The organism is Neobacillus niacini, from assembly GCF_048572935.1.
GTDB classification, from domain to species: domain Bacteria; phylum Bacillota; class Bacilli; order Bacillales; family Cytobacillaceae; genus Neobacillus; species Neobacillus niacini.
On the sequence record NZ_CP183883.1, the window covers coordinates 1,896,028 to 2,011,370 of the forward strand.

95 protein-coding genes, 1 pseudogene and 2 riboswitches (1 of these 98 running past the window's edge) are annotated in these 115,343 nt (G+C 37.9%); of the genes and pseudogenes, 70 read left to right on the top strand and 26 right to left on the bottom strand.

The window, feature by feature from the left end:
• The 11 genes from ACN6MT_RS08870 to ACN6MT_RS08920 form a co-directional block, all read left to right on the top strand.
• Positions 1-188, top strand: the end of a protein-coding gene (locus tag ACN6MT_RS08870; protein WP_419955588.1) for a carbohydrate ABC transporter permease. The gene continues 703 nt to the left of window position 1, outside the view; only the last 188 of its 891 coding nucleotides appear in the window; its start codon lies off the left edge, out of view; the stop codon is at positions 186-188.
• Between the two features lie 10 nt (positions 189-198).
• Positions 199-1,101: a carbohydrate ABC transporter permease gene (locus ACN6MT_RS08875; RefSeq protein WP_419955589.1), complete on the top strand. Its 903-nt coding sequence runs from the start codon at positions 199-201 to the stop codon at positions 1,099-1,101.
• A 55-nt stretch (positions 1,102-1,156) separates the two neighbouring features.
• Complete coding sequence (locus tag ACN6MT_RS08880; protein WP_419955590.1) at positions 1,157-2,215, top strand: LacI family DNA-binding transcriptional regulator; 1,059 nt, start codon at positions 1,157-1,159, stop codon at positions 2,213-2,215.
• A 34-nt stretch (positions 2,216-2,249) separates the two neighbouring features.
• Positions 2,250-2,945, top strand: coding sequence for an RraA family protein (locus ACN6MT_RS08885; protein WP_419955591.1), 696 nt, complete (start codon positions 2,250-2,252; stop codon positions 2,943-2,945).
• Positions 2,923-4,023, top strand: coding sequence for an Ldh family oxidoreductase (locus tag ACN6MT_RS08890; RefSeq protein ID WP_419955592.1), 1,101 nt, complete (start codon positions 2,923-2,925; stop codon positions 4,021-4,023). Before ACN6MT_RS08885 ends, ACN6MT_RS08890 begins: the two co-directional genes overlap by 23 nt.
• Entirely contained in the window at positions 4,023-5,222 is a 1,200-nt protein-coding gene (locus tag ACN6MT_RS08895; protein WP_419955593.1) for an iron-containing alcohol dehydrogenase, read from the top strand. The genes ACN6MT_RS08890 and ACN6MT_RS08895 overlap by 1 nt, the downstream gene beginning before the upstream one ends.
• A 17-nt stretch (positions 5,223-5,239) precedes the next feature.
• Positions 5,240-6,736, top strand: coding sequence for an aldehyde dehydrogenase family protein (locus ACN6MT_RS08900; RefSeq protein ID WP_419955594.1), 1,497 nt, complete (start codon positions 5,240-5,242; stop codon positions 6,734-6,736).
• Positions 6,737-6,955: 219 nt separating this feature from the next.
• Positions 6,956-7,918: a 2-hydroxyacid dehydrogenase gene (locus ACN6MT_RS08905; RefSeq protein WP_419955595.1), complete on the top strand. Its 963-nt coding sequence runs from the start codon at positions 6,956-6,958 to the stop codon at positions 7,916-7,918.
• Positions 7,919-7,921: 3 nt separating this feature from the next.
• A complete protein-coding gene (locus ACN6MT_RS08910; protein ID WP_419955596.1) occupies positions 7,922-9,301 on the top strand; it encodes a glycoside hydrolase family 1 protein in 1,380 nt (459 codons plus the stop codon).
• A gap of 176 nt (positions 9,302-9,477) precedes the next feature.
• On the top strand, positions 9,478-10,728 hold the full coding sequence (locus tag ACN6MT_RS08915; protein WP_419955597.1) for a sugar efflux transporter: 1,251 nt from the start codon (positions 9,478-9,480) through the stop codon (positions 10,726-10,728).
• Positions 10,729-10,760: 32 nt separating this feature from the next.
• Complete coding sequence (locus ACN6MT_RS08920; protein WP_419956413.1) at positions 10,761-11,675, top strand: ROK family protein; 915 nt, start codon at positions 10,761-10,763, stop codon at positions 11,673-11,675.
• Positions 11,676-11,784: 109 nt separating this feature from the next.
• Here ACN6MT_RS08920 and ACN6MT_RS08925 read toward each other — a convergent pair whose 3' ends face one another.
• On the bottom strand, positions 11,785-13,824 hold the full coding sequence (locus ACN6MT_RS08925) for a molybdopterin-containing oxidoreductase family protein (RefSeq protein ID WP_419955598.1): 2,040 nt from the start codon (positions 13,822-13,824) through the stop codon (positions 11,785-11,787).
• Between the two features lie 334 nt (positions 13,825-14,158).
• A riboswitch (TPP riboswitch) is annotated at positions 14,159-14,258 on the top strand.
• Between the two features lie 86 nt (positions 14,259-14,344).
• Between ACN6MT_RS08925 and ACN6MT_RS08930 the strand changes: the two genes are divergently transcribed.
• Genes ACN6MT_RS08930 through ACN6MT_RS08945 form a run of 4 tightly spaced genes read left to right on the top strand, consistent with a single transcriptional unit; the run spans position 14,345 to position 17,898 of the window.
• On the top strand, positions 14,345-14,944 hold the full coding sequence (locus ACN6MT_RS08930; protein WP_419955599.1) for a YkoF family thiamine/hydroxymethylpyrimidine-binding protein: 600 nt from the start codon (positions 14,345-14,347) through the stop codon (positions 14,942-14,944).
• Positions 14,945-15,526, top strand: a complete 582-nt coding sequence (locus ACN6MT_RS08935; RefSeq protein WP_419955600.1) for an ECF transporter S component — start codon at positions 14,945-14,947, stop codon at positions 15,524-15,526.
• Entirely contained in the window at positions 15,513-17,132 is a 1,620-nt protein-coding gene (locus tag ACN6MT_RS08940) for an ABC transporter ATP-binding protein (protein WP_419955601.1), read from the top strand. The genes ACN6MT_RS08935 and ACN6MT_RS08940 overlap by 14 nt, the downstream gene beginning before the upstream one ends.
• Positions 17,119-17,898, top strand: a complete 780-nt coding sequence (locus tag ACN6MT_RS08945; protein ID WP_419955602.1) for an energy-coupling factor transporter transmembrane component T family protein — start codon at positions 17,119-17,121, stop codon at positions 17,896-17,898. The genes ACN6MT_RS08940 and ACN6MT_RS08945 overlap by 14 nt, the downstream gene beginning before the upstream one ends.
• 17 nt (positions 17,899-17,915) lie before the next feature.
• On the opposite strand, the pseudogene ACN6MT_RS08950 reads toward ACN6MT_RS08945, so the two are convergent.
• A pseudogene (locus tag ACN6MT_RS08950) lies at positions 17,916-18,673 on the bottom strand (C39 family peptidase).
• Between the two features lie 251 nt (positions 18,674-18,924).
• On the opposite strand from ACN6MT_RS08950, the gene ACN6MT_RS08955 reads away from it, so the two are divergent.
• Genes ACN6MT_RS08955 through ACN6MT_RS08965 form a run of 3 tightly spaced genes read left to right on the top strand, consistent with a single transcriptional unit; the run spans position 18,925 to position 21,811 of the window.
• Positions 18,925-19,941, top strand: coding sequence for an efflux RND transporter periplasmic adaptor subunit (locus tag ACN6MT_RS08955; RefSeq protein ID WP_419955603.1), 1,017 nt, complete (start codon positions 18,925-18,927; stop codon positions 19,939-19,941).
• Positions 19,938-20,639: an ABC transporter ATP-binding protein gene (locus ACN6MT_RS08960; RefSeq protein WP_419955604.1), complete on the top strand. Its 702-nt coding sequence runs from the start codon at positions 19,938-19,940 to the stop codon at positions 20,637-20,639. Before ACN6MT_RS08955 ends, ACN6MT_RS08960 begins: the two co-directional genes overlap by 4 nt.
• A complete protein-coding gene (locus tag ACN6MT_RS08965; protein WP_419955605.1) occupies positions 20,636-21,811 on the top strand; it encodes an ABC transporter permease in 1,176 nt (391 codons plus the stop codon). The genes ACN6MT_RS08960 and ACN6MT_RS08965 overlap by 4 nt, the downstream gene beginning before the upstream one ends.
• A gap of 156 nt (positions 21,812-21,967) precedes the next feature.
• Here ACN6MT_RS08965 and ACN6MT_RS08970 read toward each other — a convergent pair whose 3' ends face one another.
• Positions 21,968-22,417: a DUF6376 family protein gene (locus tag ACN6MT_RS08970; protein ID WP_419955606.1), complete on the bottom strand. Its 450-nt coding sequence runs from the start codon at positions 22,415-22,417 to the stop codon at positions 21,968-21,970.
• A gap of 215 nt (positions 22,418-22,632) precedes the next feature.
• Complete coding sequence (locus tag ACN6MT_RS08975) at positions 22,633-23,019, bottom strand: helix-turn-helix domain-containing protein (RefSeq protein ID WP_419955607.1); 387 nt, start codon at positions 23,017-23,019, stop codon at positions 22,633-22,635.
• 227 nt (positions 23,020-23,246) lie between these two features.
• Here ACN6MT_RS08975 and ACN6MT_RS08980 point away from each other — a divergent pair, with 227 nt between their 5' ends.
• Positions 23,247-23,858: a transposase gene (locus tag ACN6MT_RS08980; protein ID WP_419955608.1), complete on the top strand. Its 612-nt coding sequence runs from the start codon at positions 23,247-23,249 to the stop codon at positions 23,856-23,858.
• Complete coding sequence (locus ACN6MT_RS08985) at positions 23,843-24,169, top strand: magnesium chelatase domain-containing protein (RefSeq protein WP_419955609.1); 327 nt, start codon at positions 23,843-23,845, stop codon at positions 24,167-24,169. Before ACN6MT_RS08980 ends, ACN6MT_RS08985 begins: the two co-directional genes overlap by 16 nt.
• Here the strand turns inward: ACN6MT_RS08985 and ACN6MT_RS08990 are convergent.
• The 6 genes from ACN6MT_RS08990 to ACN6MT_RS09015 form a co-directional block, all read right to left on the bottom strand.
• Positions 24,166-25,773, bottom strand: coding sequence for an aminotransferase class V-fold PLP-dependent enzyme (locus tag ACN6MT_RS08990; protein WP_419955610.1), 1,608 nt, complete (start codon positions 25,771-25,773; stop codon positions 24,166-24,168). The two genes, ACN6MT_RS08985 and ACN6MT_RS08990, sit on opposite strands and share 4 nt — an antisense overlap.
• Entirely contained in the window at positions 25,766-26,332 is a 567-nt protein-coding gene (locus tag ACN6MT_RS08995; RefSeq protein WP_419955611.1) for a glycerol-3-phosphate acyltransferase, read from the bottom strand. The genes ACN6MT_RS08990 and ACN6MT_RS08995 overlap by 8 nt, the downstream gene beginning before the upstream one ends.
• Before the next feature lie 170 nt (positions 26,333-26,502).
• The gene (locus tag ACN6MT_RS09000) at positions 26,503-26,721 is read right to left on the bottom strand and encodes a hypothetical protein (protein ID WP_419955612.1); all 219 of its coding nucleotides are present in this window, start codon (positions 26,719-26,721) and stop codon (positions 26,503-26,505) included.
• Between the two features lie 168 nt (positions 26,722-26,889).
• Complete coding sequence (locus tag ACN6MT_RS09005) at positions 26,890-28,266, bottom strand: trypsin-like peptidase domain-containing protein (RefSeq protein ID WP_419955613.1); 1,377 nt, start codon at positions 28,264-28,266, stop codon at positions 26,890-26,892.
• Positions 28,267-28,508: 242 nt separating this feature from the next.
• On the bottom strand, positions 28,509-29,321 hold the full coding sequence (gene zupT, locus ACN6MT_RS09010; protein ID WP_419955614.1) for a zinc transporter ZupT: 813 nt from the start codon (positions 29,319-29,321) through the stop codon (positions 28,509-28,511).
• A 213-nt stretch (positions 29,322-29,534) separates the two neighbouring features.
• Positions 29,535-30,029, bottom strand: coding sequence for a hypothetical protein (locus ACN6MT_RS09015; protein WP_419955615.1), 495 nt, complete (start codon positions 30,027-30,029; stop codon positions 29,535-29,537).
• A gap of 374 nt (positions 30,030-30,403) precedes the next feature.
• Between ACN6MT_RS09015 and ACN6MT_RS09020 the strand changes: the two genes are divergently transcribed.
• The 3 genes from ACN6MT_RS09020 to ACN6MT_RS09030 all read left to right on the top strand — a co-directional run bounded on the left by ACN6MT_RS09020 (position 30,404) and on the right by ACN6MT_RS09030 (position 33,717).
• Positions 30,404-31,060 (top strand): 5-bromo-4-chloroindolyl phosphate hydrolysis family protein, encoded by a 657-nt coding sequence (locus ACN6MT_RS09020; RefSeq protein WP_419955616.1) that lies wholly within the window; start codon positions 30,404-30,406, stop codon positions 31,058-31,060.
• On the top strand, positions 31,057-32,244 hold the full coding sequence (locus ACN6MT_RS09025; protein ID WP_419955617.1) for a toxic anion resistance protein: 1,188 nt from the start codon (positions 31,057-31,059) through the stop codon (positions 32,242-32,244). The genes ACN6MT_RS09020 and ACN6MT_RS09025 overlap by 4 nt, the downstream gene beginning before the upstream one ends.
• 139 nt (positions 32,245-32,383) lie before the next feature.
• A protein-coding gene (locus ACN6MT_RS09030) for an IS3 family transposase (RefSeq protein ID WP_419888296.1) occupies positions 32,384-33,717 on the top strand; the annotation gives its coding sequence in 2 pieces (ribosomal slippage) (positions 32,384-32,756 and positions 32,756-33,717; 1,335 coding nt in all).
• Between the two features lie 66 nt (positions 33,718-33,783).
• Here ACN6MT_RS09030 and ACN6MT_RS09035 read toward each other — a convergent pair.
• Complete coding sequence (locus ACN6MT_RS09035; RefSeq protein WP_419955618.1) at positions 33,784-34,641, bottom strand: M15 family metallopeptidase; 858 nt, start codon at positions 34,639-34,641, stop codon at positions 33,784-33,786.
• Positions 34,642-34,858: 217 nt separating this feature from the next.
• A riboswitch (cyclic di-GMP riboswitch) is annotated at positions 34,859-34,945 on the top strand.
• Positions 34,946-35,431: 486 nt separating this feature from the next.
• Positions 35,432-36,484, bottom strand: a complete 1,053-nt coding sequence (locus ACN6MT_RS09040) for a multicopper oxidase domain-containing protein (RefSeq protein WP_419955619.1) — start codon at positions 36,482-36,484, stop codon at positions 35,432-35,434.
• Between the two features lie 202 nt (positions 36,485-36,686).
• Here ACN6MT_RS09040 and ACN6MT_RS09045 point away from each other — a divergent pair, with 202 nt between their 5' ends.
• Together ACN6MT_RS09045 and ACN6MT_RS09050 are read left to right on the top strand one after the other, a co-directional pair.
• On the top strand, positions 36,687-37,364 hold the full coding sequence (locus tag ACN6MT_RS09045) for a copper homeostasis protein CutC (protein ID WP_419955620.1): 678 nt from the start codon (positions 36,687-36,689) through the stop codon (positions 37,362-37,364).
• A 39-nt stretch (positions 37,365-37,403) separates the two neighbouring features.
• Positions 37,404-37,535, top strand: coding sequence for a hypothetical protein (locus ACN6MT_RS09050; protein WP_268875053.1), 132 nt, complete (start codon positions 37,404-37,406; stop codon positions 37,533-37,535).
• A 124-nt stretch (positions 37,536-37,659) separates the two neighbouring features.
• Here the strand turns inward: ACN6MT_RS09050 and ACN6MT_RS09055 are convergent, their stop codons facing one another.
• The 4 genes from ACN6MT_RS09055 to ACN6MT_RS09070 all read right to left on the bottom strand — a co-directional run bounded on the left by ACN6MT_RS09055 (position 37,660) and on the right by ACN6MT_RS09070 (position 42,657).
• Positions 37,660-39,495 (bottom strand): diguanylate cyclase, encoded by a 1,836-nt coding sequence (locus ACN6MT_RS09055; protein WP_419955621.1) that lies wholly within the window; start codon positions 39,493-39,495, stop codon positions 37,660-37,662.
• Between the two features lie 174 nt (positions 39,496-39,669).
• Positions 39,670-40,266: a DUF5317 domain-containing protein gene (locus ACN6MT_RS09060; protein ID WP_419955622.1), complete on the bottom strand. Its 597-nt coding sequence runs from the start codon at positions 40,264-40,266 to the stop codon at positions 39,670-39,672.
• Positions 40,267-40,588: 322 nt separating this feature from the next.
• Entirely contained in the window at positions 40,589-42,262 is a 1,674-nt protein-coding gene (locus ACN6MT_RS09065) for a hypothetical protein (RefSeq protein ID WP_419955623.1), read from the bottom strand.
• An 89-nt stretch (positions 42,263-42,351) separates the two neighbouring features.
• On the bottom strand, positions 42,352-42,657 hold the full coding sequence (locus ACN6MT_RS09070; protein ID WP_419955624.1) for a hypothetical protein: 306 nt from the start codon (positions 42,655-42,657) through the stop codon (positions 42,352-42,354).
• Positions 42,658-42,947: 290 nt separating this feature from the next.
• On the opposite strand from ACN6MT_RS09070, the gene ACN6MT_RS09075 reads away from it, so the two are divergent.
• The 3 genes from ACN6MT_RS09075 (at position 42,948) to wecB (ending at position 49,145) form a co-directional block, all read left to right on the top strand.
• Positions 42,948-43,832, top strand: a complete 885-nt coding sequence (locus tag ACN6MT_RS09075) for a CPBP family intramembrane glutamic endopeptidase (RefSeq protein WP_419955625.1) — start codon at positions 42,948-42,950, stop codon at positions 43,830-43,832.
• A 358-nt stretch (positions 43,833-44,190) separates the two neighbouring features.
• Positions 44,191-47,862, top strand: coding sequence for a bifunctional 2',3'-cyclic-nucleotide 2'-phosphodiesterase/3'-nucleotidase (locus ACN6MT_RS09080; protein ID WP_419955626.1), 3,672 nt, complete (start codon positions 44,191-44,193; stop codon positions 47,860-47,862).
• A gap of 134 nt (positions 47,863-47,996) precedes the next feature.
• Positions 47,997-49,145 (top strand): non-hydrolyzing UDP-N-acetylglucosamine 2-epimerase, encoded by a 1,149-nt coding sequence (gene wecB / locus ACN6MT_RS09085; protein WP_419955627.1) that lies wholly within the window; start codon positions 47,997-47,999, stop codon positions 49,143-49,145.
• Positions 49,146-49,183: 38 nt separating this feature from the next.
• On the opposite strand, the gene ACN6MT_RS09090 is transcribed toward wecB, so the two are convergent.
• Complete coding sequence (locus ACN6MT_RS09090; RefSeq protein ID WP_419955628.1) at positions 49,184-51,274, bottom strand: LTA synthase family protein; 2,091 nt, start codon at positions 51,272-51,274, stop codon at positions 49,184-49,186.
• 247 nt (positions 51,275-51,521) lie between these two features.
• Between ACN6MT_RS09090 and galU the strand changes: the two genes are divergently transcribed.
• Positions 51,522-52,403: a UTP--glucose-1-phosphate uridylyltransferase GalU gene (gene galU, locus ACN6MT_RS09095; RefSeq protein ID WP_063251989.1), complete on the top strand. Its 882-nt coding sequence runs from the start codon at positions 51,522-51,524 to the stop codon at positions 52,401-52,403.
• Between the two features lie 136 nt (positions 52,404-52,539).
• Positions 52,540-53,547, top strand: a complete 1,008-nt coding sequence (gene galE, locus ACN6MT_RS09100) for a UDP-glucose 4-epimerase GalE (RefSeq protein ID WP_419955629.1) — start codon at positions 52,540-52,542, stop codon at positions 53,545-53,547.
• Positions 53,548-53,602: 55 nt separating this feature from the next.
• Here the strand turns inward: galE and ACN6MT_RS09105 are convergent, their stop codons facing one another.
• The 6 genes from ACN6MT_RS09105 to ACN6MT_RS09130 all read right to left on the bottom strand — a co-directional run bounded on the left by ACN6MT_RS09105 (position 53,603) and on the right by ACN6MT_RS09130 (position 60,000).
• On the bottom strand, positions 53,603-54,667 hold the full coding sequence (locus ACN6MT_RS09105) for a glycosyltransferase family 4 protein (protein WP_419955630.1): 1,065 nt from the start codon (positions 54,665-54,667) through the stop codon (positions 53,603-53,605).
• Positions 54,664-55,902 (bottom strand): O-antigen ligase family protein, encoded by a 1,239-nt coding sequence (locus ACN6MT_RS09110; protein ID WP_419955631.1) that lies wholly within the window; start codon positions 55,900-55,902, stop codon positions 54,664-54,666. Before ACN6MT_RS09110 ends, ACN6MT_RS09105 begins: the two co-directional genes overlap by 4 nt.
• The gene (locus ACN6MT_RS09115; protein WP_419955632.1) at positions 55,889-57,016 is read right to left on the bottom strand and encodes a glycosyltransferase family 1 protein; all 1,128 of its coding nucleotides are present in this window, start codon (positions 57,014-57,016) and stop codon (positions 55,889-55,891) included. The genes ACN6MT_RS09110 and ACN6MT_RS09115 overlap by 14 nt, the downstream gene beginning before the upstream one ends.
• Positions 56,991-58,259, bottom strand: coding sequence for an oligosaccharide flippase family protein (locus tag ACN6MT_RS09120; RefSeq protein ID WP_419955633.1), 1,269 nt, complete (start codon positions 58,257-58,259; stop codon positions 56,991-56,993). Before ACN6MT_RS09120 ends, ACN6MT_RS09115 begins: the two co-directional genes overlap by 26 nt.
• A 2-nt stretch (positions 58,260-58,261) precedes the next feature.
• Positions 58,262-58,936, bottom strand: coding sequence for a sugar transferase (locus ACN6MT_RS09125; protein WP_063251995.1), 675 nt, complete (start codon positions 58,934-58,936; stop codon positions 58,262-58,264).
• A 119-nt stretch (positions 58,937-59,055) separates the two neighbouring features.
• Positions 59,056-60,000 (bottom strand): LytR family transcriptional regulator, encoded by a 945-nt coding sequence (locus tag ACN6MT_RS09130; protein WP_419955634.1) that lies wholly within the window; start codon positions 59,998-60,000, stop codon positions 59,056-59,058.
• A 394-nt stretch (positions 60,001-60,394) separates the two neighbouring features.
• Between ACN6MT_RS09130 and ACN6MT_RS09135 the strand changes: the two genes are divergently transcribed.
• The 8 genes from ACN6MT_RS09135 (at position 60,395) to ACN6MT_RS09170 (ending at position 73,440) form a co-directional block, all read left to right on the top strand.
• Positions 60,395-60,787, top strand: a complete 393-nt coding sequence (locus tag ACN6MT_RS09135; protein WP_419955635.1) for a hypothetical protein — start codon at positions 60,395-60,397, stop codon at positions 60,785-60,787.
• Positions 60,788-60,947: 160 nt separating this feature from the next.
• Complete coding sequence (locus ACN6MT_RS09140) at positions 60,948-63,338, top strand: glucosaminidase domain-containing protein (RefSeq protein ID WP_419955636.1); 2,391 nt, start codon at positions 60,948-60,950, stop codon at positions 63,336-63,338.
• A 140-nt stretch (positions 63,339-63,478) separates the two neighbouring features.
• A complete protein-coding gene (locus ACN6MT_RS09145; RefSeq protein WP_419955637.1) occupies positions 63,479-64,522 on the top strand; it encodes a glycosyltransferase family 2 protein in 1,044 nt (347 codons plus the stop codon).
• The gene (locus tag ACN6MT_RS09150; protein ID WP_419955638.1) at positions 64,523-64,930 is read left to right on the top strand and encodes a GtrA family protein; all 408 of its coding nucleotides are present in this window, start codon (positions 64,523-64,525) and stop codon (positions 64,928-64,930) included.
• Between the two features lie 250 nt (positions 64,931-65,180).
• Positions 65,181-68,168 carry a PA14 domain-containing protein gene (locus ACN6MT_RS09155; RefSeq protein ID WP_419955639.1) on the top strand — a complete coding sequence of 996 codons (2,988 nt, stop codon included), beginning with the start codon at positions 65,181-65,183 and terminating at the stop codon, positions 68,166-68,168.
• A gap of 140 nt (positions 68,169-68,308) precedes the next feature.
• Positions 68,309-70,897, top strand: a complete 2,589-nt coding sequence (locus tag ACN6MT_RS09160; RefSeq protein ID WP_419955640.1) for a YfhO family protein — start codon at positions 68,309-68,311, stop codon at positions 70,895-70,897.
• Positions 70,898-71,034: 137 nt separating this feature from the next.
• On the top strand, positions 71,035-72,288 hold the full coding sequence (locus tag ACN6MT_RS09165; RefSeq protein WP_419955641.1) for an O-antigen translocase: 1,254 nt from the start codon (positions 71,035-71,037) through the stop codon (positions 72,286-72,288).
• Positions 72,289-72,306: 18 nt separating this feature from the next.
• On the top strand, positions 72,307-73,440 hold the full coding sequence (locus ACN6MT_RS09170; protein ID WP_419955642.1) for a glycosyltransferase family 4 protein: 1,134 nt from the start codon (positions 72,307-72,309) through the stop codon (positions 73,438-73,440).
• A gap of 55 nt (positions 73,441-73,495) precedes the next feature.
• Here ACN6MT_RS09170 and ACN6MT_RS09175 read toward each other — a convergent pair whose 3' ends face one another.
• Positions 73,496-74,485 (bottom strand): LCP family protein, encoded by a 990-nt coding sequence (locus tag ACN6MT_RS09175; protein ID WP_419955643.1) that lies wholly within the window; start codon positions 74,483-74,485, stop codon positions 73,496-73,498.
• Positions 74,486-74,879: 394 nt separating this feature from the next.
• Here ACN6MT_RS09175 and ACN6MT_RS09180 point away from each other — a divergent pair, with 394 nt between their 5' ends.
• From ACN6MT_RS09180 to ACN6MT_RS09240, 13 genes are all read left to right on the top strand, one after another.
• Complete coding sequence (locus tag ACN6MT_RS09180; RefSeq protein WP_419955644.1) at positions 74,880-76,016, top strand: SDR family NAD(P)-dependent oxidoreductase; 1,137 nt, start codon at positions 74,880-74,882, stop codon at positions 76,014-76,016.
• On the top strand, positions 76,016-77,068 hold the full coding sequence (locus ACN6MT_RS09185) for a lipopolysaccharide biosynthesis protein (protein ID WP_419955645.1): 1,053 nt from the start codon (positions 76,016-76,018) through the stop codon (positions 77,066-77,068). Before ACN6MT_RS09180 ends, ACN6MT_RS09185 begins: the two co-directional genes overlap by 1 nt.
• Entirely contained in the window at positions 77,065-77,781 is a 717-nt protein-coding gene (locus ACN6MT_RS09190) for a glycosyltransferase family 2 protein (protein ID WP_419955646.1), read from the top strand. Before ACN6MT_RS09185 ends, ACN6MT_RS09190 begins: the two co-directional genes overlap by 4 nt.
• A gap of 267 nt (positions 77,782-78,048) precedes the next feature.
• Complete coding sequence (locus ACN6MT_RS09195) at positions 78,049-79,134, top strand: acyltransferase family protein (protein ID WP_419955647.1); 1,086 nt, start codon at positions 78,049-78,051, stop codon at positions 79,132-79,134.
• 48 nt (positions 79,135-79,182) lie between these two features.
• A complete protein-coding gene (locus ACN6MT_RS09200; RefSeq protein ID WP_419955648.1) occupies positions 79,183-80,517 on the top strand; it encodes an O-antigen ligase family protein in 1,335 nt (444 codons plus the stop codon).
• Positions 80,514-81,347: a glycosyltransferase gene (locus ACN6MT_RS09205; protein WP_419955649.1), complete on the top strand. Its 834-nt coding sequence runs from the start codon at positions 80,514-80,516 to the stop codon at positions 81,345-81,347. Before ACN6MT_RS09200 ends, ACN6MT_RS09205 begins: the two co-directional genes overlap by 4 nt.
• Before the next feature lie 244 nt (positions 81,348-81,591).
• Complete coding sequence (gene rfbA, locus ACN6MT_RS09210; RefSeq protein ID WP_419955650.1) at positions 81,592-82,464, top strand: glucose-1-phosphate thymidylyltransferase RfbA; 873 nt, start codon at positions 81,592-81,594, stop codon at positions 82,462-82,464.
• Positions 82,465-82,484: 20 nt separating this feature from the next.
• Complete coding sequence (rfbC, locus tag ACN6MT_RS09215) at positions 82,485-83,045, top strand: dTDP-4-dehydrorhamnose 3,5-epimerase (RefSeq protein ID WP_419955651.1); 561 nt, start codon at positions 82,485-82,487, stop codon at positions 83,043-83,045.
• A gap of 15 nt (positions 83,046-83,060) precedes the next feature.
• Positions 83,061-84,083 (top strand): dTDP-glucose 4,6-dehydratase, encoded by a 1,023-nt coding sequence (rfbB, locus tag ACN6MT_RS09220; RefSeq protein WP_419955652.1) that lies wholly within the window; start codon positions 83,061-83,063, stop codon positions 84,081-84,083.
• The gene (gene rfbD / locus ACN6MT_RS09225; RefSeq protein WP_419955653.1) at positions 84,083-84,928 is read left to right on the top strand and encodes a dTDP-4-dehydrorhamnose reductase; all 846 of its coding nucleotides are present in this window, start codon (positions 84,083-84,085) and stop codon (positions 84,926-84,928) included. Before rfbB ends, rfbD begins: the two co-directional genes overlap by 1 nt.
• Positions 84,929-85,303: 375 nt before the next feature.
• Positions 85,304-86,377 carry a glycosyltransferase family 4 protein gene (locus tag ACN6MT_RS09230; RefSeq protein ID WP_063252003.1) on the top strand — a complete coding sequence of 358 codons (1,074 nt, stop codon included), beginning with the start codon at positions 85,304-85,306 and terminating at the stop codon, positions 86,375-86,377.
• 110 nt (positions 86,378-86,487) lie between these two features.
• Positions 86,488-87,318 (top strand): N-acetylmuramoyl-L-alanine amidase, encoded by an 831-nt coding sequence (locus tag ACN6MT_RS09235; protein WP_419955654.1) that lies wholly within the window; start codon positions 86,488-86,490, stop codon positions 87,316-87,318.
• Positions 87,319-87,794: 476 nt separating this feature from the next.
• The gene (locus tag ACN6MT_RS09240; protein WP_419955655.1) at positions 87,795-88,859 is read left to right on the top strand and encodes a glycosyltransferase family 4 protein; all 1,065 of its coding nucleotides are present in this window, start codon (positions 87,795-87,797) and stop codon (positions 88,857-88,859) included.
• Positions 88,860-88,916: 57 nt separating this feature from the next.
• Here ACN6MT_RS09240 and ACN6MT_RS09245 read toward each other — a convergent pair whose 3' ends face one another.
• Complete coding sequence (locus ACN6MT_RS09245) at positions 88,917-89,552, bottom strand: YigZ family protein (RefSeq protein WP_419955656.1); 636 nt, start codon at positions 89,550-89,552, stop codon at positions 88,917-88,919.
• A 262-nt stretch (positions 89,553-89,814) separates the two neighbouring features.
• Here ACN6MT_RS09245 and ACN6MT_RS09250 point away from each other — a divergent pair, with 262 nt between their 5' ends.
• From ACN6MT_RS09250 to ACN6MT_RS09290, 9 genes are all read left to right on the top strand, one after another.
• Positions 89,815-90,960 (top strand): sensor histidine kinase, encoded by a 1,146-nt coding sequence (locus ACN6MT_RS09250; protein WP_419955657.1) that lies wholly within the window; start codon positions 89,815-89,817, stop codon positions 90,958-90,960.
• A 46-nt stretch (positions 90,961-91,006) separates the two neighbouring features.
• Entirely contained in the window at positions 91,007-91,687 is a 681-nt protein-coding gene (locus ACN6MT_RS09255) for a response regulator (protein WP_157411733.1), read from the top strand.
• Between the two features lie 101 nt (positions 91,688-91,788).
• Entirely contained in the window at positions 91,789-92,628 is an 840-nt protein-coding gene (locus tag ACN6MT_RS09260) for a DegV family protein (protein ID WP_419955658.1), read from the top strand.
• 152 nt (positions 92,629-92,780) lie between these two features.
• Positions 92,781-94,265, top strand: coding sequence for a DEAD/DEAH box helicase (locus ACN6MT_RS09265; protein WP_419955659.1), 1,485 nt, complete (start codon positions 92,781-92,783; stop codon positions 94,263-94,265).
• Entirely contained in the window at positions 94,265-94,981 is a 717-nt protein-coding gene (locus ACN6MT_RS09270; protein ID WP_419955660.1) for a ComF family protein, read from the top strand. The genes ACN6MT_RS09265 and ACN6MT_RS09270 overlap by 1 nt, the downstream gene beginning before the upstream one ends.
• A 390-nt stretch (positions 94,982-95,371) precedes the next feature.
• Positions 95,372-95,920 (top strand): ribosome hibernation-promoting factor, HPF/YfiA family, encoded by a 549-nt coding sequence (hpf, locus tag ACN6MT_RS09275; RefSeq protein WP_419955661.1) that lies wholly within the window; start codon positions 95,372-95,374, stop codon positions 95,918-95,920.
• A gap of 161 nt (positions 95,921-96,081) precedes the next feature.
• Positions 96,082-96,924, top strand: a complete 843-nt coding sequence (locus ACN6MT_RS09280) for a DUF1028 domain-containing protein (protein ID WP_419955662.1) — start codon at positions 96,082-96,084, stop codon at positions 96,922-96,924.
• A 413-nt stretch (positions 96,925-97,337) separates the two neighbouring features.
• Positions 97,338-97,739, top strand: a complete 402-nt coding sequence (locus tag ACN6MT_RS09285) for a cytochrome-c oxidase (RefSeq protein WP_419955663.1) — start codon at positions 97,338-97,340, stop codon at positions 97,737-97,739.
• A 159-nt stretch (positions 97,740-97,898) separates the two neighbouring features.
• The gene (locus ACN6MT_RS09290; RefSeq protein ID WP_419955664.1) at positions 97,899-99,857 is read left to right on the top strand and encodes an SEC-C metal-binding domain-containing protein; all 1,959 of its coding nucleotides are present in this window, start codon (positions 97,899-97,901) and stop codon (positions 99,855-99,857) included.
• A gap of 321 nt (positions 99,858-100,178) precedes the next feature.
• Here the strand turns inward: ACN6MT_RS09290 and secA are convergent, their stop codons facing one another.
• Positions 100,179-102,692 (bottom strand): preprotein translocase subunit SecA, encoded by a 2,514-nt coding sequence (secA, locus tag ACN6MT_RS09295; RefSeq protein WP_419955665.1) that lies wholly within the window; start codon positions 102,690-102,692, stop codon positions 100,179-100,181.
• Between the two features lie 500 nt (positions 102,693-103,192).
• On the opposite strand from secA, the gene ACN6MT_RS09300 reads away from it, so the two are divergent.
• The 10 genes from ACN6MT_RS09300 (at position 103,193) to cccB (ending at position 115,115) form a co-directional block, all read left to right on the top strand.
• Positions 103,193-104,590, top strand: coding sequence for a cytochrome c3 family protein (locus ACN6MT_RS09300; RefSeq protein WP_419955666.1), 1,398 nt, complete (start codon positions 103,193-103,195; stop codon positions 104,588-104,590).
• Positions 104,591-104,616: 26 nt separating this feature from the next.
• Positions 104,617-105,774, top strand: a complete 1,158-nt coding sequence (locus tag ACN6MT_RS09305; protein WP_419955667.1) for a cytochrome c3 family protein — start codon at positions 104,617-104,619, stop codon at positions 105,772-105,774.
• 135 nt (positions 105,775-105,909) lie between these two features.
• Positions 105,910-106,611, top strand: coding sequence for a tetratricopeptide repeat protein (locus ACN6MT_RS09310; RefSeq protein ID WP_419955668.1), 702 nt, complete (start codon positions 105,910-105,912; stop codon positions 106,609-106,611).
• Positions 106,612-106,627: 16 nt separating this feature from the next.
• Positions 106,628-107,593, top strand: a complete 966-nt coding sequence (locus tag ACN6MT_RS09315) for a 6-bladed beta-propeller (protein ID WP_419955669.1) — start codon at positions 106,628-106,630, stop codon at positions 107,591-107,593.
• A 253-nt stretch (positions 107,594-107,846) separates the two neighbouring features.
• The gene (locus ACN6MT_RS09320) at positions 107,847-108,959 is read left to right on the top strand and encodes a cytochrome c3 family protein (RefSeq protein WP_419955670.1); all 1,113 of its coding nucleotides are present in this window, start codon (positions 107,847-107,849) and stop codon (positions 108,957-108,959) included.
• 203 nt (positions 108,960-109,162) lie between these two features.
• The gene (locus tag ACN6MT_RS09325) at positions 109,163-110,197 is read left to right on the top strand and encodes a cytochrome c3 family protein (protein ID WP_419955671.1); all 1,035 of its coding nucleotides are present in this window, start codon (positions 109,163-109,165) and stop codon (positions 110,195-110,197) included.
• Between the two features lie 227 nt (positions 110,198-110,424).
• Entirely contained in the window at positions 110,425-112,215 is a 1,791-nt protein-coding gene (locus ACN6MT_RS09330) for a hypothetical protein (protein ID WP_419955672.1), read from the top strand.
• 341 nt (positions 112,216-112,556) lie between these two features.
• Positions 112,557-113,658 (top strand): peptide chain release factor 2 gene (prfB, locus tag ACN6MT_RS09335; RefSeq protein ID WP_419955673.1). Its coding sequence is split into 2 segments (ribosomal slippage): positions 112,557-112,628 and positions 112,630-113,658, totalling 1,101 coding nucleotides; the frame shifts between segments, so codons are not numbered across the junction.
• A 217-nt stretch (positions 113,659-113,875) separates the two neighbouring features.
• Complete coding sequence (locus ACN6MT_RS09340) at positions 113,876-114,739, top strand: YitT family protein (RefSeq protein WP_419955674.1); 864 nt, start codon at positions 113,876-113,878, stop codon at positions 114,737-114,739.
• Positions 114,740-114,791: 52 nt separating this feature from the next.
• Positions 114,792-115,115: a cytochrome c551 gene (gene cccB / locus ACN6MT_RS09345; protein WP_419955675.1), complete on the top strand. Its 324-nt coding sequence runs from the start codon at positions 114,792-114,794 to the stop codon at positions 115,113-115,115.
• The last annotated feature ends 228 nt before the right edge of the window (positions 115,116-115,343 follow it).

The window sequence follows — 115,343 nt, forward strand, 5'->3', positions numbered from 1 at the left end:
TCAGCGGTGGGGAAGGGGGGCCATTAGACTCAACCTTATTCTACACTTTATACCTCTACCAAAAGGCATTTACACATTTCGATATGGGCTATGCAGCCGCAATGGCCTGGATTTTACTTATCGCAATTGCCATCATTACAGCAATCATTTTTGGTACATCGAAAAAATGGGTGTTTTACCAAGAATAGGGGGGAGAAAATGGAAACAAGTAAAGCAGTTATTCAAACCAACAATATTGATATTGTAAAAACAGAAGTGAAGAAAAGTAAGGTGAAACTGTCGATAATCCTTACGCATATCATCATCATCGCAATTGGAATCATCATGCTCTATCCCCTTCTTTGGATGGTAAGCAGTTCTTTTAAAGATAATGTAGATATTTTCAAAGGCACGTCCTTTTTTCCAAAAGAAATCATCTTTGACAACTATATTAAAGGCTGGAATGGTATATCAGGATATACGTTTGCAACCTTTTTTAAAAATTCCCTTTTCATCTGCACTATGGCGATTATTGGAAATGTTATTTCTTGTTCCATGGCAGCCTATGCATTCTCAAGACTAGACTTTGCGTTCAAAAAGGTGTTATTTGCCATCATGCTGATAACCTTGATGCTGCCATTCCATGTTACGGTTATCCCCCAATACATTATGTTTAATAAATTGGAGTGGATCAATACGTTTCTGCCACTGACTTTACCTAAATTTTTAGCAACAGAAGGGTTCTTTATTTTCTTAATGGTCCAGTTTATGCGTACTATTCCGCTTGAATTAGAAGAAGCAGCGAAAATGGATGGGTGCGGGCCAATCAGAATCTACTGGAAACTGATTTTGCCGCTATCTTTACCTGCATTAATTACAACGATGATCTTTACCTTTATTTGGACATGGAATGACTTCTTCTCACAGCTTCTTTATTTAAGCGATATCAAATTACACACAGTAGCAGTGGGACTAAGGATGTTTGTAGACTCTATGGGGGAAAGCTCTTGGGGATCATTATTCGCAATGTCTACAGTATCATTAATTCCCTTGTTTGCAGTATTTATCTTCTTCCAGAAATATTTGATTGAAGGTATTACAGCTGGTGGAGTTAAGGGGTAAAATTATAGTGATAGTAAATTTTTCCACCAAATTACTCTACTAATGGGGTTATTATATGAAACTAACGATTGCAGATGTTGCTAAAATGGCTAAAGTCTCCAAATCAACGGTATCACGGATTATTAATGGTAACTATGAACAGAACACCGAAGAAACGGTAAAAAGAGTGTTAAAAGTAATTGAAGAACTGGATTATAAACCCAATGCATTGGCTAGGAGTTTAAAACTTACCAAAACAAATATTATTGGGATAATTTTATCCAATTTGCAAAATCCTTTTTGGGCAAATGTACTTGAAGGGGTTGAAGACACTTGTCATCACCTTGGTTATCATCTAATGATCTTCAATTCAAATGATAATGCAGCATTGGAAGAAGAGCATTTTCGATCTTTTGAAAGTCGTCAATTGGATGGAATGCTGGTGAATCCTACACTCCAAAACATTGAACTATATCAAAAGTTTACGAATAATGGATTTCCCTTTGTTGCCATAAATCGGAAAATCTATGGAATGGATGTAAACACCATCACCGTTAATAATATTGAAGGTGCAAAATTAGCTGTTAATCATTTAATTACATCGGCTAGAAAGAAAATCGCGATTTTTCTCTATCCACCTGATGGGGTGAGTCCAAGAATTGAAAGATTAGAAGGTTACAAGCAAGCACTTACAGAGAACGGAATAGAAATTGATCCTTCATTAATCGAGGTTATAAATGAGAAAAAAGGGGAAGTGGAGGAAGCGGTTCGAAAACTGCTGACCAGGAGTAACCCACCCGATGCAATTTTTTCTACAAATTCACTCATGACACTGGAAGTCCTAGAGGGAATTAATAAGATTAACAGGAAGATTCCGGACGATATTGCTTTGGTTGGTTATGATGAAACAGTTTGGTCGAAGTACCTAAATCCATCCCTAACCACCGTCAAGCAGCCTGCTTATGAAATGGGAGAAATGGCAGCTAGAAAATTGATTCAAATGATTGAATCAAAGAAAGATAGAAAGAAGATAGAATCAGAAATTGTTTCCTTAGCTCCATCACTAATTATTCGAGATTCATGTGGAGCAACAAAGAGCGGTAGCGCCCATTCAGCGAAGTACACGAATCTTTAAAACTGGGTTGTGATCAAAAAAGGAGGAGTAATACATGGCTAATATCGGGTTTAGAATTTTACCTATGAAAAGGAAAGTAGAAAGGTCAGTTGTCGAGCAATATCGAAATGTTGTCACTCCTCACATTAGTGATAATTTAAATAGGGTCTATGCTATAGGCAGTAATCTACGCCCTTACCATAAAGAAGGCAGATTGTTAGGAACTGCCTTGACAGTGAGAACTAGACCTGGTGATAATCTGCTGGTTCACAAAGCGATTGATATGGCAGAGCCGGGTGATGTTATTGTTGTAGATGCAGGCGGGGATACTACCAACTCCATTGTTGGAGAAATTATGATGCAGATTGCTAGAAAAAAAGGGATTACCGGCTTTGTTATTGATGGCGCCATTAGAGACTTGGGTGCGTTCGAAAGAGACAATTTCCCCGTATATGCTAAAGGTGTGACTCATCGCGGGCCTTATAAGGATGGTCCAGGTGAAGTTAACGTCCCGATTGTAGTTGATGGCATGCTTGTTCATCCAGGGGATTTAATTGTCGGTGACGAGGATGGCTTGGCAGTGGTTCCATATGAATTCGCAGAAGAGGTTCTTCACAAGGTCAAAGCTCAGGAGATTCGTGAAAAGGAAATCTTAGATTCTATTGAAAACGGTACAATAGATAGAAGCTGGGTAGATGAAACACTAAAGCAGAGAGGCTGTGAGCTGAATGACCTTGCCAAACAGGTTTGATTGGGAAAAACTACAGCAATTTTGTTTCCAGGTGTTTAAAAACGCAGGGGTTTCGAAAGAAAATGCTGAAACTGTAGCTGAATCCTTAATTCAAGCAGATCTGCGCGGTGTCGATTCCCATGGTGTTGTCCGAACAGCTATATATATAGAAAGAATTGAAAAAAACATGATGAATCCTTTTGCTGTCCCTACAGTGGAGTCAGAGGATTTTGCAACAGTGTTAGTAAATGGAAACAACAATATCGGAGCGGTAGTCGGGAAAAAGGCGGTTGAGATTGCTTTGGAAAAAGCAAAAGAACGGGGAGCTGCTATCGTAGGGGTAAAAGGCTCGAATCACTTTGGGACTGGTGCTTACTATGCATTAAAGGCCATAGAGAAAGACATGATTTTATTGGTGATGTCTAATGCCTCACAAACCATGCCACCAACGGGAGGGAAACGACCGTTCATCGGAACAAATCCATTGGCGATTGGTGTACCTGCGGGAAATGAGCCCCCATTTTTGTTAGATATGGCTACAAGTGTTGTCGCACGAGGAAAAATTATTGTTGCTTCTCAAAAAGGCGAAGAGATTCCACTAGGATGGGCAGTGGATAAGGACGGAATTCCAACGACAAATGCCGAGGCAGCGCTAGACGGGGCTGTTCTTCCAGTAGGTGGCCCTAAAGGTTACGCAATTTCAATGTTTATAGATATTTTAGCTGGTGTCTTAACAGGTGCGGGCTTCGGTAAGTACGTAAACAATATGTATGAGAATTGGGAGAAGCCCCAAAACGTAGGCCATATTTTTATCGCTATTGATATTAACCGTTTTATCCCAATTGAATTGTTCAAGGAACGGATGGATCGCTACATATCTGAAATTAAGGCGGAACCTAAAGCAGATGGTGTTGAAGAAATTCTCATCCCTGGAGAACTTGAATTACGAAAGACGTTAGAGCGTCAGCAAAATGGTATTGAACTCCCCGATAAAGTAGTGAAAGAACTTTATGAAATTGGAAAAAGATATGCGGTCGATCTATCAAAAGCTGCATTTATAGAAAAAAATGTTCTAGAGCACAAGGAGGTAATTAACTAATGATGACATTAACTAATTTTCGTTATGAGGTTCCGACAGCAATAGAATTTGGCAGGGGCTATGTAAATAAATTGAATGAACATGTATTGAAGCTAGGCGGAACAAAGGTCTTAATTGTCGGCGACCCAGGTGTATTGCATGCGGGGATTGTTCAAAGATTGGAAGCTCCGCTTGAGACTGCTGGAATTCCATATACCATCTTTACAGAAGTCGGCATGGAGGCAACGATTGAGTCGGTGGATAGCGGTACTGAACTTGCTAAAGAAAACGGATGTGATCTTGTTGTCGGTGTTGGCGGCGGAAGTGCTCTTGATACGGCAAAAGCCATTGGGCTGATGTTAAAAAATCCTGGCAATATTCGTGATTATATTGGAATTGATTTGGTACCAGGACCTGGTGCTCCTGTTATTGCGATTCCGACTACTGCAGGGACAGGGAGTGAAATGACAAGATTTTCTGTATTATCCGATAAAACTGCACAAGCAAAATTAAGTGTTGGCAGCATGTATAATTGTCCTGCTCTAGCTCTGTGTGATCCGGAGTTGACCGTTACATTACCACCTCATCTCACCGCTTCCACCGGAATGGATGCCTTAACACATGCACTAGAATCGTATGTAAATAAAGCTACCCAGCCGATCTCAGAAGCGCTGTCCATTCAAGCTATGACTCTTATCGCAAAAAGCCTTAGATTGGCAGTTGTTCAAGGTGAAAATATCGAGGCTCGCCATGATATGCTTTTGGCAAGCACAATTGCTGCGATGGCGTTCAATACCACAAGGCTGGGATTGGCACACGCTCTTGCTATGCCGCTTGGAGCCTATTTTAAAATTCCACACGGTGTTGTTAACGCCATTCTTTTACCTGAGGTAATGAAGTTTAATATTATTGGAAATCCACATAAATTTGCAGAAATCGCGAGAATCTTTGGTGAAAACACAGATTCATTGTCAGTAAGAGAAGCAGCTGAGCGATCAGTATCTGCGATTCGCCAATTAAATAAAGATATTGGTATTACACAAACTTTATCAGATTATGGTGTCACAGAAGAACACCTTGACTTGATTGTCGATGAAGCCATTTTGTCTGGTAATGTGCCAGTTAATCCTGTTAAAACAACTAAGGAAGACTTGAAGAATATTTGCAGGGCACTTATGGTTCCTAACGTAAAAGAAAAAGTATTGATCAATAATCTATAAAATTTGGAGTGATTACCATGACTGTAGCAGCGACTTCGAGTATGGTTGACTGGTTAAGAGAAAGTGAGAAAAAGGAATACGGTAACTTTATTAATGGTGAATGGGTAAAGAGTTCAAGTGGGAAGACCTTCCCGATTTACAATTCAGCAAAAAATAATCAACTGTTAGGAATGTTTCAGGATTCAGTAGAAAATGATGTCAATCAAGCGGTAGAAGCGGCGAACGAAGCCTTTAAGAGTTGGTCCAAGCTTCCTGGACCAGACAGGGGAGCGATTTTATTCCGTCTAGCAGATTTGCTTGAAAAAAATGTGGAAGAATTAGCCTACATGCTTTCTGCTGAACAGGGTAAAACGCTGGCTGAGTCTAAAGGTGAGGTATACCGTGCAGCAAAAGAAGCACGGTTTTGTGGAGGAGAAGCATTTCGCATTGAGGGAAGTACGCTTCCGGGTGAACGAAGCAATGTTTGGAGTTCTACCATTCGCAAGCCAATAGGTGTTATTGCAGCCATTGCTCCTTGGAACTTCCCGGTTGTCACGCCTGTTAGAAAAATTGCTCCCGCTCTGGCATATGGCTGTACCGTTGTCTATAAGCCAGCTTCGGTAACACCTTGGACATCAGTAAAGCTGATGGAATTATTAGCAGAAGCAGGTGTACCAAATGGTGTTGTCAATCTAGTTGTCGGCAGTGGTTCAAAGGTTGGTGACCCGCTCGTGAATCATCCGCTTGTAAAAGGAATTAGCTTCACAGGTTCCTCTAACCTAGGTCTAGAAATCAACCAGAAGGCAGCAGGACGATTAGCGAAAACCCAGCTTGAGCTTGGCGGTAAGAATCCGGCTGTCGTTCTAGATTATACAGATCCTGCAGCTGTTGCAAAACAAATTGTTTCCGCTGCATTTGCGGCTAGCGGTCAGCGCTGTACTTCTATTAGCCGTGTTATTGTGGTCAAAGAGAAGAGGGAAGAGATTACAGAAGCGCTTCTTCAAGAAATGATGAAAATAAAAGTAGGGTCAGCCTGGGAATCAGGTGCTACGATGGGTCCCCTTATTAATAAGAGACATTTAGATTCTGTTCAAGAATATATTAAAGTTGGTTTGGAAGAAGGTGCCCGCCTTCGTTTTGGAGGCGAAGTTTTGACCGAGGGCGAATTCTCCGAAGGAGCCTTCATGAAACCAGCCCTTTTAGATTTGGTTACTCCAGAAATGCGAGTGGCAAAGGAAGAGATCTTTGGACCCGTTCTTTGTGTGATTGAGGTGGAAAATAAGACAGAAGCACTAGAAGTGGCGAATAATGTGGAATATGGATTGGCGGCTTCTATTTTCACTGATAAAGTTTCCTCTGCTTATCAATTTGCTGAAGATGTTGAAGCAGGGATGGTTCATATTAATCATGGTACAGCTAGTGCAGCTCATGCTCCATTTGGAGGAGTAAAGCAATCGGGTGCCGGAGCATTTTCAATCGGCAGTTCGAATGTGGAGTTTTTTACGGATTTAAAAGTGATTTACTTTGAATATTAATCTATTAAGGTAACCATCTATACAGGCACAGTTATCCGGAATTTTATGGCTGACTGTTCCTGTTCCTTTTTTTGTGAAAAAGTTAAGAAGGGATAGAGATGAAAGTAGTCATTGCTTCAGATCCGATTAAAGGGTCTATTTCTGCAAAAGATATATGTGAGGCCATATAAGATTGAGGGTTAAAACCAGTAGAGAGTATGGGAAAGGAAGGACCACGAGATGAAACCAAAGGTATATATTACGAGAAAAGTACCGGCAGAGATTGTGACTAAGATAGAAGATTATTGTCAAGTCAGGATGTGGGACGAAGCTGATATTCCTGTACCACGCGCGGTGTTAGAAGAAGAAATTAAAGATGTAGAGGGACTGTTCTGCTTGCTTACAGAGAATATTGACAGGGAGTTACTAGGAAAAGCTGAACAGTTGAAGGTGATCAGCAACATGGCGGTTGGCTACAACAATGTCGATATTAAGGCTGCAAAGGAAAAAGGTATTACCGTCACAAATACACCTGGTGTTTTAACTGAGACAACTGCTGATTTAACATTTGCACTCCTGATGGCTGCTTCAAGGAGATTAATAGAGTCCTCGGATTATTTAAGAAGCGGGAATTGGAAAACCTGGTCTCCTATGCAATTAACCGGGCAGGATATTTACGGGGCTACTTTAGGTATTATTGGAATGGGAAGAATTGGCGCATCACTTGCCAAAAGAGCACGTGGCTTTGACATGGATATCCTTTACTATAACCGCAGCCGCAAGTACGATTTAGAGGAAGAATTGAATCTAACCTTTACAGAAATGGACTCATTATTAAAGCAGTCCGATTTTATATGTATTATGACGCCTTACACTCCAGAAACAAAAAATCTTATTGGTTCCCGTGAATTATCCTTAATGAAAAACACTGCGATTTTAATTAATACCGCACGTGGTGGAATTGTAAATGAGGAAGCCCTTTTTCATGCATTAAAAAAAGGAGAAATATGGGCTGCAGGACTTGATGTTTTTGAACAAGAGCCTGTTTCACTTGATCACCCATTGCTTTCTCTTCCGAATGTAGTCACATTACCTCACATTGGCAGCGCCAGTATTAAGACAAGAATGAAAATGGCCGATTTAGCAGCAGATAACCTGCTATTGGTGCTTCAAAATCAATCTCCTAAACACGTGGTGGTGTGAAATATGGAAAATAAACATGGGAATGTGATACCAGATGGATTTTTTTGGGGAGGGGCAGTGACCTCCTTTCAGACGGAAGGTGCCTGGAATGAAGATGGAAAGGGGCCTTCCATTGTCGACGCTCGTCCAGTTAAGGAAGGACAATCTGACTGGAAGGTTGCCGTTGATTTCTATCATCGTTATAAAGAAGATATTGCTTTGTTTAAAGAATTAGGCTTTACTGCTTACCGGACGAGTATATCTTGGTCAAGAATTTTTCCAGACGGTGAAGGTGAAGTAAATGAAAAGGGCCTGCAGTTTTATGATGATTTGTTTGATGAGTTGCTTGCAAATGGAATTCAACCGATTGTGACCCTTTACCATTTTGATTTACCGCTTGCGCTGGCAGAAAAATATAACGGCTTCGCTTCCCGAAAAGTGGTGGAGTTATTTCATACTTACGCAAGAACGGTGTTTACGCGCTACAGGAACAAGGTAAAATATTGGCTAACCTTTAACGAGCAAAATCTTGTAGTAACAAACCCTCAATTTTGGGGTGTAAAAACAGAGGGTGCAGAAAATGAAGAAGCTTTACGCTATCAAGTCACCCATAATGCTTTTATTGCACACGCCAAAGCGGTTCAATCGCTTCATGAACTTGTACCAGGAGGGCAAATGGCGGGTATGGTTACCTATATGGCTACCTATCCCAATACCTGTAAGCCTGAAGATGCCATTGCTAATATGAAAGCAAAAGAGCTTTTAATTGATTTTTATTTTGATGTTTTTAGCCATGGAGAATATCCGACTTACGTGACACGTAACTTGAAAAGAAAAGGAATTATGCCTGTATTTGAAGATGGTGATGCAGAGTTATTAAAGGCAAACACCGTTGATTATTTAAGTATCAGCTACTATCAAAGCCAAACGGTGAGTGCGGAAATCATCAATGGCAGCCATCTTATTGAAGGGGTTACTCCAAATCCCCATTTAAAAGCAAATGAATGGGGCTGGTCCATTGACCCCATTGGACTAAGAGTAGCCTTAAAAGATATGCATGCTCGTTATCGCCTGCCAATTTTTATAACAGAAAATGGAATTGGTGTCCGCGAAGAATTAAATGAAACTAACACTGTAGTCGACGATTATCGTATTCAGTATTTAAGTGAACATATTAAGCAGATGAAGCTTGCAATAGAAGAGGGAGTCGACGTTTTCGGCTATCTTACTTGGGGTTCCACGGATCTTATTAGCTCTGGAGGTCAATTTGAGAAACGGTATGGCTTCATTTATGTTAACCGTGGCGAAACAGATTTACGAGATTTAAGGCGGTATAAGAAAAAGAGTTTTGATTGGTATAAACGCGTAATTGCAACAAACGGAGCGGAATTAGATTTTAAGTAAATTGTTTTGGCTGATAACGTCTAGTTGGAATTCAACTGGAGGATTACGAAACCGCCTATGTTAAATCAATTAGTATCGAGTGATTTTGAAGTGTAGTAATTGAATCATAAGAAACACAAAGCTTGTTTGGATGATTAAGCCCGACACAACTAAATGGATAGGATTGATTTTTAATCATGAAGAAACCTGTATTTTCCATCCTGAAAGAAAACGTTTTGTTTGTATGGAGAATTCCTTCTTTTCCAGTCCTATTCTTATTAAATTTTAACTTTGGATTATCGACATCCTTTTTTGTACCTTTTTCCTCGTTATTCGGGATTGATGAGGTCGGAATGAGTAATACAGCCTTTGGATTTTTTATGACTCTTTTGGCCATAGGCGGCGTATCGATTAGCAGTTTGATCGCCAAAAGGTCTGATACTAGTATGAGCAGGAAAAGGCTGTTAATCCTAACGTCCCTGACAGGAGTGTTAGGCTATACATGCTTTGCTTTTTTGAGAAATTATTTTGCACTGGCATTTACGGCCTTTTTTCTGCTTGGGGCAACGGCCGCTTCCGTTCCCCAATTATGGGCCTATGCTCGTGATATCCTGAGGGAAAACAACATACCAAGCAGCAAAACTCCATTAATCATGAATGTTTTCCGCATGTTTTTTGCTCTTTCCTGGACGGTGGGACCAGCCTTAGGAGCATGGCTGCTTTTAACGATCGGTTTTAAGGGGCTGTTTTTAATGGTAGCTGCAAGCCATTTGCTAGCACTGTTAACCATTGTTTTTTTATTAAAGGATGTTGCCAAGCAGGTATTAACTGATAAAGATAAGATTAAGGTAACTAGATGGATCGTCAAGCCGCATATTTTTGTAAATCTTGCCGCTGCATTATTGCTATCTGCAGCAACCTCTATCCATATGTTAAATATGCCCCAATTCGTTACGAAAGTATTGAATGGATCGGAAATGGATGTAGGGGTGATTTTTAGTGTACCTCCAGTTTTTGAGGTTCCAATGATGATTGCTATCGGTGTGTGGGCAACACGAACCGATAACGCCCTATTGGTGAAAATTGGATATGGTTTAGCTTTCACTTATTTCCTTTTGCTTGGGTTTGTTACAGAGCCTTGGCAAATTTATCCGCTTCAATTGATAAGTGCAGCTCATGTTTCCATTACTGCAGGTCTAGCCATATCTTATTTTCAGGATTTTATTCCTGAGGCACCGGGTACGGCAACCACTCTCTATATGAATGTAACCAAAATTGGATCCACTGTTGGCTATCTGTTGTTCGGACTGTTTTCAGAGTTTATAAGCTATGAAAATATGATCAATATTTATTCGTTTTTTGCTGGAGTTGGCTTTCTGATTTTTACTTTCTTTGGAAATGAGAAAATTAAGAGTTCCAAGGGCAAACCAAAAGTTCAGGAGTTATAAAAAATATGGGAGACTGGGGGTAGTAATAATTGGTGAATTACTATGCAGTTTTTGATGTTGGAGGATCTGCTATTAAATATGCCCTAATGGATGAAACAGGATTATTTATCGAAAAGTCTTCTATTCCAACTCCAAAAGAGGGTCTGGAGGCATTTGTTGATACCATTCATCTCATTGTCAAAGGCTATGAGCAAAAGGCAGATATAAAAGGGATCGCACTAAGTGTGCCAGGAGCAGTGGATGTTGAAAATGGACATATCGAAGGAGCTAGTGCCATCCCTTATTTGCATGGACCAAATATTAAAAAGCTTATTCAGGATGTTACTTATTTACCAGTGGAACTTGAAAATGACGCCAATTGTGCAGGTTTGGCAGAAGGCTGGCTCGGTGCAGCAAAGATGGTAAAGGATTATATCTGCATCGTAGTGGGTACTGGAATTGGCGGCGCATTAGTGATAGATAAAAAGATTCGCCGAGGTAAAAATCTGCATGGCGGGGAATTTGGTTTCATGGTTATGGAAGACTATTTGGAGCAGCCTATAGGAGAAGCGTGGAGTGCATTAGGAGCTACAGGTGCTTTGATTAGGAGAGTGGCGAAACGAAAGGGATTGAAGCCACTCTCACTGGATGGAAAAAAGGTGTTCCAAATCGCGGATGATGGTGATGAAGAAGTGCAAGATGAAATCAATAAATTTATCAAACGTCTTGCGGTTGGAATATTTAACCTGCAGTATGCTATTGATCCAGAGAAAGTATTAATTGGCGGCGCCATCAGCGAACGAGCGGACCTTATTGACAAAATCAACGAAGCACTAAGCCAAATGAAAAATAACATCCATACTCTGGACGTCAAAGTAGAAAAATGCCAATTTGGAAATGATTCCAACCTAATCGGAGTGCTATACCACTTCCTGCAAAGGAGAAATGAAAGCAAAATAAGAAACTAAATGAACACCGTCACAGGAAAACCACCCTAATATGAAACCCCCAAGCAGATAATCTGTTTGGGGGTTTACGGTGCCGTCGGTGGTGCCCGTCGGTGGTGCCTGTCACCGTTTATACATGACTGTATATTTTGTTCACGCTGACCCGTCCAGAGAAGAAGGTTGCACCGCCGCCCATGTCGGCGATTCGGTCTGGTGTCAGGTTGTTGACGAGTTGTTTTGTGCCTTCAATGTCTGACCAGAGTCCTTGGGTAGCGACCACGCCTGGAAGGACATTTTCTCCTACTATCGCTTTTAGTATACATTCCCCGCGCTGGTTCCAGACACGAACCAAATCCCCGTCCTCAATCCCCGAAGCCTCAGCATCCTTACTGTTCATATGCAATCGGGGTTCTTTTTCAAGGCCAATGTGTTTGTGATTATTGGAAAAGGTAGAGTTTATGAAATTATGATTAGGTGCTGGTATAAAATGATAAGGATGGTCTCCGTCATTTTCTAAAGGAATATAGGTTGGCAGTGGAGGATATCCGTTTGCTTTCATCCTCTTTGAGTACAACTCAATTTTCCTGCTCGGTGTGCGCAACTTTCCTGGAAACAGTGGTTGTACCTTCGCTTTTAGAAACTGCCTCTCTACTAAACTTTCATAATTGATTCCAACCAAATAGGGATTCGCAGGTTGGTCTAGGGCTTGCTTGATCATTTCTGCGTCTGAGTCTTCAAATGCAGCTTCTTTAAAGCCCATTCCTTTTGCCAGCAAACGGAATACGTCGACATTGGATTTTGACTCTCCGTAAACATCTATTACTGGCTGCTGAATTTGAATGTAATGGTGCCAGTAGGATGTATAGACATCTGTATTCTCAAAAGACGATGTTGCAGGCAATACAATGTCAGCATATTTGGCCGTCTCCGTTAAAAATAAATCATGAACGACCACGAATAATTCCTCTCTCTCAAGCCCTTTCCTTACCTTATTGCCATCTGGAGCTACTACCGCTGGGTTACTGCTATAAACATATAAGGATTTCACAGGAGGATCTAAGGTCAGCAAAGCCTCACCAATCTTATTCATGTTAATGACCCTTGTCTGTTTATGCTTCAATAACCGCGGAAGCTGCAATTTTGTTGTGTTCAGTGCGAGATATCCTGAATTTCCTTTAATCGCACCGCCGCCTTTAATGAGCCATTGACCCGTAAGAGCAGGAAGACATGAAACTGTACGGACGAACATTCCGCCATTGTCATGATGCTGCGGACCGTTGCCAATCCGAATAAAGGAAGGCGAGGTACTGCCATACATTCTAGCAAGCCTATAAATATCCTCAACAGGAACTCCCGTGATTGTTGATACCGTAATAGGGTCATATTGCAAAACATGCTCGCGCAGTTCCTCATAGCCAACTGTATATTGGTGTAAGAAGGAGTCGTCTACGCTATTTTCAGCAAATAAAATATGCATGATTCCTAGTGCCAGTGCTGTATCAGTCCCTGGCAAAATCGGAATAAACCAATCTGCTAATCTTCCGGTCTGATTTTTATGGACGTCTATGACAATGATTTTAGCCCCATTTTGTTTGCGGGCTTTCTGTGCAAGCGCCACTTGGTGCATATTGGTACTAGCTGCGTTAATCCCCCAAAAAATAATGAGCTTGGAATGAATCGTATCTTCTGGGTCAATGCCGAAGCCGCCGCCCATCGTGTATCTATATCCAACAAAGCCGGCTGAGGAACAAATACTCCGGTCCAATTGTGATGCTCCTAAACGGTGAAAGAAACGTCGGTCCATCCCTTCGGCATTCAGATGTCCCATGTTCCCATAAAAGCTATAAGGGAGAATACTTTCTGGACCATCCGTTTCGATAATTGATTTCCACTTGGAGGTTATGGTAGCGATGGCTTCATCCCAGCTGATCCGTTCAAATTTACCTTCACCTTTAGCTCCAACCCTTTGCATAGGATATTCTAAGCGGTTCTCATCATAAAGCCGTTCCGCCATATGCCGAACCTTATTACAAATATTCCCCTTCGTCACAGGATGATCTGAATCGCCTTCCACTTTTACCACTTTTCCATCAACTTTATGTATCAGCAAACCGCATTGATCTGGACAATCTAACGGGCAAACCGATTTAAAAACCCCTTGTTTCTCCATATAGAGTCTCCTCCCCTGTGGTAACACCTTTGGGTGACAGGCACCATTTATACATCATTGTATATTTTTTTTCATGATATGACAGCTATGAAGGTGATGAAGTGCATAAAATTTTCTTTAATGTAAAAATGACTAATGGCATTTCTTTGTTAGTATGAGGTAAGTAGGTTCAAAAAGGGTTGTAATTAGTGTCCTCCTGAGGTGGACAGTGTCCACGAATGGTGACAGGCACCGAAAAGGCAACGAAAAGAGGCAAAGAAAGAGCAACGAAAGAACCCCCTTTACATATTGGAAAATTTATCATATTATTAGGGCAACGAAAAATTGCATACGGTTTTTGCACTAGGGGAGCTTTTTTGGCTGAGAGGACGTTTGTCCGACCCTTATGACCCGATCTAGATAATACTAGCGTGGGGAAGTGCAGGAGAAAATTATCGTTCGTTCAACATTGATATGATTCGACTGCATTCCCGTGGGATGCAGTTTTTTTGTTGCCAAAATATCAATGGGGGTATGTGAAATGTCTAATTTTTGTGGTATGAGTGAGATTACTGGAGCGCGATTTTCGATTTATCCGATGTCTGATAGGTTTGTAGATATTATTCTATCGGCATTAAAAGAAGTGGATACTTCAAAGGTTTGGATGGAAACGGACGATGTCAGCACATGTGTTAGGGGAAGATCGGAGCATGTATTTGATGTGGTGAAAGCTATTTTCCTAGAGTCGTCAAAAAACGGCGATCATGTTGTGCTGCAGGCAACGTTTTCAAATGGATGTCCGGGGGATTCGGCAGGTGATGCCTACCTATCAGAAAACGCTAATCGTTTAAATGAGGAAAAATCACAGAATATTAAACAAGAAGTGGCTGTTCAATTTGCTCTATACCCAATGGGGATTCCAACGTATATGAATGTCATCATGGATCAATGCAAACTGGCTCAAGACCAAGGAACGTTTACAAAAGGTGTTCACTATGCCTCAAGGCTTGATGGTGATGCAAACCAGGTTTTCGAAACATTAGAGGATGCCTTTCAAGGAGCACACGAAAGCGATTCTACACATATTGTCATGACGGTTGCTATGTCTGCCAACAGCCCATCGAAAAAGAGGGTGAAATAAATGCTGGCAAAATGGAAACTTCGTGAAGTCATAGTGTTATCCGTACTTGCTGTTGTTTTTGCTGTTGTCTATTTGTTGTTTCTCCAGCTCGGGAATGTCCTATTCGGCCTTTTTGGTTTAATTGGCTATGATATTATTTTTGGAATTTGGTTTATCGTTTCGATTATTGCGGCTTATATTATCCGTAAACCGGGGGCGGCTTTTCTATCCGAAACAGTCGCTGCTACAGTGGAAGTTATGCTTGGTAACGCCGTTGGCCCGCAATTGATCATCTCCGGTATGATTCAAGGTTTGGGTGCAGAAGCTGTCTTTGCCGCAACTAAATGGAAGAACTATTCCACTTGGGTTTTAATGGCAGCAGGGATGGGTTCATCAGTTTTTAGCTTTGCCTGGGGATTTTATGTCTCAGGATTTGCCGCCCTTTCGCCTAGTTATGTAACGGCCATGTTCTTTGTTCGCCTTGTAAGCGGGGCACTAATGGCAGGCTTACTAGGTAAATATTTAAGCGAAGGTCTTGCCAAAACAGGAGCGTTGAACAGTTTCCCGTTAGGAAAGGAACACAAGCGAAATGTCACTGTTTGAGCCACAGATTAAAGTAGAGGATCTGGGATTTAGTTATGAAGATAGCAATATTTTCAAAGACCTTTCTTTTTCCATTTTAAAAAATCAATCGCTTTTCCTACTAGGTCCAAGTGGTTCGGGAAAAAGTACACTAGCTTATTGTCTGAACAAATTATATCCAGAGGCAGTCGATGGTGTTATTACGGGGAACATCACGTTTGAGGGCAAAAATCTAAACGATTATAAACCGGGTGAACTCAACCAAAAAATAGGGATTGTTTTTCAAGATCCAGAGAGCCAATTCTGCATGCTGACCGTGGAAGAAGAAGTAGCATTTGGTTTGGAGAATTTTCATGTGCCACGGGCAGAGATGGAGGCAAAGATTGACAGAGCGCTAGAATGGGTAGGCTTGCAGGCTGAAAAAAAGACTGTAATCCACACCCTTTCCGGAGGGCAAAAGCAGAAGCTGGCATTAGCTTGTGTCTTTGCGCTCGAACCAGAGGTAATCATCCTCGATGAGCCGACCGCTAATCTTGACCCACAATCCAGCTCAGAATTAGTAGAAACGATCACCAAGTTAAAGCATATACGCCCGTTTACGCTGATTGTGATTGAACACAAGCTGGATGATTGGGTCGAGCTGATGGAGCGCTGTCTTGTCTTAGATTCTAACGGAGCCGTCCTTTTTGATGGCACTACTGCACAATGCTTTGGAGAATTTGCTCCTTTTTTAAAAAAGGAAGGTATTTGGCTGCCAAAAGTAGTGGAAGCTGGAATTTCTGCAAAGAATGAAGGTTTGTATAAAGGGGACCGACTTCCGCTTCGCATGCATGAATTACTGTCAGGGTTAAAGGATTCCAGCGCATTCTTAAAAAAAGAAAGCAAAACCACGACCCAAATGGAACCGATTCTCGAAGTGAACGGTCTTTATGCCCGTGGGCACTTGAAAAATATATCGCTGAGTATTCATAAAGGAGAACGGATTGCTTTGGTTGGTCCAAATGGTTCCGGAAAGACGACTCTATCCAAATGTTTAGCCGGATTACTTCCACTTACGAAAGGGGAGATTCAGTTTCTCGGTGTTCCACTTTCGAAGTGGAAGGAGAAACATTTATATCAATCTCTCGGCTACGTATTTCAAAATCCAGAACATCAATTTATCACAGATTGTGTTTACGAGGAAATTGCCTTTGGTTTAAGTCAAAGGGCAATCGTCTCCTCGGTTCTTGAAACAATGAATCTGCAAAAACACGCAGGTGCCCACCCGTTTGCTCTGAGCCAAGGACAGAAGCGGAGGTTGAGTGTTGCGACCATGCTCGTTCATGAACAGGAATTGCTTATCCTTGATGAGCCGACATTTGGTCAGGATGCCAATACTGCGCATGAAATCATGAGAGTACTTGACGAAAAGAATGGGGCATTTTTCATGATTACCCATGATATGGAGATGGTAGATCAATATGCGGATACCGTTTATGTGTTGGAACGCGGTGAATTGATTTTTTCCGGTACACCTGAGAGGTTGTGGGATAATCCTGAAGTCATTAGCCGTGCAAGACTGAAGCTGCCGTTTAGAAAACAGCTGCAAAATGAAATGGCAAGGAGAGAGATACATGTCGCTACATGAGGTGAATCCGAGTATAAAGGCACTTGCTATCGTTATTTCTATCCTGATATTATCGGCGTTTTTCGATCCAATTACACCGCTTCTAATCATTCTCTGGACTGTAACATTGACCTTTATTTTTGGCAGGGTTTCTTTTAAAAAATGGTTGCTGTTATTCGCTCCCTTTTTATTTATCGCTGTTATTTATGTATGGTCAACCATGTTGTTTCCACGGCTTCAAGAGGGGGACCAAGTTATTTGGCAATGGGGTTTTTTGACGATGACAGCAGAAGGATTTCGAAGAGGTGTGTCGCTGGGGCTCAGGGTGTTAAGCTTTGCCACGTTATCTATTATGTTTACCTTAACGACAAAGCCTACAGATTTTCTCCTTAGTTTAATGCAGCAATGCAAGCTGTCGCCAAAGCTTGCCTATGGAATCATGGCCGGATATCGGTTCCTGCCGTTAATCAAGGAGGAGTTTCAAACCTTGCAAAATGCCCATCGAGTACGGGGGGTAGCACGAGCACGAACTATACCAGAAAAAATACAGCAGTTGAAGCGATACGTTATTCCACTCCTTGCAGGAGCGATTCGTAAAGCAGAGCGAACAGCACTTGCAATGGAATCAAAAGGCTTTACCGGAGAAAAAAATAGGATATTCTATCGCGAGATTAAGCTTTCCTATAATGACTGGGTCTTTTTCATCCTTATGATTAGTGCCGTCGTTCTCAGCGTTTGTATCTCTTGGAAATTCGGCTACTTACAATTTTATAATGGCGAACTTTAAAACAAAAATGGGGTGTCTCAACGGACAACCCATTTTTTTAAATAGAGAACAACAGCTTGTTTCCCCATTTGGTCCCATGCCTGGATAAAGTTTTCACGGTCCACTTTTTGATTTTTTGTTCCGTAAGGGTTGTTAATGTATATATTTGTTGAGTCATAACCGGTTATGACGACACTGTGCATTCTATACGTTATGTTCACGTTTCCTTCCGGCGTCTGCCATGTTTCCATTTCCGAAATGGGAGCAAAAGTACTTGTCGTAATAACCCAAACAGGGTTCCCCTTGGTTAGCTCTTCAAGCAGTCGATCAAAAGAAGAATTTGTTAGGTCCGCCGCATTCAGGTAGTTTTGAGCTAGTTTAAGAATCGGTTCATGGTATACGCCTAATCCAGGACCATCTTCCATATTACCCACAAATCCATATTGGGATTCCCATATGTTCCATTACTATATTGTAAAGGAACTCTAGTAATCTCCTGAGCTAGTTTATTTTTTGTCACAGAAATTCCTTTATAATTTAGGATCATCGCTAGACTAGTCACTTCGCAGCCATTATAGAGACGCGGAGCATCCATTTGATTTACCAAGGGTACATCCAGCTGTACTTCCTCAGCGATATCTATCTTTTCTTGGAGAACCTTTGTAACCGGCAGCCCCTGTACTTCCGCATGGTTATTAATTTCTATCCCCGATGATTTTAATTCTGTATTAGTAAAAAAATATATAAAGCCTATTATCACCATAAATCCAATACTTAGGTTCACTAGTTTTTTCATAAAAAACCTCCTATATATCGTTAGGAAGGGAGCATAGGCAGTTTCATTCAATGGTATGTGAAAGGTATGAACAAATTATGAATGGAATGGGAAAAATCTATTAACCTATTAGATCAATTGTTAAAAAAATAAGACTGACACATTCCTGACATATTGCCGGCCTATGATAGGCAATGTGGGCAGGGAAGCATAAGTATTTACAGGACAAGATTCATTGTAGAGCTTGATTTTAACAAGGAAGGAAGAACAGGATGAAAAAATGGATTGTTAGTATCGTGATTTTGATTGTTGTCATTGGCGGAGGTTTTACAGGTTATAGTTATTTCTCCAATAAAAGCGAGGCAGTGAGTGGTCCACAAAATCAAACCTTAACGGCAGCAGCTGAGGTTGGAAATGTCGAAGTAAATGTTAGTGGAACAGGCAATATTTCCGTCATGAATGAAGAAATGATTATGGCAGAAGATAATGCCACTATTGAGGAGGTGCTCGTAGCAGTGGGGGACACCGTTGCTGCAGGGGCCGAGCTCATTACATTTACGGATGACGATATAGACCCAATTGTGGCACCATTCGCTGGTGAAATAACCGTATTAAATGTGGAAGATGAAATGAATGTTCAAACGAAAGAAGAGTTGGTTCAGGTAACGGACTATACAAATTTAGAAATGGTCGTAAATGTGGATGAATTGGACATTTCTAAAATCCAAGTAGGACAAACTGCTTCTATCGATGTGAATGCTCTGCCAGACCAAAAGTTTACTGGGACCATTAAAAGTGTTTCAAAGGAAGCCAATGAAGATTCAAGCAGTACGGTAGCTAAATATGGCGTGAAAATTACGATTAATGATCCAGTTGGGATTAAGGTTGGAATGACAGCCGAAGCGACGATTACAACATCGAAAAAGGAAAATGTTGTTACTGTCCCAGTGGCAGCGCTTCAAAAACAAAATGACAGTTATTATGTCCTTATTCCCTCGCAGGATCAAACACAAGCTATATCTGACAACGAGGAAAGCAGTGAGGAATCAACCATAAAAACCACACAGCAACCTGTGGAAATTGGGCTAAAAAATAGTATTACAGTGGAAATTGTCAGTGGTTTAACAGCAGGTGATGAGGTTGTATTACCGTCCCTGAACACTGAAAACAGTACCCAAAACAGGAATGCAATGTTCCCAGGAGGAGGAGGATTTCCTGGAGGAAATATGGGCCAAAGACCAGACGGAATGCAGAAATGGGATAGAGGTCAAGGAGGCACAGCACAATGATTGAGGAACAACCCATCGTAAAGATTAAGCACTTAAGCAAATTTTATAAAATGGGCGGGGAGACGTTGAAAGCACTGGATGATGTCAGTTTCACTGTATATAAAGGGGACTTTGTGGCGATTATCGGACCTTCTGGCTCAGGGAAATCAACGTTAATGAATATGATCGGGTGTCTTGATGTTCCTGATATGGGCGGTTATCACCTTGATGGAAAAGATGTTTTTACTTTGAAAAATAAACAACTGGCGGATGTCCGCAATCAAAAGATAGGGTTTATTTTTCAATCCTTCAACCTGTTGCCGAAGCAGACAGCCTTTGAAAATGTGGAATTACCGCTGATTTACCGCGGTTTAAATGGAAATGAACGGAAGGAAATCGTGATGAGTGCACTAAAAAAGGTGGGATTAGGCGACCGTGCGCGTCATCGTCCGACTGAATTATCGGGAGGACAGCAGCAGCGGGTCGCCATTGCCCGTGCACTCGCTGGCAACCCGCCAATTTTACTTGCTGATGAACCGACGGGGGCTTTAGACAGTAAAACCGGAGCCGAGGTGATGAGCTTAATGAAGGAACTTAATAAGCAAGGGCACACAATTATCCTGATTACTCATGATTTGGATATTGCGAAACAAGCGAAACAGATTATCCGCATTCATGATGGCAGGATACTTAAAGAGAAGGAGGCTGTTCATCATTGAAATTGGGGCAAGCGATAAAAATCGCCTTTAAAAATATAGTAACGAACAAGCTACGGTCGTTTTTAACAATGCTCGGAATTATTATCGGAATTTCTGCAGTAATTGCATTAGTTTCTCTCGGGCAGGGAGCTTCTCAATCAGTATCTGATGATATTTCAGGATTAGGGACAACGATGGTTTCGGTCTCGCTTTCGGGAAACTCGGATGAAGAAGTGATGACTTATGAGGATATTATGGAGTTTGAAGAATTATCTGAGGTAGAGGCCGTCTCTCCAACGGTCTCCGGAAGCGGTACAGTGGCCTACGGAACAACAAGTTCAGATAATGTGACCATTGAAGGGGTGACGCCTGCTTTTGAAAAAGTAGAAGGGACTTCTGTTCGTTTGGGAAGGTTTGTATTAGACATTGATCAAGACAATCGTAATAAAGTAGTGCTATTAGGGTCTAACATTGCTACTGAACTTTTTGGCTTTTCTAATCCCGTTGATAAAAATGTAAAAATTGATGGAACAACCTTTAGAGTTGTGGGAATTCTTACGGAACAGGGAGATGAACTGCAAGGATCTGTGGACGATAAAGTGCTCATGCCCTTTACGACCGCACAACGATTTTTAGGGCAAACAGTTGTCACTTCTGCGGATGTAAAAATGACCTCCGAGGAAACAGTCGAAATCGGAATGGCTAAAATGGAGCGGAACTTGTACATTGAATTTGGTGGTGATGACTCAAGCTATAATGTTCGAAATCAATCTGATATCGCGGAGGCATTGACGTCTGTGACGGATACTATGACGATGCTGCTTGCGGGCATTGCCGGCATTTCGCTGATTGTTGGTGGAATAGGAATCATGAACATTATGCTGGTTTCCGTAACCGAAAGGACAAGAGAAATCGGCATCCGTAAGGCAATCGGTGCCAAAAAGAAGGATATTCTTGGACAATTCTTAATTGAGGCGGTTGTTTTAAGTGGTATTGGGGGTATTCTAGGTGTTTTGATTGGCATTGGAAGTGCTGAAGTACTTTCTGTTGTGTTAGAGATGGAGATGGCGATCTCTTGGTGGGCAGTGGGAATTGCTGTTAGTTTCTCCATTTTTATTGGAATCATTTTCGGCATTTTCCCAGCTAATAAAGCAGCCAACCTTAGCCCGCTTGAGGCGTTACGTTATCAATAGAAAAAACAGGCTGAATGAGTCAGCCTGTTTTTTCTATTTGAGGACCTCGATTTTTACGGAGAGGATGTTAACTATTTTTTCCACCAGTCAGTCCAAACCGTAACCAATTGACCCTTCAAAGTTTTGTACATCTGTTCCTATAGGTATTGAGACGAACTATTCACCACCAAGCTGTTGAACCTGGTCAATAATACTGGTGATATCTTGAACGGTCTGAAATAACTCTGTATTTTCTAGAATAGCGGGGTCGAGCAGCCCGTCTTGGAAATTACTCATGAATGTTTCAATTTCACTGATAATCACGCTGTTTTGTTCGATGATTTGCTGGTGAAGCTTAGCTGCAATCTCCGGTGCTTGAAGTTCATTAAAAGCTATCGCAGTTTGCTGCATTTGTTGAAGCATATTTTGAAAATCCTCACCTGCTTGGAGATCCGTTATAGCCTGTTGCGCAAGAGCTGGGGCATTACCAGCAAAATCAGTAGCAACCGCTAAATAGTCTGTTGCTTCATTAACATAAGTTAGAGTGTCCTGTGCGTCATTGAGAAATGAACAACCGCCCAGCAGCAATAACATACTGGCAGACAATAGAATGAATAATTTTTTCAAATTAAAACCTCCGACTTTGTTTTGGTAAAATAAATTAAGGGCTAAAAACGTGGGCTAGGTTGAAGGGGCAATAAAAATGAATACGTTATTAGAGAAGCATTTTAGGGTAATTTAAGGATATCATAAAAGTAGCTACCATACCACGCAGTTTGTAAGAGAGCACTAAATAGTGCCTGTCATCACTCGTGGAAAATAAAAAAACCACTTCATTTTTATTAGAAGTGATTTTTCGATTTGAGTTGTTGTATGTTATGCTTATTTTTGAAGTTATGTGTTATTTTCTTTTGCAAATCCTGCTTTTTTCGTCTTTGCCGCTGTTCGACTATCGTAAAGAGATGATTACTTCGTTCTTCCCACATTCTTCTAAGGTGATCTTCGTTTTCTTTAGAAATTTCATTTATTAGTGCAGAAGGCTTCATATTAAATAAAGAGGCAATGCGATAAAATAAAAATAAATCCATATCTGGATGTAAGCCTTCTTCAAGTTGATTAATGTATTTGGTATCTACACCGCAGTATTCAGCGACTTGTTCAATGGTTAACTGTCTTTCAATTCTCAATCTCCGTATAATTTTCCCTAATTCGAATTTTCCATAGTACATGACAAATTCTCCTTCCCTTTTTTTGATTATTATATCTTTAATGCAGGGTGCCTGTCACCGCTCGTGGACACTTTCCACCTGAGGCGGACAGTATGTTTATTATTTTTCAATATGGTGTATAGAAGGAGTTTAGGGAAGGGTGTCGAATGTTATTATTTGAATCTCTGCTTTCAGTTTTCCTCTGTTTTAACACCTCTAAATATATTAATTGAATAGGAGTGACCGCTGTGGGCCGAAAACGCCGTGCATGGTTTCCAGGTGCAAAGTATCATATTACAAGCCGGGGGAATCGCAAATCTACTCTTTTTTATGATGATGAGGATCGCATGAAATATCTAAGCGTTTTACAAGAAACACTGGTTCGATTCCCTTTTACACTTCACGCTTTCTGTTTAATGACCAACCATACTCACCTCCAAATTGAAACCTCAAACACTTCTCCAACCGTTATCATGAGTCACCTCAATACTAAATTTGCCAGGTACTTTAATAAAAAATATGAGTTCACCGGCCATGTATTTGAAAAACGCTATGGTGCCGAATTATTAGATTCTCTTGATTATGAATTAGATGTCAGCAAGTATATCCACCGAAATCCATTGAAAGCTGGGCTTGTCGATCAATTAGAGGACTATCCATGGAGCAGTTACAATGCTTATGTTAATGGTGAAGTAACCGATTTCGTGGACACCAAATATTTACTTTCCTATTTTCCTGCCCCTGCGTCCAAGCATTATAAAGAATACATAAAAACACCCCAAGTGGATTTGTACTTACTCGAAAATAGTAAAGTGGTGATGATTCCAAGAAAAGAGGAAAATCCATGTGTGCAAAAGTAACGAGTATTGGTCTGAAAGGTTTGGAAGGGTATCGTCTGAACGTTGAAGTAAAAACGTTTGTGGGGAATGATGGTATTCGAATTGTGGGGCTCCCCGACGCGGCTGTAAAAGAGTCGAAGAAACGCATAAGCGCCGCTATGCTCTCGTTAGAGTGCATACAATGGGCCAATATGAATGTTTTCGACAACAAGATGGTGACAACAATATGTGGTGACAGTCACCACTCGTGGACACTATCCACCTCAGGCGGACAGTTGGGATGCAAAAAAGTCACTGCCAGGCTATTGTGGCGAGTGACTTTTGCTTCTTAGCTGCCGTTCACTATTGCTTCTTGTGTGGCAGTTTGCTCATAGGTTATTACTCTATTTAAGAGATGGACCATTTTCTCGAGGTCAGCTTTATCGTATTCGTCGATGCAGGCAATTTGAATCCAATTTCTTCGCTGCAGATAGTCACTTTCATAGTGCAGCTGGTAGCCGTGATTGTAAAGTATTTCTCCAATCAGAGCGGAAGAAATGGAACGAGGTAATTCTATTGTAAGAATCATCGGTGAGCTGTGCTGTTCACTAACGATAGTAAAACCAAATTGTTTAAGCTGATTCTTTAAGAAAATATGTGTCTCAATCACTTTCTTAAAAGTCTCACTAGTAACATCCTCTAAAGCAGCTAAAAGTGCCTCTAAAAGATTAGAAGACTGAGAAAAAGGAATGCTGCCTTTTGCCATGTATGTTCCCAAATCAAGATATTTCGGAAGTGTCAGTGAAGGCTGTACCTTGTGATGATGGAAAACGAATGAAAGCCCTGTGAGTCCGCGAATCGCTTTTCCACTTACACCCGTTGCTAAAAATACACCATCCAAATCTATTTCGATTGCCCCCAAAGAGCTTATGCAATCCAGGCATAGCTTGAGTTGATGCTGTTCCGATATTTCTTTCAATAAACCAAGATCATTGAGCATGCCAGAGGAAGTTTCACTGTGAACCGCCCAGATCCAACTCGTCGTATTCGAGACATTAGAAACAATTTCATCACGGGTGAATGCCTGACCCCAGTCTTTTTGAAGTACATCAAATTGGAGACCAAATCGATTAGCTTGAGCAATCAAACGGCTGCCAAATTCTCCATTTGATAAAATGAGTCCTCGGCCAGTTTCTAAAGAAAGCTGCCCTGCCACCACATCATTGGCAAGTGTTCCAGATCCTAAAAGTATATGAACATATTGACTGTTCACTAATTTTGCGAGCATATCCTTTGCTTTGGCTATCTCTTCTTTATATTGATCGGAACGGTGAGAAATCGGTGTCTTACTTAAGGCATTCATGACTTTTTGAGAAATCTGGACTGGTCCCGGCAAGAATGGAATCGCTGGTGGTAGTATTCTGCCAGCAATCGATTCATCAAAGGTCTTCTTCGTCAAAAACATTGGTTGAAAAAGTGCTTCATCCGTGCCGGTTAATTGAGCAAAAGGCTGAAACCCTAACTGGTTATAGAGCTTTAATTGGCGGACTGTGCCAGAAATGAAGGCAATATCGTACCCTTTTTTTAAACAATATTTTATTAAAAACTGCGCGAGCCCTAAGAATACCCGGCCATTTCGATATTCCTTTTTCACAGATAATAGCCTAACTTCACATGGAGAGATGACTGGAAAAGAGAGTGACTGTTCAACAGGTCCAATTTTTCGATCAAGCGAAAATGGACGGTTATCTCGAATCGCTGTCATCCCAATCACTTCATTTTCTTTCACACAAATGATATATGTATTTTCAGCATGAAAGGGATCCACTAACTTTTGCTCCTTATTCTTTGCGTGCTGTGGGATTTCCTCTGAAAAGGTTTGATAGTTTAAGCGATGAATTTGTTCAAATTCATCAGCTGTGGTGGCAATTTTGAAAAAGAACTCGTGCTTACTCATTAGGTTTCAGCCTTTCCTTGATATTTTCTGCATGTGCTGCGTAAAGCATAGCGATGATACCTAATACTAGGATGCAACTTGGCCAATCATTATTTTTTAAATAGAGTACAACTGGAATAATAAGAAAGGTCCCTAATCCTGCTAATGTAAAGCTTTTCAAAAAAGGGTATAGGAGGCCAAAGCCCAGAATAATTACAGGAATTATGAGGGGTTCAAAGGTAATCATTCCGCCAATGAAGGTTGATATACCTTTTCCACCTTTAAACTTTAAAGTGACGGGCTTGATGTGACCTAAAATGGATATTGCCAGACCTAGAAGTTGAATAGATTCAGAGAATTGAAGGTATCGTGCGGCTAAAATAACCAGAACACCTTTTAGTGCATCCCCGAGAAAAATGAGCACAAAGGCCATTTTTCCGTGGAGCCTTCCGGCATTTCTTGCACCAACATTACCGCTTCCTTGAATCCTAATATCCTTATGATAAACGACTTTCGTGACCAAAAAGCCAAACATAATACTTCCAATTAAATAGGAAATAATAAAATACAACCATAGCATGTCCAACACAACCTTTGTGTGTTCTTGGTACTCACTCAAAAATATGAATATATTTCCATTATAATATGATTTGTAGATTATTCACATATACTTTGTGAAAATGCTTGTAAAAAGAATGCTGTATACAGCTGCTTTAAATGAAAAACATCCTCCAGTTGAGGATGTTTTCCTTAGTCACTGCTGCCGCCAGAGTCACCGCCGCCAGAGTCACTGTCTGAACTGTAAGCATGATCACCGCTAGAGTTATTATGATCGTAGTGATAGTGGTCGCTGCCGCTATTCCTTCGATTAGGGAAAATCAAAAAGGCTAATATAATAGATAGTACTCCAAAAAATATTTGTTCTGCAAAAATCAGATAAACCCCAAAAATAAAAATGAGGAAACCCACCAACCGTAATAAGGCTCTCAGAAGACATTCCCCCTCAAAAAATCACATTTATAAATAGATATTATCTCCCATGACTTTTTATACTTTTTAATTTGAGGGGGTGCCTGTCACCATTTATGCATTTTTCTTCATTTATACATCTAATTATGCATGTACTGTGGCTTTCACTTATTCGTCGTCTTTTTTCTGTTGTTTCTTTTGCTGTTCTTGGAGGGCGAGTAGGATATCCTGAACGTCGATTTTTCCATCGCCGTTTAGGTCCGGAATGGTGTTTTCTGGTATGGTTGGCTGCGATGGTGGTACCTGAGGTGCTGCTGCCGCAGGTACTGCTACTGGCCGGTTCCGCTTTCTTGCAAAGGTGAACACCAAAAGGAGTAAGATCAGTAATGCTGCAACGCCATCAACGATGTAGAAAATCGTCTTGTAATCTGACCACAATGTTTTACTGTCCCCAGCCCTTTGCTCAGAGTTAGTAATAAACTTCTTAATTTCGGAATGGTTTGGATATAATCTCTGAACCGCTTCAAATTTTTCAAGAGCATTATTGTAATAACCGCCCCAATAAAGCTCGAGGCCTTCCTTGTAAAGTTTATCTGTGTTGCTAGAAGTGTTCTTTGCTCCAGCCTGGTTTGTGAATTCCTTAACTGTATTTACAGGAACCGAGAAGTTAAAGCCTTGAACCTCTTGACCATTTACGGTATCGCCTCTAAAGGTGAGCAACCCAATGATTTCACCTTTTTCATTGATTACAGGTCCGCCACTGTTACCGTGTGTCGCCGCTGCATTGATTTGAATGACTGGGCTTCCCTGCTCTGTTTTCTTATCTGTAGCAGAAATTTGACCTGCATTCATAGAAGATACAAGAGAGGAATCAGGAGACAACAAATCAGAATCTGCTGCTGCTGGGTAACCGCTCACCCAAATATTATCCTGATTTTGAATATTATCAGAGTTCCCAAGTTTTAAAGTAGGAAGGTTTTTTCCTTCAATCTTGAGTACCGCTACATCCTTACCTTCATTGACAGGCGCACCATAGCTCTTAACCTCTCCGTCAAGAATATCTCCGCCTGGCAAAATAACCTTAATTACTTTTTGGATTCCAGTGTATTGCGTATAGGTCAGCATATAATCGTATGCTGTATCATAATCTACCTGAAAATAATCAGCAATAATGGTGACAAGCTGGTCAAATGCAGCGTTAGCAATATCCTCATCTTCCATCTGGGCGGCTTCTACAACATGGGCATTGGTAACAATATACCCGTCTGAACTAATAATTGCCCCCGATCCAGAACCACCGACAACAGATTGGTAGTTTAACTGATTCAGTATCGCCTCCACTTCTGGGTCATAAGGATTGTTAAACTGCCATCCGACTACAGAGTAGCCAAGAATCCGAACAACCGCTGGCTTTGTGTATTCCGCTAGCTTTTGAGCTTGAGAGATATTCGTAGAGCTTGGTTTAACACCCAATAGAACAAAAGAAGTCACCATAACCCCAATAAGTATCAAACAAAGCGGAATTGTAAACAGTGCCCTTTTCATCAATAAATCCACTCGCTTCCATGAATATTGGAAATTCCATCTAATATATGCCTTTATTCAATTAATGAAACTTTGTACCTGAAAATAAATTATCATTGGTGCCTGTCACCACTCGTGGACACTTTCCACCTAGGGTGGACACTTCCACTCCTCAGGCGGACAGTTAGAGGATTTCCGAAAATTCTCGAAAGGAAAAAGCCAGCATTTTTGCTGGCTCCAAGTTTTTGTATTTGATTTTATGATTAGATGAAAAGTAAAAGGCTTAGTGCCATGACCGCCATTCCGGCAATTAGGCCGTAGATTGATAGGTGTGTTTCGTCATACCTTTTTGCCGCCGGTAATAATTCATCAAGAGAAATAAACACCATGATCCCTGCAACTGCGGCAAAGATAATTCCGAACATAATATCATTTAAAAAAGGCATTAAGAATAAATAGGCAACTAGTGCACCAATTGGTTCAGATAAACCAGACAAGAATGATAGTTTAAAAGCCTTTTTCTTATCACCCGTCGCAAAGTAAACAGGCACAGAAACAGCAATACCTTCCGGAATATTATGAATTGCTATCGCGACAGCGATGGCAATCCCAAGTGCTGGGTCTTGCAAAGCAGAGGTAAAGGTAGCAATTCCTTCCGGAAAGTTATGAATACCAATTGCAAGTGCCGTAAATGTTCCCATTTTTAAAAGGTCCGGTTTCTTCCCGTCAATATTACCTGGCTGATTCATATCCTCAACTGTTTTCAATTCATGCGGGTTTGACTGCTTTGGAATAAATTTGTCGATTGCGGCAATCAGAAGCATGCCTCCGAAAAATCCTCCTACTGTTAACCAGTTTCCAGAAACCACTCCCAAGGAATCCACGAGTGCTACTTTAGCTTTCACGAAAATTTCCACCATTGAGACATAAATCATCACTCCAGCAGAAAATCCTAAGGTGACAGATAGAAATTTTGTATTTGTATGTGAGGTAAAAAATGCGAGCAGACTTCCTATGCCTGTTGCAAGGCCGGCAAATAATGTCAGCCCAAACGCTAATAGCAGATTCTCCGTCATAGTCTCTTCTCCCTTTATTTATAAATGTTTTATTTTTTTTATGTTTGAAAGTTTTGAATAATATTATATATGCGTGAATACAGGAATGTTTCCTTTGAGAAACATTTTACACCGTTTGAAACAAAAAAGCAGTAAAAATAATTCGAAAAATATAAAAAGCGTGAAGTCCGGGGATTTTCCACACAAGAACTTCACGCTTATTCTTATAGAAGATTAATATCTTGGGCCAAATCCACCGCCATACCCTAGTCCATAACCACCCATTCCCGGACCAAAGCCAGTTCCGTACATCCCATACCCAGGTCCTGCTCCAGCAAAACCACCAGGATATCCATATCCAGCACCATACCCTGGACCATAGCCGCCACCAAGACTAGAACCTAAATAACCTAAACCGAGACCCAGCAATCCAGCTCCAACATTCCCTAAATTAAATCCGCCGCCATAGTGACCGCCACCATAGTGACCGCCACCGTGGTGACCGCCGCCATGATGACCGCTGCCATGGTGACCGCCGCCATGATGACCGCTGCCATGGTGACCGCCGCCATGATGACCGCCGCCATGATGACCGCCGCCATGATGACCGCCGCCATGATGACCACCGCCATGATGACCACCGCCATGGTGACCGCCACCATGTTGACCTCCTTGATGTCCAAATCGATAATCAACGGGCATTCCAAATGATTGATACATTCGTTTCATTGCACTCCTCTATCTATTTATTTGAAATATATTAAAGTGATACTCTCATATCCTATGTCTAACTGGGTAATCCTCTTGGACTAAAGCCTAGAAAACACTAAACAACAGGAAAGAGAAGGAATACTGTCCACCTGGAATGGACACTGTCCACGGGTGGTGCCTGTCACCAAAAAATGTCACCAAAAATGTCGTCCAAAAATACGTCTTAGGTCTTAGTCTTGTTTACGTTTGTGGTCTATGGAAAGCAGGAGTTTTATGGTGTATTGTTGAAGTTGTAAGAGGAACTTTCCTTTTTTTGTATTGTGTGTTTGGTGAAACATTTTTGTTGTTGATTCGTATGAATATAAAGGATTTTTAGTCAGGAGTCGATTGTGATGAACCGATTTTTATCATTTCTAATCCAGAGTGTTGTGACTGTTCCATCTGCGGTCACGGTTTGGTTTTTAAGCTATTTTGCCTTTGATCTAACATTTTTGGTTTCTTCCGCCATTTCTTTAGCAGGCGGGGTCATTGTTTACAAGATTACATCAGCGGTCATAACATCCCGCTTTTTGAAAAAACATCAGCTTACGAGAAAAGAATATCGTTATATAAAGAAGAATTTAGATGAAGCAAAACCAAAAATTAACAAATTAAACAGATCATTATTTTCCATTCGTGATCTTCCTACGATAAAGCAACGACTTGATGTTCTGAGGATTACTAGAAAGATTCAAAGCATGACCCAAACAGAACCGAGGCGCTTTTATAAAGCTGAGAAATTTTATTTTTCTCACTTAGATTCTGTTGTAGAGTTAACAGAAAAATATCGCTTTTTATCGCAGCAGCCTAAGAAGAGTCACGAGATTGATGTTTCTTTATACGAGACTCGTCAGACACTAACGGACTTAACAAAGGCGTTGGAAGAGGACCTTTACCATGTCATCTCGGACGATTTAGATACCTTGAATTTTGAAATTGATGTAGCAAAACATTCCATTAAGAAACTTAATGATACTAAAACCATAGACGAAAGCAGGAGGCTAAAATGAGCGAAAATAACTCACCTCAATTGAAAAAAACTGGAAATTTGTTGGATGATATTCTAGCCAATCCGTTTGGTGACAACGAGCTTACAACTCAACCGGAAGCGCAGCCCACACCACAGCTTCAGGAAGCCAAGCCTACAAAGTTGATTGATGTTATTCCTGAAGAGAACCGGGCGAAAGCCTATCAGCTTGCTGAACAAATTGACCCAAGAAATCACCAGGCGATGATTACGTATGGTACGCAGGCACAAGGGAAGCTGTTAAGTTTTTCTCACACCATGCTTGAACATGTGCAGAAAAAGGATATAGGTGAAGTCGGAGAAATCATTAGTGATTTAATGAAGCGGCTGGATGAGGTTAATCCGGATGAACTGAAGGATGGGAAGCCGTCCTTTTTCGGTCGTATGTTTGGGAAAATTTCTAACTCACTTCAAGAAGTGTTATCCAAATATCAAAAGACAGGCGCACAAATTGACCGGATTAGTGTGAAACTTGACCGCAGCAAGAACGTGCTGTTATCGGATATAAAACTACTGGAACAGCTCTATGAAACAAATAAAGAGTATTTCCATGCGTTAAATGTTTATATTGCCGCAGGAGAAATTAAGCTAGAAGAGCTGCATCAAAAAACAATTCCAGAAATGAAGAGAGTTGCAGCGGCAACGAATGATCAAATGAAGGTCCAAGAAGTAAACGATATGATACAGTTTGCTGACCGCTTGGACAAACGCTTATACGATTTGAAATTGAGCCGTGAGATAACCATCCAGAGTGCTCCGCAAATCCGTCTCATCCAAAATACAAACCAAGCGCTTGTTGAAAAAATACAATCGTCCATCATGACAGCCATTCCTTTGTGGAAAAATCAAGTTGCGATTGCACTGACGCTCATTCGTCAGCGACATGCTGTGGAAGCTCAGAAAAAGGTATCACAAACCACAAATGAGCTGTTATTAAAAAATGCTGAAATGCTAAAAACCAATACCATTGAGACCGCTAAAGAAAATGAGCGTGGTCTCGTCGATATCGAGACACTTAAGAAGACACAGGAAAATTTAATTACCACGCTTGAAGAAACCATGCGCATTCAGGAAGAAGGGCGCCATAAACGCCGTTTAGCTGAGCAGGAATTAGCGAATATGGAAAATGATCTAAGGCTCAAACTCTTAGAAATCAAAGGGAAATAGGAAAAGCGTCAAGTTCCAATTGAACTATAACCCGATTAATGGACACTAAATAAAAAGTGCCCCTTAATCGGGTTTTTCTATGTCCCCTTTATGAAAACCCGTTTATAATAAAAGAATTATTGTGGACGGAGGATTTATCATGAGTAAGAATCTATTTACCGAATACCAGATTAAAGAGTTAGAGAAGAATCCTAATGTTAGTCGGGTTTCAAATCGCTCTATTTCCTATGACCCTGACTTCAAAATAAAAGCCGTAAAGGAATATCAAAAAGGGAAAAGTCCTTCCCAAATTTTTATCGAGAACGACTTTAACATTGAAGTAATCGGTAAAAACCAGCCAAAGAGATGTTTACAAAGATGGCGCGCAACCTTCGATAAATCAGGTGAATTAGGTCTTCAAACAGAGCGTAGAGGAAAGGCAAGTACTGGACGCCCTTCGTCGAAGGAACTATCTGTGGAGGAAAGACTGAAGAAGGCTGAAGCTAAAATAAAATTCTTAGAAGCTGAGAATGACTTCTTAAAAAAGCTAGAGGAACTAGAGAGGCAGGCGTTGAAGAAAAAACGATATTAACTCCATCAGAAAAATTCGAACTTATTGAATACATCCTTCGTCAACACCAACTAAAGAACACTGTAAGTTACTTATGTGAACTAGCAGGAGTAAGTAGAAGTGGGTACTATGCTTGGTTAAAGGCAGCTTCCATTCGCGAACAAAGAGACTTCGATGATGAAGCAGATTATGAACTTATCTATTCTATTTTTAAGCAAAAGAAGGAAAAAGTTGGGGCATTACCAATCAAGATGATTTTAGAAAACGATTATTTTGTAGTAATGAATCATAAGAAAATTAGAAGGTTAATGCGCAAGTACGGACTAATTGCGAAGGTTAGAAATGCGAACCCATACAAAAAAATGTCCAAAGCTACTCAAGAACATAAAACATGTCCTAACATTTTAAAGCGTAAGTTTAATCAAGAGGAACCTGGAAAGGTGTTATTAACAGATATAACCTATTTATATTATGCAAATGGTCAAAAAGCCTATTTATCATGTGTTAAAGATGGCAGTACCAATGAAATACTAGCCCACTATTTATCTACTTCATTAAAGATGAATATTGTTTATAAAACATTAGGAAGGCTAAAAGAAGCAGTGCAGAATCAGTTCCATCCAGAAGCAATTCTGCATTCAGATCAAGGCTTCCATTATACTCACCCCCTCTTTCAAAAGAGAGTAAAGAAGTTGAATATAACCCAATCAATGTCCCGTAAGGGTAACTGTTGGGATAACGCTCCAATGGAATCCTTCTTTGGTCATTTTAAAGATGAGGTTGATTATAAAGAATGTAATAGTTTTATTGAGTTAAAGCAGATGGTGGATTCATATATCGAGGAGTACAATAATCATCGTTACCAGTGGGGATTACAAAAGATGACCCCGGTCCAATACCGAGGTCGTCTGTTAGCAGCATAGGCTCTTTTATTAAACTGTCCATATTATGGGTCATAGTTCAAATATCGGATCTTGACGCTTTTCTTTTTAAACTTCATTATAGAATTCCTCGAGCGTGATACCTTTGCTTGTAATCTCAAGTGCCAATTCCTTACCAACAAATCGAAGGTGCCAAGGTTCGTATTGATATCCAGTAATACTTTCTTTTCCCTTTGGATATCTAATAATAAACCCATATTCTGCTGCATTCTGTTCCAGCCATTTAGCCTCTTTAGTACCTCCAAAACAATTTTCAGCGGCACACTTTCCATTTCCGCCCGTTACATCAATTGAAAGACCGGTCTCATGTTCGCTGGTCCCAGGCAATGCACTATACGTTCTTGCCTTTTCATATCCATCACGGTTTACATAGTAGTTAAACAACGTTGTTTGTGTTGCATGTGATCGATAAGCGGAAACTCCTAATAGGGAAATACCTTCAGCTTTAGCGTCAGCAAATAGTTGATTAACTGCTGTCGCCGCAACACGCCGCATTTTTCGCTTTTCGTTTGTTACACCAGTAACAAAAGGAATATCTGTATAAACAAGGTCAGAAGGATTATAATTGTCTGGCAGTTTATTTTGTTTATTTACGAGAACCGGAATGCTTTCTGGATTAAAAACAACTTGGATACCATCCCGAGTCATATCTACTGGCGGTGTTAAAACGTCTTGCTCCAGCAATTTTGCCTTTTCGTTATTTTCCCCAGATTGATCTTTGTGTTCCGCATCTTTCTGCTTTTCGTCAGTGGGATTCGCCTCATTCTTATTTGTGTCTAGTTGTTCCTCAGAGGTATCCTCTGGCTGATACAGATTACCTTTGGCATTCAGAATTTTTTCTGAACAGCCTGCTATTAATAACGTCATGATGACTAAACTTACAAATATGGAAGAACACTTTTTCAAAATAAAACACCCTTACTTTTTAAAATAGAATAATACATTCTAACAAAATTAAACGTCAATATAGTACATTATCGTACATCTTTCGATATCCAACAACGTATTATTGGATAAATAGGCGGAGCAGCCTATAGTAATAAAAGGTTTTGGAAGAAAAGCAGGACCTAAGACTCTTTATTATTATGAAGTTGTATCATATAGTTCTATTAAACACATAAATCGTACGAAATGGCAAAACTATTGAAAAATGGTGACGCAAAACTAAAGGGGCTAATGTTTATTAGAACGATGCCAGCCAGTTACCGAACACGATGCTCTGCGATTTATGAAATAAATTGGGGAGGTTTTTGTGTTGTTAAAAAATATCTTATTAAGAGCTAAATACTATTATCATTTATTTCAGTACCGTCACATTGAAATGATGCAGTATGATTGCTTATGTGAAGAACTTAAATGGGAACTAAAGGTGAAATCTTCGTACCATAATAGTAAAGCAATAGAATTAGGTGCTAGAATATAGAAGGTCTGGGGTTCCCAGACCTTTTTGTATTTATATGTGGATATGTCAATCAGAAATGTGGGTAAGTAATTAATAGATGTGAATAAGTATGTTAATTTAGTGGATAAGTTCATGAGTTTTGTGGGTAAGTGAGAAATAGAGAATAAAAATACTTTTGGTTGTGGATAACTATCTTAGACTTTTTATGTTTGATAACTTCTGCCTGAGAATGTGTACAAAAACTGGTATATTCATAAGAAAAAGCACCAGAGAATTCCGATGCTTTCCGCCAGGTTAATGTGACGCGACTTTGCTGCCATCGTCAAGTCCATCTTTTGTTACTTTCAAGATTCCAACTGCTCCCTTAGTAGCATGGTTAAACTGATGTGTCACAATGGGATAACTGCCTTCCTTTGTAACGGTGAACTCCACAACAGCCCCGCCGCTTGCTGGCAGCATAACAGTTTGCAAACCTTTCATGAGGTTGAAAGGATTACCATCGATATAAACATTATCAAAGACGGTACCCACCACATGAAAACTACTGACTTCATTAGGTCCAACATTGTTAATGTATATTCTGATTTTCTCGCCAACCTTTGCAAGTAACGGGGTGTCGACTAGGGCACCAACCGTACCGTTTGTATTGAGATCGCCTTCTTTTAAAGCCTTGGCAGAAAAGACCACGTTACTAGGTACTCCATTCGTAAAATCTTCTAAGTCGTTGTATTTATACCATTCGTTTTGAACGATGACAAATTCACGGTTGATTTCACTATCAGTCGGGTAGCCGTTTATGGGTTTTACAATAATGGTTCCGTGCATTCCGTTTGCGATATGAGCCAAAACTGGCTTTGTTCCGCAGTGATACATGAAGACCCCTGGATTGTTAGCTGGGTAGGTAAAGGTACCAGATTCATTTGGCATGATATCTACAAAATCCTGTGATGGGGATGCATGAACGGCATGAATGTCCATGCTGTGCGGAATAGCTGGATCCATGTTTTTCAAAGTAAAGTTAATGGTGTCGCCTTCGTTCACAACAACCACTGGTCCTGGAGCCTCACCGTTAAATGTCCATGCTTTGTACAAATTGCCTTTGGTAATTTCGATATCGGTTATTTGTGCGGTCATTTCAATATTAACTTCGTGTTTACCGACACGTTCGATGTTGACTGGAATTGGTTGTTGATTGAGATTTTTATGAGGTTCAATTACTTGTGAGGCTGTATTAGCTTTTGCTACTATGGCAGTCTGTTTTTCGTTGGAGAAATTGGCAGAATTACAGGCAGTTAAAAACATAACAGAAGTGACAATAACACTTGCAACCTTAAAAAAATTTTTCATTCGCTCCTACCCCTTTTATATAAAATGATTACACTTTCATTGTAAATTTTGTAAATAATATCCTAGTGATTAGAATCACTCATTATTTAGAATTGTTTGAACACTTTGTGAAACGTTGAGCAATTAATAATATTTATAAGTTTATTAAGTAAAATAAGTAATTAATAGTAAAATCAGATTGAAAAGGGAAGGAGAGTAAATAATGTTAATCGAATTTATTGCAGTTACGGTAGAGGATGCAAAGTTAATTGAAAAATCAGGTGCAGACAGAATTGAATTGGTATCTGGATTAACAGAAGGCGGCATTACTCCAAGCTATGGATTAATCGAGAGAGTGGTTAATAGTGTTTCAATTCCTGTCAATGTAATGGTGAGACCGCATGGCCAATCTTTTTGTTATACTGAGGATGATTTCTCTATTATGAAAAACGATATTCGTATTATTCAATCGTTAGGGGCAAATGGCGTAGTATTTGGAGTACTCGATAAGAAAGGGGATGTTGATTTCCCCCGCCTTGAAGAGTTACTAACGGATATTGGTCCTATGGAGGTTACGTTTCACCGCGCGATAGATAGTTCCAATAATTTAATTAAGGCTGCTCAACAGTTGGATCAATACAAAGAGATAACGACCATTCTAACCTCTGGAGGATTTGGTGACTGGGAAACCCGCTTGGAAATACTAAAGAAAATGAAAGAAACTTGTACAAGTACAGACATCCTTATTGGCAGCGGCTTGACTAAGGAAAATATCAGCCAAGTACATACACAAGTAGCAACAAATTGCTATCACTTTGGCACCGCCATCAGAAAAAATCATAATACGCTCGAAAGTGTTTCCTTAGAAAAAGCAACTGAAATCGTTCATACCTTGAAATAAATGGGCATATTAAGTGTAATCTGACCAACGGAGGAAACCATGAAAACAGAAAAAGATCAAACAAGCGAAGGACTCAACCAAATCTTCGAAATCATCAATGCCAAAGGTGATACAGGCGAAATAAAACAAATTCTTCAGACCAATGAAACAGAGGACAACAAAGAAAAATAGGATGACGGTGCCTGTCACCGCTGGTGGACTCTTTCCACCTCAGGCGGACAGTAACGGGATAAAAAAGAGACTTCAACTTTTTTAGGTCGAGGTCTCTCTAGTTTTAAACTATTTATTTTAGTTATTAAATAACTAATTGCTCAGTTTTATGGCTAACCATGCTGTTATCCTGCTGTTTAATAATGGCTATAAATGGTTCCACGAATTGGGGATCGAATTGTTTGCCGGAGCAGGTCCTCAATTCAATAATGGCTTCCTCAAATGTTTTGGTTTTTTGATATGGACGTTCGGTGGTCATTGCATCAAATGAGTCGATAATACAAAGGATACGTGCCAGTTTTGGAATTGATTTTCCTTTTAGACCATAGGGATAACCGTTCCCGTCATAACGTTCATGATGAAGTTCAACTAATGGAATCAAGTCTTCTAATTTTTTATTGGTTGAAATAATTTCCTTTCCCCAGGTTACGTGCATTTTCATCATTTCCCATTCATGCGGCTCAAGCTTTCCTTTTTTATTTAAAATATCGCGAGGGATTTCAATTTTTCCAATGTCATGGATTAAGGCACCAAGAATCAACGTCTTCCGTTCATAATCACTTAAGGTAAGTATTCTTGAAAAATCAACGGCATATTGGTAAACACGTTTACTGTGCCGATAAGTATAAACATCCTTTGAAAGAAAGATTCGTAACTGATGTTCTGCTTCCTCTAATTCTTTTTCTAAAGAAAGAGACCGATGCGTTGAATATTCGGAATACTGATTATAAATATGAACAAGGTTTTTCCCTTGACCTTTGGCAGAGTACATCGCTTGATCTGCCTTGTTTAGAAGTTCAGAAGTGTTATAGGTTTCTTTTTCGCATTCTGCAATTCCAGCTGAAAAGGATAAACAGCCATAAGGGAGACGTTCCACACCTTTATAGTAGGTGTCATTTGTTTTTTTACGCAGCTCATTCATAAAAGAGATCGCTTTCTGACATGTAGTATTAGGCATTATGATAGAAAATTCTTCACCTCCATAGCGTGCTACTATGAAGTTTTCCTGTTCTGCTGCAGTTTTAATAAGTAATCCGAATTCCTGAAGAAGATGATCACCTTCAATATGTCCGTATAAATCGTTATATTTTTTAAAATCATCGATATCTAGAAGGACTACACATAACGGTTGGTCGTTTTCCTTTGCTGCCGCTACTTCTTCCACTAAAATCTCTTTAAAATATCCATGGTTATTCAGCCCGGTTAAAAAGTCTTTGTTTGCCTTCTCCGAAATTTCTTTAAATAAATGAAAGTGCTGCTTAAATGCTAAAGAAAGCAAAAAGGCAATACAGGTAAAGAGAAAAAGCCCGAATAACTTTTTAGCATCCATTAAAATGGCCAACACTAACGAAAGCATGAGCGTACTGAGGTAAGGAGAAATCGCTTCTTTAATAAGTTCTTTAAACACACTTTCAAAGCTTTCTGCAGCTGCTAGGATAAAGAATAATCCTATAAAAATGACATTCAGAGCAAAGTAAGTGAGTAAGGAAATCAAATAGGGAACTGAGTTGTTGATATGGATACTGCCGATGGTACCACCAAATAAAGTATATATGTAATATGAAATAGCAATCATTAAGACATAGCTGGAAAAATTAAATATATGTTTCCACCAGACAATTTTTCGTTGTGTAAATGCAAATAAAATCGAATTGATTAGCAATACCGCCAAAGTTAAATTCAGTCCAAATAAAAAAAGACTTGCTAGGTAGATTGAAGAATCCATAGAAAGAGAGTTGCCCTTTGGGGGAAGGAGTATAGGATAATGATTTAAAAGTAAAATGGCTCCAGCGAGTGCAAAAGTGATGATCCATTTGAAATTTGTATAAATCTGAAAATCATTAAATGCGAAAAAGGTGAAGAAACCTAATACTGAAACGAGAAAAAGATATTTATTGGTAGTTGTCTTTAAAAACTGCATTATTTCATCACTCTCATAATTAGATTGAAGAAAGTGAAATATCACTTTCCTCATTATAAATTCTTAATGATTATACTAATCTAAATCCAGATGTTAATGCAATAATAACAGATCCAATAATAATTGCATTGTATAGAATACCAGTCAATTTAAGGCCTTGTTTTTGGTCTTTTTTCATTTTAGTTCACCTCCCTTCATTGAAAGGGAAGCTGTTTTGCCTCTATTTGCCAAGGGATGTTTAACCATTAAGTATTGAATAAAATAGAAGATTCCGATATTCATAATGATATCGCCAATACTAATGATTTGTGTTCGTGGGTAAGGGTCACTTATTGGAATCACATCACCCAAAAATCCCAGATTTGATTCAGTTGTTAACATTGCATGTTTAGCATACAATCCATCTTTTAGAGCTTGGATATAGCCCGGATCTAAAACTGCTGCAGCCTCTACCGAAACAGGCATCCTGCCGCCATTAAGAACCATCACTAAAAAGTTTAAAAAGACCCCAATAAAAATAAGGATAAAGCCAGGATTTTTACGATTTAAAAATAAAAAAACCAATCCAATAATGTAGACAACGATATAAATAGATCCACTCAGTTGTCCTAAAAATACACTATCATTTTGCAGCGTAAATACAGTTAGTTGGACGACTAGCAACAGTGGGAATACCCAGCCCCACTTTAAATTTAACTGAGAAAAAGCCTTTAAATTACCCTTCCTGAGTAATCCTACAATAAACGAAATAAGTATGCCATCAAATACCATTAGTATTACCTGCCTATGCCTAGAATTAAATTAAATAAAAAAGAAGATTTAGTAAAGGGTAAATATTCCCATAATAACAATAATATTGCTGAATTTTGTCGAATTCAAGTATAAAATGTGAAATATTTGTGTATAAATTGGTGCCTGTCACCGCTCGTGGACACTTTCCACCTAGGGTGGACACTTTCCACCTAGGGTGAACACTTCCGCCCCTCAGGCGGACAGTTGCGGCCAAAAAAGACCTCAAACTATAAAAGTTTGAGGTCTTGATAGTGTTAATTTATCATGCAAGAGGTTCGAATCTACCTTGATTCCTTCTATATTATTGTTTTACAAATTGCTGATTAATGTAAGTGTACGTTTCTGACTGCCCTGAATCGCCGAGAAGCTTCAGTGTATTATCTACTAATTTTGCATCGGACATGCCTTTTACAGCCAGGTCTGCACGGAGACCTATACTGCCATTCTCGTAGATCGGACTGTATACCCACACAAACGATTCGAATGTTTGACTGAGTGCCATAATTACAACCTCTAGAGTGCCATTAACATCAAAATCATACTCTGTATGATAGAAGGAGAAACCTTCTTTTAGTACACCCTTTTCATCAAAAGGTGATACTTCTTCTGCATTAATCACCAAATCAAAGGGGGTTTCAATATTCTGGTTGTCGGTCAATACTATACTCTTACCACCCATTGGATTTCCTTGCCCGAAGATCATTTTTTGTTGTTCGCCATTTACATGGAAAACAAAGGGTTCTTCACTTTTCCATTCTTTAAATGGATTGAGATCAAGGTTTTTGACTTGCTCGGAGGCTGCTGCTTTCGTTGTTGTTGGAACGGATTCCACATTTTTTTTGTCTGCTAAGAGGTCATATCCAAAATATAACCCGCCTCCAACTGCAAGGGTAACGAACAGTACGCTGCTTACTTGAACACCATACTTTTTAAAAAACTTAAAAACAGTACCCGCACTCTCACTTTCAACTTCCTTTACCAATTTTCTAAAACTGTTTGTTGAAATCATCCTCAGCTCTTTTCGAGCACTTTTATTCTTCCAAATTGACCTTGGATGTGATTTCAAATATGCCTTTAGTGCCCGGTGATAATGATGATCGTGCTGAAGGTTTTTCTCAATCCACTTAATAAAGGATAACATTTGCTGATCGTCAGCATTTTTACTCATATAAGCGAATAGCTGAGGATAATAATAACTCCCTTTCTCATCATCAAACGCCGCTAGTATGTGCTGGAAGTATTTCTTTGAAATGTTATTCCGCAATACATTTTTTAATACCTCTCGAAGTTCTTCCCGGATAGAAGCTGATAACGGTTGAAGCGCCACCCCAACGGAAACAACAGGTGTGTGGAAAAGTTGTTGAAGCACCTTCAAAACTTCGTATTTATTGATGTTCTGATTATCCTTTAAAACATTTTCGGTAAGCCTGCCAGTCGAAAAATACGCATATGCCTCTATTTGGTTGAGGGTTATATTCTTCAATTCAATCTTATCTACTAACGCAATCTCTGAATAAACCATCATCCTGTCTTTTAATTTTGAAAAATCTACATCCAGGTTTGTTGCCTGAAATGCTTTTAGCGCATTCGCTGCTTTAAATAGGTCCGAGGCTTCTCTAACAGCGTTAGCCGTCTTTTGGATTGTCAGTATCCGAAAATAACGGTTCTTAATTAAATTAGGTGAAGTATCAAGTAGTATATTAATCTGTGCTAAAATGTCCTCCACACTTGTGAGGTTAAATTTTTTATCAAGAAAAGTCTTTATCAGAGGTGTGTAGTCTGGATTCTGATTAATAAACTCCAGTACATGTCTGTATGTATGGTTATGGTCTAGAATCATCTTCCATAGATCATGTATGATTGATTGGTCCTGGTAATGTTCGAGTGTATTCAGAATAAAGGCAAGCTCTTCATCCTTAAGGGAATTCTGGTTAGATTCTAGCACAGTTTTAAAAATTTCAATATCTCTGCTCAATACGAATGTCTCCCTTATCAGTTTCTACTATCATCGTAATCAATCATAGAAAAATTAAATAGTTAAATAAAAAGACCAGTTTGGCCCTCTTATTTTTCACTTTTAGAGATTGGAATAAATTTATTAAATATACCGATGCAGGTGACCTGCCCTAAGCCTATCTCGGAAAAATCAGTTTTATAGACTGAAAAAATGAAGTAATCTGATTCCGTTGTTCCCATATCGAAAACCTTTTCCCCAGCTAATGAAAGAATCCCTTTTTCTAGGATATTCGAAGATTGGTCCATCGCCTCGTGCGTAATCCATTCTACATATTGCGAACGTCCAGGTTTTGTTTCTGATAAGACAAATACAATGATGACTATCAATAGGATAATAGAAATGATCTTTTTCACTTTTCAACCCCTATTCTAATAATTGTTAATTTTACCTATTTTAAGTATAAAGTGGGAGGATATGCTTGTAAATACAATTGGAGAGATTAACCTTGGTGCTAACTCCCTAGTAATATGATAAATTATAACTAATTAACCATTAAGGAGATAACCCATTGTCAAGAAAATGTAAATGGACCATTGCATGCTTACTTTTCCTATTATTATTAAATGGACTTGGAATTTTAGCTGTAGAGCTTTTTGGAAAATAAGAAGGGTGTGCGATTTAGAAGGGCAGGAGTGATATATAGATGACAACGAACTTAACTGCGTCTCTTTCGAAAAAGCTTCTGTTTGGACTTCTCACGATTACGATAGGGGTTGAAGTAATCCTCTATTTAAGCGGCTACAGCCAATTAGCTGGTACCATATACGACGCCATTATGGTATCTTCTTTCTTTATCGGATTGAAGCTTCATCGTAGACTAAGTAATGGAATCAAAAAAACAAAGTTACAGCATATTCAACAATTTATTGGCGCCTTTTTACTCTTTATTCTCGGCAGCACCGTTATTAATATCTATTCCTCTTACGCTTTTCAAGATTTTAGCAATGATTATGAGCAATATGTTGAAGATTACACAGAAGTGGTATCTGCTGAGAATGAGATAGCAGAACCAAGCGAGTCGATTGAACCCGTTGAAAAAATGTGGGAAGTAATCAATGAAATCGATCGTGTAGGATACGATATTTTTACCGATATCCTTGCCGGTCTCGAAGAAGTTTGGCGATTGGCGTATATCATACTCATCCTGTTAGTTTTTAAAAAGGTCTTCCCAAAACGCTGGGAAAGCGGGCGGCGTGACGGTTTTGTCTTGATTGCGCTTTTTGTTACCTCTGTGCTATTTGGTATTGATCATACACTGAGTTCAATTCAATCATGGCAATATGAAATTGGTGCAATGGTTACCTTTGCCAATATGGGTTTATTGTTTGGATTTATCTTACTGTGGACGAGAAATCTCTGGGTGACGGTTCTGGTGCATTCAGTATATGATATCCTTGCCACGCTATCATGGTATTACGTTGAATTTATTCTTGAAATCACTGCATTGATACTTTTACCTATTTACCTGATTTTAATGGCAATAGGAAATCAAAAGGTCAAAAGGTCAAAAGGTCTGGTGAAATTGTAGGTACAGAGGATATAGCCAATTAAAATTGGAGGAAGTTACCTTAGATGGTAACTTCTTTTTTTGTAGATAAGTATTTTATTGCTAATAGAGGACAGATACCGAAAAAAGAACAAACTGTTTAAAAAATAGCCTCCCAGATTCATTTACATATAAAAAAATACGAATGATTTTTAAAAAAATAACAAAATCATCCGTATTTAATCGCTTACATTTTATTATTTTTCTATTTTACTACAATAAATGACTAAAAAAATGGCATAAAATATAAAAATTTTACAAAAAAAGACTATCAATCTACCAAATAAATTAGTAGAATAATTCTGCAATACTAAATCATTTGTCAAAGGGCGGATATAGTGTGAAGAGAAAGATAAAAAGAAGCATGAAAAGACGTGTCCTTAATAGTTTTCTTGCAGCAGGACTAGCACTAACAACAGTTCCATTAAATATTTTTCCTAGTACAGTGAATGCGGAAGGAGAAGTTGTCCCTGCTACAGCTACTCTACGAATCTTGGAGACTACGGACTTACACAGCAATGTTTTGCCATATGATTATTTTAAAGATGCACCCGTAACCAATTATGGATTAGCAAAAACTGCCACTCTCATTCAAGAAGCTAGAACACAAGTAAAGAACTCTATGCTATTTGATGCTGGAGATACGATTCAAGGAAACCCGCTGGCTAGTTATGTAGCGAAGGTTAAAAAGCTGGGACCAACTGATACTCATCCGATTTATAAAGCAATGAATTATTTAGATTATGATGCAGCAATTGTCGGAAACCATGAATTTAACTATGGGTTAGACTATTTAAAAGATGTTCTACAAGAAGCTGAATTCCCAGTTGTAAATGCGAATGTTTACCATGATGATAAAGATGGAAATCCAGACAACGATCAAAACTACTTTGACGCATATAAAATTCTCGATAAAGAAATTATTGATAATAACGGGAATAAATCAACAATTAAAGTTGGGGTAATTGGTTTTGTACCACCACAAATTATGCGTTGGGATAAAGATAACTTGACAGGTAAAGTTATCGCAAAAAATATTGTAGAGCAAGCTAACAAGTTTATTCCACAAATGAAAGCTGAAGGTGCAGATGTGATTGTCGCCATCGCGCACTCAGGCTGTGATATTTTAGAAGAAGGACAAGAAGAAGCTGAAAATGCAGTTTACGACTTAACAAAGGTCCCTGGAATCGATGCTATGTTATTTGGGCATGCTCACGTAAACTTCCCTGGTGATAAATCTTTTGACGGGAAACCAGGAATTGATAATGTTAAAGGTACAATCAATGGTACGCAGGCTGTTGAAGCAGGCTACTGGGGTAACAACCTTGGTGTGCTTGACCTAGCTTTAGTTCAAGACGCAAACGGAAAATGGATGGTTGATAAGGCAAATTCAACCTCTGTTAACCGCCCCGTAAGTGCGGATACTCAACAAGATGTAAATATCGTTAATGCTGTTTCAGCCGAACATAATGCTACACTTGAATACGTCCGTGGAAAAATTGGAACTACTGCGATTCCGATGCACAGCTTCTTTACCCGTGTAATGGATGACGCATCTACACAAATTGTTAACAATGCGCAAATGGATTATGTTAAAAAGTGGATTAAAACAAATGCACCTGAATACAAGGATGTTCCTGTTCTTTCAGCAGCTGCACCATTCAAAGGGGGCCGCGGAGGTGTAGCAGATTACACGAATATCACTAAAGGTGATGTAACAATTAAGAGTGCAGCGGATTTGTATCTGTTTGATAATACCTTAAAAGCTGTTGAGGTAAATGGTGATCAGGTTAAACGCTGGTTAGAAGAGTCAGCGAAACAGTTCAACACGATCAATCCAAACAGTACTGAACCTCAAGATTTACTTAATTATGATTTCCGTCCATATAATTACGATGTAATGGATGGAGTGAAATATGAAATCGATGTAACAAAGCCTGCTGGTCAGAGAATTACTAAATTAACATTGTTAGATGGAACACCAATCAATCCAGCACAAAAGTATATCGTAGCAACAAACAACTATCGTGCTGGCGGAAGCGGCGGCTTAGCTGAATTAAAATCAGCAAAGGTGGTAGTCGATTCACCATTTGAAAACCGCCAAATTCTTATGGATTACATTAGTGCTCAAGGTAAAATAGCACCGGCTCCAGATAACAACTGGAAGATAGCTCGTGTTGGCGGCAACGCCAAATTAGTTTTTAATACTGCTCCTGAAGCAGTTGACTATGTGGCAACTACTCCTAATGTAAAAAACCTTGGAGATTCTACAACTAAACCTGGCTATAAATTATTTGAATTAGATCAAAACATCCATGTTCAATTATTAGGAATTAATGATCTACACGGGCAGCTAGACTACTCTGCAAAAGTAAATGGACAGCCTGCAGGTGGAATTGCCTACTTATCAGGTTATTTAAAGGATAGAGAATTACAAAATAATGCTCAAACGATCATGCTGCACGCGGGGGATGCGGTTGGTGCGAGTCGTCCAGTGTCTGCGCTGTTACAGGATGAACCAACTATACACTTCTTGAATGAAATTGGTTTTGACCTTGGAACAGTTGGTAACCATGAATTTGATGAAGGTGTTAAAGAAATGAAGCGCCTAATCGAAGGTGGATCACATCCTGCAACTGCTGCTAAGTACGGTGAATTTGAAGGAGCAGATTTCCCTTACGTTGTTGCAAACGTTGTTGATGAAAAAACAAATCAGTTAATTTTACCTCCTTATTCGATAAAAGAAGTAGATGGAGTGAAAATTGGATTTATCGGTGTTATTACAACTGAAACACCAAGTATTGTTACCGCAAGCGGGGTAGCAGGCGTTAAATTTACAGATGAAGTTGAAGCGATCAATAAATATGCAAAAGTACTTAAGGACCAAGGAATAAAATCAATCGTTGTTTTAGCACATAATCCAGGAACTTCTGCGACAGATGGAACAAAACCAACTGGTGAAGTAGTGGAGTTTGCTAATCAAGTTGATGATGAAGTCGACGTTATCTTTGGTGCTCATGATCATAAATACTTGAATTCAACCGTTGATGGTAAATTACTTGTTCAATCTTATTCATATGGTACGGCATTCTCAGATATTGATTTAACAATCAATCCTGAAACAGGTGATATTACTGGAAAATCAGCAGAAATCGTTACAACATTCCAAACTCCAGAATTCTTAGATGAAGGAGTTAAGGCCGAACTTGATGCCTACATGGCTGATATTGCTCCAACCATTAATGAAGAAGTTGGGGTAGCTGCTGTTGAGATTACTCGTACAGCGAATGAAGCTGGTGAATCAGCATTAGGAAATCTAATTGCAGATTCTATGCGTGACGCGACAAAGGCTGATTTTGCTTTCATGAATTCAGGCGGTATCCGTGACAACCTTAATCAAGGCCCTATTACTTGGGGAGAGTTGTTTGCGATTCAACCGTTTGGTAATGACGTTGTTACTATGAAAGTAACGGGAGTACAAATCAGAACATTATTAAATCAGCAATTTAGTGCTGATAGAAATAGAATTATGGCTGTCTCTGGTCTGAAGTACACATGGTCAGTAGAAAAGCCGCTTGGTGAAAAAGTTCTAGATATTTTCCTTCCAAACGGGAAAAAGATTGACCCTAATGCAGTATATACGATAGCGGTAAATAACTTTATGGCAGATGGCGGGGACGGATATACCATTCTGAAACAGGGTAAAGACCGTAAAGTATGGTTAACGGATTTAGATACTTTAGTTAACTATGTAAAAGCACAAACCAAACCAATTTCGGCAGCCATTGAAGGCAGAATTTTAAATGCCAAAGAGGCAACTGTCGATTCTCCAGCAACAGGAAATGGAAATGGAAATGGAAATGGAAATGTCACCGATAAGCCGGCTGATAAACCTGCTGGAAAACCTATACCAAACACAGCTACGAGTATGTATAACTTGTTATTAACGGGTATCCTTTTTGTTGGACTTGGTATAACATTATTTATTAGAAGAAGAAAAGTACAGAATTAATTTGAAGCAACCTTACTCTTCATCGAGTAAGGTTGTTTTTAATATAAACAGCTTATAGTGCTTTTCGGTGCATATTTTGTTATTATGTAGATGTCTACATATATCAATCAATGATTATCCTTTTGGAGGTTTATATGAATAACCAGATAAAAGTAATGACTGTTTTTGGGACCAGACCGGAAGCAATTAAAATGGCTCCGCTAGTAAAAGAGTTAGCGAAACAGAATGATAAAATTAAATCTATTGTAACTGTTACAGCACAACATAGAGAAATGCTAGACCAAGTTTTAAAAATATTTCAGATTCAACCAGACTATGACCTAAATATCATGAAAGACCGCCAATCCTTAATTGATGTAACTACCCGCAGTTTAGAAGGATTGAATAAAGTGTTTCAAGAGGTTAAACCTGATATCGTGTTGGTTCATGGTGATACCACAACAACGTTTGTGGCAAGTTTGGCTGCTTTTTATAACTCTATTCCTATTGGGCATGTCGAGGCTGGCCTGCGTACAGGGAATAAATATTCTCCTTACCCTGAAGAGATGAACCGACAGCTTACAGGAGTATTAGCAGATCTGCATTTTTCACCAACCACTCAATCGAAGGAAAACCTATTGGTTGAAAATAAGCGGGAAGATTCCATTTTTGTTACCGGAAATACTGCGATTGATGCGTTAAAAACAACTGTAAAAGACCAGTATTCCCATCCAGTATTAGATAATCTTGGCAGTGATCGGTTAGTATTGATGACGGCACATCGCAGAGAAAATCTAGGAAAACCAATGGAGAATATGTTTAATGCAATCAGAAGATTGGTTGAAAAGCACGAGGATATCCAGGTGGTGTATCCAGTGCATATGAATCCAGTTGTTCGAGAGATTGCGAATAGAGTTCTGGGGGAAAATAACCGCATCCACTTAATTGAGCCATTAGATGTAATCGATTTTCATAATTTTGCTTCCAGGGCCTATTTGATTCTAACGGATTCTGGTGGTGTACAAGAAGAAGCACCGTCTTTAGGAGTTCCGGTACTTGTTTTAAGAGATACCACGGAGCGGCCTGAAGGAGTTACGGCAGGTACACTAAAACTTGCTGGTACAGATGAAGAGACCATATATAAACTTGCGGATGAACTACTGTCTGATAAAGAAGCGCATGACCAAATGAGTAAGGCGTCTAATCCATATGGTGATGGGCACGCTTCCGAAAGAATCGTTAAAGCAATAATGTATCATTTTAACCTAACAAATGAAAAACCAACGGACTTTGGGGAATTTTAAAATAGAGAAAGCTGACTTGTATAGGAAGTCAGCTTTTCTTATTCATAAATATATTTATTACTACTCGAAAGAATTTTTTCATTTTGATCGATTACCTTGACCATAATTTCCGTGCCCTTTTTTAATTCAGTAAAAGGAATAGTAATATTTGTTGTATTTCCAGAAATTTTATCAGCCGCCGTTCCGTCAATAAAGACATAACTATTGTGTGTGAAATTTTGCCCTTTTACAACTATCTTGTCTTTACCTTTACGAATAGATATCGAAGTGATTTTTGGATCCTTGTATCCTAAACGGTAGTTCGTGCTAACCTCAATTTTCTTATTGTCATTGAAATACATTTTACCAAATAAAATATCGTACTGAAGCATCTTTAATTCAGTTAGTGTCTCATTATCCATCTGCTCTACTGCGTAGAAATCTTCCCTAGGTATTTTTGATAACCCATCATTTAAGTATTTCGAAAGCAAATAATTCGTAAAAGGATTACCAGTTAAACCTGCTCGATTTAAGATAACAGGAGTCAGCATGGACGAACCAATATTAATACTTTCCTTCTTGTTACTGTAATTATCCCAGATTAATAACGGTGTCGAATACATATTTAAATATTCTTCATAAGAATCAGTACCTTGGTAGAAGTTTGCCTCTTCATAAACCATGTATTCATTCCCTAGTAAAGGGAGATGGTCACCAAAAAAGATAAGAATAGTCTTTTTGTCCATAGTATTTAATTCATTAATTAATCTTTCAAGGTCTTGGTCGATATCCAATAGGTTATCTGAGTAAACCTCTAACATGCTTTCTGCCTCATCTGAAAAAGAGGCATCGCCCTTTAAATGCGTTTCAATTGTTGAAAAGGCCTCCTTCTGGTCAGTAGAATAAGGACCGTGGTTTTGAGTAGTAACAGCAAAAATAAAATTTGGTTTGCCACTATTTTCTTGTTTTAGCTTTTTTAAAATTTCATCTGTGACACATTTGTCTCGGAAAAAAGGACCATGAGCAATCGGATTTCCCATAAATTCCATACTAATAAATCGATCAAAACCTAAATCCCTGTAAACGCCGGATCGGTCATAAAACCAGTGATGCCAGGAATGAATTGCGGTTGTATCATAGCCTTGTTTTCTTAAGATAGTTGGAAGAGAAGGCAGAGGTTTCTTAACATAATTCAAATAGGCGATAGAGCCAGAGGGTAAAAAATGTGTTGATAACCCAGTTAATGCTTCAAATTCCGTATTAACCGTAGACCCGCCAAACACAGTTACATTAAGTGACCCTGAGCTTGCTTCCTGTTGAAGTTGATGAAAATACGGTAATGGATCTTGATTGAACACTACACTTTCCATTTTAGTTGGATCCCAAAAGGCTTCATTCATAATCATAATAATATTGGGTTTATCATTATCGTTTGGATATTCAGGTACATCTGATTTAGAAATAATGGTATTGATGGCTGATTGGGAGTAACCAATAGGTATCTCTTGTTTCAACCATTTCAAGTTTTGAATAAAACCTGCCATTAGCCCATCTATTTCATAGGTGGTTCTTTGATCTGTCATTTGATAAATAATCATTAACTTTCTCTTAAGGAATGTGGAGTCATTAGAACTTTCGATTCTAAAAATAACGATGAATGCTGTTAGCAAAACAACAGAAGTTAAAAATCTAATCAAATTAGAACCCTGTTGATTTGGGATTTTATAAACTAGAAAAATGCCCAATAGGCTTAACACAACAAGGAAGACAATAGTCCAAAAGAGTAATGTCCCAGAGAAAAACTCAGCCATACTTCTCGCTTCTGCTGCAAGAGAGAGATCAGTTGGTAAAACAGGCACGCCGCGAATCCCTTGTTTCACATTTGAAGCTAAACCAAGAAATAACAATGGGATGGTTATTAGATAGGAAAGAATAATATAAAGTTTTCTTTTGAACATATGTAAGCTTGCTAATAGCAAAAATAATAATAAAAAATTATAGGTGAAAGGTCTAGTGTAATCTTTTGTCCATTCAAGAGCAGCATTAAACCCTCCTCGATAAAGGACTTCCGTTAAGAAAATTGTGATAAAGGATTGGATTCCCGTCATTATCAAGGCATAGATTGGTTCTTTGTGTTTTATCTTTAACATTTGGACCCCTTTCGACACCAAAATCATTGAATTTAATTTACCCTAATTGTGTACTTATATGTTTTTAGGTTAGAAAAGAACAACATAACCAGTGTAGAAATCATACAAGCACCTTAGATAGCAAACTACTACATTCTTGTTTATTGATTCTCGTTATGGAATAATTAGTTAAAAATGTAGATGATTCGTTAATTAGTAAAGTTCGGAAAGTGTTGGTCTTAGTATATCAAAGAAAGGGAGTATTAGATTGAAAAAAGTAAAAAAGGCTATTATACCTGCTGCAGGTCTAGGCACACGTTTTTTACCCGCAACAAAGGCAATGCCGAAGGAAATGCTGCCGATTCTTGATAAACCTACGATACAATATATTGTGGAAGAAGCGATAGAGTCTGGAATAGAAGATATTATCATTGTAACAGGAAAAGGTAAGAGGGCAATTGAAGACCACTTTGATTCCGCGTATGAGCTTGAACAAACCTTAATCAGTAAAGAAAAATTCGATTTATTAAAAAAGGTTCAAGAGCCATCCAAATTAGTTGATATCCATTATATTAGACAGAAGGAACCAAAAGGACTAGGACACGCTGTTTGGTGTGCTAGAAACTTTATTGGCAATGAACCTTTTGCAGTTTTACTTGGTGATGATATTGTTCAAGCAGAAACCCCGTGTTTAAAACAGTTAATAAATGAATATGATCGAACCCATTCCTCCGTTATTGGAGTAAAGAGGGTTCCTGATAATGAGACAAATCGTTATGGAATCATTGATCCTATTGAACAACAAGGGCGCTCATTTCAGGTCAAAAACTTTGTCGAAAAGCCTGAAATAGAAAAAGCTCCTTCTAACTTGGCGATAATAGGGAGATATGTGTTTACTCCTGATATCTTTATGTTTTTAGATAAACAGGAAGTGGGAGCTGGAGGAGAAATCCAGTTGACAGATTCAATTCAGAATCTAAACAAAATACAACGTGTCTTTGCATATGAATTTGAAGGAAACAGATATGATGTAGGAGAAAAACTTGGATTTATTGAAACTACAATAGAGTTTGCACTTAAAAATAAGGATTTAAAGGAGAATCTGCTAAAGTTTTTGAAGTCAAAAATTGAAGAACATGAACATTTCTAAAAATATTATCTGTAAAATAAGCAACTCTTATAAGTGTCCAATTCATTCCAATTTAATGTTTTTTTGGTGTGATTTAGGTATAATATCCTTTGGGTTGATTTTTTAATACATCAGAGAAATAAAGGGGGTCATTTCCATGGCGATTTTAGTTACAGGAGGTTCTGGTTATATCGGAAGTCACACCTGTGTAGAGCTATTAAATGCTGGATATGAAATCATAGTTGTTGATAATTTTTCAAATAGTAAGCCCGAATCATTAACTCGTGTTAAAGAGATCACTGGCAAGGATTTTAAGTTTTATGAAGTAGATATACTTGACCAGGAAGGGCTTGAAAAGGTTTTTTCGGAGAATCATATTGAAGCAGTTATCCATTTTGCTGGTCTAAAAGCTGTTGGAGAGTCTGTGTCCATACCTTTACATTATTATCATAATAACATAACGGGAACACTTATTCTTTGCGAGGTAATGAATAAATATGGTGTAAAAAAATTGGTATTTAGCTCATCAGCTACTGTTTATGGATTACCTGAACAAGTTCCGATTTCAGAGGATTTTCCGCTTTCTGCAACAAATCCCTATGGACGTACGAAGCTCATGATAGAAGAAATTTTAGGTGATTTGTTTATCTCGGATGAAAGTTGGAGTATTGCTCTTTTACGTTATTTTAATCCTATTGGAGCACATGAAAGTGGCCGAATCGGTGAAAATCCAAATGGCATTCCTAACAATCTAATGCCATATATTACACAAGTTGCAGTAGGAAAATTGAAAGAGTTACAAGTTTTTGGAAATGATTTTCCAACTATTGATGGTACTGGTGTAAGGGACTACATCCATGTAGTTGATTTATCAAAAGGACATTTAAAAGCACTTGAAAAGGTACTTCAGACAACGGGTGTAGAACCATATAATTTGGGTACAGGTAAGGGATATAGTGTTTTGGAGCTTGTTTCAGCTTTTGAAAGCGCCTCTGGCAGAAAAATCCCCTACAAAATCGTTGATAGGAGACCTGGTGACGTTGCCGTAAGCTATGCAAACCCACAGAAAGCGAAGTTAGAACTTAACTGGACAGCTGAAAAAGGGGTAAAGGAAATGTGCGAGGATTCCTGGAGATGGCAAAAATCAAATCCTGAAGGATATTAAAAAAGATGACTTTCCTAACGAAAAGTTTAGGGAAAGTCATCTTTTTCATTTTATATTAATAGTTTTTCTCAATATACTTTACCATGTCAACAACATTAAATTTCTTAGAGGTATCAAGAGCGTTTTTCTTCAACTCGAGAACCTTTGCATCGTCTAATCTAATAAATGTTTCGAGGGCAATTTTTAAATCTTCGCTGCTTTTCGGAGTAGTTAAAAACCCATTAAACCCGTTTTCCAATGCTTCTGGAATACCGCCTACACTAGAAGCAATAACAGGTATTCCTGCTGAAAATGCCTCTACTAATGTATAGGGAAAACCTTCTTGGATAGATGGCATAATAAGGATATCATAGTTCCGGAGTGTTTTAATCACTTGATCGGGATTCATAAAACCACAATTTCTAACATTGTTTGTATTCATTTCTTTAATTGTTTGGTCTACATACTCTTTCAAAGGACCGTCACCGTAAAAATCAACAGTTAGTTTATTTTTTAATTCACTTTTATTGATTTCCTTTAAAGCTTCTAAAAGATAAGGGAGTCCCTTCTCTTCGATATATCTCCCAAGGAAAACCACTTTTCTGCTGGAGGCTGTATGACTTAATTTGGTTTCCTCAATTTCTACACCATTATAGATTGTTTCAATCCTATCTAATGGAATATTGTTAGAGTTTAAAGTTTTTTTAACATCATCGGAAACGGCTATAATTTTGCTATATCGCTTTAAAGCTGATATATAAACGAGTTCAATACCTTTTCTTAACTTAAGTCGATTTGGTATCCATCCATGAGCAGTTGTTATGAAGTTGCCCTTGAAACCGGCTAGACCGACAGCGATAGCTGCCATTAAGGTTGCCCGCGGACTATGAACATGGATCGTATCAGGATTCATTTGTTTAATAAGTTTCGACATAGACAAGATACTTGAACTGCCTCTATTAACGGTTTGTACCTGTATATTTTTCATCCCTTTTAATTCTTCTTCGATTTTAGTGTTTTCAGGTACAATAATAGACAGATTAAACTTGCTTCTATCCAGGTATCTGCAAATGTCTAATACATGACGCTCTGCACCGCCATAGGCTGAATTTAAGATAATCAAGAGAATATTTTTTTTCATTTTGACGTTCCTTTATGTGTAGATTCTTTTGTTAAGAGTGTTGAAATAATTAAGCCAACCATAACTGGTAATGAATAGTGTCCAAATGTATTAATTCCGAATGAACAAATTAAAAAGAATGTGCTGATTAAGAATAGATCAATATTTTTACTATTTAATGATTTCCAATTCACCTTGATCATTTTAGCAAGCAAATAAAGGAGAATTCCAAATCCAATCAGACCCGTTTGAAGAAGCCAATCGAAATACAAATTATGAGCACTAAATCGAAGAATACCTTCACTGTCAGATACAGCACCATGAAAGTACTTTCCTATTATTAAATCAGAAGAACCCAGTCCATAACCGAAAAAGGAATAAATATCAAACTTGCCAATAAGGCCCCAAATCACTTTCCAAATATCGATGCGGTCATCGTGTAATAACCCCTTAAACCTTGACGATAATGGGGAATTCAAAATTAGGAAGACCAGTAATATAATTGAAACAAGAGAAATGGACAAAGTTTTGACTAAGACCTTTTTCTCTTTAAAGTTGTTTTTCAAGACAAGGACAACAAAAGTTAACATGAGAGTTAAGATTAGTGAAAGTGTTATCGTGCGTGATAGTGTTAAAAATAAAAAGTAAATCAATAGTAAGCAAGCCGCTAAATGGATATAAATATATGTCTTATTTATCTTTTTAGAAAGATTATTTTTTAGTGTAGATATAAAGTAAAACAGCGCAATCCCAATATACATTCCTAAAAAGTTGGGATCCGTTGCAAATTGACCTTCGATATACCCCAGCCGATCGCCGCCAAAATTATAAGTATCTAGGAAGAAATACAACACTTTCAATTTTAATAGTATTGTAAATACAAGCATCCCCCAAGAAAACCAAGCCCATAACTTGCGGTAGTCAAATAAGTAAAGTAAATAGGCTGCAGCAATAGACGATACTAATAGGAAGATATTTGTTATACCCTTATTAACATCTATAGACCATATAAGGGTAATAATAGATATTAAAATAATGACAGTATAATATTTTATCGTTTTAAAATGAATGATATCTTTAAACCAAATGACAGAAAGCAGTAAAGGTCCGTAATAAATTCCAATAATAAACGGGCTCTTTAGTGCCAGGGTCTCACTCAAAAATGGTATATACCCAATTAAAAAGGGCATGGAAAACATGATAAATTTCAAGTAATTTCTTAAAAAAACTTCAATCCAGTACTTATTTATGGCCATTTATATACAACCTTTCACAAAGTTCAGCCACTTGAGCTGTATCGAACCCTTTTGAAAGTATTTTATTAACTATTATTTGATATTCTGGGACACGCTTATTCACCAATTCTAAGATTGTATTCGACCAATGATCTAATGTTAAATTTAGATCATTGTAAACAAGCAGACCAAGGTCCATATCTACTTCAGTTGTGATGGTATTCGAAAGAACAGCTGGAATACCGGCAGCTTGTGCTTCAACAATAACAGTAGGAAGACCCTCAAAAAGAGAGGGGAATAACATGATATCAAATGTGCGTAAAACCATTGGCACATCATTTGTAACTCCAAAGAAAGTCACATTTTCGCTCATCCCTAATTCGTTCACTTTACTTTCAATATCAGATCTAAGCGGCCCGCCGCCAACTAAAACGAGATGAAAATCGGGATGAGTTTTTACTAAGTGATGGAAAACCTCGATTAGAAACAAATGATTTTTTGGTGTTGTAAAGCTGCCAACATGACCAACAATTTTTTTGGAAAGAGGGATACCTAGCTGACTTCGTATTTCATTTTTATCCATCTGCCAAACTGATTTAAATTGATCTAATTGAACTGAATTTGGAATAAAAACGGAACGTTTATCTTTCTTGAAATTACTGCCATAAAGAGCCTGACCAGCCTTATCTGAACAGTAAAATAACAATGTGGAGTTATTCTTAATTAAGGTTTCCATTATCATTTTATACATTTTTCTTAAAGGATTAGAAACTTTAAAATCCCTGGAAGTATGGCTGTGAGAAATTCGCACAGGTATTTTTGCATTCCTGGCAGTTTGGACGATAACACCTGAAAAATGATGAATATGACTATGAATCGCATTGAACGGGCCATTAGTTGTTAATACTTCTTTTAAGAGCTTTTTGTATTTTCTAATTCCAATCGAGCTTGGTGAAGGCAATGGATAGATATTGCCCCCCAGCTCCTTAATTTCATCTATATAGTGTCCCGCGGGATCATGAACTAAAAAATCAAACTGAATCTCACTTCGGTTGATATTTCTATATAGGTTCATAATAAATGTTTCTGCTCCGCCCCTGTCCATTTTCTCAATAACTTGGAGCACTCTGATCATTTGCTTCACCCTTTTTACTCGTTCTCAAGATATAAATAAACACACATAAATGGCATAGAAAATTAATGATACTCGTTAGTAAGTAGGCAATGGATATACCGTATATGCCATCTTTTATTAAAATAAAGCTAAATATTGCATTAGATAGTAAGACGATTGACAATATAAAAGGCTGCACTTTGAAATATCTAGCAGCGGTAATACCGTAACCAAAAATAGAGCTTATAAATAGAAATACAGCGCCAATCATAATAAGTTTAAACTCATCGTAATAATTTGCAAAATCCGAGTTATATAATAAGACTAATAATTTGTCTCCAACCAAATACACAAATGCAACAAGAGAAAGTCCTAATATGATCGTAAAAATAATCAATTGAATTTGAAGCTTGATGAATTGGGCAAGTTTTTTCTGTTGAAAATATAAAGAGAGTCTAGTCATACTAGCTTGTCCAAAAGCATTAACGATGGTGCTGCCAATTATTGTTACATATACAATCGAGGTATAATACCCTAGTTCACTGGTACCAATATTGTATTCAATAAAATATTTTGGAACATTGTCAATTAGTGAAATAATAAGGACCACTAATCCTAATGGAATACTTTTCTTGGTAAGCATAACAAGTTTTTTTCTATCAAGTTTAAAGTGTATTCTTTCATTTAGCTTTTTAAAATCATAGTAAAGTAAAAAAATAAATGAAACATTAACCAGTATTACACCAATCAAAAGACTGTTAAGGAAAAATACCCCAATGAAATAAAGGACGATATAAAGAATTCCTCGAATGATTAATGATTTGGATATGTCATCAAATCTTTCTTCTTGCTGGAACTTTCCATAAAAAATGTCGCTAATGGATTCAAAAAATTTTATTAGCGCTATTCCTATTAAAACTAAGTTAAACACCAAATCATAATTAAGGAACATTGCAAGAATAATTACTGCTGCAAGAGAAAGAATAGATAACAGGAATCTTAGCTGAAAATATTCTTGAAAAGAATATTCATTTTTATGGTCTGTAGCTACAACGGAACGCAGCTGCAGACTTGAAAATAAGAAAATGGGGGTTGTTATGGCAAAAGCTAAATTAAACTCCCCTAAAATTAAAGATGAGCCAACCTTCGCAATAATCGAAAGTATGGCCCATTGGCAAGCCGAATATATAATGTTACCAAAAAACGTCCAAGATATATTTTTTAGCAATAAGTTCTTATTCAAAAGTTTTTTCGTAAGTCCCATACTTATCTAGCACCTTTTCCGTTAAAAACGATAAAGAAGGTTTTAAAGATAATTTTTATATCTAATAAAAGAGATATATTATTGATATAAATCATATCTTTTTCTAGTTTTTGAGCAGGTGTTAAATCATAACCGCCATTAATTTGCGCCCAGCCGGTTAATCCTGGTTTAACTGACAACCGGTTAACAAAACCCGGAATTTCTTCGTTAAATTGAATAGTGAACTTTGGAATTTCTGGACGTGGTCCAACAATGGACATGTCCCCTTTAAGAACATTCCATAACTGTGGAAGTTCGTCTATCCTTGTTTTACGAATGAATTTACCAACAGTTGTTACCCTTGGGTCATTTTTCGCAGCCCAAGTAGCCCCATTTTTTTCTGCGTCTGTCACCATGGAGCGGATTTTATATATCATAAAATATTTTCCCCTCAGTCCAACGCGTTCCTGTGCGAATAAGACTGGTCCAGGGCTATCCAATACTACAAAAATACTTGTAATAAGCAATATTGGGGCAGTTATAATTAACCCAATTAAAGCAATTACAATATCTATTATTCTTTTAATAAATAATTGCAAATCTAGTGTAGAAGTATTTTGTTCTATATATGGATAAGGAGATTCTAGAGAGCCTTGCTGCTTTTGGAATGAATTCTCAGTTTCAACTTTTATATTCATACCATACACCACCCAATTAATAAGATTTTCGTAACTATTATATCTAATATATTTCTATGATTCTACAATTTCCAACATTATTCCATGTTTAATATGAAAGATAAAGGAGAATTAAGACTTTACTTAATTTCTAGATTCTCCTTTAAGATATTCTGTACTCTTTGTTTTTCTTCGTCTGAAATGACCTGATAAGAAACGTTATTAATCATTGCACCTTGTGCATTCATTTCAATTTGTTCAATAGCATTTATGGCACCTTTGTATTTACTCTGAATGGTTACCATTTCATCAAACGTTAAGTTTGTTTTTACGTTATTTCCTAATGCACTGAATATATCACCGTAATTGGTTAAAGAGCTTAGACTTGCACCTTTATTAATAACAGCTTGGATAACTTGGCGTTGACGCATTTGTCTTCCAAAATCTCCGCGTGGATCCTCATGGCGCATACGAGCATAATACAATGCTCTGTCTCCATTAAGATTTAACGTGCCTTTTGCATAATGTCTTCCATCGATAGTGAAATCTAAATCATTTTCCACAGTGACACCGCCAACTGCGTCCACAATATCTTCGAAACCTTCCATATTAATTTGGACATAATAGTCAATAGGGATATCTAAAAACTCTTCAATCGTATTGAGTGACATTTCCACACCACCAAAAGCATATGCGTGGTTTATTTTGTCTGATTTTCCTCTGCCAACAATTTCAACTCTGGTATCACGAGGAATGCTTAACATTTTAACAGAATTTGTATTTGGGTTAACCGTAAGGATAATAATCGTATCTGATCTGCCTTTGTCGTTTTCCCTTTGGTCAACACCTAATAATGCAACCGAAATCGGTTCAGCTTCCTTCAAGGAGACTTCTTCCGTTCTTTTATCTGATTTCTCTCTTTCAAGTGGAGAGTGCATAGTATCAACTGCATTCGTTAATGAGTTATAGACGGAAAATGAATAGGCACCGACTGCAGCAATTAATATAATAAGGATGGTTAATAGGACACGTAACCATTTGCGTTTTTTCTTTTTGTTTTTTTTCTTTTCCGCTCTAGAAGACATGTGTTTCCTCCTTAGGTATTGAAATATATATGAATGAAATTAATGGTATGAATTAATTTTCGACAAATAATGCAATGCGTCTTTTTTACTATAATATGATAACACTAAGTAATTAAAATAATAAGATGTAGATTATTCCTCTATTATCAAATTTAAACCATCAATATGCAGTATAGCAGAATATACCAAATATTAATATAAAATTATAGATATGTTGCAAATTATTTGGTAATTTTAGCGTTCTAGTAAACACCAATAAATTTATTTCTAGAATAGTACTTTAGGATGGCAGTGTCTTTACTTGTTTTTATAAAATGCAACATTTATACTATATTTCGACAATGTCATAATAGGTAATATAATACACAAATACCTAAAAAAAAAGGAGGATTCTATGAAAGAACTAATTCTACTATTAGCAGACATTGTTAATACACTACATGACTATATCTGGAATCTATCAAATTTGATGGGCTTTAATTTTACAGATAAAGACCTTCATTTATGGGTTTTGGGTATAATTGGAATATTCACATTTTTTATTGTACACGCCCTTTTTATTAGATTGGCAAAATATAGTATTACTGCTATTTCATTTATCTACACTCTAACTGTCATACTTGTCCTTGTTTTTGCTATAGAAATACAGCAAAAGATAACGGGCAGAGGGCAAATGGAATTTGACGATGCCATTATTGGTTTATGGGGATTCTTGCTTTTCTTCATAGGTTTCCTATTCTTGAAAGGTATGTACATGATAATAAAAAAATATTTATTTAAAAAGTGATCTGTAATATATTCCAATATTTTTAATTTATTGACAGTCTATTAAACACAAAATATGATAAAATGGTATTTAATATTTAATAAATCGACAATTTTTGTCGACTTTATAACTAAAATGATTTATTCATTTTAGTAGATTAATAGGGGGAATGTATAAAGAAATGAAAAAGTTTTCCATTAGTTTTTTGTTCTTGCTTTTCGTAATTACTCTTTTCTCACCTCCCGATAAAACATCTGCCTATACAGACTATTCACAACACAGAATTATAACAGGAGAGTTTTATGGTGAGGAAAGCGTAAATAATGCTTTGCAGAGATTAATGTCTGATACAGGCTGGTGGGCAGCTTATGAACCAGCAAGAGACCCTATTCCATACTTCCGAATTTATTCAGGAGATTACTATAATGAAGTGGCAGCCAAAGAAAGAATAAACCATTTTCAAAGTAGTACGGGGTTTAGTGCGAGTTATCAGCCGGCAGGAGCACCTGTACCTTATCAAAAAATTGTAACAGGGTATTTTTATGGTGAAGAAAATGTAAAGCGTATTATACAAGACTTCACCAGAAGTACCGGAGTTAACGCTGCATATGAACAAACTGGGGAATATGTATTCAAAAAGAGATTAGTAGCTGAAGGATTCGCGGGAGAAGATTTTACAAAGGGAGTCATTCAACAATTCCAACAGTCTACTGGAATCTCCTCATCCTACCAACCAACCGGAGAATATCAGGAATACAAACAATTTATCTCAGGTGAATTTTATGATGAGGAACTAATAAAAAGAGTACTGCAAGAATTCAATACAAAAACAGGATTAAATGCTAACTATGAACCAGTTAAATATTCAGACGGAACGATTATTAGTACTGGCTGGTTTATTGGAGAAACCCAGGTACAAGCTATAGTCAATCAAATAAAAAAGGATTTGGGATTTTCTGCTAGATATGAATCGGCAGAAGCGGGTGATAGTTTTAGAATAATCTTTAACCCGTTAGCCGGAAATTCACTATCAAGTGCGACCGAGTATTTAGATAAAAAGGGTTGGTGGTATAGTCTAACCCCATCCGATCAAAAGGTTCCTATCTCGTTCCGAATTATTTCCGAAGAAACAATAGATATAAAAAAGCTAGAGACGGCTAGCGTTTATTTTAATAGTAAAAACTGGTGGTCAACCACTATTTCAACTGGTAAAAAGGGTCCTGCAATTTATCGTATTGTTACCGTTCCTTTAACAGAAAATGAACTAAACAAAGGGATAACCTATTTAAACCAATTAGGAATAGGGCATAGCACACAAATTACTGATGAGAAGGATTACTCTTTATTTAGAATTGTTACCGATCCTGTCCTTGGAATCGAACAGGTTGGTGCATTTTTCAGTAAAAACGGTTGGTGGTACACCACTCAAGCAACTGATAAAGTAGGCTACGCCGCCTATAAAGTAGTCACACAACCACTATTAGGTAATGGTAAAAGTGATCAAGCATTAGATTACTTTAAAAAGAATGGGTTGTATGCAACAGCGGAAGCAACTGGCGACAAAATGAATGTCTACCGTATTGCTACCGGTACATTCTGGGGCTATGAAAATACAGTAGCTAATGCAAAAATGGTAACAAACCGTTATGGCTGGTGGACGACAACTGAGAAAGTCTTAAATGGACCACAGGTGATGACTACCAACTATAATATGACATTGGCACAAATGCTTAACCTTCAAATGCAGAAGTCTCCGCAAACGGATAAGTATCGAAATGATCCGGCATATATTTACACTGCTTATATAGACTCAGTTAATAATATAGTAACTGGTAACGATGTGAATATTAGAAGTGGCCCTGGTACTGGTTATGAGATTGTTGCACAAAAAGATGCTGGGTTTAAAGATTTTAGAATCTTAGGCACCGAAGGCGAATGGACCAAAATATATCTACAATTCAAAGATGCAAAACCAGCAGATGTAGAATATTATCTAAATCCAAATAATTTCCCTTCAACTAGCAATCAGTATTTTCAATTTCTAAAACTATCTAAACCTGCGAATATTGATGTAAATGAAGTGAATACGAAGATTCTTAATTCCACAAAGGGATCCCTGAGTGGAACGGCTGCAGCATTTGCTGAAGCTGCAAGACTTTATAATGTGAATGAAATTTATTTAATTGCCCATGCGCTGCATGAGACGGGAAATGGACAGTCATCATTAGCAAAGGGGGTTCAATATAATGGCCGAACAGTATATAATATGTATGGCTATAATGCCTTCGATAGCTGCGCAAGGGATTGTGGAGCAAAGAAAGCTTATGATGAAGGATGGTTTACTCCGGAAGCAGCCATTATTGGCGGGGCTAAGTTAATTGGAAGTGGCTATATCTATAATCCTACGTTCCAACAGGATACATTATATAAAATGAGATGGAATCCTATTCAAACATGGCATCAATACGCTACAGATATTGGCTGGGCTGCAAAACAAATTACGAATATGTATAATTTATATCAAATGATCGATAATTATACACTTTATTTCGATCTTCCAGTATATGAATAAGAATAGAAGGGATGACTCTTAATTTGAGTCATCCCTTTTTTCTATAATTTTGGTTAAATAAGATAGGCAATTATTGGCAATACTAATTTTTGTGACTATAAATCAATTACCATAATGGCATTAGTTAGAAGGTGAAAACAGTGAAGTTGGTTTCCTTAATCGTTCCTTGTTACAACGAAGATGAATCGGTGAATTTATTTTACTCTGTGGTCAATCCAATCCTTGCAGAGTTAAAGGACATTGAATATGAGTTTATTTATGTTAACGATGGCAGTAAGGATGAAACAATACAAAAAATAAAGCAATTAAGCGATAGAGAGTCAAATGTGAGGTTTATTAGTTTTAGCAGAAATTTTGGTAAAGAAGCTGCTATGCTTGCAGGAATTGAAGCAGCCCGTGGTGATGCTGTGATCTTAATGGATGTAGATCTTCAAGACCCTCCCAATTTGCTGCCGCAAATGATTCAGGAATGGATAAAGGGTAACTATGATGTCATTTATACCCGCCGCTCAAATCGAAGCGGAGAACCACCGATCCGAAGCTGGTTTGCCAGGAAGTTTTACAAATTCATTAATAAGATGAGTGATGTACATATTGTTGATGGTGCAAGAGATTACCGTCTGATGGACCGCAGGGTCGTGGAAAGCTTTCTCCAATTGAAGGAAAAGAACCGTTTTGCAAAGGGATTATTTATGTGGGTGGGCTATAGGACAAAATGTATTGAATTTGAGAATATAGAAAGGGCGGCAGGAGACTCTAGCTGGAGTTTTTTGAAGCTCGTTCACTACGCAATAGATGGGATTGTCTCCTTTACCATCTCACCTTTGAGGTGGGCGTCCTATTTTGGCTTTTTTACAGCTAGTTCTGCGTTTTTATATATGTTTTACATTATCTTTACTAAATTATCCTTTGGAAATGAGGTAAGTGGATATGCTTCTATTGTTTCCATTATGTTATTCTTTGGCGGGCTGCAGCTGATTTTCCTTGGGATTATTGGCGAATATATAGGGAGAATATTTATTGAGGTAAAAGCAAGACCAAGCTATATTGTTCAAGAACAGTCTTCTTTTGCCTTAAAAAAGGAACTGCCCAAGCCAGGTTTAATTGTTAAGGGAGAATTCCCTTCTTCCATTCAACGGAACATACACAAGAAAAAGGCTCTTTACCTAAGGAGAAACTCCTAAGTGGAAAATCACTACAAAGATAATAGTAAAATCATTAACCTTATATTTGAAAATAGATTCATTAAATATTGTTTAACTGGTATCTTTAATACGGCTCACCATTTTGTATGGTTTCTGCTATTAAGTCCACTTTTGGGATATAAACTGGCAAATTTAATTGCTTTTCTAGTGGCTAACCTCACATCTTTCTTTATTAACAGCTATTTTACGTTTCGAGTCCTTCCGAGTATAAAAAAGTTTATGAAATATCCTTCGGTCGTCACGATCCAAGCTGTAATTGCCTATCTCGTTCCTTCTTTCTTGGTACTTTTGTCTCCTGAAAGTAAATGGCTTGTTCCAATACTTACAACCATTATTAATTTACCGATTGGGTATTTGATGACAAAGAAAGTATTGAGTGCTGATTAATATCAATGATCCTATAATGAAAAGAATTATCGAGTTAAGCAACCCTAATATATCCATTTTTTCAATCGATTTGGTAATTTAATGTATTTGTAATGATTTGTAAACAAAATATAATATTTATGTTATTCTTCTAAAAGAAGTTCCTTAAGAAACATTCAATTGTTGAATTCTAAGGAACTTCTTTTTTTTGTTGAATTTTACTTTTTTATTATAAAGAGACAAATAGACAAATAAGGAGTGGCTTGTAAACTTGGGGAATAACTTAAAGTGGAGATTTGGTGCGGGGTTATTAACGGTAATGCTTCCATTAGGTGTTAGTGTGCACGCAGAGGAAAATATTTATGCACCTCAATCAGGTAAACCGGTTCATTATAATTGGGGTTTTGGCAGCCCGGCAAAGGGATATCCTGCTGACCGCTTTTCGGCACTTTTTGATCAATCCAAGAACTATTCTAGTGGCGACTATTTTGTCCAGACACTTGCTGATGATAGAGTAAGACTAGAGGCGGACGGTAAATGGCTGATAGATCGGTGGAGTGATTCTGCCGGGAACATTGATCGTGCTCTTTGGCTTGGTGTGACAGAGGGGTATCATTCGGTAAAGACGCATTATTATGAGAACACAGGAGGAGCAGCACTTTACTCTGATGTGCTTCCCTTTAATACATGGATTGCTTATTATTATCCAAATACAACACTTTCAGGAGTTCCGAAGGCAGCAAAGGTTATACAGCCAATTGGTGAATTCAATAAGCTGTATGAATACCATGGTGTAGGGGCACCGGTTAATGGTTTTCAGGCAGATAACTACTCTGCACGTTACTCGACTGCAAAACGAATTCCTGCAGGGGAGTATATCATACGGGCAAAGGCTGATGATGGTGTTCGTATTTATATAGATGGAAAGTTAGTTTTAGACCGATGGACACCCGGAACGTTTAAAGAGGATGCGAAGAAGGTTGAAATAGCAGATCATGCAAATGCCAATCCAGGGGAACAAAATGTCCATTGGATAGATGTAGAATATTATGACGGCGGTCATAATAGTGGTATCGACTTTTTCTTAGAGCCTTATGAAACGGCGTTTGATGATACATGGTTTGGGGAAGTCTATCCTAATATGTCGTTAGCAGGCGATCCATATGTGATTGGCGGGAAAAATTCTGCTGTAAAGCTTTCAACCCTCAATTTTAATTGGGGATGGGGTTCACCAAATTCGTTTATCCCACAAGATAGGTTTTCAGCTAGATTCACTAAAAATGTGGAACTTGAAGCAGGGATGTACTATTTCGATGCCATTTCTGATGATGGTCTCCGTGTTTGGGTAGATGATCAGAATGTCATTGATGCTTGGACAAACTCTGATAGCGGCAGGAAAAGTGGTAAAGTACTACTAACTCAAGGGCAGCACAAAATCCGTGTTGAGTATTTTGAAAATGGCGGGCAGGCAAAGCTTTCTCTCAATTATAAGAAATTTCAAGAAATACCGACACAATCGGTGGGGACTGTTCGTTATAATTGGGGTTTTAACAGTCCCGGAAATGGGATTTCCTCAGATTACTTTACTGGGGTTTTTGACCAATCCAAGTACTTCTTAAAGGGAGATTACTTTATTCAAACACTAGCGGATGATGGTGTTAAGGTAGAAGTCGATGGGCAATTTCCTATAAACCGATGGAGTGATTCTTCGGCGGTTACGAACCGCGCGTTATGGCTTGGAGTGACAGAAGGACAACATACGGTTAAAACACACTATTACGAAAATACAGGTGGAGCAATCGTCTATTCTGATATTCTTCCGCTTGATACCTGGATTGCTTATTACTATCCAAATTCGACATTGTCTGGTGATCCAACTGCTGCAAAAGTCATTCCGCCTAATGGGGAATATAAGAAACTTTATGAAAACCATGGGGTAGGAGCACCAGTAAGTGGCTTTAAGGTTGATTATTTTTCTGCACGGTATTCAACTGCGAAACGAATTCCTGCAGGAAACTATAAATTACGGGCAAAAGCGGATGATGGTGTCCGTGTATATGTTGATGGGAAATTGGTGATTGACAGGTGGACACTTGGCGCATTTCAAGAAAATACAGCTGCACTAGCCATAAAGGATCGTGTTGATACAAGCTCAGATCAAAAAGATGTCCATTGGATTGATGTTGAATATTATGATGCCACTTATCATAGTGCAATCGAATTTTTCATTGAGCCAAATACAGTACCAATTGTGGAGCAATTGCCACATACGAAGTTGGTTTCTTCTATAAAGTTGCCAGTCTATCGCAGTTTTGAAGAATTGATTGATTATGGAAAACATCTAGTATTCTATAATCCTAGTTATACGAGATTGATGGAACTAGGTTATGGTGATGCTGTAGATGTCTTAGAAGAAAAACTATATGCTGCAAAGATAAAAATGAGTGATGGACAAATTGGCTGGGTTCAAAAGGACTATCTTGAAGCCAGTTTAACGGAAGACACATGGCTGGTGAAAGAAGCACGAACATTAAGAAGCAGTTCCTCTAACACGAGCCCTAGTCTTGGAACCGTTCAGGCAGGTGCGAGTGTTTATCTTCTTGACCATGTAACAACATCTGGGACTGCTTATTCTGAATGGTACTATGTTCAAACTCAATCAGGTCAAAAGGGATGGATTTGGGGAGCAAGTAATGCAGGCGGGAATGAAGGGTATAATGTGGTTAAGTATGAGTTTAGTAAAACGCCATCTACCAATCATGTTACGATTTTTACTCCACTTATGACAAAAGCGAATGTTACAGCTGACCAGATTAATAGATTCATAAATTACAAGAGTGGTGGGAAAACAACGGTTATGACCAATATGGGCTATGCATATCTGAAAGCCCAAGAAGAAACGGGTTTAAATGCCATTTACCTGCTGGCGCATTCTGGTTTAGAAACGGGATGGGGAAATTCTTCGATTGTGAAAGCAAAGTATAACTTTTATGGAATCGGGGCCATCGATACAAGACCAGATGAAGGGGCTTATAACTATTCTACTCCTGAGGGTGGAATCATCGCGGGAGCCTCATTCATAAAGAAAAACTATGTGGATCGCACATGGGATACAGATGGATATTTTCCATACTCTAGTAAACCAACGATTGATAATATGCGATTTGATAATAGCTGGCACCAATATGCTACTGATGAAGCATGGGCAGTAAAGATTGGGAATTACGCACAGGAATTTTACAACTTCATTAATCAATGATGTAAAACAGTTAAAAAATGCTGCTTATCCAAATGTGATAAGCAGTTTTTTGTACATAAAATCCATTTGTACCCCATTAAAATTACCATTTGATGGATATAATGGTTCATATTAATCACATAATATCCATGGAGGTTGTAATGAAAATCAGTTTTGCTCGTTCTAGTATCTTCTTTTTATCTTTTTCTATTCCAATATTATTGATGGGATTCGTCTATGTCTTAAGAGGGGTGTATCCTTTTGGCGAGAGTTCGATCTTAATGGGTGATCTTTATACTCAATATATTCCATTTTATAATCACTTATATGATGTTCTAAAAGGAAAGGGGAGCCTTTTCTATGCTTGGGAAGCAGGGATGGGATTAAACTTTTGGGCTACCTTCGCCTATTATTTATCAAGCCCGATTTCTTTTTTAATCGTATTATTTGAGCGTGACAACTTACCTGAGGCTGTGGTATTAATTACTTTAACAAAAATAGGCCTATCAAGTTTATTTATGTATATTTATCTTTCTAAAATGTATGAATCATTGAACATAGCAAGGCTAATGTTTTCAACTACCTATTCATTAATATCTTTCACAGTGGTATACGCCTTCAATATTATGTGGTTGGATGGTGTTTATTTATTGCCATTAGTTCTGCTGGGTGTAGAATTTCTTTTACGTGGAACAAGACAATTATTTATTATCGTGTTAGCTCTTCTTTTTATTTCTAATTTCTATATGGCTTATATAATTGGCATTTTTACTTTTCTTTATTTTATTAAAAGAAGCCTTTCAATCGGAATAAGTGAGAAAGTTTTTCTAAAAAGTTTTGGTTCATTTATTTTCTGTACGGTCATTGCTGGTGGGATTTCAGCTTTTTTAACGATACCCACTTATTTACATCTAAATAGGAATATTTATCCGCCAGGTGATAGTAACGGTATGACTGAACCTGCATTTAGTTTTTTTCAATTCTTTGCCAAACTATATAATGGCGGTATACAACTATTTGAATTGCCTAACGTCTATAGTGGTTTAATGGTGTTGCTGCTATTTCCATTGTTTTTTATGATGACAGAATTCAGAGTAAAGGAAAAAGTGCTGTATCTCCTATTATTAGGAGGAATATTTTTAAGCCTTCAAATTAAATTGTTAAACCTTGTTTGGCATGCATTTGAGTCCCCGGTAGGTTACCTGCACCGATTTGCCTTTATCTTTTCATTTTTAATGATCGTACTTGGATTTAGAGTCTATAATTCCTTTGAAAAAAAATACGTATCTGCCTTACTAAAGGTGTATGCTGCCAATGTCTTTATACTAATATTGTTACCTGAAATAACCCCAGAACTCGTATCGGTGAAAAAAGCATTGTTCAATATCATTTTGTTAACGATCTTTGCTATTCTTTTGTATGCTAAAACGCTTGATACACGTTATCAGAAGTATTTGCCGCTTTTACTCATTTTCTTTATCTTTGTAGACTTAAGTATCAACGCCTACCGTCACATTAATACCTTAAATAGTCTAGCTGGATATAGTATTAAAAGAGATGATTATAATATAAAACCAGGATTTGAAAAGATGGTTGACATGATGAATGAAGAAGATCAAGGTTTTTATCGGATGAATACGAACATTCGATTAACGCATAACGATTCTTTTCGCTTTCATTACAACGGCATGTCCAATTTCAATACTTTATCAAATGGGACCTTGCATCAAGCTATGTATCAGTTGGGCTATAGTACTACCTTAGGCCCGCGTTCTTTAATGCAGAACAACGGGGTACTTGTTACGGATGCCTTATTTGGTTATAAGTATTTTGTATCTGATCAACCCATTGATAAGCACGGATATAAGCTAGTTAATTGTAATGAGGGCGTTTGTTTATATGAAAATATGAATGCCATTCCCATTGGATTTATGACGGCCAAACAGCAGACTGTATTTCAATCAAAAAACGATAATCCCTTTGATTTGCAGAATCAACTTTTAGGGCCGCTTAATGAGAGTATCGACTACTTTTATCCTATTAAACCAAGTGCTATTACCTACACAAATCTTAATGTTCGAAAGGATGGATCTGTCCAATATTTTAAGAAAAGTGACCCTGCACTTCCAGGGACTATTAATATGACTTTTGATCTTAAGGACAAGAATCAACTTTACACATTGATATCTGCCGGCAAAGGATTTCCGGGTTTTAATGAAACAGAGATTTTTGTTAATGGTAATCGTGTCGGGGTGTACCCGACATTCCATAACGAACGTATTTTGGATTTAGGTGCTTTTTCTAGTGAGAGAGTAAATATAACCATTCACTTCTTAGTTCCAGAAACCCAGTTAACACAGAATATGTTTTATGCTTTGGATATTGAAAAATTTGAAGAAAGAATCCAACAAATAAAAGCAGAATCGATAGATGTTACGAGCTGGAATGCTACTTCAATAAAAGGGATGATAAACGTAACAAATCATGACAATTTATTCTTTTCTATACCTTATGATCCTGGATGGAGTGCCAAAGTTGATGGAGAGTCTGTCCCTGTGAAGAAGCTTGGTGGATTTATTGGGGTAGATGTTGAACAAGGTCAGCATGATGTGGAACTTCATTTTAAACCGCAGGGGTTTAATTTAGGGTTAATCCTATCTATTTTTAGTCTTGTTACTTTGGGATTATTATCATTCCTTGAGTTAAGGAAGCAAAAATCATTAAAAATGAAATGGGATAAGGGTATATAGAGACAATCCTAAATTCATTGCTTTCAAATAAAATAATTGCTAGAATTAATACGGATTAAAACAGGATCAAGAGGTTCCTTGAAGTTGTGCAACTTTAGGGGACCTCTACTGTAATAAAAATAGTCTAAAGGATAAATATGAACTTACTTAAAACAAGCTTTCTTTCATCCATAGCAACGGTTATTAAAATCTTAACTGGTTTTATTGTAAACAAAGTAATTGCAATCTATGTGGGACCAGCGGGTATTGCGCAGATAGGACAATTACAAAATTTCTTTTCTATTGTTTCAAACCTCAGTAACTTCTCAATTAGTCAGGGAGTCACTAAGTATGTTTCTTTCTATGGTGAGGAAGAAGATACGCAGAAAAAATATATCAATGCAGCAATCACAATTTCTTTTATTGCGTCCCTCATTACAGGGCTGGTTATCATTCTGCTTCATACCCAACTTTCCGTTCTTCTGTTGGATTCAGATCACTATTCCGATATCTTTATTTATATTGGACTATTTCTAATCCTTTATGCGATTAATAGTATCCTGCTGGCTGCTGTTAATGGATTTAAGAAAATCAGGAAGTTTACACTTATTAATGTTACACAAAGCTTGTTTGGTTTAGTCCTTTCCATCGTATTAACCGTTAAATGGGAATTAAGAGGAGCTATGTACGCTTATGTACTTTCACAAACTCTGGTCCTATTCATATCCATTGGTTATTTATTCAAAGAAGATTGGGTTAGAAAAATTAGACTTAGGAAAGTTGATCTTTCCATATTAAAAAGCTATTCAAATTATACGGTTATGTCTATGATCCATATTCTAACCGTACCAGTATCCTTTATTATCATTAGAAATTATATCACTGATACCTTATCTCTTGAGGAAGCAGGATACTGGCAGGGACTAACAAAAATCTCAGACACATATTTAATGTTTATAACTATGTCGTTAAGTGTATATTATCTACCTCGATTATCGGAAATCAAAGATAATCTGAAATTAAAAAAAGAAATATTTGATGGTTATAAACTTATTATCCCTATACTAACCGTTATTTTAATTGTTGTTTATTTCTTGAAGGACTTTGCTATTTTAATTTTGTATTCTGAAGATTTCCTAGTGATGAGGGAATTATTTTTGTTTCAATTAATAGGGGACTTTTTCAAAATTGCCAGCTGGCTCATCTCCTTTAATATGCTTGTAAAAGAGATGACTAAACATGTAATCATTACAGAACTCTTTTATTCGATAACATTAACGGTTCTTTCTATCATTTTTATTAAGATATTTGGCTTAATAGGCGTAACTTACGCTTATAGCTTAACTTACTTCCTGTACTTTTTAATGGTTGCCTATATGCTTAGGCATATCTTATTTTTAAAAGCAAAATAAAAGATTGGATGTTTTAAAATGAGAAAAACTAAAGTTCTATTTGCAACTCGCCATGATGCCCTTAGTCACCGTGGCGGTGACACAGTGCAAATGCTTAAAACAAAGGAATTCTTAGAGAAAAGTTTTCCTGTTACGATTGAATTAGCTTTAAATGAGAGTGACTTTATTAAACATAGCGATGCTGATTTGGTTCATGTTTTTAATATACAAACAATAGATGAAACCTTGAAGTATGTTGAATTGTGCCAGAAATACAATAAGAAATTCGCTCTTTCTACTATCTATTGGGATCTATCGCACTTTATTTTTAATACCTTCTTAACCAGTACATTCAATTACATGGATATCACTAAAAATCGATATAACTATAAAAATCTTGTGATAAATTTAAAAAAAGCAGCTGGATTAGTCTTAAATAGGAAAGATCAATATGGAAGTAAAAACTATGTTGATAAGAGAAAAAAGGTTCTAGTAGCTGCAGATATCTTGTTACCTAATTCTAATGAAGAACTTGATATCGTTGAAAGAGAATTTGGGCTTAAGGGGTTAATGGAAAAAACCATTGTTGTACCGAATGCCGTTGATTTAAAGGCTCCTGCGAATTCTAGTTTATCGATTGATTGGCTGAATCAGCTGGAAAATATTGTTCTTGAAGTTGGGAGAATTGAGCCAACAAAGAATCAATCCAGTGTTATTAAAGCCTTGGAGAATGATCCCGAAATCCCAATTGTCTTTGTAGGCAGAATACATGATCAGAAATATGGCGAATATGTAAAAAAGCTCGCAGATAAAAGGGGAAATGTTCATTTTATCGATCAGATAGACCATGATGAAATTTTTGCCCTTTATCGCAAAGCAGCTGTTCATGTTCTTCCGTCTTTCAGAGAGTCGCCTGGACTTTCTAGTTTAGAGGCACTTTTTTCTGGATGTAATATTGTCGTTTCTTCAGTGGAGTACTGTCCTGTTCATTATTACAAATTTGACCAGTATGGTGAGATTTGTAATCCATATGACGCAGAAACCATTAAAAATGCCATATTTAATGCACTGAAAAAGGATCGAGTCAAACTGCCTGAAAGTTATTTTGAAGACTATTCCTACCAGCGTGCCGCTGAACTCACCTATAAAGCATATGAAAAATTAATGAAATAAAATAAACCCGATTTGATGTCCTAAGACATTTTAATCGGGTTTATTTTTTAATTCTTTAATTTACCGCAACTTCCGCTACGGTTTCTGGCGGCAAGTTAAGGTGTTGACGTAATTCGTCTGATAGGGATTGTCTGGTTGTATCCTCTACCATGTAATACCATACATCCCTAATCATTTTATTGGTGCCTTCAATTTCAAGCTTTTCGATCGTATCTGCAGCTGGTTTATAAGATGACTGCATATCAATGATCTCGCTTAAAGTTAAGTTTGTTTTAATATTATCTTCTAGAGCGTTGAGGATATCATCATAGTTGGTTAAAGTAGATAATGATTTTCCTTTGGCGATAATTTTAGAAATTACTTCTCGTTGACGTTCTCCACGTCCAATATCGCCTCGGGGATCCTGTTTTCTCATTCTTGCGTATGCAAGTGTTTCCGTGCCATTTAAATGCTGTGGACCGACTTCTAACGTTACGCCGTCCAATTCAAATTCATATTGGTTATTAACATCAATACCATTTACAGCGTCAACAACATCCTTAAATCCTTCCATATTAATCTCTACATAATAATCGATTGGAATATTTAAGAAGTTTTCAACAGTGGCAATACTCATTTCAATCCCGCCAAAAGCATAGGCATGATTAATCTTATCTTTCGAAGAGTCTTCCGAATCTTCAGGATCGATTAATTCTGTGCGTGTATCTCTCGGTATACTTACTATTTTTGTAGATTTCATTTCCGGATTTAGTGTAAGAACTAACATAGAGTCTGTACGTCCATGATCCCCGTCACGCTCATCAATACCTACCATTAAGATTGAAACCGGGTCTTTTTTTGTGAATTCCACTTTTTCTTCCCGCTTTTCAGATACTTCTCTAGAAATAGGTTTATTCATGTTATCAACCGCACTTGCGACATTATGGTAAACATTAAAGAAATAAAATCCGCTGCCAGCCAACAGGATAAAAAAGGAAAATAGAGTAAACCATACCCACTTTTTTAGCTTCTTTTTTGACCTTTTTCTAGTTCTAGTATTAATCATATATAGTATCCTCCTACTCTTGAAGGTTTCAATTTTTTGGGGAAAAAATGTCATAAATTCATAGATTAAATTATAAACCTGAACATACGGAACTTCAACAATAATTGCTAAGAACCATCAATAAAAGTACAAAAAACGACAAAGAAATGCTATAATTAAGTTTTGGAAAGATAAAACCATTTAGTTACTTTTTACTCAAAGTCTCTTGGCGGAAATAATCAACACTCCCCATTTATAGACGAAAACAGTATGCTATCTGTTACACATCATTTGAACCACTTATTACATAGGTCGTAAGGACATTTGAACTCTTCATCACATTTTGTATAATAGAGTCAATACATTCATGAAAAATCAATGATCACTCTTTTATAAAAGAAAGAAGGAAATTATTATGCTAAAAAATGTATTAATTACTGGCGGTGCAGGGTTTATCGGCAGCAGCTTAGCCTTGAAATTATTGGATAAAGGATATGAAGTAACTGTCCTTGATAATTTATCTCCTCAAATTCATGGGGAAGATGGTACATCATCCGAATTATTCTTGAAAATTAGAGATAAAGTTACCTTTATTAAAGGTGACGTTGTTAACAGTGATGACTGGAGAAAGGCATTAAAGGGGCAGGATGTCGTGGTTCATTTAGCGGCTGAAACAGGTACTGGTCAATCCATGTATGAAATTAATAAATACATTGATGTGAATGTGAAGGGAACTTCCAATTTGTTGGATATTTTGACAAATGAAGAACATCAGGTGAAAAAAATTGTTGTGGCTGCTTCGAGGGCGATTTACGGTGAAGGCATGTATCAGTGTACGGAGCATGGTACTGTTTACCCTGTTGAAAGAACAGAAGCAGATATGAGTAAAGGCGATTTCGAAGTGAAGTGCCCAATTTGCAACCGTAACGTAGAAGTAATGGCAACAACGGAAGAAACGAAAATTCACCCAACATCAGTATATGGTATTACGAAACAAGTTCAGGAACAAATGTGTATGGTGGTTGGGAAGTCTTTAAATATTCCAGTTGTCGGTTACCGTTACCAAAACGTTTACGGGCCTGGTCAATCTTTAAAAAACCCTTATACAGGAATCTTGTCTATTTTCTCGACAATTATTAAAAATAACAATAACATTAATATTTTCGAGGACGGTCTAGAATCAAGAGACTTTGTATTTATTGACGATATCGTAGATGCAACCATCCTTGGAATTGAAAAGGAAGAAGCAAACTTTGAAAGTTTCAATGTAGGGACAGGTGTGCCTACAACTGTTATTGAAGTAGCAAACGTCTTAAAGGAAAAATATGATTCTGACACTGAGATTCAAATCAGCGGCAATTTCCGATTAGGTGATATTCGACATAACTTTGCAGATTTAACAAAAATCCAAGAGAAGTTAGGATTTACACCAAAAGTCAGCTTTGAAGAAGGTATCAGCAAGTTTGTTGATTGGGTAAATCAGCAAGAGGTAGTCGAAGACCGTTATCAAAAATCCATTGAGGAAATGAAGAAAAAAGGATTATATAAATAATGGAATATCAGTTAAACAATAAAAAGATTTTGTTTTTGTGTCCTTTATTTTTTAATTATCACAAAAAATTAATGAGGGCGATGGAATCAATGGGTGCTCAAGTCGATTACTTCGATGAGCGCCCTTCTAACACTTTTCTTTCAAAAGCACTGCTTCGAATCAACCGAAACTTTGTAACAGGACAGATTAACAAGCATTATGACGATATCACTTCTAAAATCAAAGATAAAAAATATGATTTCGTGTTTATTTGCCAAGCAGAAGCGACACCAAAGTCCTTTTTAAAAGATGTGAGGAAACTAAATCCCAATGCGAAATTGGTCCTCATGTTATGGGATTCTGTAGCGAATAAAGTGAATACACTTGAGAAATTAGATCTTTTTGATGAGGTCTTTTCCTTTGATAAAAAGGACTGCGACCAATTTGGGCTGACTTTTAGACCTTTGTTTTTTGATAAGGAATATGAAGAGTTATCACAGGAAGAATCTGAACTCATTTATGATTTGTTTTTTGTTGGTACCGTACATAGTGATCGTTACCTAATTTTAAATGAAGTCAGACAGCAATTTGAAAAAAATAACTTAAACGTTTTTTACTTTTTATATATCCCAAGTAAGATAATGTATTATCAGCGAAAACTATTAACGAGTGAATTACAAGGCAGCCAAATCACTGATTTTTCCTTTGTCGGTTTGCCAAGTGAGCAATTGACAGCGAAATTAAAGCAGTCTAAGGCTGTTGTTGATATTCAACATCCAAAGCAGACAGGTCTAACAATGAGAACGATTGAAATGCTCGGGGCGAATAAGAAAATCATTACGACCAATACAGATATCCAGCATTATGATTTTTATCATCCGAATAATATTTGTATCGTTGATCGAAACTCCGTTGTCGTCCCGACTGACTTTATGACTACTCCCTATGTACCTGTTGATGATCAAGTGAAAGAGAGATACTCGATTAACTATTTTGTATTGGATGTATTAGGGTTAACAGAAAAGGATAACCATGAGTTTTATTCGAATAAAAGTGGTGGTGAAATTCGATGAAGGTATCTGTAGCAATGGCCACTTATAATGGGGAAAAATACCTTGAACAGCAAATAGACAGTATTCTAATGCAGTTAGGCAGTGAGGATGAATTAATCATTTCGGATGATCATTCATCTGACCAGACCATAGCTATTATTGAAAGATATTTAAAAAACGACCATCGTGTGAAGTTATTTACGAATGAAGAATCTGGAGTGACTTCAAATTTTGAGAATGCGATTAAGCGTACTCAAAATGACATCATCTTTTTAAGTGATCAGGATGATATTTGGAAACCGGAAAAAGTACAAACAGTTAAATCGTACTATGAGAAACATCCAAACATCCAAATGATTATGTCAGATATCACAGTTGTTGATAACCAACTCAACACCACCATCGAGTCGTTTTTTCACTTTAGAGGGAGCCGGGCAGGTGTAATCAAAAATATCTTTAAGAATAGTTATATCGGTTGTGCGATGTCTTTTAGAAAAGAATTAAAGACGAAAATACTGCCTATTCCTCGTAATGTACCGATGCATGATATGTGGATAGGTTTGGTTGCAGACATGAATAAATCAGCATTACTTATACCAGAAAAGCTTATTTATTACCGCAGGCATGACGCGACGGTTACGACTGTTGAAAATACTTCCTCGTTTAAGGAAAAATTACTTTGGAGATACCAAATCTCTACGTTGCTTTTAAAATCGAAGTTAAAAAATAAATAAATGATAGAAAAAATAGTATGTTTTCTAATAGGGAAATCATACTATTTTTTTCAGCAATCAGAAAACCACTGGTAAAAAGAAATGATACAAAATAATTTTAGAAAATGCTATAATCTCTTTTGTGTGTAATTTGTGATAGAGTTATAGAATAGTTTTTTGAAATTATGTCATTTTCTCTTGGTTTCAAGCTTGCTTAAAAGAAAAACAAGTTGAATTTTATATCAGCCTGAGGTCAACAATAATTTTGATTAATAGGTGGGATGCATAGTGCTTCTAAAAGGTAATACGATTGAACACTTCATTACTAATAAAAAGAATAATTTAGATATTATACGTTTTTTTGCAGCATCCTTGGTTTTATTTTCACACGCCTACCCTTTAACAACAGGTAATAATGGTTCTGAACCGTTTGCGATTATGACCAATGGAGAAATGACTTTCGGTGAACTAGCAGTTGCCATTTTCTTTGTCATCAGTGGATTTCTAATTACACAAAGTTTCGATCGTTCTAAAAATCCGATTAACTATTTCAAAGCAAGAAGCTTGAGAATCTTTCCTGGTCTCATCTTCTGTGTACTATTGTCAATATTTTTACTTGGACCAATACTTACTAATTTAAACTTAAAAGACTACTTCACAAACCGTGAAACCTATGATTATTTAAAAACGATCACATTGTACTGGATGCAATATGACCTGCCAGGATTATTCCCAAATAATAGTTGGCCTTCAGCAGTAAATGGTTCTTTATGGACATTATGGTATGAGTTTTTCTTTTATTTTGTGGTGGCCGTCCTTGGTGTAACAAGACTGCTTGACAAAAGAATCGTATTGATTGGTTTTATCCTTGCTACTGGTCTTTATTGGTTAGGCAGGGGCGGGTTCTATACAGATTTATTTCGATATTTTAGTGCTGGGATGGTGTTTTATCTTTTTAGGAAAGAAATAAAATTAAATGGCATGATGGCAGCAGCGTCCTTCATCATATTAATTTTAACTGCTAGGAACGGCTACTTTGAATATTCACTTTCTATAGTAGGAACCTATCTCATTTTTTATTTAGCTTTCGCTTCGAAAGTTAAGTTTCATAACTTTGGTAAATATGGTGATTTTTCTTATGGTATCTATATTTATGCCTTTCCTATTCAGCAAATCATGACACAAGCGTTCAACAATCAGTTAACGCCATTCGAAAATTTCTTATTGTCCTTCCCTGTTACCTTACTATTTGCGATTCTTTCTTGGTATTTGGTTGAAAAACAAGCATTAAAATATAAAAAACTTTCTATTAAAGCTATTTTCCAGAAAAAGAAAATTTACGTAGAAAATTCTATTAATTCAAATGCTAACTGAAAAATAGCATTTTTATGATTGGAATACGTAATTGCTCCGGGAGGCACCATGAATAAATTTGAAAAAATATTACTAACCATCTTTTTTATTGAGGTATTTGTCGGCGGTGGGGGACGTCTAATTGACTTTGGCGTTTTATCAATCCGACAAGTTCTATTCTTACTGCTAATTTTCACTTTTGTTTTTCGGATTGTGAAGGAGAAGGCATTTTTTGATAAAAATATAAATACGTTTTTTCGATTTAATCCTGTATCCATTGGGATTTATGCGCTTTTAGTATGGTTCGCAGCCAGTGCATTAATTGGTTATCTTAACGGCAATCCGCTATCCATCATAGTTATGGATTTCTTAAGAGTTTCATACTTTGCATTGTATTTTCCATTAGCTTACTACATTGCGAATGAGCGATTTACTTTTGGTCGAATTATTCAGATATTAAAGTACAGTGCCCTTGCAGTTGCTATCTTTACCATTACTGTTGACTTGTTGGGGAAAACTGTTTTTGCTGCCAATTTTTATCCTTTCTATGTATTCATGAACACAATCATGAATGATGATTTATTTTTTCGTCCCAGCAACAGTGTCTTTTATAAGAGTCATTTATTTGTTTTAATTGGTCTTATTCTTTCATTGAATAATGTGTTGAATAAAAAATATCAAAGATTGGATATTGCGATTGTTATTCTAGCTTCTATTTCAGTACTTTGGTCAGAAACACGGGGATTCTTACTGGCATTCATGCTGAGTGTAATTATGATTATAGCGTTAGATGTTAAAATTATTGTTGATCCGATTAAGGGATTATCAAACAAGCTAAAAAAATTGGTTCAAACTAATCAATTTATTAAAAAGTTTACACTATCGATATTGGTGTTGGTAGCAGTTCCATTTATGTTTCAATATATGACGCTTGAACGATTTGAAACGGCTCCTGTTGAACAAAATAACAATGCAATCGAACAACCTAAAGAAGTGGATGATGTTAGTGTAAACGCTCGTATGGAATTCATTGTTGCTTCTAAAGATATTCTTGTGATTCCTAAGAATCTAATCTTTGGAATGGGCTATGGATCAGAAGTGGCAGGTAGAACAGATGGGCTTGAAATGAGTTTTCTTGACATTTTATTGGAGCAGGGAATTATTGGGTTAGCTATTTGGGGATATTTATTTCTAATCGTTTTCTTTAATTACTATAGTGCCTACAAAAGTGGAAAACAACTTACAACTTTAGACATATCACTCGTGGCTGCCTTTATGGGAATATTGTTGTTAACAAACATTAATCCATTTATAAACAATCCTATTGGAATTAGTTTCTTTCTTGTCATGCTAATCGTATCACAAGCAAAGAAAGAATTAAGGGCAAGTGAGGATATCCGATGAAAATAACTATGGTTATTGTTTTATATAAACTTAAACCAGAGGCAAGTAAAACGTTTCAAACATTAATGCAAGCTCTGTCTAAAAATAACCAATCTAATCAAGAAATAAAGCTGCTTTTATATGATAATAGTCCATCTAAGCACGATTTTAATCCCCTCAACTACGAGGGGATACATATTAGCTACCATCATGATCCACGTAACTTAGGAATTGCCACAGCGTATAATTTTGCCTGGTCCGTTGCAAAACAAAATGGAAGTACCTGGCTCTTATTGCTAGACCATGATACAGAAATAACAGTTGGTTATTTACATTCTGTTTTTAATCATCTTGATATGCCTAGTGAGGTTGTAGCCGTTATCCCGAAAATTAATAGTGAGAACATAATGATTTCTCCTGTTGTCAGTGATTCTCTTCGACCGCTAAAAGAGGCTCGTCCTGTTCCTGGTCTTCAGGAGAAGCCGGTCATGGCTATTAATTCTGGCACATTAATAACGATAAATTTTTTAAATGAAATAAATGGTTTTAATAAAGACTTTCCACTTGATTATTTGGACCATTGGCTCTTTTTTGAAATCTATCATAAAGGTCGTAAAGTATGGCTGATGGATGCTACTTTAGAGCATGAGTTATCAGTCATGGATTATTCTAGAGTTTCATTAGACCGTTATCGAAGTATTTTGGACTCCGAAAAGAATTTTTACCTGCACTATAAGAAAGAACTGTGGCCATCTTATAGAAGGCAGTTGGCAAAACGTTTTCTTAAACAAATGGTTACGGTTAAAAATAAGAAGATAGCTATGTGTACCTTAAAAGGGATTTTTTCTTAGTGAGTGTGAAATGAAGTTTGGTATCTTTAAAAAAGATACCTTTTTGCAGTGCCAACATAAATCGCTGAAATTTCGGGAATATTTAAAAAAACATTGTAATCGAGCTTAAAGTAAATTAAAAATGTAACGTTTTTCTTACAATCATGTTAATGATTGTCTTTTTGTCACAACCTTCTTTATAATGGGGAATGGAAAACTTGTCAGTTTTTGTAGATAATAAATGTATATTCTAGGAGGGGTTTACATGAAAGGAATTATTCTAGCTGGCGGCAGCGGGACCAGACTATATCCTTTAACAAAAGTTGTTTCAAAGCAATTATTACCTGTATATGACAAACCTATGATCTATTATCCACTATCTGTTTTAATGTTAGCAGGTATCAAGGATATTTTAATTATTTCAACACCAGAGGATACAGAAAGATTCGAACAAATCTTAGGTGATGGCTCTGATTTAGGCATGAACTTTACATACAAAATTCAGCCGCATCCCGGCGGTTTGGCTCAAGCCTTTATTTTAGGTGATGAGTTCATCGGAGACGATAATGTGGCACTTGTCCTTGGTGATAACATTTTTTATGGACATGGATTAACAGAACTATTAAAAAGGGCTGCTGCACGTGAAACTGGCGCCACTGTATTCGGTTATTACGTTAACGATCCAGAACGTTTTGGTGTAGTAGAATTTGATGAAAGTGGAAAAGCCGTTTCCATTGAGGAAAAACCGGAATTGCCGAAATCCAATTATGCAGTCACGGGCCTCTATTTTTATGATAATCGTGTTGTCAATATTGCAAAAAGTATTAAACCGTCGCCTCGAGGCGAATTAGAGATTACAGACATTAATAAAGCTTATCTAGAGATGGGCGAGCTTAATGTCGAACTACTTGGACGTGGTTATGCCTGGTTAGATACTGGTACACATGCATCCTTGCTTGAAGCTTCACAATTTATTGAAACGGTTGAGAAGAGACAATCATTAAAAATTGCCTGCCTAGAAGAGATTGCTTACAAAATGGGCTATATTTCAAAAGAGAAATTAATAGAGCTGGCAGAACCACTTAAGAAAAATCAATATGGCCAATACTTAATTAAAGTTGCAAACCAAGGAAGATAATCGATAAGCGAGGTACGAACATGAATATTATTGATACAAAAATACCTGATTTAAAAATTTTAGAACCCAAAGTTTTTGGGGACCACCGCGGGTACTTTATGGAAAGTTATAATAAAGAGTTATTTGAATCATTAGGCTTACATTATGATTTTGTTCAAGATAATCAATCGTTATCTGCGGCTGTTGGAACACTTAGAGGCCTTCATTTTCAATTAAATCCAAAGGCGCAAACAAAGGTGGTACGCTGCGTGACGGGAGCCATCTATGATGTTGCGGTTGATATCCGTAAAGGTTCTCCTACATATGGACAATGGGTGGGAGTCATTTTAAGCGAGTATAATAAGCGTCAGCTTGTCGTTCCAAAGGGATTTGCTCACGGCTTTTGCACACTTGTTCCAGATACTACGGTTGCTTACAAGGTAGACGAATATTATTCTCCTGAGCATGATGGCGGTATTCTTTGGAATGACCCTGAATTAGGTATTGATTGGCCGGCTAGTAATCCGGTACTTTCTGATAAAGATACGAAGCACCCAACGTTACGTGAAGCTACTCATTTAAATTTTGTGTACGAGAAATAGGAGGCAAAAGCAAATATGAAATTATTAGTTACAGGCGGAGCTGGCTTTATTGGCAGCAACTTTGTCCGTTATATGGTAAATAAATATCCTGAGTACAAAATAGTTAACCTTGATTTATTAACATATGCGGGAAATCTTGAAAACCTTAAAGATATTGAAAATGCATCCAACTATAAATTTGTTCGTGGTGACATTGCAGACCGTGAATTTATTAATGGTCTTTTTCAAGAAGAAAAGTTCGACTATGTGTTGAATTTTGCAGCAGAATCCCATGTTGACCGCAGCATTACGGATCCTGGAATCTTTGTTCAGACAAATATTCAAGGAACATTGGCACTTTTGGATGCGGCTAAAACATTTGGTGTTACAAAATATCTTCAAGTTTCAACAGATGAGGTTTATGGAACATTAGGTGAAACAGGTTATTTCACTGAAGAGACACCTTTAGCAGCAAACAGTCCGTATAGTGCAAGTAAAGCAGGTGCGGACTTACTTGTTCGTGCTTATCATGAAACGTTTGGTCTTCCTGTGAATATTACACGTTGCTCAAATAACTATGGTCCTTTCCACTTCCCTGAGAAGCTTATTCCTTTAATGATCATTAATGCACTACATGATAAGGAACTGCCGATTTATGGAGATGGGTTGAACATTCGTGATTGGCTTCATGTTGAAGACCATTGCCAAGCAATTGATCTTGTTCTTCACAAAGGACGTAATGGTGAAGTGTACAATGTCGGCGGCAATAATGAACGTACAAACATTGAAATCGTAAAAACTATCCTTAAGCATTTAAACAAGCCAGAGTCTCTAATGAAGTTCGTTACAGATAGACCTGGCCACGACCGTCGTTATGCGATTGATGCAACAAAGCTTCGTACTGAGCTTGGCTGGTCGCCGAAATATAACTTCGATACCGGAATTGAACAAACCATTAATTGGTATTTGAATAATCGTGAGTGGTGGGAAAACATTATCTCTGGTGAATACCAAGATTATGTGAAATCTCAGTATGGCGACAGATTAGGGGTAGAATAATGAAGGTTGTTGTAACAGGTGCTGCGGGTCAGCTGGGCAAGGACGTTCTTTTAGAGTTAGAGCGGAAGAACCACCAAGCCTATGGGTTAGATCGCCAGCAATTAGATATTACGATTGAAGAGGACGTTATGGCTTATATCAGTGAGGTAAAGCCTGATGTGATTCTTCACTGTGCAGCCTACACAAATGTAGACGCTGCAGAAGAAAATGAAGATGCAGCTTACGCAGTCAATGCTGCTGGTACGGAATATTTGGCAAAGGCAGCCAAGCTTAATGGAGCGAAAATGCTCTATGTGAGCACGGATTATGTTTTTGATGGCAGTGCAAATGAACCCTACGAGGTGGATGAGCCAACAAAACCACTTGGTGCTTATGGACGAACCAAGCTTGCTGGTGAACAGCTTTTACAAAAGCAATTGGATGAATTTTTTATCGTTCGTACGGCTTGGGTGTTCGGTATCCATGGAAATAACTTTGTTAAAACAATGCTTCGTCTTGGCAAAGAACGTGGAGAAGTCGGTGTGGTACATGATCAGGTTGGTTCCCCAACCTATACAGTCGACCTTGCACAATTCATGGTTGAATTAATGGAAACCGATAAATATGGAGTATACCATGCAACTAACAGCGGTATTTGTTCTTGGTATGAATTTGCGGTAGAAATATTTAAACAGGCGGAATTGAATGTAACGGTCAATCCGTTAACGAGTGATCAGTTCCCGCGTCCTGCAGCACGACCTAACTATTCAGTCTTAAGTAAGAAAAGGATTGAACAGGAGGGTCTGAACCCTCTACGGGATTGGAAAGAAGCACTTGCTGCCTATTTAAAGGAGTCTAACGCATAGTCTGCCTTAGATTTGCCCCTTTCATAAAGAAAGGGGTTTTTAGGTTTTGAAAAAATATTTTGTGGAAATATAAATTTATGTAACCTTAATAAATCGATAACCGTCTAAGACATTGAAAGAGAATAAATTTAATGTAGCAATTTGTCAAAATGTGAATGGTACTACTAAACAAAGAATTCAATTTCATTCCTATTACACAAGTATTATTCTATTTTCATTTATCTTTCAATCTTATTAAAGTGCGGTAAATTGTCGTATAACCTAGTTTATTTCTATAAAGGACTATGCTATAATCCATTAGGATAAGTAAATCGGTGACATTAATTAAACTATTAAAGTAATAAAAATATAGATACGTATAACATGGAGGGGCATATGCTTTATATTACTCTAGCTACCTGTTTTTTTGCGTCCATACTACTTACACCGCTAGTAAAGAAATTAGCATTTAAAATAGGAGCAACGGATAAACCAAATCAAAGGAAAGTCCACTCACGTATTATGCCTCGACTTGGAGGATTAGCGATATTTCTTAGCTTTATTATTGGAACACTCATTAGTAAACCCAATTATTTAATGTATGGAGAATTTCATTGGTCCATTATTATCGGAAGTTTCATTATTATCCTAACTGGGATGGTAGACGATGTGAAGGAAATTTCTCCAAAAATAAAACTGCTTGGCCAAGTAGCTGCTGCTGCAGTTGTTGTAATCTATGGCGGTTTGAAGGTAGAATTTATCAACCTGCCTTTTGGTGGTATTATTGATTTTGGTTATTTAAGCATTCCAATCACTATGATTTGGATTATTGGAATTACAAATGCAATTAATCTTATTGACGGTTTAGATGGTTTAGCAGGTGGAGTATCGACGATTGGATTATTTTCTATCGCAGGAATGTCCATGATAATGGGTAACCAATATGTTACCATTATGGCTCTTATAGTGGCAGCTAGTACGATTGGATTCCTTTTTTACAACTTTCATCCTGCAAAGATTTTTATGGGAGATACTGGTGCTCTGTTCTTAGGATATATGATTGCTGTACTTTCTTTGCTTGGTTATAAGAATATTACATTTATTTCATTGATTATTCCTGTTATTATTCTTGGCGTTCCAATTTCTGATACATTCTTTGCGATTATTCGCCGTCTTGTTAACAAACAGCCATTATCGGCACCAGATAAATCACATCTTCATCACTGCTTGTTGAAAATAGGATTTACACATCGTCAAACGGTTTTATTAATTTATGCGATGGCTGCGCTGTTTGGTTTAGCTGCGTTTATTTTTTCACAATCAACCGTTTGGGGTTCTATCATTGTGATACTGGCGTTATTAATTACTATAGAATTGGTTGTTGAGAGTATAGGGCTTGTACGTGAAGACTATAAGCCGCTGTTAAAGTTTATCAAAGGGCTCAGACCAATTAATGTGAAAAATAGATAATTCGTTTAAAAAAGTCTAAAACATTGTTTTAGGCTTTTTCTATTTCTCTTGCAGACCTGCACCAAGAAGAACATTTTCTCATTTATTATAACTAAAGGAGAGGATTAGTAATGTTAAAAATTTCTTGGGATGCAGGACATGCTGGCTTTGGTGTTACACCAGGTAAACGTGCGCTTGACAACTCCATGTATGAATGGGACTTTAACGATGGTGTGGTTGACTATGCCATGGAAGCTCTGTCACATTACGAAAATGTCGAACAATTACGTGTAGACGACCCTTCCGGCAGAGTAGATGTACCGTTGTCCGAACGGGCTAATCGCGTAAATCAATGGGGTTCACACCTCCATATCTCCGTACACGGCAATGCTGCCGCTCCATCAGCAAATGGAATTGAAACATACGTTCATCCGTCTGCTTCAGCACTTAATCGCGATATTGCCCTGCATATTCATAACTATGTAGTTAACCGTACGAATCGCAGAAACCGTGGCCTTAAGGAGGCAGATTTTCAAATCTTACGCACAACAAATGCGGATAGTCTTCTGATTGAGGGCGGATTTATGACAAATCCCGAAGAATTAGCGTTAATGAAAACAAACGAATACCGTGCTACAGTAGGCCGAGCTATTGTAGACGCGATTGTGACAAAGTTCAATTTAAAGAAAAAGAATCAAGTGGTAAACCAGCCGACAAACGTAATTCGTTATATAGATACTGGTGGTTATGCGGGTCCAGCCTTGTTAGACATGCATAATTATCTATTGAAGTCGGGACATAATTATGATACAAAGCGGGGAACAGATGGTTCCATTATTTTTTTAGTCGGTCCATTTGATACGGGTATGGCAAATTACCAAGAAGCCACCGCCTCAATCTCAAAATTTGATAGCAATATGAGGATACTGACTCGAGAACAAGCCGCTGAGTGGAGACAATAGGTTAGAAAGCAGTCAAGCTGACAGAATAAAAGTTCATAGGTAAACACCGAGTCTAAACATAGTTTTAGACTTTTTTTAAATTATGGCTGTGTTATATCATGCTGTTTATCGGCGCTCCAGACGCTCCAGAAACCAGCCTAAGTAAAATAAGCGGAGAATTTCCGGATAAATGCAGAACGGAGCCTGTTTGGGGATGGATAAGCGGAAGTTTTCCGGTTATGTATAGAAAAACCTCTCATTTTTTAAATTTTCAAGCCAATAGGCGGAATCTCTCCGTTTATTTGAGCTCTTTTTCATGAAAATTATTAATTTAGCGGAATTCCTCCGTCTATTTGACACTCTCAAAATTAATAAAATCAACCATAACCATTAACACAGCCTAAATTATTTAAAAAATTGATTTGGCTATATTTTACTTCACAATCCCCGTTTTCGAAATTACTTTTATGGATATGATACTATCGAGGAGGTTCACAATGCTTTTTTTTACCTTGATAGTTTGTTTTATCATAGCCATTCTTATTACTCCACTTATAAAAAAGTTAGCTTTGTTTATAGGAGCTACGGACAAGCCAAATCAGCGAAAGGTTCATCAGTCCACCATGCCAAGGCTGGGCGGTTTAGCTATTTTTATTAGTTTTATTATGGGGATCATGATTTTTAAACCCATAAACCCAGCTTCCATATCTATACTAATTGGTAGCACGATTATAGTTATTACAGGAATTCTTGATGATTTATTGGAGCTTTCAGCAAAGTATAAGTTAATTGGTCAATTAGCAGCTGCTTTTACAGTGGTTTTCTTAGGTGACCTGCAGGTTTTTTTCGTCAATCTCCCTTTTGGAGGACAGTTGGAGCTTGGTTACTTAAGTATTCCCTTTACCATTCTTTGGATTGTCGGAATTACAAATGCTATTAACTTAATTGATGGCTTAGATGGACTAGCAGCTGGCGTGTCCTCTATCGCCTTGGTGACAATTTCATGGATGGCGCTTATCCAAGGGAATTTGTATGTAGTTGCAGTCGGTACGATCGTCTTAATGGGTACATTAGGCTTCCTCTTCTATAACTTCCATCCTGCGAGTATTTTTATGGGTGATACAGGGGCAATGTTTTTAGGATTTATCATTTCAGTTCTCTCCTTGTTAGGATATAAAAACGTAACGTTTATTTCCTTTATCATTCCGGTAATTATACTCGGTGTTCCTATATCAGATACTTTTTTTGCCATTATGCGAAGAATTATTAATAAACAGCCGTTATCTGCACCTGATAAATCACATTTGCACCACTGTCTGTTAAGACTGGGTTACTCTCACAGGCAAACTGTGTTATTAATTTATGCGATGGCAGCCTTCTTTGGGTTAGTTGCTGTTATTTATTCACAAGCAAGAATCGGCGTCTCCATTTTCTTAATCTGCCTGCTCATTTTATTAATGGAGTTTATTGCTGAAAAGATTGGTTTAATGGGGAATAACTTTCATCCATTACTAAAGATTTTACGTATGTTTGGGATTACGACGGTAAAAGACCGATCCTAAAAAAAGTGACTGACTCAAAATGGCACAATCTGTGGCATTTGAGTCAGTCACTTTTTTCTAGAGTAAAACTTCCAAATAATCTGTTTCGCCTTTTGTAAGACCTGCCTGTCCATTTGTAAGTTCTGTTAACCATTCAAAAAACGTACTCACTTGGTCTTCATTCACATAAACTTCCACTTCAACAATGTCAAGGTAATGAATTTCCTTTATGATATATTCTGACTCCCGGAGTTCTTTTTCAACCTTCCCAAGCCAAGTATAATCAATCTTCACATGAACAACTTGAACAAGTCTTCTTTCAACGATACCAGCTGTTTCCAGACCCTCTGAAGTAGCCTTTCCATAGGCGCGAATTAATCCGCCGGCACCTAGTTTAATCCCCCCAAAGTAACGGGTAATTACAACCACTGTATCTTTCAGTTTCTTTTTTTTCAGCACTTCAAGAATCGGAACGCCAGCAGTGCCACTGGGTTCACCGTCATCATTCGCTTTTTGAATTTGGTCATTTTCACCTATCAAATAAGCTGAACAATTATGATTGGCGTCCCAGTATTTTTTCTTTAGGATTTGGATAAATTCTTGCGCTTCCCCTTCATTTTCTACTCTCTTAATATGGGCAATAAAACGTGATTTTTGAATAACTATTTCATGCTCGGAAACTTCTTTCCTAACTGTTAGATACCGAGATAGCATGGTTTCTCCCCCCAACATTTTGTTACAATATAATAAAAAAGACACGGGTGTAATATAACTTTAATATAGAAATAATTTTCCCGTGTTATAATATATAATGTTCAAATAGTGAAAATCAATTTTCTTAAAATAGTAGTTTTGCTATTAACCATTATACTACTTAGGAACTATACACAGTTGGGAAATTTTTTGGTTTAATGCTTAGAGATAGTAAAATCTTACAATTAGCGTTAAACTAGAAAAAAGGTCTCTGGAGGAGAGCATGGCGAAAATTCAGAAGATTAATGTGAAATCGATTGATGAAATCCGTGAAGAGATGATTGAAACGGTCACGAGCAGTAAAAGTGATATCTTTCAAATAAGTGAGCAATGCCGAAAAGACTACGAGAATATGACAACTGAATTACGCACCATTCAAGAAATGATGGTGAAATTGAATGCTGAAGAGGATCGTCTAGAAGAACTGGTACTAAAGGCGAGATTAACCTTATCAGAGCTTAGTATGAATTTTAAAGCATACACCGAAGCTGAGGTGAGGGAAGCTTACGAGAAAGCACATCAGCTGCAAATGGATTTGTCTATCAATTGGCAGTATAAAAAACAACTATTAGATAAACGAGCGGACCTCGAGCGCAGGCTGCTGGGATTGGACGAAACAATTGATCGTGCCGACCAGCTTATCTCACAAATATCGGTGGTCATGAATTACCTCATGAGCGACTTAAAACTTATGGGTGAAGAATTACAGAATGCAAAAGCCAAACAGGATTTTGGCTTGAAAATTATCGAAGCCCAAGAAGAAGAGAGAAAACGACTTTCTAGAGATATCCACGATGGTCCTGCGCAAATGCTTGCAAATGTTATAATGAGATCTGATTTAGTAGATCGTGTTTATCGGGAGCAAGGGCCAGAGGAAGCTTTTAAAGAGATTGGAAGCTTTAAAAAAATGGTTCGTGCTGCACTCTATGAGGTCCGGAGAATTATTTATGACCTTCGTCCGATGGCCCTTGATGATTTAGGCCTAGTGCCTACCCTCAGAAAATATTTACAAACCATCGAAGAGTATCATAACAAGTCTAAAATTGAGTTTATTCCGATTGGTATAGAACGCAGACTTCCAACCAAGTATGAAGTCGGTCTATTCCGATTGATTCAAGAATCGGTGCAAAATGCATTAAAGCATGCCGATGCTTGTGAAATAAAAGTAAGACTGGAAATGACCAGAAATGAATTAACCGTTCTAATTAAGGATAATGGTTCTGGATTTGATACCAATCAAAAAAAGCCGGAGTCATTTGGAATCATTGGAATGAGAGAACGAGTAGAGCTTCTTGAAGGAAACATAACGTTTGAATCTAAAATAGGAAAAGGAACGGCTGTTTTTATTGTCGTGCCATTACCATCATAAACGAAAATAAAATGCATTTATATTGGAGCAGGAGGGGAAATAAATGATGACGAAGATTGCGATTATCGATGACCATCAGCTATTCAGAGAAGGGGTTAAACGAATTCTAGAGTTTGAAAAAGCATTCCAGGTTGTTGCCGAAGGTGATGACGGAAGTGACGCGGTGACGATTGTTAATGCCTATAATCCTGATGTAGTGATTATGGATATAAATATGCCTAACATGAATGGAATCGAAGCTACACGTGAGCTATCTGAAAAATTCCCAGACACCAAGATTATCATCTTATCCATTCATGACGATGAGAACTATGTGACCCATGCGCTGCAAACTGGAGCTAGAGGCTATTTGCTTAAGGAAATGGACGCAGACGCTCTTATTGAGGCTGTCAAGGTTGTGGCTGAAGGCGGCTGCTACTTACATCCAAAGGTAACTCATAATTTAGTAAACGAATACCGTAAGTTGACTGCGGGACGTACTGGCGGGGGTGCTTTTGTTCAAACGCTTGAATTAAGACGTCCGCTGCACCTGTTAACGCGCCGCGAATGCGAAGTACTACAAATGCTGGCTGATGGTAAGAGTAACCGCGGAATTGGGGAAGCATTATTTATCAGTGAAAAAACGGTAAAAAATCATGTGAGTAATATATTACAAAAAATGAACGTCAACGACCGTACGCAAGCGGTTGTAGTAGCCATTAAAAACGGCTGGGTTGAAGTTCGATAATTTATTTAGAGGGCACGCACTCGAATTGGGCGTGCCCTCTATGTTTTTCATTAATTTTTAGATAGAATAGAACAAAACATATATTTAAGGATGGTTCCAATATGAAAACAGCAGTTGTTACGGATAGTACTGCTTACATACCCAAAGAATTAAGAGATAAATGGAATATTCACATGATCCCGTTAAATGTTATTTTCAGTAATGAGGCGTATCAGGAAGAAGTGGATATTACGGCAGAACAGTTCTATCAACAGGTAAAAGAGAAGGAACTTCCAACCACCTCTCAGCCTCCAATCGGACAGTTTGTCGAACTGTTTGAACAATTATCTAAAGAGTATGATGCTGTCATCAGCATCCACCTTTCCAGTGGAATCAGTGGGACTTTTGCTGGAGCTGTCACGGCAAGTACAATGGTAGAACATATTAAGGTCTATCCGTTTGATTCGGAGATAAGCTGTATGCCACAGGGACTATATGCAATTGAAGCTGCAAAAATGGCTTTAAATGGTGAGGACGCAGCTAACATTATGTCCCGTCTAATGGAATTGAAAAAAACCGCACGTGCCTATTTTATGGCAGATGACTTGTCCCACTTACAGCGTGGCGGACGTCTTTCCAGCGCGCAGGCGATTATTGGAAGTCTGCTTCAAGTGAAGCCTCTTCTTCATTTTGAGAACAAGGTGATTGTCCCATATGAGAAAATCCGTACCCGAAAAAAGGCAATGAAGCGAATTGTTGACCTGTTGGGAGAAGACGCTGCAGGCGGCGAGCCCTATCAAGCTGCGGTGATTCATGCTAACCGTGAAGAAGAAGCACTAGACTGGAAGTCAGAGCTTGAAACCTTGTATCCAAACGTTGAATTCACGATAAGCTACTTTGGCCCGGTGATCGGAACACATCTAGGAGAAGGTGCCATGGGTCTAGGGTGGATGAGAAAATAATGGATGTTGAAGCCGGGCTAAAGCCTGGCTTATCAATTGTGTATGAGCTATTTTTAATAGTGATATTATTTGAAAAAAGGCAGGTATTTTGAAAGCTCTTGTTGAATTTTTTTAATAGCAAATTTTAATACAAAAGAAAGGGTGCTGCTTTCGTGCGTTTTCTTATAAGAGACAATTTTATAACTCCCCTTAAAGATAATAAAAACTCACTTCCCATCTCCCAAATCCGAACCATTCCACAGCCGGCATTAAACCCTGATTATGCCTACAACCCTAATCTCCAGAAGCTTCTTACAGGCAAACAGCTTTTGCTGGAAGACCTGCCATTCCCTATTAAAGATATCCAAGAACATTATGAAAATGGCTATATTACTTATCGAAGCGGCATTGAATATAGAAGGAATCAACCAAGTTGTTCTCGATGCGGTAACAAAGAAGAGAATTGGTTTGCGCATTTTCCATGTGCCAGATGCGGAGAGTTATGCGTATATTGCCGTAAATGTCTGATGATGGGAAGAATCAGTGCTTGTACTCCTTTACTTGGCTGGAACGGCCCCGCTCCAGAGCACCATTTGCCTGAAACTATTCTTGGGTGGAAAGGGCAGTTATCGCCGGGGCAGCAAACCGCTTCGAATAGGGTAGTAGAGACAGTGCGGAACATGTCTGAGCTTCTGGTATGGGCGGTTTGTGGAGCTGGAAAAACCGAGGTTCTTTTTGCTGGAATTGAATCTGCGCTTGCTGCCAAAAAGAGAGTCTGTATAGCAACGCCACGTACAGATGTAGTCCTAGAGCTTACACCGAGGCTGAAAGCAGCCTTTCCTAGAATTAGTGTTGCTTCCTTATATGGAGGAAGTGAGGACCGCCACCTGTATGCCCCGCTTACGATCGCCACTACACATCAGCTGATGCGTTTTTACCACGCTTTCGATACGATTATATTGGATGAGGTAGATGCCTTCCCTTATACAGCTGAGGAATCTCTCCAGTATGCTGCTATACAGGCAAGAAAGCCAGAATCAGCCATGATTTATCTAACGGCCACACCCAATGAAAGATGGCAAAGAGAATGCCGAACGGGAAAAAGAGCTTTTGTCACCATCCCAGCCAGATTTCACCGTCATCCACTTCCTATGCCAGGTTTTAAGTGGTGCGGAAATTGGCAAAAGCAATTGAAAAAAGAGAAGCTGCCTGCAATTATTCTCACTTGGATAAAGGATCGGCTAGAGAATAAAAAGCAAGCTTTATTGTTTTTCCCACACATTGCCTTAATGGAAAAAGCCCTCCCCATCCTTCGAACATTAGTCCCCGAGATTGAAGCCGTTCACGCTGAGGATCCCGACCGTAAAGATAAAGTTCAAAAAATGAGAAACAAAGAGATTCCTTTATTACTAACAACAACGATTTTAGAACGGGGTGTAACATTTCCCAACATCGATGTGGCTGTTGTCGGTGCGGAAGATGACATATTTACTGAAAGCGCACTTGTTCAAATTGCAGGAAGGGCAGGAAGGAGTAAAGATTTCCCCAATGGAGTCGTAACATTCTTTCATTATGGTAAAACGGAGGCAATGCTAAAAGCGAGAAGACAAATTCAAACAATGAATCAAGAAGGAGTGAGAAGGGGGCTAATCGATTAATGAAACTATTCACTCAAGCTCGATGTCTAATTTGCCATGAAATAATCCAGCCTGAAATGGGATGGAAGACTATTTTTTCAGTAGAAAAAGAACTAATTATATGTTCTACCTGCGAAGGAAAATTTGAAATGATTAAAGGAGAACAATGCAAGCTATGCAGCCGTCCGTTTCAATTTCTAGATGAAAGGTTTCGTCATGGTGATATGTGTTATGACTGTAAACGCTGGGAGGAGGAAGACGATTGGACGGGATACCTTGATTCCAATCACTCCATCTATCTATATAACGATTTCTTTAAGGAGGTCATGGCTGCCTTTAAATTCCGCGGTGACTATGTATTGGCGTTAATTTTCGCTGAAAAAATAAAGGATTTCTATACAAAGATACAGCCCGACTTAATTGTACCTATCCCATTAAGTAATGAGCGGCTTTATGAGCGGGGATTTAATCAAGCAGCAGCACTGTTAATTGAGTCAGGTTTAACCCCAAACATGTCTCTAACCCGAATCCATTCTGAAAAACAATCGAAAAAATCACGGTCAGAACGGATTCATATTCCACAGGTTTTTGAAGTCGTGGAACAAATTGAATTAATAGGAAAACATATTCTGCTCGTAGATGATATTTATACTACCGGTTCAACGCTTAGGCATGCCGCAAAACTGTTAAAAGAATCGGGAGCGAAAAGAGTTCAATCCTTAACACTCGCACGATGACCATTATTAATACTTCAGCCCTAAGGATTTTTGTGCATTTTCCATGTCATTCCCAAGTAAACGGCCTAAATTATAAGACGGATAAAGTCCATTTTTGTACATATAATTAGAAAAGCCGTTCATCCCCTAGTGTTAAACTACTTTTTTAAAACAGTCCTTTAAGCCGGCGGCACTTTTTCTAAGTCATAAAAGTGGTAAATTGTCCCTGATCATAATAGACTAAAGGTGTAGGATCTCTAAAAAAGGGTATATATCTGTTGTAGATTGGTTGTCACTATTTTCCCAGTGTTTTTGTCAAAATTTCGACAAAATTTTAATTCTGATTTAGCAGGATAATCAAAGGGTAAAATAGAAATGTAATACATAGGAATATAAAGGAGGAATCCACAAATGAATTATAACGTTCGTGGTGAAAACATTGAGGTAACTCCAGCAATTAGAGATTACGTTGAAAAGAAAATTTCCAAATTGGAACGATATTTCACAGAGGCACCTGAAGCAAAGGTAAATGTGAATTTACGATTCAATCAAGATAAAACATCAAAAGTAGAGGTTACCATCCCGCTTCCAAATTTAGTTCTTCGAGCAGAAGAAACAAATGTAGATATGTATGCAGGCATTGACCTAATCTCAGATAAGCTTGAGCGACAAATTCGCAAGCATAAAACAAAGGTAAATCGTAAATTCCGTGAAAAAGGTGATTTCCCGATTACATTTGCAACTTCTGAAAATACTGAAGCTGTAGATCACGATGAAGAAGATTTAGAGCTTGTTCGTACTAAGCGCTTTGATCTAAAGCCAATGGATAGTGAAGAAGCGATTCTTCAAATGAATCTATTAGGACACAGCTTCTATGTATTCAACAATTCTGAGACTAACCGTACAAACGTAGTTTATAAGCGTAAAGATGGCCGTTACGGCTTAATTGAAACACACTAATTAGATCCATAGGCGCAGTTCCGAGCAATTGGAGCTGCGTTTTTTTGATGTCCTATTATTCTAACTTTTTATATAATTAGAATTTACAGTGCCATGACGGAATTAGCACAATACTATGCTGGACTATAAAAAAATTTTGCTTATTACAGGAGGCTTTACTAATGACGTTTTCAATCGTAGGCTTTGATCCAATCGAAAAAGAATGGGGAATCGCCGTTCAATCTAAATTTTTAGGTGTAGGTGCGGTGGTTCCTTGGGCAAAGGCGGGTGCTGGGGCAGTAGCTACTCAATCTTATGCCAACACGTCTTATGGTCCAAAAGCCCTTGAATTAATGGGGCAAGGAAAATCTGCCCAGGAAACGCTTGAACTGTTGTTAGCGGATGACCCAGAAAAAGAGATGCGTCAGGTTGGGCTGATTGACGCTTCTGGAAACCCAGCGACATTTACAGGAAAAGAGTGTTACGATTGGGCTGGCGGGGTGACAGGCACCCACTTTGCAGCCCAAGGGAATATTTTAGTGGATGATAAAACAGTACAAGCCATGGCACTAGTATTTACTGAAACCGATGGACCACTTGCAGAAAGACTCCTGGCTGCATTAGATGCTGGGCAGGAAGCGGGAGGAGACAGCAGAGGAAAGCAGTCTGCTGCACTGTATATAGTGAAAGATAAAGGCGGTTATGGAGGCTTTAATGACCGTTATATTGATTTAAGGGTAGATGATCATCAAGACCCAATTAAAGAGTTAATACGAATTTATCAGCTTCAGCAATTGTATTTTGCACCATCAAAGCCTGAGCGAATCGCTGTGATTGAAGGAGAAATCAAAAATGAGTTAATTCATCATTTGAATGGGTTGTCCTATTTAAACAATGAATCACCAAGCGATAAGGAGATTTTCAAGGCCCTAACAGCCTATATTCATACAGAAAACTTTGAAATGAGAGAACAGCGTTCAGGGTTGATTGATTTAGAAGTTCTTGAGTTTATGAAAAAATCATAAAACCTTTTCTCCTCCTAATTCACTTTAGGAGGTTTTATTTTGGCTCTGTTTTTATTTATTGGTGATTTTCGTGAAGGGGTGAGAATTAATATGCGGAGAAATTCCGGCTATTGTATATAAAGGAAGCAAAGAGGCAGATATAAGCGGAGATATTCCGGTTAACTGCTTTAAATAAGTCAAAATCAAAGGATTTGGATACTTAAGCGAAAAAACTTCGCTTATTTTAAGGTATTAGCGCTATTCCCCAATTTAAACGAAAATTCTCCGCTTATTTTCCAAACACAAAAAAATAAACATTTAATTTTCACAGAGCCTATATTTCAATAACACTATTTAAATAATGGTAATATTGTTATTTTGTTGAAATATAGTATAATAGTTCTAGATTTTAAATCTAAGGGGGTAGGTACAAAGTGGGAAAAACTTATTTAAAAGTGGCAAGTGTTTATTTTACCATTGGGGTGCTGGCCGGTCTTATTATGGGAATTATTCATGATTTTCGATTCACATCTGTTCACGCACATGTTAATTTACTAGGCTGGGTAACCATGGCATTGTTCGGAATTATTTATCACTTTTATCCAAATGCGGCAAATTCAAAGCTTGCTAAAATACAATTCTGGTTACACAATATTGGGGTTCCTGTAATGCTAGGAGGGATTGCGCTCCAAATATTAGGTGTTTCCGCAGCTCTTTTACCAACCATCATTGGTTCATTGGCAGTGGTAATTGGCGTTATCTTATTTATGGTCAATGTATTTAAATATGTTGGAAAAGACTCAAATTACGATTCTGATAAAAACGTATCGCTATAAACATTCTTGCACACATGATTGTCTATCATGTGTGCTTTTTTATATTCAAGTTATTTATTCTAAAAATGACTTAAAAGTATATTCGATACTAATCTGTCAAAAATGGTACTATTGAATGGATAATAATTAGATACATAGAGGAAGTGAGGGTGAATGTTGATGGCTGAAGCGGCTGGCCGGAACGAACCTTGTCCATGCGGGAGCGGGAAGAAATATAAAAAGTGCTGTGGGGCAAAGGAAGCTGTGTCGATCACACATGTTCTTGAAAATGAAATGGATGATTTGCAGAAGAAATTGCTTCATTTTGCTCTTAATAATTTTGAAGAGGACGTCTATAAAGGTTTTGAAGAATATCAGGATTACTTTGATATTGAAGAGGAGGAGCGCCAGTTTTACGAATTTGTTTACACCATTTGGTTTTCATTGTTTCATGCCCTGGAAGACGGGGACACCATACTCGAAAAATTTATTACTGCAGAGGTTGGGAGACTTAAACGACCGAAATTGAAACAGATTCTTCAATCTTGGACTGAAGCTAGAGCGATTGCCGGAGAGATTACTCACATTGATAATCATTTGCTTACAGTAGTGGATGGTCTATCATCTCAGAAATTTGAGGTAACTGCGACTGATATACATAAATCGTTTCAAACAGGGTTATTTTTTATTGGATTCCTGCTTCCTTTTGGTGAAAAGTATGTGTTTTTCCCAGCACCGTTTGAGCTGCCAGATTTACCTGTTGATCAGGCGACGGACTATATAAAACAAAAAGGTTTTACAGCTGACTATGAGTCTTCACAGGAATTTTTAAAAGACTTCTTTATGGAGATAATGGTTGGGCTCACTAGGATTCGCGGTGTGGTAGACATTAATAATATGGAATGGCAGTCGCCGGTTTATAAAGAGGTGGCGGAGCTGTTTATGAAAAGTATGGAGTCACTTGGAGAAATGCCGTCAACTGTAGATATCGGAATCATTCTTTGGTTTCAATTTTGCCAGCGAAAGCAGAAAAAGATTAAAAAGCCAAATCTATATGCAGCTTCTCTTCACTATTTAATGACTTTGTTTAACGATATGGTTTCACCGATGACTCAAAAGGAAATCGCTAAGTTATATAGTGTGCCAGTAGGGTCCCTTTCCTCTACATATATTGAAATGGATGATGAATTAGAGGAAGATATAAAAAGAATGATTGAAATTTCGTATGAAGTTGAAAATGAGAAGTATGACCCATTACAGACAATCCCATTTAACAGGAACAATGGACCAATGCCGACGGAACAAATAATGCAGGAAGCATTGGCGGGAATTCAAGAACAGGATTTTACTACAATTGAAGAAATAAATGACTATTTAAACAAAAAGCTTAGTAACCCAGTCCCTAAAAAAGCAACCACGTCAAAAAAAGGACAAGCACAACAGTTAATATACGAGGCGATGGAAACCCAGGGTTCACGACGCTATAAGCTTGCAGAAGATGCGCTAAGATTAGACCCCAACTGTGTTGACGCCTATGTGATTCTTGCGGAAGCCGCGTCAGATGAAGAGGAAGCTATGAGGCTAGCTAAAAAAGGAATGGAAATTGGGAAAAAGGAGCTCGGGAAAGCCTTCTTTAAAGAAAACAAAGGATATTTTTGGGGGGCACTTGAAACAAGGCCATATATGCGTGCGAAAGCCATTTATGCCGATACGGCATTGGAATTAGGATATGAGATGGTTGCTATAAACGAATACGAAGAACTTCTTGAACTGAATCCAAACGATAATCAAGGTATACGATATGTACTGTTTCCTGTTTATTTGGAAACAGGTAATTTATTTAAAGCAGAAAAGTTGTTGAAACAGTACGAAGAAGAAACCGCACATGGCGTATACAACAAACTTTTACTCGAATTAGTGAGAAACGGGTTTAGTGAAAAAGCCGCGAGACTGTTGAAGGCAGCAAAAAAAGTAAACCAATATGTTATTAGGTATCTCACAGGAAAAAAACAACTGCCTATGTATTTACCGGAACTTTATGGCTGGGGTGACGAAAACGAGGCGATTATCTATGCAGACAATCATCTTCACTTATGGAAGAAGATAGAGGGATTACAAAAGTGGATAAATAAACATTAAAATCGAGAGGTGATTCTCTCGATTTTTTAATACCGGTTCATCTTGACCATCTTTGGTTCCCGCACCGCAACAATTTCACCATTAAAGGGAATCAAAGATCACCTTTGATGCCCGATGAGCAACAATTTCACACCGAAAGGGAATCCAAACCAACCTTTGGTTACCGCTTAATAGAATTTCCACTAGTGAAGGAAATCAAAAACCATCTTTGATTCCCTTCATCAGCTTTTTCGCCAATAAAGGGAATCCAATCCCTCACAGATTAAGAGAACATATACTTAGTAAAATAAAGGGCCGGCAGTTTATGCCGACCCTCTAATTTTATTTGCCTGCACCATGGCAGTTTTTATATTTCTTTCCACTTCCGCAGTAGCATGGATCATTTCGTCCGATGTCCATTTGGTTTACTTTTGGTTTCTTTTTAACAGCTTCTCCGTCTTCCTTCGGATTCACAGCCTGTCCTTTTGCAACCTCTTGGCGCTCAAGGTTGTTACGGATTTCCGCTTTCATAATATACATGGAAGCTTCTTCTTCAATAGAGAGAACCATTGCCTCAAACATTGCGAAGCCTTCATGCTGGTATTCACGAAGAGGGTCAATTTGTCCGTAAGCACGGAGGTGTATACCCTGGCGAAGCTGATCCATTTGGTCAATATGGTCAATCCACTTGCTATCAACAGCACGAAGAGTAACAACTTTTTCGAATTCGCGCATTTGCTCTGGTGAAAGGATTTGTTCTTTTTCGTCGTAACGTTCTTTCACCTTTGCGTAAATCGCTTCTGTCATTTCCTCAGGATCTTTCCCTTTTAATTGTTCGACAGTAATGTCACCTTCATGAAGCAGGTTAGCATTTACGTAATCGATAATACCCTGAAGGTTCCATTCTTCTTCATCCTCATGCTTATTCGCATGTGCTTCAACATTTCGCTGGATGGTTGAGAGAATCATTTTTTCAACAATTTCACGCAGGTTTTCAGATTCTAACACTTCGTCACGCTGTGTATAGATAATTTCTCGCTGTTGACGAAGAACGTCATCATATTGTAAAAGCTGTTTACGAGCGTCGAAGTTATTGCCCTCTACACGTTTTTGTGCAGATTCAACTGCTCTTGAAACCATTTTACTTTGAATAGGCTGTGTATCATCCATTCCAAGGCGTTCCATCATGGCTTTCATGTTGTCAGAACCGAAGCGGCGCATTAGTTCATCTTCCATTGATAAGTAGAACTGAGTCACCCCAGGGTCTCCTTGACGACCGGAACGTCCACGAAGCTGGTTATCGATCCTTCGGCTTTCATGACGCTCTGTACCGATTACCGCAAGACCTCCTAACTCAATAACACCTTCACCAAGTTTGATGTCTGTACCACGTCCTGCCATGTTTGTTGCAATTGTTACAGAACCTTTATGACCGGCTTCAGCAATAATTTCCGCTTCACGCTCATGGTTTTTGGCGTTTAAGACATTATGTTTGATTCCTTTTTTTAATAAATATTTAGAAATAAGCTCAGATGTTTCAATGGCCACTGTACCCACAAGTACTGGCTGTCCCTTTTTATTGCGCTCAGCGATATCCTCAACAACGGCACGGAACTTGCCGTCCATGGAAGCATAAATTAAGTCTGGGCGGTCGTCACGGGCAATGGGTCTATTGGTAGGAATCACAACAACGTTCATATTATAAATGTTACGGAATTCTTCCTCTTCCGTTTTCGCCGTACCAGTCATACCTGCTAGCTTTTCATACATACGGAAGTAGTTTTGGAAGGTGATCGTAGCCATGGTCATGCTTTCGTTTTGAACTTCCAACCCTTCTTTTGCTTCAATGGCCTGATGCAAACCTTCACTATAGCGACGGCCTTTCATTAAGCGGCCCGTAAACTGGTCAACGATGATGATTTCACCATCTTGAACAACATAATCAACATCTAAGTGCATGCTGACATTTGCCTTCAAGGCTTGGTTGATATGATGGTTTAAGGTTACATGTGAAATATCAAATAGATTTTCTATTCCAAAAGCCCGTTCTGCTTTATTGATACCATCTTCCGTAAGCATGACGCCTTTTGTTTTTTCGTCATAGGTAAAATCTTGATCTTTTGTCAGTGTTCGAACAAATGCATTTGCTTGAATATAGAGTACAGCTGACTTTTGAGCAGAACCAGAGATAATTAACGGTGTACGTGCTTCATCAATTAAGATCGAGTCAACTTCGTCAATGACTGCATAGAACAGAGGACGCTGTACTTTTTGTTCCTTATAAAGGACCATGTTATCCCGTAAATAATCGAAGCCAAACTCATTGTTTGTACCGTAGGTAATATCACAGGCATATGCTTCTTGTTTTTCTTCCTTCGACATGCTGTTTAAATTTAATCCAACTGTTAGTCCCAGAAATTGATATAATTGTCCCATTTCATTCGCGTCACGGCTAGCCAAGTATTCGTTGACGGTAATAACATGAACACCTTTTCCAGAGATAGCATTTAAGTAAACAGGCATGGTAGCAGTTAAGGTTTTACCTTCCCCGGTCTTCATCTCAGAAATATTTCCTTCATGGAGAGAAATTCCCCCCATTAATTGGACACGGTATGGATATAATCCAAGTACCCTGCGTGCTCCTTCACGAACCACTGCAAAGGCCTCTACTAGCAGATCGTCAAGTGTTTCACCTTTTTGATAGCGAAGCTTAAACTCTTCTGTTTTTTCACGGAGCTGGTCATCACTTAATCTTTCTGTTTCTTGGGCAAGTGCATCAATTTGGTTTGCCATTTTGTCCAGTCGTTTCAGCTCGCGTTTATTAAGGTCAAATACTTTATTTAAAATCCCCATCATATGATGAAACGCTCCTTTATGTCTGATTTTCATATTTAATAAATTCGCTTTATATTCCCAATAATCCTATCAAAAGTATCGATAAATATCCTTTATATCTTACCACTTCCATAATAGAGTGACAACATTGTTACCGTTTTAGCCATATTTACAATAGTGAATCTTTGAGGTCTACCGTTCAATTAAAAATTGCTTATTTCAATTTTGTCAAATTTTTGTATGCAAATTCAATTTAAGTTTCTGGATAAAGGAGAGTAAATGATAAATTAATATACATATTTTTGAATAAATATAAAACAAAGCGGAGGTTTACAACTTGATTGTAATGTTAAATAAAACCTTACTTATCAACATTTATATGTTGTTATTAGTAAAAAGGTCACATGGTGGTAGTGTGAAAAATTATTCACAAATTGTACATTGGAAAATACTTTTACAATGTTAGATACTACCAATAGAGAGGTTAAACTTAGATAAATATAGAGAGAGAAAAATTAAAAATGGGAAGGGTGAGTCAAGTGGCTTTTTGGGGGAAAAAAGATAAAGAGAAACCCGAATCTAGAGAGAGTAAAAAGAAGCCTGGACTTTTTCGTAGAATTTGGCAGAAATTTAGAAACATAGACTGGAAAGATCCAGTTACAAGATGGAAAGCATTATTCGTCGCCCTAATAGGGTCTGTTGTCATTTTTGGGGGAGGATACGGAGTTATATCATTCACCAACTCTCCATCATTCTGTTCTAGCTGTCATGAAATGGCTCCAGAATATACAACATTTACAGCAAGCTCACATAGTGAGATCTCCTGTGTACAGTGTCACATAAAACCTGGATTCGTAAACATGATGACACACAAAGTCATTTCATTAAAAGAAGTCTATCATCACGTAATGGGTATACCTGAACAAATCGTTCAAACCGAGCATGAGGCAGTGTCTGATGAAAACTGTCTTCAATGTCACTCTAAGAATCGACTTGTATCAGCTTCAGGTGATCTAATTGTAAATCATAAAGGACATATTGAAGAAGGCGTCCCGTGTATCAGCTGTCACGCAGGTATAGCACACGCAAAAATTGCTGCTCGCGGTATCAACACTGAGGAAGTTCGCGGCCACTGGACAGAAGAAGTTGCACAGCAAATGATGGAAAAGAAATACTTGGCTCCTAATATGGGAACATGTATTGATTGTCACGATAAAGTAAACAACGGTGAAAAGCCTTGGAAAGATGTAGCGTATCTTGTACCGCCAAATCCGGAGCATCTTGAAGAAGCAGCTAAGGAAACATCAAATGCAGTAAAACATGAGGTTAATACTGAAGAAGAAGCAAAAGAAGCAGTTGCGAAGCATGACGAAAAAACACAAAAAATTATTTTAGAAGCACTAGGGAAACAACAAAAGGACGTTAAGATTTCAATGGCATGTGCAACCTGCCACGAGGAAGTAAACATTCCTGAAGATCACAAAGTTGCAGATTGGAACCAAAACCATGGTGGAACGGCACTTAATCAATTAGATAAATGTGTAGACTGTCATCAGGATTCTAAATGGTTTAGAGACATTCCAAAGGAAGACCTTATTTCTCTATTAAAAATGGCTGAGGTTGAGGAAGAACAAAAGGACCATAAATATCAACCAAACATTACGGTTGTAAGAGAACAGGCGAGAATAAATAAATTCTGTAGTGCCTGTCACTCAGACCGTCCTAATAGCCACGGTAAGAGCGATCAATACTTAACTTCACATGCAGACAATGCGAAAACGGCGGATCAAAAAGCAGAATGCTTCGTCTGTCATGATCGTGAAGAACCAAAAGCTGACTCAACAGATGTAAAAGCACCAACAGATGTTTATTGTCAATATTGCCATAGAACTGGCTTTAAAGATGATGTAAAAAATTAAAAATACTACTCTGGAGGGACGCTTTTATGAATGAAGAAAAAGAACAGCTGTCGGCCCCTCCCCGGTCACGCCTAAGATTATATAAAGTTATGACTCTAACAGTGTTGTTTCTGGCCCTTTTCTTCTCCCTTGGAGCATTTGGGCTAGAAGCAACTTCTAGCTCTGAGTTCTGCTCATCATGTCATGAGATGAAACCTGAATACTATACGTGGAAGGCTTCCTCGCATAGTGAAGTGGATTGTGTTAACTGTCATATCGAACCAGGGGTCAAGCAGACAGCTAAGGAAAAAGTTGGATTACTAACTAAGGCTGTAAATAAAAGTGATGATCAAAATGTGGCACCCATACGGATGCCAGACGAGATTCCAGATAGTACATGTGAAAGCTGTCACAATGTGTTGCAGAGGGAGTTTACAGTTTCAGGGGACATTATCATTCCTCATGAAAAGCATAAGGAAGAAAATGTTACCTGTATTCAATGTCATAGCGGAGTAGTCCATGGTGAAATTGCAGATAGGGAAATGACATTTAAAACAGATTATGATAAATGGGATCGTGATTTAGGAGCTGCTGCAATGGCAGATTTGAAATGGACACGCCCAACAATGGATACATGTATGGATTGTCATGAATCAAGACAAGTAACAACTGAATGCAGTGCCTGTCATACTACCGGCATGATACCAAAGAGCCATGAGGAAACAAAATTTAAAACAAAAACACATGGAAAACTAGCAAAAGATGAATTAAAAGACTGTAATTCCTGTCATCGGTATATGTCATCTATAGACCTTGAAGGTTATGAAGGTGCTTCAGTTCTTGATAAATATTTACAAACCGATAGTGGGGCATCAACTAAAACAGAAAGAACGTATGCAAAAGAAAACACTTTTTGTCAGGATTGCCACAGAAATCGACCAGAGAGTCATAAGGACTCGTTCTTTGGTAATCATGGGGCCCAGGCGAGCAAAAATAAGGAAAATTGCTATACCTGTCATGAGCCAAATCGTTCAAATACATCAAGCAGTAATACGGTGAATTGCTCATCCTGTCATCAGATGAAGCATTTAAATAAATGGCGTGAGAATCACCCGGTTGCTATTGGTAATGTTAATAAACCGCAAGAAAGCTGCTATACCTGTCATGTCAAAAAGACTTGCAGTTCCTGCCACAAAAGCGAATAAGATGAGCCCAAGTCAGCTTGGGCTTTACGATATTTTTAACAAGGAAATTTGAGATTTAGCTTTTGTGGGTTTCAATCTTAAAACGAATGGATGAAATCCCACGGAAAATAATGATGAACTATGAGGAGGATTCTTATGGAGGCCCATGAACTCCCGATTAAAGAAAGTCCGGAAACAAACAAGGATACGCGGATTAAGGAAAAGAATGACCGCTTTACTAAATTACAGGGAATATCCTTAATCATTGGGACACTTCTAATAAGCCTGATTGGCGGCTATATCATTAGTGATAAATTTATTTGGAGTAAACAAGAACAGGACCGGATCGTACAACAAGTAAATTACTATGAGGGATTGGTTAGTAAAGAACCAAATAAACCTGAACACCGTGTGAATCTTGGCTATTCCTACCACTTAAATGGTGAAAGTGAAGAAGCAATAAAACAGTTACTAATGGCTATTGATTTAGATAAAAAGAATGTTTCAGCGTATTTTAATCTTGGGCTTGTTTATAACGAAGAAGAACGCTTTGATGATGCTTTAAAACAAGCATCAAGAGCTGTTGAGTTAGCTCCAAGAGATTATAAAGGACATTTATTAGAAGGAATGGTTTATAGAAAACTCAAAATGTATGATGAAGCACTAGCCTCCCTCCAAGAAGCAGATAAATTAATGCCTGTTAATAATGATATTATTTTCGAGATTGGTAGAGTAGCAGAGGATCAAGGTAATGTAAAAGACGCTGAGGAACTTTATAAAAAGGCATTAAGTTACGACCCTCTTTATAAACCAGCCTCCGAAGCATTAACTAGACTTGCAGGTAACAACAGCAAATAAAAGGAGATGACTAGAATTGAAAAAGTCAACAACGTATATATGGATGAGTGCCATGGTTGTACTTTCTGCAGCCCTTTTCTCAGGCATCACCTTTTTGGATTTAGGTCCGACTCTGAAACCCATTGTAGCAGCAGCAAACCCAACTGGCGGTGAACCGGAATTTAGACAATCTTTTTATGGCAGCTTTGAAGCACCTCTAGATAAACCAATGGATGTTGCGAAAATTGGTGAATTTATTTACGTTTCAGATACCAAAAATACACAAGTGCAAGTTTTTGACCAGTCTGGTAATAACGTTAATGCATTCGGCGAAAAAGGTACTGAGAAAGGTCAATTCCAATTTCCTTATGGAATTGCTGGTGATAAAGAAGAACAAGTTTATGTAGCTGATTTATATAATGGAAACATTTCTATTTTTTCATCAAAAGGGGAATTTATTAAATACTTCCCTGACAAAGATAAATTGATTCAATCACCGGGTGGATTACGTATTTATGACGAAAAGCTGTATGTCACGGATATTAAGTCAAACAAGTTATTTATTTTTGATTTAGAGGGTAAAAAGCTGATGGAAATCGGTGATGCTGGTCAAGATGAAGGGAAATTCATCGCTCCTAATGCCGTAGCGGTCGACCAAGATAACCAAATATATGTCACAGATTCAGGAAATAATCGAGTTCAAGTTTTTGATAAAGACGGTAAATTTATCAGAATTATCAACGGATCGGAAGACGGAAAAGGAGCTTCACTATTCGTTAATCCTCGCGGGGTTGCAGTTGATTCAAAAGGAACAGTTTATGTAGTCAGCAATTTATCTCATAACATTTATGCCTTTGACCAGGACGGAAAAAAAGTACGTGAATTAGGTGGAATGGGAACTGACAATGGTCAATTGTATTTGCCAAACGGACTTTTTATCGATGAATTTGGTGCTATATATGTAACCGATACAATCAATCAAAGAATTTCAGTGTTCTATTAAATTTCTAGTTTCGTTTTAACAATTAAAGTAATTCACGAAGATAACTAGTGATATAGTGTACGAAAAATTTAAACCTCCCTTTTACATTTTTCGTGCCTACGATATTACTAATCAGAGATCCTTTCCTTTTGTCTGAAAAGGGAAAAGAAATTTCTTTTGGGAGGTGATGCGTGGAAAAAGGTGCTAATGCTTTAGAAGTCAAAAAATACTAGAGAGAAAAAAAGAGAGAAAGAAAATTGGGAGGTTTTTAGAGATGAGCAAGGTGAAATTAGGATTTACAGCATTATTTACGCTTATTCTATTAAGCGTGTTCGCTGCTTTTGCTTCTGCTGCGGAGTTTACTCCAACGCCTGGCAATCCAGCACCTGATATTCATGTTGGAACTATCGATAACAATGGTGAAGTCAACCAACATAGAACACATGGTAATTTCCAAAACAACACCAACTCTTGTGCAAACTGTCACAGCACGCACAATGGGGACAGTGCAACATTATTGAAGTTCGAAGAAACTGAATCTGATTTATGTTTATCATGTCATGATGGTACTTTAGGCTTCTATAACGTAAAAGGACAAGGTGCAGGAGCAGGTACATTTAACACTACTCATGAAAGTTCTTCTATGCACAATGTAGGTACTGTTACAATTGGTTCAGCTCCAGGTGCATTAGACAATAAATCAGCTGATGAATTGCAGTGCTCAAGCTGTCACAATCCACACGGATCTACTAACGATCGTTTATTAAAAACTACTGTTGCAGGTGTAACTTACTCTACAACACCAATTAAACTTGCGTTAACTCCAGACCCAGCATTTGAAGCAATCAACAACAGCTCAACAAATTCTGGATTAAAGATTACTACTTCAGTTGGTCCTGAAGGGTCTGCTGACAAAGTAAACTACGCTAATTTCTGTTCAACATGTCATGATACTTATGATACAGGCAGTGGTAAGCAAACAGCTCTTGGTCACTACTCACATACTACAAACAGCTCTTCACAAGGTAGAAACTGTGCAAGCTGTCACTATGCTCACGGAACAGATATTACGCTTCTAAAAGATGCTGCAGGAAAAACGATAGCCGATTATACTAAGCCAGTTGCAGAAGGCGGAAAGTATGGTTGGTCAAATGAAACTGCGACGGCTTACATGAAAGACGTAAGTGCTGGCGGTTCTAATAACAAGAAATATACTAACATGTCTGTTTGTTGGACTTGTCACACATCAAGTCACCCGCTTGATACTCCAATGCCTGCACAAGTAGGAGACCCTAATGCTGGTACGGGTGAATTATGGAACTATGTATGGAGCTCAAGATATAACAAATATATCCCTACATTCAATGAAAAGGCTAATATTCGATAAAAAAGCCAACAAATAGCCCCACTATTTGTTAGCTCAATAAAAGTTTAATCGGAACAGGGTAGTAAATCATCTTTACTACCTTGTTTTCTATCAATATTATTACAATTTGTCACTAAATTGTCAAAAGTTATTAACTTATTACTTAGGTTATTTGCATTAAAAAAATAGAGAGAGAAAGAGAGAGACTTGGGAGGTTTTTGAAAATGAGTAAGATTAAATTAGGCTTTACAGTTATATTTACGCTCATCTTGTTAAGCATGTTTGCTGCTTTTGCTTCTGCAGAAGAAACACCTTTTGTTCCAACACCAAGCAACCCAGCACCTGGTATTAACGTTGGCACCATCGACAACAATGGGAACGAAGCTGTACACAGGACGCACGGTAATTTCCAAAATAACACCAACTCTTGTGGTAACTGCCATAGCACCCACAATGGAGATAGTGCAACTTTATTGAAATTCGAAGAAACTGAATCAGATTTATGTTTAACTTGTCATGATGGCACTTTAGGATTCTATAACGTAGAAAAAGCATCTGGAGCTGGTGTTTTTAATAGCACACATGATTCTGCGTCTATGCATGATGTAGGTACAGTTGAAATTGCTGCTGCTCCTGGTGCGCTTAATCCAACAGAAGAAGAATTACAATGCTCTAGCTGTCACAATCCACACGGATCAGTGAACGATCGTTTATTAAAAACAACTGTGAACGGAAAAACGTATTCTACAAAAGCGATTGATCTTGAATTAATTGAAGATCCTGCTTATGCAGAATTTAATGCTAGCACAGGTCCTACTGGTTTGAAAATCTATCAATCTAAAGGTCCTGTATTTGTAAATCAAGATTTACCTGATGTTCCACAACGTGTTTATTCAAACTTCTGTTCAACATGTCATGAGGATTACTTAAAGTCTAGTGGCTCTCAACGTGTGGATGGTCACTATTCTCATACTACTAACAGCTATAAATCCGGACGTAACTGTGCAAGCTGTCACTATGCTCACGGAACGGACATTACATTATTAAAAGATACTGCTGGAAAAACAGTGGCTGACTATGTTAAGTCTGGCTGGACGAAAGAAAAAGCTGAAGAGTACATGAAGGATGTAAGTGCTGGTGGATCTGCAATCAAGAAATATACGAACATGGCTGTATGCTGGGCATGTCACCAATCCACTCATAAGCTTGACACGCCTCCTGTTGTAGGCGGTAACTATTCTGGTAAACCATCACGATAAAAAGGCTGACGAATAGGTACTATACATTAATCCCAAAATTGGTTTAAACAAAAGCTAGTAAACAAGGTAGTAATGCTAATTATTACTGCCTTGTTTTATTAATTTAGCCCTGTTGCCAAATTGTCAAAAAGAATACTTTAACGATGATAATTAATGTTAAATCAGTTGATATAATAAAAGAAAAAGGCGCTTAAGGCTCTTATTAAGTACAGAAAAAGGTGGATTTTATGAAGAGGATGAACTATAAACGAGGGTTGCTTTCATATATTGTCATAACGAGCGTTTTCCTTAGTTCTTTCCTTTTTTATTCTCCTTCTGACATCGTTTTTTCAGCTCAAGGTGATCCCTATTTAGAAGTGGTGTCTCCGAGTGAAGCAGCGGTGTTTGATGTTACAAAGGTTGAAATTACAGGCAGTATGTCAGATGATCGTACACCACCTGATCAGCTTTCACTAAAAGTATTTGAGAAATCTGATTCCAGTAGTGAGACAATCGAGATAACTAACGATGGGCAGTTGACGGTTTCAGTTAATGGCCAAAATGGTAATTGGGTATTTATAAAGGAATTTCCTGAGGGAAATCATTCACTTTCTTTTGTCCTTATGGATATAGAAGGAAAATCGGTTGAAAAAAACATGTCTTTTACGGTTAAGGAAAAAGTTGTCGATGTCCCTATAACAAATCCAGAAGATACTTCTATTAATGGGCAAGAGATTTCAACAACAATGACAACTACTACTACAACAGAAACTGTACAGACCGATGTTGAAGATAAAGGCCCTAGACCATATATTGTAGAAATGAAAATTATTCCACCAGGTGTTACAAATGAAAGTGGATATTTACCTGTTGAGGATATGACCCAAGTTCCTTTGGACTTAAAAATTATGGTGGTTATCAGAGAAACTGGAGTATTAAACTACACCCAACCTTTGTTTGTTTCATCAAGTAAGGGAGAAATCAAAAGTAAAGAAGATTTAGAGGGGATAATCCCACAACGGAATGAAAATGGAGATTATGTTATTATGTTTACCCCTGCTGTTCCGCTGGATTCGAGCACAACCTATTATGTTTACGTTAATCCTGCTATGACCAATGACCTTGGTCAAAGAATATTTCCTAAATTCTTTAAATTTACTACCACCAATGTATATCATATCGGAGATATTCACGGAAACTACGCTAACAATACCAATGCATGTGCATATTGCCACAGCACACATAACGGTAAAACGGCAACTCTTGAAGGTGGAGAGTTCGGGGCATCCGAAGATAATTTCTGTATGGTTTGTCATGATGGCACTAATGGATCACCAATGCCTGATAAATATAATAGTACAAACAAACATAATCAACACACAGATGCAGAAGCCAAGAATTCTGAATCGTGTACAAGCTGCCATAATCCACATGCTTCTTGGACAGTGGAAAATCCAGCTAGACTTCAAAGTGTCCAAGTACCAGGAGCAAGTCACTTCCAAACCCTAACATATAAAAAGGGGGGAACAGCAACAGGCGCTGTCGAAGATTTTACACTCTGCTTTAGCTGCCATGATGGCAGTAAAGCATCAGATATTAAACAATATTATGAGAATGAAACATTATTAGCAGAATCTGGTCATAACATTACTTCTGCAGATGGCAGTCCCCTTAATGGACAACTAGCCTGCGCAGATTGTCATGAAACACATGGTTCAAATAATATTATGTTACTACGAGAAGAACTGGGTAATGTAAAAGTTGCAGATGCTAATAAATTTAAGACAACAGGCGCTGCATGGGATGCTGCAAATGAGCGACAATTCTGTTTGAAGTGTCATAACAATACCACTGAGGTTTATGGAAAGACAGGTACATTTAATGATAGGAATATTGCTGGTGAACTTATTATCGGTCATCAGACGGAGGATGTACAAAGCTGTTCTAGCTGTCATGGAGGTTCCGCATTATCGTTTATGGATGCAGCACACGGACCTAAAAAAGGAATTTATTTAACTAAACCAACAAATTCACAGTAAAAAACGAGAGGGAGACCTCTCGTTTTTTACTGTGAATAAACTTTCAGTCAATTATTAGATTGTAGATAAGTTATGTGGATGTGTAGATATGTGGATGAAGTTTTTAGAATTTTTAAAATAAAAATCCGAATAATCCTATTTATCCACATATTTCATTTAAATGGTATTCAAAATTGTTGATAAGTGTTGATATCCACACCGAGAGAAGTTTTTTTATATAACTGCCACAAATAATGATTTTTGAAATTTCCCCTATAAACAGTCTATAATAGATAAGGAACAAACGAACGGGCTAAGTCATAAGCTAGAAACTGACCGTAATTTTTATAGAGGTGAAGAAAATGGAATTAGCAGAAATTCGAAATGAACTTGAAAAAACAGCTAAACGTTTAGCGGACTTTAGGGGGTCTCTTTGACCTTGAAAATAAGGAAGCACGTATAGCTGAACTTGATGATCAAATGCTTCATCCTGATTTCTGGAATGACCAGCAGGCAGCTCAAACTGTTATAAGTGAAGCCAATGCACTAAAGGATCAGGTAAATGAGTTTAGCCAGATGTATGAAACATTTGAGAATCTAGAAGTGAGCTATGAGCTTGTCAAAGAAGAAAGTGACGCGGAATTACAGGCCGAGCTTGAAGAAGAATTAACGAACCTAACTTCAAGACTTAATGACTTTGAACTTCAGCTGCTGCTAAGTGAAGAGTACGATAAACACAACGCAATCTTAGAATTGCACCCGGGTGCAGGTGGAACCGAGTCACAAGACTGGGGATCTATGCTGCTGCGTATGTATACGCGTTGGGCGGAGAAAAAGGGCTTTAAGGTGGAGACGCTTGATTATCTTCCAGGCGATGAAGCAGGGATTAAAAGTGTAACCTTGGCCATAAGGGGACATAACGCATACGGTTATTTAAAAGCGGAAAAAGGTGTTCACAGATTGGTGCGGATTTCACCGTTTGACGCTTCAGGACGCCGCCATACATCGTTTGTATCGTGTGAAGTCATGCCGGAATTTAATGATGAAATTCAAATCGATATCCGTACAGAGGACCTTAAAATAGATACGTACCGTGCCAGTGGTGCTGGTGGACAGCATATCAATACAACTGATTCCGCTGTAAGGATTACCCATACACCAACGGGGGTTGTGGTTACTTGCCAATCCGAACGTTCGCAGATTAAAAACCGTGAATCAGCAATGAAAATGCTGAAAGCCAAGCTTTATCAACGAGAAATTGAACAGCAGGAAAAAGAGTTACTCGAAATCCGTGGTGAACAAAAGGAAATTGGGTGGGGAAGCCAAATTCGTTCATATGTTTTCCATCCTTATTCTATGGTTAAAGATCACCGCACAAATACCGAAAGCGGAAACGTTCAGGGAGTAATGGATGGGGACTTAGATCCATTTATTGATGCTTACCTGCGTTCAAGAATTTTATAATAAAACGATTAGCCTTTGCCATCATAGTGGCAGAGGCATTATTTTTGTAATAGTAATTATTCCTTCATTAAATTCTTATAATAACAAATACTATAGAATATTTAACCCTTTAATGCGTTATCTGAATGCCATTTACAGCAAATTATTGCCATGCTATACTCACTTCGATTGAGATAGAAAGTTATAGCAAAATGGTAATATAGAGGGGAATTGCACTATGAATAAAAGAAGAAACAATCAGACTGCACCGAAATTTGCAAGTGCTCTAGAATACATAAACGTTTTAGTAGGATCCGCAATTATTGCGCTTGCCTTTAATGTATTTCTCCTGCCAAATCAAATAGCCTCGGGAGGCGTAAGCGGCATTAGTACGATTTTATTAAGTGTAGTCGGCTGGGAGCCGGCATATGTTCAATGGGCTTTTAATATTCCATTGTTCATAGCAGGAGTTGTTTTACTAGGAAAGCAATTTGGAGTAAAAACACTCGTGGGAACTATTTTTTTACCTTTTGTTGTTTTCTTAACAAAAAATGTTGACCCGTGGACCAATGATGCCTTGCTTGGAGCACTATTTGGAGGGATTGTAGTAGGTCTCGGACTTGGTATTGTTTTTAGGGGAAATGGATCAACCGGGGGAACCGATTTAGCTGCTCAAATTATTACAAAGTACACCGGCCTTACTCTTGGTACGAGTGTCGTTCTGATTGATGGAATTATTGTCTTCTCGGCAGCCCTCGTGTTTGATATTGAACGAGGATTGTATGCATTGATTGCCTTATATGTTACAAGTAAAACGATTGACCTAGTCCAGGTGGGTTTCGGCCGCTCAAAAACAGCCATGATTATTACGAACAAGCAGGAAGAAGTACGAGAAGGAATTTTGAATAAAATTGACCGGGGTGTGACAAAACTATCTGCCTATGGTGGTTTTACAGATAATGAACGCCCCGTCCTAATGTGTGTGGTCGATCAGCGGGAGTTCACAAAATTGAAACAATTGGTTAAATCCCTTGATCCATCTGCATTTGTCGTCGTTATGGATGCTTCTGAAGTGTTGGGAGAAGGTTTCAAAAGGGCGTAATACTGCTATACTATTTCTTGTATGGTAATTTTTTCTGAAGGGGGGAGTAGCAATGAAGAAAAAGCTACTAAAAATGGTATTAGGAACAGCTTTGGTTATGGGGCTTGCTGCTTGTGGCGGCGGAGATGACGAGGCTGGTGGCGACACCGCCGGAGCAGGGGATGCTGAAAAAATTTATTCACAAAAATGCTCAAGCTGTCATGGCGGTGATCTAAAAGGCGGTATGGGACCTAACCTAACAAAAGTAGGTGCAAGCAAATCAAAAGATGAAATCGCTGGAATTATTAAGAATGGTACAAATGGCGGAATGCCAGCTGGACTAATTGAAGGCGAAGATTTAGACCAAGTTGCTGATTGGCTGGCCTCTAAAAAGTAATTTACATAAAACGTTCTGTGATTTTTGCAGAACGTTTTTTATTTTTGTGAATCTATGTTACTTTATAAAGATATTGTTAAATTTTGTCGAAAAATATAGGATATAAATAACAATTTATGTAGGGATTGAAAAGAAACTGTAATAATTTTACCGCTTTTTTTACCTCAGTTGAGTGTTATAATGAAATCATGTTAGATCCTGCAGTATTTTGTCTAGGATTTTGTTTTT

Bases quoted from the DNA above. Each gene is read 5' to 3' on its own strand.
- ACN6MT_RS08875 (WP_419955589.1), top strand. From the start codon at position 199: ATGGAAACAAGTAAAGCAGTTATTCAAACCAACAATATTGATATTGTA.
- ACN6MT_RS08880 (WP_419955590.1), top strand. From the start codon at position 1,157: ATGAAACTAACGATTGCAGATGTTGCTAAAATGGCTAAAGTCTCCAAA.
- ACN6MT_RS08885 (WP_419955591.1), top strand. From the start codon at position 2,250: ATGGCTAATATCGGGTTTAGAATTTTACCTATGAAAAGGAAAGTAGAA.
- ACN6MT_RS08890 (WP_419955592.1), top strand. From the start codon at position 2,923: ATGACCTTGCCAAACAGGTTTGATTGGGAAAAACTACAGCAATTTTGT.
- ACN6MT_RS08895 (WP_419955593.1), top strand. From the start codon at position 4,023: ATGATGACATTAACTAATTTTCGTTATGAGGTTCCGACAGCAATAGAA.
- ACN6MT_RS08900 (WP_419955594.1), top strand. From the start codon at position 5,240: ATGACTGTAGCAGCGACTTCGAGTATGGTTGACTGGTTAAGAGAAAGT.
- ACN6MT_RS08905 (WP_419955595.1), top strand. From the start codon at position 6,956: ATGAAACCAAAGGTATATATTACGAGAAAAGTACCGGCAGAGATTGTG.
- ACN6MT_RS08910 (WP_419955596.1), top strand. From the start codon at position 7,922: ATGGAAAATAAACATGGGAATGTGATACCAGATGGATTTTTTTGGGGA.
- ACN6MT_RS08915 (WP_419955597.1), top strand. From the start codon at position 9,478: ATGAAGAAACCTGTATTTTCCATCCTGAAAGAAAACGTTTTGTTTGTA.
- ACN6MT_RS08925 (WP_419955598.1), bottom strand. From the start codon at position 13,824: ATGGAGAAACAAGGGGTTTTTAAATCGGTTTGCCCGTTAGATTGTCCA.
- ACN6MT_RS08930 (WP_419955599.1), top strand. From the start codon at position 14,345: ATGTCTAATTTTTGTGGTATGAGTGAGATTACTGGAGCGCGATTTTCG.
- ACN6MT_RS08935 (WP_419955600.1), top strand. From the start codon at position 14,945: ATGCTGGCAAAATGGAAACTTCGTGAAGTCATAGTGTTATCCGTACTT.
- ACN6MT_RS08940 (WP_419955601.1), top strand. From the start codon at position 15,513: ATGTCACTGTTTGAGCCACAGATTAAAGTAGAGGATCTGGGATTTAGT.
- ACN6MT_RS08945 (WP_419955602.1), top strand. From the start codon at position 17,119: ATGTCGCTACATGAGGTGAATCCGAGTATAAAGGCACTTGCTATCGTT.
- ACN6MT_RS08955 (WP_419955603.1), top strand. From the start codon at position 18,925: ATGAAAAAATGGATTGTTAGTATCGTGATTTTGATTGTTGTCATTGGC.
- ACN6MT_RS08960 (WP_419955604.1), top strand. From the start codon at position 19,938: ATGATTGAGGAACAACCCATCGTAAAGATTAAGCACTTAAGCAAATTT.
- ACN6MT_RS08975 (WP_419955607.1), bottom strand. From the start codon at position 23,019: ATGTACTATGGAAAATTCGAATTAGGGAAAATTATACGGAGATTGAGA.
- ACN6MT_RS08985 (WP_419955609.1), top strand. From the start codon at position 23,843: ATGTGTGCAAAAGTAACGAGTATTGGTCTGAAAGGTTTGGAAGGGTAT.
- ACN6MT_RS08990 (WP_419955610.1), bottom strand. From the start codon at position 25,773: ATGAGTAAGCACGAGTTCTTTTTCAAAATTGCCACCACAGCTGATGAA.
- ACN6MT_RS08995 (WP_419955611.1), bottom strand. From the start codon at position 26,332: ATGCTATGGTTGTATTTTATTATTTCCTATTTAATTGGAAGTATTATG.
- ACN6MT_RS09005 (WP_419955613.1), bottom strand. From the start codon at position 28,266: ATGAAAAGGGCACTGTTTACAATTCCGCTTTGTTTGATACTTATTGGG.
- zupT (WP_419955614.1), bottom strand. From the start codon at position 29,321: ATGACGGAGAATCTGCTATTAGCGTTTGGGCTGACATTATTTGCCGGC.
- ACN6MT_RS09015 (WP_419955615.1), bottom strand. From the start codon at position 30,029: ATGAAACGAATGTATCAATCATTTGGAATGCCCGTTGATTATCGATTT.
- ACN6MT_RS09020 (WP_419955616.1), top strand. From the start codon at position 30,404: ATGAACCGATTTTTATCATTTCTAATCCAGAGTGTTGTGACTGTTCCA.
- ACN6MT_RS09025 (WP_419955617.1), top strand. From the start codon at position 31,057: ATGAGCGAAAATAACTCACCTCAATTGAAAAAAACTGGAAATTTGTTG.
- ACN6MT_RS09040 (WP_419955619.1), bottom strand. From the start codon at position 36,484: ATGAAAAATTTTTTTAAGGTTGCAAGTGTTATTGTCACTTCTGTTATG.
- ACN6MT_RS09045 (WP_419955620.1), top strand. From the start codon at position 36,687: ATGTTAATCGAATTTATTGCAGTTACGGTAGAGGATGCAAAGTTAATT.
- ACN6MT_RS09050 (WP_268875053.1), top strand. From the start codon at position 37,404: ATGAAAACAGAAAAAGATCAAACAAGCGAAGGACTCAACCAAATCTTC.
- ACN6MT_RS09055 (WP_419955621.1), bottom strand. From the start codon at position 39,495: ATGCAGTTTTTAAAGACAACTACCAATAAATATCTTTTTCTCGTTTCA.
- ACN6MT_RS09060 (WP_419955622.1), bottom strand. From the start codon at position 40,266: ATGGTATTTGATGGCATACTTATTTCGTTTATTGTAGGATTACTCAGG.
- ACN6MT_RS09075 (WP_419955625.1), top strand. From the start codon at position 42,948: ATGACAACGAACTTAACTGCGTCTCTTTCGAAAAAGCTTCTGTTTGGA.
- wecB (WP_419955627.1), top strand. From the start codon at position 47,997: ATGAATAACCAGATAAAAGTAATGACTGTTTTTGGGACCAGACCGGAA.
- ACN6MT_RS09090 (WP_419955628.1), bottom strand. From the start codon at position 51,274: ATGTTAAAGATAAAACACAAAGAACCAATCTATGCCTTGATAATGACG.
- galE (WP_419955629.1), top strand. From the start codon at position 52,540: ATGGCGATTTTAGTTACAGGAGGTTCTGGTTATATCGGAAGTCACACC.
- ACN6MT_RS09105 (WP_419955630.1), bottom strand. From the start codon at position 54,667: ATGAAAAAAAATATTCTCTTGATTATCTTAAATTCAGCCTATGGCGGT.
- ACN6MT_RS09110 (WP_419955631.1), bottom strand. From the start codon at position 55,902: ATGGCCATAAATAAGTACTGGATTGAAGTTTTTTTAAGAAATTACTTG.
- ACN6MT_RS09115 (WP_419955632.1), bottom strand. From the start codon at position 57,016: ATGATCAGAGTGCTCCAAGTTATTGAGAAAATGGACAGGGGCGGAGCA.
- ACN6MT_RS09120 (WP_419955633.1), bottom strand. From the start codon at position 58,259: ATGGGACTTACGAAAAAACTTTTGAATAAGAACTTATTGCTAAAAAAT.
- ACN6MT_RS09125 (WP_063251995.1), bottom strand. From the start codon at position 58,936: ATGAATATAAAAGTTGAAACTGAGAATTCATTCCAAAAGCAGCAAGGC.
- ACN6MT_RS09130 (WP_419955634.1), bottom strand. From the start codon at position 60,000: ATGTCTTCTAGAGCGGAAAAGAAAAAAAACAAAAAGAAAAAACGCAAA.
- ACN6MT_RS09135 (WP_419955635.1), top strand. From the start codon at position 60,395: ATGAAAGAACTAATTCTACTATTAGCAGACATTGTTAATACACTACAT.
- ACN6MT_RS09140 (WP_419955636.1), top strand. From the start codon at position 60,948: ATGAAAAAGTTTTCCATTAGTTTTTTGTTCTTGCTTTTCGTAATTACT.
- ACN6MT_RS09160 (WP_419955640.1), top strand. From the start codon at position 68,309: ATGAAAATCAGTTTTGCTCGTTCTAGTATCTTCTTTTTATCTTTTTCT.
- ACN6MT_RS09165 (WP_419955641.1), top strand. From the start codon at position 71,035: ATGAACTTACTTAAAACAAGCTTTCTTTCATCCATAGCAACGGTTATT.
- ACN6MT_RS09170 (WP_419955642.1), top strand. From the start codon at position 72,307: ATGAGAAAAACTAAAGTTCTATTTGCAACTCGCCATGATGCCCTTAGT.
- ACN6MT_RS09175 (WP_419955643.1), bottom strand. From the start codon at position 74,485: ATGATTAATACTAGAACTAGAAAAAGGTCAAAAAAGAAGCTAAAAAAG.
- ACN6MT_RS09180 (WP_419955644.1), top strand. From the start codon at position 74,880: ATGCTAAAAAATGTATTAATTACTGGCGGTGCAGGGTTTATCGGCAGC.
- ACN6MT_RS09185 (WP_419955645.1), top strand. From the start codon at position 76,016: ATGGAATATCAGTTAAACAATAAAAAGATTTTGTTTTTGTGTCCTTTA.
- ACN6MT_RS09190 (WP_419955646.1), top strand. From the start codon at position 77,065: ATGAAGGTATCTGTAGCAATGGCCACTTATAATGGGGAAAAATACCTT.
- ACN6MT_RS09200 (WP_419955648.1), top strand. From the start codon at position 79,183: ATGAATAAATTTGAAAAAATATTACTAACCATCTTTTTTATTGAGGTA.
- ACN6MT_RS09205 (WP_419955649.1), top strand. From the start codon at position 80,514: ATGAAAATAACTATGGTTATTGTTTTATATAAACTTAAACCAGAGGCA.
- rfbA (WP_419955650.1), top strand. From the start codon at position 81,592: ATGAAAGGAATTATTCTAGCTGGCGGCAGCGGGACCAGACTATATCCT.
- rfbC (WP_419955651.1), top strand. From the start codon at position 82,485: ATGAATATTATTGATACAAAAATACCTGATTTAAAAATTTTAGAACCC.
- rfbB (WP_419955652.1), top strand. From the start codon at position 83,061: ATGAAATTATTAGTTACAGGCGGAGCTGGCTTTATTGGCAGCAACTTT.
- rfbD (WP_419955653.1), top strand. From the start codon at position 84,083: ATGAAGGTTGTTGTAACAGGTGCTGCGGGTCAGCTGGGCAAGGACGTT.
- ACN6MT_RS09230 (WP_063252003.1), top strand. From the start codon at position 85,304: ATGCTTTATATTACTCTAGCTACCTGTTTTTTTGCGTCCATACTACTT.
- ACN6MT_RS09235 (WP_419955654.1), top strand. From the start codon at position 86,488: ATGTTAAAAATTTCTTGGGATGCAGGACATGCTGGCTTTGGTGTTACA.
- ACN6MT_RS09240 (WP_419955655.1), top strand. From the start codon at position 87,795: ATGCTTTTTTTTACCTTGATAGTTTGTTTTATCATAGCCATTCTTATT.
- ACN6MT_RS09245 (WP_419955656.1), bottom strand. From the start codon at position 89,552: ATGCTATCTCGGTATCTAACAGTTAGGAAAGAAGTTTCCGAGCATGAA.
- ACN6MT_RS09250 (WP_419955657.1), top strand. From the start codon at position 89,815: ATGGCGAAAATTCAGAAGATTAATGTGAAATCGATTGATGAAATCCGT.
- ACN6MT_RS09255 (WP_157411733.1), top strand. From the start codon at position 91,007: ATGACGAAGATTGCGATTATCGATGACCATCAGCTATTCAGAGAAGGG.
- ACN6MT_RS09260 (WP_419955658.1), top strand. From the start codon at position 91,789: ATGAAAACAGCAGTTGTTACGGATAGTACTGCTTACATACCCAAAGAA.
- ACN6MT_RS09270 (WP_419955660.1), top strand. From the start codon at position 94,265: ATGAAACTATTCACTCAAGCTCGATGTCTAATTTGCCATGAAATAATC.
- hpf (WP_419955661.1), top strand. From the start codon at position 95,372: ATGAATTATAACGTTCGTGGTGAAAACATTGAGGTAACTCCAGCAATT.
- ACN6MT_RS09280 (WP_419955662.1), top strand. From the start codon at position 96,082: ATGACGTTTTCAATCGTAGGCTTTGATCCAATCGAAAAAGAATGGGGA.
- ACN6MT_RS09290 (WP_419955664.1), top strand. From the start codon at position 97,899: ATGGCTGAAGCGGCTGGCCGGAACGAACCTTGTCCATGCGGGAGCGGG.
- secA (WP_419955665.1), bottom strand. From the start codon at position 102,692: ATGATGGGGATTTTAAATAAAGTATTTGACCTTAATAAACGCGAGCTG.
- ACN6MT_RS09300 (WP_419955666.1), top strand. From the start codon at position 103,193: ATGGGAAGGGTGAGTCAAGTGGCTTTTTGGGGGAAAAAAGATAAAGAG.
- ACN6MT_RS09305 (WP_419955667.1), top strand. From the start codon at position 104,617: ATGAATGAAGAAAAAGAACAGCTGTCGGCCCCTCCCCGGTCACGCCTA.
- ACN6MT_RS09310 (WP_419955668.1), top strand. From the start codon at position 105,910: ATGGAGGCCCATGAACTCCCGATTAAAGAAAGTCCGGAAACAAACAAG.
- ACN6MT_RS09320 (WP_419955670.1), top strand. From the start codon at position 107,847: ATGAGCAAGGTGAAATTAGGATTTACAGCATTATTTACGCTTATTCTA.
- ACN6MT_RS09325 (WP_419955671.1), top strand. From the start codon at position 109,163: ATGAGTAAGATTAAATTAGGCTTTACAGTTATATTTACGCTCATCTTG.
- ACN6MT_RS09330 (WP_419955672.1), top strand. From the start codon at position 110,425: ATGAAGAGGATGAACTATAAACGAGGGTTGCTTTCATATATTGTCATA.
- ACN6MT_RS09340 (WP_419955674.1), top strand. From the start codon at position 113,876: ATGAATAAAAGAAGAAACAATCAGACTGCACCGAAATTTGCAAGTGCT.
- cccB (WP_419955675.1), top strand. From the start codon at position 114,792: ATGAAGAAAAAGCTACTAAAAATGGTATTAGGAACAGCTTTGGTTATG.